83 protein-coding genes, 1 tRNA gene and 3 pseudogenes (1 of these 87 running past the window's edge) are annotated in these 94813 nt (G+C 73.6%); 35 read left to right on the plus strand and 52 right to left on the minus strand.

The features are described 5' to 3' along the window. Nucleotides 1–581 carry the 5' portion of a hypothetical protein gene (locus tag ABT092_RS12190; protein WP_351242682.1) on the minus strand. It extends 106 nt beyond the left edge of the window, so the window shows 581 of its 687 coding nt (coding positions 1–581); its start codon is at nt 579–581; the stop codon falls past the left edge of the window. Nucleotides 582–629: 48 nt separating this feature from the next. On the opposite strand from ABT092_RS12190, the gene ABT092_RS12195 reads away from it, so the two are divergent. After that, entirely contained in the window at nt 630–818 is a 189-nt protein-coding gene (locus tag ABT092_RS12195; RefSeq protein ID WP_351242684.1) for a DUF5703 family protein, read from the plus strand. A gap of 280 nt (nt 819–1098) precedes the next feature. On the opposite strand, the gene chpH is transcribed toward ABT092_RS12195, so the two are convergent. Together chpH and ABT092_RS12205 are read right to left on the minus strand one after the other, a co-directional pair. After that, nucleotides 1099–1332, minus strand: a complete 234-nt coding sequence (chpH, locus tag ABT092_RS12200) for a chaplin ChpH (RefSeq protein WP_351242686.1) — start codon at nt 1330–1332, stop codon at nt 1099–1101. Nucleotides 1333–1484: 152 nt separating this feature from the next. Next, complete coding sequence (locus tag ABT092_RS12205; protein WP_351242688.1) at nt 1485–2819, minus strand: M20/M25/M40 family metallo-hydrolase; 1335 nt, start codon at nt 2817–2819, stop codon at nt 1485–1487. Nucleotides 2820–3027: 208 nt separating this feature from the next. Here ABT092_RS12205 and ABT092_RS12210 point away from each other — a divergent pair. From ABT092_RS12210 to ABT092_RS12225, 4 genes and pseudogenes are all read left to right on the plus strand, one after another. Then, nucleotides 3028–3115: transfer RNA gene (locus tag ABT092_RS12210), tRNA-Leu, on the plus strand. Between the two features lie 171 nt (nt 3116–3286). Next, nucleotides 3287–3506: pseudogene (locus ABT092_RS12215) on the plus strand (hypothetical protein). Further along, on the plus strand, nt 3469–3810 hold the full coding sequence (locus tag ABT092_RS12220; RefSeq protein WP_351242690.1) for a hypothetical protein: 342 nt from the start codon (nt 3469–3471) through the stop codon (nt 3808–3810). Before ABT092_RS12215 ends, ABT092_RS12220 begins: the two are co-directional and overlap by 38 nt. A 34-nt stretch (nt 3811–3844) precedes the next feature. Continuing rightward, nucleotides 3845–4315, plus strand: a complete 471-nt coding sequence (locus ABT092_RS12225; protein WP_351242692.1) for a YchJ family protein — start codon at nt 3845–3847, stop codon at nt 4313–4315. An 8-nt stretch (nt 4316–4323) separates the two neighbouring features. Here ABT092_RS12225 and ABT092_RS12230 read toward each other — a convergent pair whose 3' ends face one another. Beyond that, nucleotides 4324–5025, minus strand: coding sequence for a FadR/GntR family transcriptional regulator (locus ABT092_RS12230; RefSeq protein WP_351242694.1), 702 nt, complete (start codon nt 5023–5025; stop codon nt 4324–4326). 261 nt (nt 5026–5286) lie between these two features. Here ABT092_RS12230 and ABT092_RS12235 point away from each other — a divergent pair, with 261 nt between their 5' ends. Beyond that, nucleotides 5287–5799 (plus strand): gluconokinase, encoded by a 513-nt coding sequence (locus ABT092_RS12235; RefSeq protein WP_351242837.1) that lies wholly within the window; start codon nt 5287–5289, stop codon nt 5797–5799. An 85-nt stretch (nt 5800–5884) separates the two neighbouring features. Then, complete coding sequence (locus ABT092_RS12240; protein ID WP_351242696.1) at nt 5885–7282, plus strand: GntT/GntP/DsdX family permease; 1398 nt, start codon at nt 5885–5887, stop codon at nt 7280–7282. A 61-nt stretch (nt 7283–7343) separates the two neighbouring features. On the opposite strand, the gene ABT092_RS12245 is transcribed toward ABT092_RS12240, so the two are convergent. Both ABT092_RS12245 and ABT092_RS12250 read right to left on the minus strand, forming a co-directional pair. Continuing rightward, complete coding sequence (locus ABT092_RS12245; protein ID WP_351242698.1) at nt 7344–8927, minus strand: APC family permease; 1584 nt, start codon at nt 8925–8927, stop codon at nt 7344–7346. Between the two features lie 474 nt (nt 8928–9401). Next, nucleotides 9402–10352 (minus strand): hypothetical protein, encoded by a 951-nt coding sequence (locus tag ABT092_RS12250; protein WP_351242700.1) that lies wholly within the window; start codon nt 10350–10352, stop codon nt 9402–9404. Between the two features lie 395 nt (nt 10353–10747). Between ABT092_RS12250 and ABT092_RS12255 the strand changes: the two genes are divergently transcribed. The 3 genes from ABT092_RS12255 to ABT092_RS12265 are packed head-to-tail and all read left to right on the plus strand — an operon-like array spanning nt 10748 to nt 11999. Next, complete coding sequence (locus ABT092_RS12255; RefSeq protein WP_351242702.1) at nt 10748–11284, plus strand: NUDIX hydrolase; 537 nt, start codon at nt 10748–10750, stop codon at nt 11282–11284. Next, on the plus strand, nt 11281–11688 hold the full coding sequence (locus tag ABT092_RS12260) for a YidH family protein (RefSeq protein ID WP_351242704.1): 408 nt from the start codon (nt 11281–11283) through the stop codon (nt 11686–11688). Before ABT092_RS12255 ends, ABT092_RS12260 begins: the two co-directional genes overlap by 4 nt. Continuing rightward, the gene (locus tag ABT092_RS12265; protein WP_351242706.1) at nt 11685–11999 is read left to right on the plus strand and encodes a DUF202 domain-containing protein; all 315 of its coding nucleotides are present in this window, start codon (nt 11685–11687) and stop codon (nt 11997–11999) included. Before ABT092_RS12260 ends, ABT092_RS12265 begins: the two co-directional genes overlap by 4 nt. A gap of 9 nt (nt 12000–12008) precedes the next feature. Here the strand turns inward: ABT092_RS12265 and ABT092_RS12270 are convergent, their stop codons facing one another. After that, nucleotides 12009–12602, minus strand: a complete 594-nt coding sequence (locus tag ABT092_RS12270; RefSeq protein WP_351242708.1) for a TetR/AcrR family transcriptional regulator — start codon at nt 12600–12602, stop codon at nt 12009–12011. Nucleotides 12603–12867: 265 nt separating this feature from the next. Here ABT092_RS12270 and ABT092_RS12275 point away from each other — a divergent pair, with 265 nt between their 5' ends. Then, complete coding sequence (locus tag ABT092_RS12275) at nt 12868–14130, plus strand: exo-beta-N-acetylmuramidase NamZ family protein (protein ID WP_351242710.1); 1263 nt, start codon at nt 12868–12870, stop codon at nt 14128–14130. 245 nt (nt 14131–14375) lie between these two features. Then, on the plus strand, nt 14376–14978 hold the full coding sequence (locus ABT092_RS12280) for a hypothetical protein (RefSeq protein ID WP_351242712.1): 603 nt from the start codon (nt 14376–14378) through the stop codon (nt 14976–14978). 66 nt (nt 14979–15044) lie between these two features. Here ABT092_RS12280 and soxR read toward each other — a convergent pair whose 3' ends face one another. From soxR to ABT092_RS12305, 5 genes are all read right to left on the minus strand, one after another. After that, a complete protein-coding gene (gene soxR, locus ABT092_RS12285) occupies nt 15045–15620 on the minus strand; it encodes a redox-sensitive transcriptional activator SoxR (protein WP_351242714.1) in 576 nt (191 codons plus the stop codon). A 71-nt stretch (nt 15621–15691) separates the two neighbouring features. Next, entirely contained in the window at nt 15692–16318 is a 627-nt protein-coding gene (locus tag ABT092_RS12290) for a TetR/AcrR family transcriptional regulator (protein WP_351242716.1), read from the minus strand. A 63-nt stretch (nt 16319–16381) separates the two neighbouring features. Next, nucleotides 16382–17194: a MerR family transcriptional regulator gene (locus tag ABT092_RS12295; protein WP_351242718.1), complete on the minus strand. Its 813-nt coding sequence runs from the start codon at nt 17192–17194 to the stop codon at nt 16382–16384. Then, nucleotides 17187–17726 (minus strand): VOC family protein, encoded by a 540-nt coding sequence (locus ABT092_RS12300; protein ID WP_351242720.1) that lies wholly within the window; start codon nt 17724–17726, stop codon nt 17187–17189. Before ABT092_RS12300 ends, ABT092_RS12295 begins: the two co-directional genes overlap by 8 nt. A gap of 82 nt (nt 17727–17808) precedes the next feature. Then, on the minus strand, nt 17809–18096 hold the full coding sequence (locus tag ABT092_RS12305) for a YiaA/YiaB family inner membrane protein (protein WP_351242722.1): 288 nt from the start codon (nt 18094–18096) through the stop codon (nt 17809–17811). Between the two features lie 160 nt (nt 18097–18256). Here ABT092_RS12305 and ABT092_RS12310 point away from each other — a divergent pair, with 160 nt between their 5' ends. Beyond that, entirely contained in the window at nt 18257–18991 is a 735-nt protein-coding gene (locus tag ABT092_RS12310; protein WP_351242724.1) for a TetR family transcriptional regulator, read from the plus strand. Here ABT092_RS12310 and ABT092_RS12315 read toward each other — a convergent pair. Next, complete coding sequence (locus ABT092_RS12315; protein WP_351242726.1) at nt 18934–22131, minus strand: AfsR/SARP family transcriptional regulator; 3198 nt, start codon at nt 22129–22131, stop codon at nt 18934–18936. The genes ABT092_RS12310 and ABT092_RS12315 overlap by 58 nt on opposite strands. 168 nt (nt 22132–22299) lie before the next feature. On the opposite strand from ABT092_RS12315, the gene ABT092_RS12320 reads away from it, so the two are divergent. Further along, nucleotides 22300–23061, plus strand: a complete 762-nt coding sequence (locus ABT092_RS12320) for an SDR family oxidoreductase (RefSeq protein WP_351242728.1) — start codon at nt 22300–22302, stop codon at nt 23059–23061. A 37-nt stretch (nt 23062–23098) separates the two neighbouring features. Here ABT092_RS12320 and ABT092_RS12325 read toward each other — a convergent pair whose 3' ends face one another. The 3 genes from ABT092_RS12325 to ABT092_RS12335 all read right to left on the minus strand — a co-directional run bounded on the left by ABT092_RS12325 (nt 23099) and on the right by ABT092_RS12335 (nt 28199). Next, nucleotides 23099–24298 carry an MFS transporter gene (locus tag ABT092_RS12325; RefSeq protein ID WP_351242730.1) on the minus strand — a complete coding sequence of 400 codons (1200 nt, stop codon included), beginning with the start codon at nt 24296–24298 and terminating at the stop codon, nt 23099–23101. Nucleotides 24299–24398: 100 nt separating this feature from the next. Further along, nucleotides 24399–25814: a CitMHS family transporter gene (locus tag ABT092_RS12330; protein WP_351242732.1), complete on the minus strand. Its 1416-nt coding sequence runs from the start codon at nt 25812–25814 to the stop codon at nt 24399–24401. A gap of 132 nt (nt 25815–25946) precedes the next feature. Continuing rightward, on the minus strand, nt 25947–28199 hold the full coding sequence (locus ABT092_RS12335; protein ID WP_351242734.1) for a molybdopterin-dependent oxidoreductase: 2253 nt from the start codon (nt 28197–28199) through the stop codon (nt 25947–25949). Between the two features lie 270 nt (nt 28200–28469). Here ABT092_RS12335 and hmgA point away from each other — a divergent pair, with 270 nt between their 5' ends. Together hmgA and ABT092_RS12345 are read left to right on the plus strand one after the other, a co-directional pair. Further along, complete coding sequence (hmgA, locus tag ABT092_RS12340; protein WP_351242736.1) at nt 28470–29819, plus strand: homogentisate 1,2-dioxygenase; 1350 nt, start codon at nt 28470–28472, stop codon at nt 29817–29819. 83 nt (nt 29820–29902) lie between these two features. Next, complete coding sequence (locus ABT092_RS12345) at nt 29903–30661, plus strand: GntR family transcriptional regulator (RefSeq protein ID WP_351242737.1); 759 nt, start codon at nt 29903–29905, stop codon at nt 30659–30661. A 126-nt stretch (nt 30662–30787) separates the two neighbouring features. Here the strand turns inward: ABT092_RS12345 and ABT092_RS12350 are convergent, their stop codons facing one another. Further along, nucleotides 30788–31057, minus strand: a complete 270-nt coding sequence (locus tag ABT092_RS12350) for a hypothetical protein (protein WP_351242739.1) — start codon at nt 31055–31057, stop codon at nt 30788–30790. Between the two features lie 267 nt (nt 31058–31324). Here ABT092_RS12350 and ABT092_RS12355 point away from each other — a divergent pair, with 267 nt between their 5' ends. Further along, a complete protein-coding gene (locus ABT092_RS12355) occupies nt 31325–32428 on the plus strand; it encodes a serine/threonine-protein kinase (protein WP_502968428.1) in 1104 nt (367 codons plus the stop codon). 36 nt (nt 32429–32464) lie between these two features. Here ABT092_RS12355 and ABT092_RS12360 read toward each other — a convergent pair whose 3' ends face one another. Further along, nucleotides 32465–33283 (minus strand): SGNH/GDSL hydrolase family protein, encoded by an 819-nt coding sequence (locus ABT092_RS12360; protein ID WP_351242741.1) that lies wholly within the window; start codon nt 33281–33283, stop codon nt 32465–32467. Nucleotides 33284–33689: 406 nt separating this feature from the next. On the opposite strand from ABT092_RS12360, the gene ABT092_RS12365 reads away from it, so the two are divergent. Together ABT092_RS12365 and ABT092_RS12370 are read left to right on the plus strand one after the other, a co-directional pair. Next, nucleotides 33690–34838 (plus strand): DUF5925 domain-containing protein, encoded by a 1149-nt coding sequence (locus ABT092_RS12365; RefSeq protein ID WP_351242839.1) that lies wholly within the window; start codon nt 33690–33692, stop codon nt 34836–34838. Nucleotides 34839–34844: 6 nt separating this feature from the next. Next, nucleotides 34845–36134, plus strand: a complete 1290-nt coding sequence (locus tag ABT092_RS12370; protein ID WP_351242743.1) for an MFS transporter — start codon at nt 34845–34847, stop codon at nt 36132–36134. On the opposite strand, the gene ABT092_RS12375 is transcribed toward ABT092_RS12370, so the two are convergent. Continuing rightward, entirely contained in the window at nt 36118–36984 is an 867-nt protein-coding gene (locus ABT092_RS12375) for an NAD(P)-dependent oxidoreductase (protein WP_351242745.1), read from the minus strand. The genes ABT092_RS12370 and ABT092_RS12375 overlap by 17 nt on opposite strands. Before the next feature lie 131 nt (nt 36985–37115). Here ABT092_RS12375 and ABT092_RS12380 point away from each other — a divergent pair, with 131 nt between their 5' ends. Next, a complete protein-coding gene (locus ABT092_RS12380) occupies nt 37116–37742 on the plus strand; it encodes a TetR/AcrR family transcriptional regulator (protein ID WP_451361596.1) in 627 nt (208 codons plus the stop codon). A gap of 19 nt (nt 37743–37761) precedes the next feature. Here the strand turns inward: ABT092_RS12380 and ABT092_RS12385 are convergent, their stop codons facing one another. Then, entirely contained in the window at nt 37762–38136 is a 375-nt protein-coding gene (locus tag ABT092_RS12385) for a GntR family transcriptional regulator (protein ID WP_351242747.1), read from the minus strand. Between the two features lie 122 nt (nt 38137–38258). Between ABT092_RS12385 and ABT092_RS12390 the strand changes: the two genes are divergently transcribed. After that, nucleotides 38259–39173 (plus strand): GNAT family N-acetyltransferase, encoded by a 915-nt coding sequence (locus ABT092_RS12390; RefSeq protein WP_351242749.1) that lies wholly within the window; start codon nt 38259–38261, stop codon nt 39171–39173. Continuing rightward, nucleotides 39154–39618: pseudogene (locus tag ABT092_RS12395) on the plus strand (ribonuclease FAU-1 family protein); the annotation flags it as partial. The gene ABT092_RS12390 and the pseudogene ABT092_RS12395, both read left to right, overlap by 20 nt. Nucleotides 39619–39982: 364 nt before the next feature. On the opposite strand, the gene ABT092_RS12400 reads toward ABT092_RS12395, so the two are convergent. The 4 genes and pseudogenes from ABT092_RS12400 to ABT092_RS12415 all read right to left on the minus strand — a co-directional run bounded on the left by ABT092_RS12400 (nt 39983) and on the right by ABT092_RS12415 (nt 43664). Continuing rightward, nucleotides 39983–40450, minus strand: a complete 468-nt coding sequence (locus ABT092_RS12400) for a GNAT family N-acetyltransferase (protein ID WP_351242751.1) — start codon at nt 40448–40450, stop codon at nt 39983–39985. A 187-nt stretch (nt 40451–40637) separates the two neighbouring features. Then, nucleotides 40638–42122, minus strand: a pseudogene (locus ABT092_RS12405) (tripartite tricarboxylate transporter permease); the annotation flags it as partial. 1 nt (nt 42123) lies between these two features. Continuing rightward, a complete protein-coding gene (locus ABT092_RS12410; RefSeq protein WP_445400004.1) occupies nt 42124–42684 on the minus strand; it encodes a tripartite tricarboxylate transporter TctB family protein in 561 nt (186 codons plus the stop codon). Continuing rightward, on the minus strand, nt 42681–43664 hold the full coding sequence (locus ABT092_RS12415) for a Bug family tripartite tricarboxylate transporter substrate binding protein (protein ID WP_351242755.1): 984 nt from the start codon (nt 43662–43664) through the stop codon (nt 42681–42683). Before ABT092_RS12415 ends, ABT092_RS12410 begins: the two co-directional genes overlap by 4 nt. Before the next feature lie 160 nt (nt 43665–43824). Between ABT092_RS12415 and ABT092_RS12420 the strand changes: the two genes are divergently transcribed. The 3 genes from ABT092_RS12420 (at nt 43825) to ABT092_RS12430 (ending at nt 47252) form a co-directional block, all read left to right on the plus strand. Continuing rightward, nucleotides 43825–44535: a response regulator gene (locus ABT092_RS12420; protein WP_351242757.1), complete on the plus strand. Its 711-nt coding sequence runs from the start codon at nt 43825–43827 to the stop codon at nt 44533–44535. Nucleotides 44536–44912: 377 nt separating this feature from the next. Beyond that, the gene (locus ABT092_RS12425; protein ID WP_351242759.1) at nt 44913–45959 is read left to right on the plus strand and encodes a lytic polysaccharide monooxygenase; all 1047 of its coding nucleotides are present in this window, start codon (nt 44913–44915) and stop codon (nt 45957–45959) included. A gap of 288 nt (nt 45960–46247) precedes the next feature. Continuing rightward, nucleotides 46248–47252, plus strand: a complete 1005-nt coding sequence (locus tag ABT092_RS12430; RefSeq protein WP_351242761.1) for a DUF3533 domain-containing protein — start codon at nt 46248–46250, stop codon at nt 47250–47252. A gap of 111 nt (nt 47253–47363) precedes the next feature. On the opposite strand, the gene ABT092_RS12435 is transcribed toward ABT092_RS12430, so the two are convergent. The 4 genes from ABT092_RS12435 to ABT092_RS12450 form a co-directional block, all read right to left on the minus strand. Next, on the minus strand, nt 47364–48266 hold the full coding sequence (locus tag ABT092_RS12435) for a S1 family peptidase (protein WP_351242763.1): 903 nt from the start codon (nt 48264–48266) through the stop codon (nt 47364–47366). Between the two features lie 308 nt (nt 48267–48574). After that, nucleotides 48575–49903, minus strand: coding sequence for an NtaA/DmoA family FMN-dependent monooxygenase (locus ABT092_RS12440; protein WP_351242765.1), 1329 nt, complete (start codon nt 49901–49903; stop codon nt 48575–48577). Next, the gene (locus ABT092_RS12445; RefSeq protein WP_351242767.1) at nt 49900–50976 is read right to left on the minus strand and encodes an LLM class flavin-dependent oxidoreductase; all 1077 of its coding nucleotides are present in this window, start codon (nt 50974–50976) and stop codon (nt 49900–49902) included. The genes ABT092_RS12440 and ABT092_RS12445 overlap by 4 nt, the downstream gene beginning before the upstream one ends. A 149-nt stretch (nt 50977–51125) precedes the next feature. Further along, entirely contained in the window at nt 51126–52913 is a 1788-nt protein-coding gene (locus tag ABT092_RS12450; RefSeq protein WP_351242769.1) for an FAD/NAD(P)-binding protein, read from the minus strand. A 755-nt stretch (nt 52914–53668) separates the two neighbouring features. Between ABT092_RS12450 and ABT092_RS12455 the strand changes: the two genes are divergently transcribed. After that, a complete protein-coding gene (locus ABT092_RS12455) occupies nt 53669–53878 on the plus strand; it encodes a hypothetical protein (RefSeq protein ID WP_351242771.1) in 210 nt (69 codons plus the stop codon). Nucleotides 53879–53943: 65 nt separating this feature from the next. On the opposite strand, the gene ABT092_RS12460 is transcribed toward ABT092_RS12455, so the two are convergent. Further along, nucleotides 53944–55131 carry a DUF5685 family protein gene (locus tag ABT092_RS12460; RefSeq protein ID WP_351242773.1) on the minus strand — a complete coding sequence of 396 codons (1188 nt, stop codon included), beginning with the start codon at nt 55129–55131 and terminating at the stop codon, nt 53944–53946. Between the two features lie 287 nt (nt 55132–55418). On the opposite strand from ABT092_RS12460, the gene ABT092_RS12465 reads away from it, so the two are divergent. Then, entirely contained in the window at nt 55419–55868 is a 450-nt protein-coding gene (locus ABT092_RS12465; protein ID WP_351242775.1) for a cell division protein SepF, read from the plus strand. 126 nt (nt 55869–55994) lie between these two features. Here the strand turns inward: ABT092_RS12465 and ABT092_RS12470 are convergent, their stop codons facing one another. Then, the gene (locus tag ABT092_RS12470) at nt 55995–57707 is read right to left on the minus strand and encodes an MFS transporter (protein WP_351242777.1); all 1713 of its coding nucleotides are present in this window, start codon (nt 57705–57707) and stop codon (nt 55995–55997) included. A 497-nt stretch (nt 57708–58204) separates the two neighbouring features. Between ABT092_RS12470 and ABT092_RS12475 the strand changes: the two genes are divergently transcribed. Next, nucleotides 58205–59221 carry a phosphatase PAP2 family protein gene (locus ABT092_RS12475; protein ID WP_351242779.1) on the plus strand — a complete coding sequence of 339 codons (1017 nt, stop codon included), beginning with the start codon at nt 58205–58207 and terminating at the stop codon, nt 59219–59221. Between the two features lie 96 nt (nt 59222–59317). Here the strand turns inward: ABT092_RS12475 and ABT092_RS12480 are convergent, their stop codons facing one another. After that, the gene (locus ABT092_RS12480) at nt 59318–59533 is read right to left on the minus strand and encodes an I78 family peptidase inhibitor (protein WP_351242781.1); all 216 of its coding nucleotides are present in this window, start codon (nt 59531–59533) and stop codon (nt 59318–59320) included. A 376-nt stretch (nt 59534–59909) separates the two neighbouring features. Between ABT092_RS12480 and ctaD the strand changes: the two genes are divergently transcribed. After that, nucleotides 59910–61637, plus strand: coding sequence for an aa3-type cytochrome oxidase subunit I (ctaD, locus tag ABT092_RS12485; RefSeq protein WP_351242783.1), 1728 nt, complete (start codon nt 59910–59912; stop codon nt 61635–61637). A 71-nt stretch (nt 61638–61708) separates the two neighbouring features. Here ctaD and ABT092_RS12490 read toward each other — a convergent pair whose 3' ends face one another. Beyond that, the gene (locus ABT092_RS12490) at nt 61709–62377 is read right to left on the minus strand and encodes a LysM peptidoglycan-binding domain-containing protein (protein WP_351242785.1); all 669 of its coding nucleotides are present in this window, start codon (nt 62375–62377) and stop codon (nt 61709–61711) included. A gap of 567 nt (nt 62378–62944) precedes the next feature. On the opposite strand from ABT092_RS12490, the gene ABT092_RS12495 reads away from it, so the two are divergent. Together ABT092_RS12495 and ABT092_RS12500 are read left to right on the plus strand one after the other, a co-directional pair. Beyond that, the gene (locus ABT092_RS12495; RefSeq protein WP_351242787.1) at nt 62945–63730 is read left to right on the plus strand and encodes a DUF8842 C-terminal domain-containing protein; all 786 of its coding nucleotides are present in this window, start codon (nt 62945–62947) and stop codon (nt 63728–63730) included. Between the two features lie 139 nt (nt 63731–63869). Continuing rightward, nucleotides 63870–64244: a hypothetical protein gene (locus ABT092_RS12500; RefSeq protein WP_351242789.1), complete on the plus strand. Its 375-nt coding sequence runs from the start codon at nt 63870–63872 to the stop codon at nt 64242–64244. Between the two features lie 33 nt (nt 64245–64277). On the opposite strand, the gene der is transcribed toward ABT092_RS12500, so the two are convergent. The 14 genes from der to pyrG all read right to left on the minus strand — a co-directional run bounded on the left by der (nt 64278) and on the right by pyrG (nt 80903). Then, the gene (der, locus tag ABT092_RS12505) at nt 64278–65753 is read right to left on the minus strand and encodes a ribosome biogenesis GTPase Der (protein WP_351242791.1); all 1476 of its coding nucleotides are present in this window, start codon (nt 65751–65753) and stop codon (nt 64278–64280) included. A gap of 73 nt (nt 65754–65826) precedes the next feature. Next, nucleotides 65827–66414 carry a lysophospholipid acyltransferase family protein gene (locus ABT092_RS12510; protein ID WP_351242845.1) on the minus strand — a complete coding sequence of 196 codons (588 nt, stop codon included), beginning with the start codon at nt 66412–66414 and terminating at the stop codon, nt 65827–65829. A gap of 71 nt (nt 66415–66485) precedes the next feature. Next, a complete protein-coding gene (cmk, locus tag ABT092_RS12515) occupies nt 66486–67199 on the minus strand; it encodes a (d)CMP kinase (RefSeq protein ID WP_351242793.1) in 714 nt (237 codons plus the stop codon). Between the two features lie 128 nt (nt 67200–67327). Next, complete coding sequence (locus ABT092_RS12520; RefSeq protein WP_351242795.1) at nt 67328–68431, minus strand: prephenate dehydrogenase; 1104 nt, start codon at nt 68429–68431, stop codon at nt 67328–67330. A 232-nt stretch (nt 68432–68663) separates the two neighbouring features. Next, nucleotides 68664–69704 carry an ADP-ribosylglycohydrolase family protein gene (locus ABT092_RS12525; protein ID WP_351242797.1) on the minus strand — a complete coding sequence of 347 codons (1041 nt, stop codon included), beginning with the start codon at nt 69702–69704 and terminating at the stop codon, nt 68664–68666. A gap of 96 nt (nt 69705–69800) precedes the next feature. After that, entirely contained in the window at nt 69801–70877 is a 1077-nt protein-coding gene (locus ABT092_RS12530; RefSeq protein WP_351242799.1) for a pseudouridine synthase, read from the minus strand. Continuing rightward, nucleotides 70877–71530: an SMC-Scp complex subunit ScpB gene (scpB, locus tag ABT092_RS12535; protein WP_351242801.1), complete on the minus strand. Its 654-nt coding sequence runs from the start codon at nt 71528–71530 to the stop codon at nt 70877–70879. Before scpB ends, ABT092_RS12530 begins: the two co-directional genes overlap by 1 nt. Continuing rightward, nucleotides 71527–72567, minus strand: coding sequence for a segregation and condensation protein A (locus ABT092_RS12540; protein WP_502968429.1), 1041 nt, complete (start codon nt 72565–72567; stop codon nt 71527–71529). Before ABT092_RS12540 ends, scpB begins: the two co-directional genes overlap by 4 nt. Next, complete coding sequence (locus ABT092_RS12545; protein WP_351242805.1) at nt 72557–73189, minus strand: hypothetical protein; 633 nt, start codon at nt 73187–73189, stop codon at nt 72557–72559. Before ABT092_RS12545 ends, ABT092_RS12540 begins: the two co-directional genes overlap by 11 nt. Further along, the gene (locus tag ABT092_RS12550) at nt 73186–74349 is read right to left on the minus strand and encodes a ParA family protein (RefSeq protein WP_451362162.1); all 1164 of its coding nucleotides are present in this window, start codon (nt 74347–74349) and stop codon (nt 73186–73188) included. The genes ABT092_RS12545 and ABT092_RS12550 overlap by 4 nt, the downstream gene beginning before the upstream one ends. Nucleotides 74350–74759: 410 nt before the next feature. Beyond that, entirely contained in the window at nt 74760–75875 is a 1116-nt protein-coding gene (gene ald, locus ABT092_RS12555) for an alanine dehydrogenase (protein WP_351242807.1), read from the minus strand. Between the two features lie 161 nt (nt 75876–76036). Next, nucleotides 76037–78289, minus strand: coding sequence for a tetratricopeptide repeat protein (locus ABT092_RS12560; RefSeq protein WP_351242809.1), 2253 nt, complete (start codon nt 78287–78289; stop codon nt 76037–76039). 195 nt (nt 78290–78484) lie between these two features. Then, on the minus strand, nt 78485–79111 hold the full coding sequence (locus ABT092_RS12565; RefSeq protein ID WP_351242811.1) for an NUDIX domain-containing protein: 627 nt from the start codon (nt 79109–79111) through the stop codon (nt 78485–78487). 133 nt (nt 79112–79244) lie between these two features. Further along, nucleotides 79245–80903 carry a CTP synthase gene (gene pyrG, locus ABT092_RS12570; RefSeq protein ID WP_351242813.1) on the minus strand — a complete coding sequence of 553 codons (1659 nt, stop codon included), beginning with the start codon at nt 80901–80903 and terminating at the stop codon, nt 79245–79247. 629 nt (nt 80904–81532) lie between these two features. Between pyrG and ABT092_RS12575 the strand changes: the two genes are divergently transcribed. Beyond that, the gene (locus ABT092_RS12575) at nt 81533–83332 is read left to right on the plus strand and encodes a glycoside hydrolase family 15 protein (RefSeq protein WP_351242815.1); all 1800 of its coding nucleotides are present in this window, start codon (nt 81533–81535) and stop codon (nt 83330–83332) included. Between the two features lie 106 nt (nt 83333–83438). Then, a complete protein-coding gene (locus tag ABT092_RS12580; RefSeq protein ID WP_351242817.1) occupies nt 83439–85091 on the plus strand; it encodes a PucR family transcriptional regulator in 1653 nt (550 codons plus the stop codon). Nucleotides 85092–85115: 24 nt separating this feature from the next. Here ABT092_RS12580 and ABT092_RS12585 read toward each other — a convergent pair whose 3' ends face one another. The 4 genes from ABT092_RS12585 to ABT092_RS12600 all read right to left on the minus strand — a co-directional run bounded on the left by ABT092_RS12585 (nt 85116) and on the right by ABT092_RS12600 (nt 90196). Beyond that, complete coding sequence (locus ABT092_RS12585; RefSeq protein ID WP_351242819.1) at nt 85116–86243, minus strand: glycosyltransferase family 4 protein; 1128 nt, start codon at nt 86241–86243, stop codon at nt 85116–85118. A 163-nt stretch (nt 86244–86406) separates the two neighbouring features. Further along, on the minus strand, nt 86407–88128 hold the full coding sequence (recN, locus tag ABT092_RS12590; RefSeq protein WP_351242821.1) for a DNA repair protein RecN: 1722 nt from the start codon (nt 88126–88128) through the stop codon (nt 86407–86409). A 350-nt stretch (nt 88129–88478) separates the two neighbouring features. Beyond that, nucleotides 88479–89384 carry an NAD kinase gene (locus ABT092_RS12595; protein ID WP_351242823.1) on the minus strand — a complete coding sequence of 302 codons (906 nt, stop codon included), beginning with the start codon at nt 89382–89384 and terminating at the stop codon, nt 88479–88481. After that, nucleotides 89381–90196: a TlyA family RNA methyltransferase gene (locus ABT092_RS12600; protein ID WP_351242825.1), complete on the minus strand. Its 816-nt coding sequence runs from the start codon at nt 90194–90196 to the stop codon at nt 89381–89383. The genes ABT092_RS12595 and ABT092_RS12600 overlap by 4 nt, the downstream gene beginning before the upstream one ends. 418 nt (nt 90197–90614) lie before the next feature. On the opposite strand from ABT092_RS12600, the gene ABT092_RS12610 reads away from it, so the two are divergent. Further along, nucleotides 90615–90959, plus strand: coding sequence for an SCP2 sterol-binding domain-containing protein (locus ABT092_RS12610; RefSeq protein ID WP_351242827.1), 345 nt, complete (start codon nt 90615–90617; stop codon nt 90957–90959). A 69-nt stretch (nt 90960–91028) separates the two neighbouring features. Here the strand turns inward: ABT092_RS12610 and ABT092_RS12615 are convergent, their stop codons facing one another. Continuing rightward, the gene (locus tag ABT092_RS12615; RefSeq protein ID WP_351242829.1) at nt 91029–92084 is read right to left on the minus strand and encodes an HAD-IIA family hydrolase; all 1056 of its coding nucleotides are present in this window, start codon (nt 92082–92084) and stop codon (nt 91029–91031) included. Between the two features lie 70 nt (nt 92085–92154). Between ABT092_RS12615 and ABT092_RS12620 the strand changes: the two genes are divergently transcribed. Next, entirely contained in the window at nt 92155–93453 is a 1299-nt protein-coding gene (locus ABT092_RS12620) for a DUF1015 family protein (RefSeq protein ID WP_351242831.1), read from the plus strand. An 83-nt stretch (nt 93454–93536) separates the two neighbouring features. On the opposite strand, the gene ABT092_RS12625 is transcribed toward ABT092_RS12620, so the two are convergent. Next, nucleotides 93537–94415 carry a tetratricopeptide repeat protein gene (locus ABT092_RS12625; RefSeq protein WP_351242851.1) on the minus strand — a complete coding sequence of 293 codons (879 nt, stop codon included), beginning with the start codon at nt 94413–94415 and terminating at the stop codon, nt 93537–93539. Nucleotides 94416–94813: the final 398 nt, after the last annotated feature.

Raw genomic sequence — 94813 nt, forward strand, 5'->3', positions numbered from 1 at the left:
AAGCGGCAGACCACCCGCTGGGGGTCGGTCTGGTCGAAGGGCGCCTCCAGCCACTCCCCCGGGTCGGCGGGTTCCTCCGCGGCCGTCACCCAGAGGGTGGAGTCGCCCTCCTCCAGCCCGAACTCCTTGTGCCGGGAGGCGATCTCGTCCGGTTCGAACTCGCCGAAGAGGACGCCGAGCGCGCCGTGCACCGTACGGCCCGGCGAGTCGGCGAGGGGCGTGCCGTCCGCCTCGGCCGCCTCGACCCGTTGGGCCTGGGCCATCAGGCGCTGCGGTTCCACCACCGCGTAGTCACGGCGGATCAGCACGCTGAGCGCGTTCGGCTCCTCGGGCCCCACGTACGGCGGAAGGGCGTCCTCCGCACCGGGGATCTCGAAGGGGGTGACCTCGTCGTAGCGGTCGTAGAGGAGTTCGTCGTACTCCTCGGCCGCCACCGCCAGCTCGTTGAACGCTTCGTAGACGGCCGGGTCGTCCTCCCCCGACCTGCTCTCGACCGCCGCAAGGTGACGGTCCAGAGCGGCCTTCACCGCCTCGGCGGCGGCGCGTACCTCGGCAACCGTGGGCTGCGCAGCATCAGACATAGTGCAGACGCTATCCGTACCGGGCCGGTGCCCGCACAATAGATGGCGATGCCGGAATACGAATTCGTCGACGTGTACGTGCCGCGCGGGGTGACCCGCAAGGACACCACCCGCCTCCTGACCGACCACGCAGAGTACGGACACTGGGAGTTGGAGCGGCTCCGCCTCAATCCCGACGGCAGTCGCCGCGTGCGGCTGCGGCGGCGCATCATCCGCCAGTTGCGCGCCACCTGGTGACGTCCCGTCGCCCGGGTGGCGCGGCCCACGGGAGTCCGTCCCGGTGACGCTCGGTCGCGTTCCCCGGGCCCCGACCCAGCCCCGGGCCCCGTCCGCCCGTTTCCCTCGCGGCCGTGCGGAACGACCGTTTGTGGCGGTCCGGTGGCCGAAAGGCGTGGTGGCGGTCCGGGTTGCGCCGGGCGGGTGGGCGGAAGCGGAAGGAAGCAGGACCGACGACGGCCCCGGAGCGCGGGCGTCGCGCTCCGGGGCCGGTACCTCAGCGCCTGGGAAGGGCGTGGCGTCAGCCGTTGATGCAGGTGTTGCCGAACGCGGGGTTCAGCAGCCCGATCACGTTCACGGTGTTGCCGCAGACGTTGATCGGCACGTGGACGGGCACCTGGACGACGTTGCCGGACAGCACGCCGGGCGACCCCACGGCAGCGCCCTGGGCACCGGCGTCGGCGGTGGCCAGACCGGCGCCGGCCAGCACCAGGCCACCGGTGGCGGCCGCAACGGCGACGACCTTCTTGATCATGGTTCCTCCTCGGTTGGGCAGTGCGGCCCCGACTTCGGGTCGCATGACCAGTAACGAGGGGGAGGCAATCGAGCTACGAGCGTATCTTCGCATTCACCCGTTCTCAGTCGCCCTCGTACGTCGTGTTCGAATCCGGTGACCGGGACGGGCGTTCAGGACGCGTCGATGAACCGGTCGAGCACCCGCACGCCGAAGCGGAGGCCGTCCACCGGAACCCGCTCGTCCACCCCGTGGAACATGCCCGCGAAGTCCAGCTCCGGGGGGAGCTTCAGCGGGGCGAAGCCGAAGCAGCGGATGCCCAGGTCGTCGAAGGACTTGGCGTCGGTGCCCCCGGAGAGCATGTACGGGACGGCCCGGGCGATGGGGTCCTCGGCGCGCAGCGCGGTCTGCATGGCGTCCACCAGGTCGCCGTCGAAGCTGGTCTCCAGCGCCTTGTCCCCGTGCACGTCCTCCCTGCGCACCCGCGGGCCCAGGATGCGGTCCAGGTCGGCCAGGAACTCCTCCTCGTACCCCGGCAGGAACCGTCCGTCGACGTGCGCGGTCGCCTCGCCGGGGATGACGTTCACCTTGTACCCGGCGCCGAGCATGGTGGGCGCGGCCGAGTTGCGCAGGGTCGCGCCGACCATCTTGGCGATGCCGCCGAGCTTGGCGAGGGTGGCCTCCATGTCCTCGGGGTCCAACGGGGTGCCGAGCGCGTCGGACAGTTCGTCGAGGAAGGAGCGCACCGTCTTGGTGACCCGGACCGGCCACTGGTGGCGGCCGAGCCGGCCGACCGCCTCGCACAGTTCCGTGATGGCGTTGTCGTCGTTGGTCATGGAGCCGTGGCCCGCCGTGCCCTCGACGGTGAGCCGCATCCAGTGCATGCCCTTCTGCGCGGTCTCCACCAAGTACAGCCGGAGCTTCTCGTTGACCGTGAAGGAGAATCCGCCGACCTCGCCGATGGCCTCGGTGACCCCTTCGAAGAGTTCGGGGTGCCGGTCGACCAGGTACCGGGCGCCGTACGTGCCGCCCGCCTCCTCGTCCGCCAGGAAGGCCAGCACGATGTCCCGGGGCGGCTTGCGCCCGCTGCGCAGTCGGTCGCGGACCACCGCCAGGGTCATCGCGTCCATGTCCTTCATGTCGACGGCGCCCCGGCCCCACACGCACCCGTCGGCGATCTCGCCGGAGAAGGGGTCGTGCGTCCAGTCGGCCGCGTTCGCCGGCACCACGTCGGTGTGCCCGTGGATCAGCAACGCCGGACGGGACGGGTCCTCGCCCTCGATGCGGGCGACGGTGGACGCCCGCCCCGGATGGGACTCGAAGATCCGGGGCTCCAGCCCCACCTCGGCGAGCTTCTCGGCGACGTACTCGGCGGCCCTGCGCTCGCCGGGGCCCGAGTGGTCGCCGTAGTTGCTCGTGTCGATCCGGATGAGGTCGCGACAGAGGTCGACGACCTCGTCCTCCCCGGTCAGGGCTCGGGGTCCGGCGGTCCCGTTCGGCTCGCTCACGACGTTCCTCCCACGGTCGCTGCCTGCGGTTGCGTCCCCCATCCTCCCCCGGCACCCGGGCGCCGCCCAAGGGCGGCCCCCGCCCGACACGCGCCGTTCACGCGCGCTCCCCACGAGCCCGCACGGGGCGGGCGACGGGCGTGATCGACGGTGCCGAATCTTTGCTATGGTTTCCCACGTCGCCGCGGGAAACCGCGACAGACCACCGGTCCGGGTGGCGGAATGGCAGACGCGCTAGCTTGAGGTGCTAGTGCCCTTTATCGGGCGTGGGGGTTCAAGTCCCCCCTCGGACACCAGCGAAGACCCCAGTCGATCTGGGGTCTTCTTCGTTGTGCGGGTTGCCTCCCGACCCGCACCGGCGACGTACGGACGGCGCTCGGCGCCGGATGCACGCTCGCTCGATCGGATGAGTCGCGCCCCGAACGTCTCCGCGTCCGGCCGGGTGACGGTAGGACGGCCCGACGGGGATCGGAGACCGTCACCAGAAGAAGGACGTCGAGGCGGCGCTGAAGCGTGCGGAAGCAGCCGGGCTCAAGGTGACCCACGACAAGAATCGACACCGGAGGGGCTGGGTGGTGTGCTGCCCCTGCAACGATGCTCACGTGGTGTTCTGCACCCCCCCAGAACGCGGGAACGGAGGCGAAGAAGATTGACTCCTTCATCAAACGGCACCAGGGCCACGCGTGATTGGTCCTTCACCCTGCATCTCCAGGAGAAGCTGACGCCGGAGCAAGCGGACACGGTCGACGGACTCGACGGCTTCTGCGACGGCCGCATCAGCCGCGTGGAGAGTCCGGGGCGCACCCGGTTCAGTTGTCTCTTCGAGGCCGAGACCCTGACCGCAGCCGTCGCGGACGCGCTCAGCCGTTTCGAGGACTTCCCCGGTGTGCTCGTCCGCAGCGTGGAACTGGATGCGATCGCCCTGGACGGGAACGGGATGGCGACCCCGGCCGTGGTTCCCGCGCCGCCGCCGCTCACCGGCGCCCCCTGAGGCGGCGCCGCAGCCGCCCGGCACAATGGCGGTCATGGCCCGACGCACGCACCGCACCGCCCGCCCGTCCCGTTCCCCTCAGGCGCGCCGGACGGCCGCCGTCCCGGTGGGCTGCCCGTGCGGGTCGGGGGCGGGGTACGCCGGGTGCTGCGGGCGGCTCCACCGGGGGGAGGCGTCCGCGCCGACCGCCGAGGCGTTGATGCGGTCGCGGTACGCGGCGTACGCGGTGGGGGACGCCGGCCATCTGCTGCGGACCTGGGACCCGGCGACCCGGCCGGCGGTGCTGGACCTCGACGACGGGCCGCGCTGGACGGGTCTGGAGATCCTCGACACCACGGAGGGCTCGGCGTTCCACCAGCGGGGGACCGTGACCTTCCGGGCCTCGTACGCCGAGGCGGGACGGCCCGGGGTGCTGGTCGAGCGCAGCACCTTCCGGCGGGTGGACGGCGCCTGGGTGTACGTGGACGGGACCTTCCCCGAGGACGCGGGCGACGGGGGTCGGTGACGGGGCGGTCAGGGCACCAGGACGTCGAGTTCCTTGAGCGCCCCGACGGCGATCTGCCGGGTCAGTTCCTCCGCCCGGACCGCGTCGGAGGTGCGGACGGCCTCGGCGACCTGGACGTGCAGGGTGACCGCCGCGGGGTCCGGGTCCTCGAACATGACCTGGTGGTGGGTGCGGCCGGTGAGGACCTCGGCGACCACGTCGCCGAGGCGGGCGAACATCTCGTTGCCGGACGCGTTGAGGATCACGCGGTGGAAGGCGATGTCGTGGACGAGGTACGCCTCCAGTTGCCGGCCCCGGGAGGTGGCGACCATGCCGAGGGCGCAGTCGGTCAGCTCCGCGCACTGCTCGGGGGTCGCGTGGAGCGCGGCGAGCCCCGCGGCGACCGGCTCCACGGCGGACCTCAGGACGGTGAGGGAACGGAGCTGGCGGGGCCGGTCGGCGCCGGCGAGCCGCCAGCGGATGACCTGCGGGTCGTAGACGTTCCACTCCGCGAGGGGCCGGACGGTCACCCCGACCCGGCGTCGTGACTCCACCAGGCGCATCGACTCCAGGACCCGCACCGCCTCCCGCATCACCGAGCGGGACACTTCGAAGCGCCCGGCCAGTTCCTCGGTGCGCAGCACGCTGCCCGGCGGGTACTCGCCCGCGGTGATCGCCGGGCCGAGGGTGTCGAGGACGTGCGCGTGCAGGCCGCGGCCCGATGAGGTCATGGCCCTCAGCCTACGAGTTGCCGAACCCCACCTCGAACTCGAAAAGTCAGACTTTTACATCACAGAGACTTGAATTCATCTGACCTAATGGGTTTCAGTGGCGTCCGGTGTCGTGACGTCCGAGGTCTCGGCACCGCCCTGACGGCGTCCCGCATCCCGGGGCGCCGAGCCGACGGGGCGCCCCGCAGCGGGACGCGCCCCCGGACCCGAGGACTCCAGAACGTGACGAAGACACCTCCGACGCCCCATGTCATCGTGGTCATGGGTGTGGCGGGGACCGGCAAGACGACGATCGGTCCGCTGCTCGCGGAGCGGCTCGGTGTTCCCTACGCCGAGGGCGACGACTTCCACCCGGCCGCCAACATCGCCAAGATGACCGCGGGCACCCCGCTCACCGACGAGGACCGTTGGCCCTGGCTGGACGCCATCGGCGCGTGGGCGCACGAACGCGGCGGGCTCGGCGGTGTGGTCAGCAGTTCCGCATTGAAGCGGAGCTATCGCGACCGGTTGCGGGCCGCCGCGCCGGGGCTGGTCTTCCTGCACCTGACGGGGGACCGGACCCTCATCGAGGAGCGGATGTCCCACCGTCAGGGGCACTTCATGCCGACCGCCCTGTTGGACTCCCAGTTCGCGACCCTGCAACCGCTCCAGCCGGACGAGGCGGGCGTGTCCGTCGACGTGGCGGGCGGCCCCGAGGAGATCGCCGACCGGGCCGCCCGGGCGCTCGCCGCATCGGACGGCGCCCGCTCCGCGGACCCGGCGCCCACCGGCTGAACCCACCCCGCCACAACCCCCCACGACCCGTCCCCCGTCGCACCCCGTACGTCCCGTACGACCTAGTCCCCCAAGGAAACCGACCGTGACCAGACTCAGCGTCGAGATGCTGGCAGCGGGTACCGCCGAGCCGATCACCTCCGCGGGCCACGCCCAGCTCGGGATCGCCGTGCTCGCCGGCATCGCCGTCATCGTCCTGCTCATCACCAAGTTCAAGGTCCATGCGTTCCTCTCGCTGACCATCGGCTCGCTCGCCCTCGGCGCCTTCGCCGGGGCGCCGTTGGACAAGGTGATCCCGAGCTTCACCACCGGTCTGGGCAGCACGGTCGCCGGCGTCGGCGTGCTGATCGCGCTGGGCGCGATCCTCGGCAAGCTGCTCGCGGACTCCGGCGGCGCCGACCAGATCGTGGACACGATCCTGGCCAGGGCCGGTGGCCGGGCCATGCCCTGGGCCATGGTGCTGATCGCCTCGGTGATCGGTCTGCCGCTGTTCTTCGAGGTCGGCATCGTGCTGCTGATACCCGTGGTGCTGATGGTCGCCAAGCGCGGCAACTACTCCCTGATGCGGATCGGCATCCCCGCGCTGGCCGGTCTCTCCGTCATGCACGGGCTGATCCCGCCGCACCCCGGCCCGCTGGTCGCCATCGACGCCGTCCAGGCCAACCTGGGGTTGACCCTGGCGCTCGGCGTCCTGGTCTCCATTCCCACCGTGATCATCGCGGGTCCGGTGTTCGCCCGGTACGCCGCCCGTTGGGTGGACGTCCCGGTGCCCGAGGACATGATCCCGGCGCGGCCCTCCGAGGAGTTGGAGAAGCGTCCCGGCTTCGGGGCCACCGTGTTCACCGTGCTGCTGCCGGTGGTGCTGATGCTCGGCAGCGCACTGGTCGAGATCGTCGTGGACGACCCCACCAACACGGTGCAGCGGGTGTTCGACGTGATCGGCTCGCCGCTGATGGCGCTGCTCGCGGCGGTCATCGTCGGCATGTTCACGCTGGGCCGGGCCGCCGGCTTCACCAAGGGCCGGCTGTCGACGACCGTCGAGAAGTCCCTGGGCCCGATCGCCGGCGTGCTGCTGATCGTCGGAGCCGGTGGCGGTTTCAAGCAGACGCTGATCGACTCCGGGGTGGGCCAGATGGTCCTGGAGATCTCCGAGGACTGGTCGATCCCGGCGCTGCTGCTCGCCTGGCTGATCGCGGTGGTGATCCGGCTCGCCACCGGTTCGGCCACGGTGGCGACGGTGTCCGCCGCGGGTCTGGTCGCCCCGCTGGCCGCGGACATGTCCAGCACCCACCTGGCGCTGCTGGTGCTGGCGATCGGGGCGGGCTCCCTCTTCTTCAGCCATGTGAACGACGCCGGGTTCTGGCTGGTGAAGGAGTACTTCGGCATGAACGTGGGCCAGACGATCAAGACCTGGTCCTTGATGGAGACGGTGATCTCGGTGGTCGCGGGTGCCGTGGTCCTGCTGTTGTCCCTGGTGATCTAGCTCCTGCCCCCTTCACCGCGCGGGGCGGTCCGTCGCAGGACGGACCGCCCCGTCGGCGTGCCTACCGCGGGTCGGGCGCGCCCTCGGCGGCCTTCTCCAGCTGGAACGCCTCGTTGCCGAGGCCGATGCGCGCGTGCGCCTCGGGGTTGCGGGCCTTGAGCACCGCGCCCACGACCAGCCCGACCGCACCGGCGAGGACGATGATCCCGGGCAGGGCCCAGCGCAGCAGCGATTCCGAGTCGGCCCCGACCAGGACGTGGAAGTCCTTGACCGTGTAGACCGCGATCACCAGCAGGGCGACGCCCGCGATCCCGGAGGCGATCAGCCGCCACAGCTGGGCGCGGACCGCACCCCGGCGGGCGAAGAAGACGATCACCGCGAGGGAGGCGGTGGTCATCAGCAGCGTGACGCCGAAGGCGCCGATGTTGCCCATCCAGGTGAACAGACGCAGGATCGGCGCTGTGGGGTCGCCGATCGGCTTGTCGTCGGTCACCGCGAAGAGCAGCAGCACGACCAGGGTGACGCCGCTCTGGAGGAGGGCGCCGGTGCCCGGGGCGCCGCTGGCGCGGTTGGTGCGGCCGAAGGCGGCGGGCAGCAGCCCTTCGCGCCCCATGGCGAAGGCGTAGCGGGACACCACGTTGTGGAAGCTGAGCGTCGCGGCGAACACGCCGGTCACCAGCAGCACGTGCATGAGGTCCGCGAAGGTCTCCCCCAGTCGGCTCTCGGTCAGGTGGAACAGCAGCCCCGCGGAGTGCTCCTGCGCGGCCGGGACGATGCCGTCGGGGCCGGCGGCGACGGTCAGCGCCCAGGAGCTGAAGGCGAAGAACAGGGCGACGAAGCTGACCGCCAGGAGCATCACCCGGGCGACGACGACCTGGGGACGGCTGGTCTCCTCGGCGTACACGGGCGCCTGCTCGAAGCCGGTGAAGGCCGCGATGCAGAAGCACAGCGCGGTGCCGATGCCCGCCCCGGTCAGGATGTCGGGGTTGAACGCCTCCAGGGACACGCCCTGCTTGGAGGGCTCGCTGAGGGCGGCGACGTCGAAGATCACGACGAGGGCCACCTCGATGAGCAGCAGGACGCCCAGGACCCGGGCGTTGACGTCGATCTTCATCAGGGCGAGGAAACCGACGAGCAGGGCGCAGGCCAGGGACGGGATCCACCAGGCCAGGTCGACGTCGAAGTGCTCGTTGACCAGCAGGGTGACCTCGAAGCCGAAGAGGCCGTAGAGACCGACCTGGAGGGCGCTGTAGGCGACCAGGGCCACCAGGGCGGCGCCCGCGCCGGCGGTCCCGCCCAGTCCACGGGAGATGTACGCGTAGAAGGCGCCCGCGTTGTGCACGTGGCGGCTCATCTCGGCGTATCCGAACGAGAAGAGGATCAGGACGACGCCCAACAGGACGAAGAGCAGGGGCTGTCCGACGATGCCCATGACGCCGAAGGTGGTCGGCATGACGCCGGCGACCACCATGAGCGGCCCGGTCGCCGCCAGCACGGACAGCAGGAGTCCGGCCGTGCCCAGTCGGTCGGCGCGCAGTGCGCGGTCGTGGCCCTTGAAGGTGTTGATCCCACCGGACGTGCCGTCGGTGGTGCCGGCAGGTCCGGCGGATCTGGATTCACTCGGATGCGAACTGCCCGTCGTCATCGCGGGGTCGGTCCTTTCACGTCAAACTTCGAAACCTGGTGCGGGCCTTGCTGGTGTGGCTCGGGCGCAGACCGTGTTCCGCCGTTCCGCCGTGACGTGCGGGCGAACCCGGCAGGGTGCGCGTCCCGAGCCAAGGACACCGTACGCATGTACGGTGCACTGACGTTCGGCCCGGGGGTGCGGTGGTGCCGTCGTGCGGGTGGTGCGGTGGTGCGACGACACCTCGGTGGTGCCGGTGGTGCGGATGGTGCCTCCGCGCCGACCGCCGTCGGAGCGGCGGATGGTGCCTCCGCGCCGACCGCTGTCGGAGCGGCGGATGGTGCCTCCGCGCCGACCGCTGTCGGAGCGGCGGATGGTGCCTCCGCGCCGACCGCCGTCGGAGCGGCGGATGGTGCCTCCGCGCCGACCGCCGTCGGAGCGGCGGATGGTGCCTCCGCGCCGACCGCCGTCGGAGCGCGGGAGTATGACGGTTCGTCAGGTCGTGCCGAGGGCCGCGCCGCGCGCTTCCCGGAACGCCTCGAACGGATCCCGGTCCGGGTAGGACCAGGGGTCGGGGGTGACGTGGTTGCCGATGCGGTGGAAGAGGGCGGCCGCCTCGGCCCCCCGACCTCCGCAATACTTGGCGTGCGCCAGGAAGTTGAGGTCGACGCGGTTGCGGGGGTGGTCCTCCCGCTCCCACTCCAACCACCAGTCGAAGGCGGCCTTCATCACCTGGCGCGCACGGCGCCCGACCCAGTGCCCGGAGGAGAGCGGGTCGACGGGCTCGGTCCCGGCCGCGGCGAGGACGCGGTAGCGCTCGGCGTGCGCGACCACCGGTAGGATCGCCAACGGGGAGTCGGACGGGGCCTGTTCGGCGGCCCAGGACGCGAAGTCGTAGACCTCGTGCATGGGATCCTGACCGGCGTTCGCACGCCGCTCGGCGAGTCGGGCGATCATCAGGTGATGGGCGTGGTGGTGCTCCGGATGGCGGTGCCGGACCTCGTCGAAGAGCCGGACCACGTCGTCCTCGGTGCCCAGCGCCCGCTCCAGCATCAGCAGTCCCAGCCAGGGCGTGGGATCGTCAGGGAGGAGCCCGGCGGCGGCATGACAGGCGGCCCGCGCGGCATCGGGCCGCGCCTTGCCCCGCAGGGCCCGCTGCACGGTGGCGAGCCCGGCCAGCACGACCGCGTCGACGGACTCCGGTTCGGCGATCCGCCAGTCCTGGGCCCAGGCGAGCGTGGTGCCCTCCTGGGCGAGGACCGCGATGCGGTGCCCTCGGCGGTCCCAGTCGTCGCCGGTGTCGACCAACAGGCCACGGGCGACGGACCAACGTCCCTGTGCGAGCGCGGTGCGCGCGGCGGCGAGGGGGGCGTCGTCCAGCGCCGCGTCGAAGGCGTGCGCGGTGCGTTTGCGTGAACGGCCCAGAGGCGGTGGGGGTGGCGTCACCGCGGGACTTCCTCCCCGACACGGTCTGTTGAGCGAATGATCACGGACAGCAAACCGGTATCGAGTGCTCCACGTCAAGAGCCCACAGGTCACTTACCGGTGCCAAGTGACGTTCCGGCAGGTTGAGTTGTCCGTACTCCTCCCCTTCCGCCCGACTCGTCGAGGACGGGGCGCGGTCCCGGGAACCGTCCCGCGGTCGGTCCCGGGCGGGCCCGCGCGCGAAGTCGAGCTGGGGGGAGGCGCGAGGGGAGCGGTACCGAGGGCCGGCACGGACGCCGGTTTCCGGACCCGGTGCCCGTTCCCGTCCCCGGCGCCCTGCCGGACGCACGGCCCTTCCGGTGCGGATGGGACAGGGGGGAATCGCGGGGCCCGTGGGACGGTGATTGGATGACGGCATGGAAGACGATGACCGCCGGGCCGCGGACGAGGTGCTCGACGTCGTGGACGAGCAGGACCGGGTGGTGGGACGGGCCACCCGGGGCGAGGTGTACGCCCGCGGGCTGACGCACCGGTGCGTGTTCGTCTTCGTCCGGGATGCGCAGGACCGGGTGTTCGTCCACCGCCGCACCGCCACCAAGCTGACGTTCCCCTCGCTCCACGACATGTTCGTGGGCGGGGTGGTGGGTGCCGGGGAGAGCTATGCGCAGGCCGCGCTGCGGGAGGCCGAGGAGGAGTTGGGGGTGAGCGCGCTCCCGGACCCCGTGCCCCTGTTCACCTTCCTCTACCGGGACGACGCCGGAGGCGGCGCCTGGTGGTCCGCGGTGTACGAGGTGCGCTGGGCCGGGCCCGTGCGGCCCCAGGCGTCGGAGGTCGCCTGGCACGCCTTCCTGCCCGAGTCGGAGGTGGCGGCCCGCCTGGACAGCTGGGAGTGGGTGCCGGACGGGGTGGAGGCGTACCGACGGCTCCTGGCCCACCGGGAGACGTCGAGATGAGCGACGGGCGGGCCACCGGTGTCGGCGGAGCCGTGCGCCTCTGGTTCGCGCCCCGACGGATCGCCGAGGAGGGCGACACCCCCGACTACCGGTTCTCGCTCGCCAACGAGCGGACCTTCCTGGCCTGGCTGCGGACCGCCCTGGCCCTGATCGGCGGGGGCTTCGCCGTCGACCAGTTCCTGCCCGACCTGAACACGGGCTGGCGGATCGGGCTCGCCCTCGCACTGCTGGTGGCGGGGGTGCTGTGCGCCCTGCGGGCGGTGAACCACTGGGTGCGCTGCGAACGCGCCATGCGGCGGGGCGAGGACCTGCCGGTGTCCCGGTTCCCGGCGCTGCTGAGCCTGGCCGTGGCGGTCGTGGCCCTGGTCATGGTGGTGATCGTGCTCGGGGGCTGGGCCCGGTGACCGGGACCGTCCGCGACCCGGGGCTGCAACCCGAGCGCACCCGGCTGGCCTGGCGCCGCACCACCCTGACCGCGACGGTGGTGGTCGTCCTGGCGATGCGGTCCCTGGCCGAGGGCCGGGCGCCCGGGTTCCGGGCCGCGGCGGCCGGGCTGTGCGTGCTGGCGTGGCTGGGGTTCCTCGCCGTGGCCCACCGCAGGCTGCGGCAACTGACCGCGGGTGCGCCGCCGCCCCCGCTCCCGCCCCGGTGGGCGACCGCCACGGCGTGGTGCGCGATCGTGCTCGCCGGGTGCGCGGGCGTGGTGGTCGGCTAGGCCGTCCGATCAGGGCCGCAGGGCGCGCAGCAGCAGGTCGGCGAGGTGGTCGGCGACCTGCCGCGGGGTCAACGGGTGGTCGGCCCGGTACCAGCTGGGCAGGTGGTGCACGGAGCCGAAGTGGTGGTCGACGACGAGGTCGGCCGGCGTCTCCCGGGTGAACGCCCCGCTGTGCTGCCCCTCTTCGACCAGGGCGCGGAACCGCTCCCTGAGGTGGCGCCGTTCGGCCTCGATCCGGCCGGACTTCTGCGGGCCGAGCTGGTGCAGGGAGCGTTGGACGATGGCGGCGCCGTCCAGGTGCTCGATGGTGGTGAGGGCGATGCCGGCGGCGACGGCGCGCAACCGGTGGTCGACGGGCGCGTCCGTCGCCGCGGCGGCGTCGAGGTGGGCCTGCTGGAGCGCGAGCGTCCGGGAGTGGATCTCCTGGAGCAGGTCCTCCTTGGAGCCGAAGTAGTGGTAGAGCGCGCCCTTGGTGACCCCCGCGGCGGCCACGATCTCCTGGACGGAGGTGCGGTCGTAGCCCTGGTCGGCGAAGAGGCGGGTGGCCGCCGCCATGAGCCGGCTGGGGACGGGCGCCCCGTCGCCGTCCGTCGTCCTGGGCACCTGCGCACCCGCCTTCCTGTGTCGTGGGTCGGGCCCCGGAGGTCGCCGTGCGACGGTGGGACGGCTTGGACCCTACCCCCGCGGGGGACGCACCGGCACCGGCAGCCGCCGGCGACTGGCGCGTATCCCCCGTGCCGGCGGCGTTCAGCGGTGACCGGCGTCCCGCTAGCGTGCGCGATCACGACTGCTTCCTCTTGACGAAAGGTCGGAAGATGACGGTTTCCGTTCGGCCGGGGCGCATGAGCACGAGGACGGAGGTCGGCCCGTGACATGGTCCCGGCGCGGTCTGCTGACCGCCACCGGTGGGGCCGCCGTGGCCGCGGGCGCCGGGAGCGTTCCGCCGGCCGTCGCGGCCGGGGCACGCCGACGGACGGCGACCGGGTTCGCCCGGCTGGCGGCCGAGGGGTACGCGCGGTTGGCGGGCGAACGGGTCGGCGTGGTCACCAACCCGACCGGTGTCACCCACGACCTGCGGCACGTCGTGGACGTAATGCACGCCGACGACCGGGTGGACCTGGTGGCGGTCTTCGGGCCGGAGCACGGGTTCCGGGGCACGGCGCAGGCGGGCGGTTCGGAGGGCCGTCACGACGACCCGGCGACCGGTCTGCCCGTCTACGACACCTACCGGCTGCGCGGCGAGGCGTTGGCCCGGGTGTTCCGGACCGCCGGGGTGGACACCGTGGTCTTCGACGTCCAGGACGTGGGCGCACGCTTCTACACCTACGTCTGGACGTTGTACGACTGCATGGAGGCCGCCGAACTCGCCGGCAAACGGGTGGTGGTGCTCGACCGGCCGAACCCGGTCTCGGGCCGGGGCGCTCACGGACCGGTGCTGCGCGAGGAGTTCGCGACCTTCGTGGGCCGCAAGCCCCTCGCCCAGGCGCACGGGATGACGGTCGCCGAGTTGGCCCGGCTCTTCAACCGGGAGTACCTCGAACGGCCGGTGGAGTTGGACACCGTCCTGATGTCCGGTTGGCGGCGGGCCGACTTCCACGGGGCGACGGGGCTGCCGTGGGTGCCCCCGAGCCCCAACATGCCGACCCCAAAGACCGCGCTCGTCTACGCGGGCACCTGCCTGTTCGAGGGGACCAACCTCTCCGAGGGGCGCGGCACCACCCGCCCGTTCGAACTGCTGGGCGCCCAGGGCCTGGACGGCCGTTGGGCCGCCGCCGCCAACGGAACGGGCCTGCCCGGGGTGCGTTTGCGCGAGGCGTACTTCGTCCCGGCGTTCGGCAAGTTCGCGAACACGACCGTGGGCGGGGTCCAGTTGCACGTCCACGATCGGACGGCGTTCGACCCGGTCCGTACCGGGATCGGCTTGCTGATCACCGCCAAGCGGACCTGGCGCGACTTCCGTTGGCGCTTCGACCCGGGGCCCGGCACCTTCTGGGTCGACCACCTCACGGGGTCGCCGCTGGTCCGCACGGCGATCGATGGGGGCGCGGAGGTGGACGAGGTCGTCGCGGCCTGGCGTGCGGAACTGTCCGGGTTCCGGGCGGTGCGCCGGCGGTACCTCTCCTACGACTGACGGCACCCCCGGCACCCGCTCCGGGGCGGCCCGGGCCGGTCGCTCCGGCGGTGGACATCCGTCAAGTTCGTCCGGTGTTCAGGGACGCGACCGGCCCCGATGCACGGAAAACCAGTGGTTTTCAGCCAGGTACGCCTCTCCCGGCGAAGAGTGAGGGAGCCAATCCGGTTCCTCGTTCGTCTACTCGACAACGCTCGAACGACGTCCGACGAGCGTGTTCGCACACGTGATGGAGGTGCACGACAATGGCCGGATTTCGAAGCCTCGCGAGACAGGTGCGGGATCCCCGCAACGATCTGGCGCTTCGGAGGTACTCCCTGCGCAAGTGCCTGGAGCGGTTCGCCCCCTACGGGCACCGGGCGACCTGGGACCACCTGTCCTCGCGGGCCGGCTTCGGCCCCGAGGACCGGTCCCCGGACCCGGCCCGGCTGGTGGCGGCGCTCGACGAGTTGGAGGACGCGCGCGCGGTGTGGCTCGCGTACGAGGAGGAGTTCGCGGAGCGCCGGCGCCGGGAGAAGCAGGACGGCCTGCGGCGGCCCGGACGCGTCGACGATTGGCACCGGCTGACCTGGGGCGGTTTCGGGGTGGCGTGGTGCGATGATCCCGAGGTGCACCCTCGGGCTCCGCTGGGGGACGTGCTGCGGCGGTTGATCGCCGCGCTGGAGCGGGAGGCGGGGGACGGGTGCCCCGTCTGCGGGAACGAAGAGTTGCTGTGGCAGCACGACCTGGCGCACGCCCCGTCGTCCGGTGCGGTGTGCCAGCGGTGCGGGATCGTCGTACCGGGACCGGTGCTGACGGCGCGCGCCGTGACCCGGGCCCGGCGGGCCCGGGCGCTGGTGGGCGTGTAGGTCGCCCCGGGGCCGGGACGGGGGGCACGGGGGCGGCCCCGGTGGTCGGGCACCGTCAGCGGGGGATCACGCCGCGGGACCCTCGGCGGGACCGCACGCCGGATCGCACACGACGGTGTCGGCGGTGTCCGCGGATCCGGGACCGCGGGCGGCCGAGCCGCTGGACCGGGCCGGAGCGGACGGCCGGGTCCGGGAGGGCAGCAGCCGCGAACCCGCGTGCTCCTGGCCGAAGGCGTCGTCCGGGTTGGACAGGACGCAGGTCTCCAACGACAGGCAGCCACAGCCGATGCAGTCGGTCAAGTGGTTGCGCAGCCGGCCGAGTTGTTTGATGCGCTCGTCCAACTCCGACCGCCACGCGCGGGAGAGCCGGGCCCAGTCCTCCCGAGTGGGGGTGCGTTCCTCGGGGAGCTCGGACAGGGCGGCCCGGATGGTGGCGAGCGGGATGCCCACCCGTTGGGCGGCCCGGACGAAGGCCACCCGGCGCAGCGCGTCCCGGTGGTAGCGGCGTTGGTTGCCCGAGGTGCGCCGACTGCTGATGAGCCCCTTGGCCTCGTAGAAGTGCAGGGCGGACACGGACACTCCGCTACGGGCGGCGAGTTGGCCGACCGAGAGTTCATTGACCTTCACCGGGATCTGGGGCACCCTTCGCAGCCTACCCATCCCGTGCCGTGCGCGGAGGAGTCGTCCACCGGCCCGGTCGGCGTGCCGCCGCGCTAACCGGTGCGGTGTCCGACCATGCGCAGCACGAGGTCCGCGTAGAGCGCACCGACCTCGTCGGGGGTGCGGCGGCCGGCCGCGTTGAACCAGCGGGCCACGTCGGTGCAGAGCGAGAGCACGGCGACGGTGGTGCCCGGGACGTCGGCCACCCGGAACTCTCCCGTGCGCACGCCCTCCTCGATCAGCGTGCGGACCACCGCGTCGGTGCGTCGACGCAGTGCGACGACCTCGGCCCGCGCCGTCTCGCCGAGGGCGTCGAGTTCGTACTGGACGACCCGGGCCGTGGTGTGCTGGGCCGCGTGCCAGCGGACGAAGGAGCGCACGGCGCCGGCGAGCCGGTGGGCGGCGGTGCCGGGCTCGGCAGCGGCCCGTTCCAGGACCTCCAGGGCCCTGAGGTGCCCGATCCGGCTGATCCGGAGCAGGAGTTCCTCCTTGGTCCGGTAGTGGATGTAGAGCGCGGCGGGGCTCATCCCGGCCCGACCCGCGATGTCCCGGGTGGTGGTGGCGTGGTAGCCGCGGTCGGCGAACGCGTCCACGGCGGCCACCAGCAGCCGGCGGGCCGCGTCCGGTGTGACCTCGCTCCAGGGCGTGGTGCCGTCGCCGGTGTCGTCCACCGCGGTCATGGCGCGCTCCTCGTTCCGTCCTCACCGGTGGGGGTCACGATACCCGGGCGGATGAGCGGGCGCTTAGGGCCTGTCCTGCCAGCCCGCGGTGTCGGGGTCGATGCCGTGGGCCCGTGCACTGGCGTCGACGACCCGGCGGAACCACGCCGCGAGGCCGGGGCGGACGGCGTCGTAGTGGGCGGCGAAGGCCGGCTCCGCCTCGTACCTGCGGGCGAGGCAGACCTGCATCTGCCGGGTGAGGGGGAAGTACGCGGCGAAGACCTCGCGGTGCCGTTCGACGAGCCGGTTCGCCTCCGGCCCGCCCGGGGTGACGCCGGCGTCCATCGCCTCCCCCAGGGCCCGGTCGAGGGCGGCGACCGCGTCGGTGACGGCCTGCCACTCCTCGGGGCCGCGGGCGGCCGAGCGTTCGGCGTACTGCGACCACTGCGCGGTGTCCCCGTAGCGTTCGCGGGCCTGCGCGGACCAGTCCGAATTCCACCCGGGGCCGAGGATCGCGGCCTGCTGCTCGACGGTCAGCAGCAGGCCGCGCTCGTGGGCGTCGATCATCCGGTCCAGTCCTGCGCCGAGCTCTCGGAGGCGGTCGATCCGTTCCTCCACCTGGGCGCGCTGCACGCGCAGGGTGCCGGGCACGTCCGTGGTCGTGTCGTCCAGGACGGCCCGGATCCCCTCCAGGCCGAGGCCGAGCTCGCGGTAGACGACGATGCGCTGGAGGCGTCCCAGATCGCCGACGGTGTAGAGCCGGTACCCGGCGGCCGTGCGCAGCGAGGGGCTCGCCAGACCGATCCCGTCCCAGTGGTGCAGCGTCCGGACCGTCACGCCCAGCCGGGCGGCGACCCGGCCGACGGACAGGCCGTCGCCGTCGGCGGCATCAGACACGGGTCCCCTCGTCGACGCCGGGGTCGCCGGCGGGCGCGGTGATCCCGATGGCCGCGAGGTTCCTGGCCTCCCGGCTCGTCGGGTCGAAGGGCTTCGCCGCGGTGAGGACGACGGTGGCGTTCTCGGGGGTGGTCACGGTCACGTCCCGGGTGTTCCAGGGGGTGTCCCGCGGGCCGTCGACCGAGCCCGGGCGCACCGCCCGGCAGTCCTCGACCAGGGAGTCGACCTGGCTCAGCACGCAGGCGAAGCTGACGCTCATCGCCGACGACCGCTCCGGAAGGTCTTCGGCGGCGACCAGGAGCACGTCCTGGAAGGCCCACCGCCGCAGGTGCACCAGCCGACCGGGAATGCCGAACAGCGCGAAGAACCCGAGCCCCTGGGTCCAAAAGTCGACCGATGCCGTCAGGTCGTTCGTGGGGATCGTCACGAACGCGGGCATTCCGTAGATGCCGCGGAACGGCTCCGGGGGCACGGCGTCGGGACCGGGCGCGGGCACGGGACTCATCTCGAACGCGGGGTAGTGATCGCTCATGCCGTCCACTCTCGACCCTCACGCGGCGTGAGGGTCAAGCCGGGGCGTTCGATCCACCCTCCCGGCCCGGCGCACCGGGTGCCTAGAGCTTCTCGAAGGGGTCGTGCGCGGCGAGCAGCTTGTCCACCCGCGCCTGGTCGACCCGGCTGGTGATGCGCTCCGCCTCCTGACGGTCCCGGATGACCTTGGCCAGGGTGAAGCTCGACGTCACGAGGTACAGGACCGCGATGGCCAGGAACCCCCGCACCCAGGAGTCCGCCTCCAGCCGGGCGATGCCCACGCCGATGGCTCCCAGGGCGATCACGAAGGAGGCCAGGGCCTGACCGTAGAACGCCGCCGTCGACCGTTGCTTGACCGCTGAATCACTCATGGCCGCCATGATGGGCGGCCCCGTCGGACGCCGGATCCGTACGGGTACTCAGGTCGCTACTCAGGGCGTGCGGAAGGGCCCCGGGCCCCGTGCGCACCAAGGGTCCCGGCCTCCCCACGGACGGAGCTGCGGGCCCCGGCCCGGCCCTACGATGTGGCGCATGCCCAGAGCCCGCAGACCGCTGCTCAGCAAGGAACGCATCGTCGAGACGGCCCTCGGCCTGGTGGACGCGGAGGGGCTGGCGGCGCTGTCGACCCGGCGCCTCGCCGCGGAGTTGGGAGTGAGCGGGCCCTCCCTCTACAACCACTTCCGGACCAAGGACGAGATCCTCGACGCGGTCGCGGACGCGGTCAGCGCCCAGGTGGACCTGTCGATGCTCCGGGGCGGGCGGGACTGGCGCGGGGCGCTGCACGACTGGGCGGTGTCCTACCGGCGGGCGCTCGGCGCCCACCCCCACGTCGTTCCGCTGCTGGCCCGGCGGTCCGGGCGCCGGCCGGCGGCGCTCCGGCTGGCCGAGGCGGTGTTCCGGGCGCTGGTCGACGCGGGCTGGCCCCCCGCGCAGGCCGGGTCCGTGGCGGCGTCGATGCGGTACTTCGTGATGGGGGCCGCCCTGGGCTCCCTCGCCGGGGCGCCCGCGGACCGGACGGACGGCCCCGCACCGCACGGCCCGGCCGCCCGGCCCCGGCCGGCGGGCCGGCCCGCCTCCCTGGTGGAACGCGCGGGCGCGGTGGACGACCGGGCGTTCGACTCGGGGCTGGCAGCCCTGCTCGACGGGCTCGCCCTCCAGTACCCGCCGGCCGGGGCGCACGGGCGGGAACCCCTCCCCCGGACGGACCGTCAGCGGGGCGGCCCGGGTGGACCGCCGGCGGCGCCCTCGGCGAACGCGGCCTCGTAGGAGGCCTCGCCCAGGGCCTCGCGCGCCCTCCCCGTCACCCGGTCCACATCACCCCGCTCGGCCCGGGGCAGCGGGGCGCCGACCGAGGAGCGGGCGGCCGCCGCCGCCCCCAACAGGCGTGCGGCGCAGCGGTGCCGCCCGGCCAACGCCCGTGCCCCGGCGAGCCCTTCCAGGGCGAGGGCCACGGCCCGCGGGTCGCCGGTCTCCCGGGCGGCCGCGAGTCCTTCGGCGTGCCGGGCCAGGGCCGTTTCGGCGTCCCCGCGCAGTTCCGCGACGAAGCCCAGTTCCGCCAGGATCAGTGCGGTGCCGTACTCCGCGTCGAACTGACGGTTCCAGGCGAGCCAGCGCCGCAGGTACCCGTCGGCCTCGTCCCACCGTCCCCGGCGCCGGGCCGCGAGCGCCAGCCCCATCTCGGCGAACTCCTCCGCCGGGCGGTCGCCCTGTTCCACGGCCAGCCGCCGCCCCCGCTCGTGGAGTTCGTCGGCCCGGACGTGGTCCCCGGTCAGCAGGGCGATCCGGCCCAGCTCCGACCAGCGCAGGGAGGCGTCGGTCCACAGCCCCAGGTCCTCGGCGAGGGCCAGCCCCTCCCGGTGCAGCCGGGCGGCCTCGGGATAGTCCCCGGCGATCTCCGCGAGCCGGCCCAGGACGGCCATCGCCTGGAGCCGGCCCCAACCGTCGCCGAGCTCCCGGAAGAGCGCGAGGCTCTCCTCGCCCCGGCGGCGGGCGGAGAGGAGGTCCCCGGACACGTACGCCTGCACGCCCCGGGTGCTGAGCCCCGCGGCGACGGCCCAGCGGTCCCCCCGGGTCCGGGCCTCGACCAGCACCCGGTCCAGCAGGTCCTCCCCCACCACCAGGTCGGCGAACCGGGTGGCGGCGTAGCCCAGGAGCCAGCCCGCCCGGGCCCGCTCGTGCGGGTCCTCGACGGCCTCGTACGCGGCGACGAGGTCCGCGCAGCGGCGGTCCGCGCCCTCCGGGGCGCCGGTGAGCAGCCCGACGCCGAGGCGCCACGCCCGGCTCCCGGCGCCGCCCGGCAGTGCGGCGACCCGGTCGAGGCAGCGACGGGCCTCGGTCAACCGGCCGCGCAGGAACCAGTACCAGACCATCGCGTGCACCAGGCGGCGGGCCAGGGCGGGGTCCCGGTCGGCGACCGCGGCGTCGAGGGCGGCCCGGACGTTGGCGGCCTCCGCGTCCAACCGCAGCAGCCAGCGCTGTTGGTCGGGCCCCCGCAACAGCGGGTCGGCCCGTTCCGCGAACCGCGCGTAGTGGTGGGCGTGGGCCCTGCGCACCCGGTCGTGCTCGTCGCCGCACAGGCGCTCCAGGCAGTACGCCGACACCGACTCCAGCAGCCGGTACCGGGGGCCGTCCGGTTCGTGGCAGACGAGCACCAGCGAGCGGTCCACCAGTCGGGCCAGCAGGTCCAGTACGTCGCCCCGCTCCACTCCGTCGCCGGCGCAGACGGCCTCCGCGGCGGACAGGGTGCAGCCGTCCGCGTGGACGGCGAGACGGCGCAGCACGAGTTGCTCGGCCGCGGTCAGCAGCTCCCAGCTCCAGTCGATCACGGCGCGCAGCGTCTGTTGCCGGGCCGGGGCGCCCCGGCGGCCCCGGGTGAGCAGGCGGAACCGGTCGTCGAGGCGTTCCGCCAGTTCGGCGGCGCCGAGCACCCGGACCCGGGTGGACGCCAGTTCCAGGGCCAGCGGCAGCCCGTCGAGCCGGCGGCAGATCGCGGCCACCGCGGGGGCGTTGTCGGCGGTGAGGACGAAGCCGGGGGAGGTGGCGGCGGCCCGGTCGAGGAAGAGCCGGACCGCGCTGGAGCGGCGGAGCGCCGCGGGGGCACCGTGGGCCTCGGGCAGGTCGAGCGGGGGCACCGGCCACAGGTGTTCGCCGGCGACGCCCAGCGGCTCCTGGCTGGTGACCAGGAGCCGGACGCCGGGCGCCTCCCGCAGGAGGGTGCGGGTCAGCCGGGCCGCCGCCTCGACGACGTGTTCGCAGTTGTCCAGCACGAGCAGCAGACGCTGCCCGCGCAGGGCGTCGGCGAGCCGGTCGAGCGGGGTGCGCGGGGGTCCGCCCGGCAGCGGGCCGGGCCCGGTGCCGTCCCTCAGGGCCAGGGTCGCGGCGACCAGTTCCGCCAGCGCGGCGGGGTCCGGCTCGGTGGACCGCGGCTGGGACGCCAGTTCCACCAGCCACACGCCGTCCGGGTGGGTTCCGGCGAGCCCGGCGGCCACCTCGGTCACGAGCCGGGTCTTGCCCACCCCGCCCGGCCCGGTCAGGGTCACCAGCCGGCCCGCCGCCATCCGCGAGCGCACCTCGGCCACGGCGTCCTCGCGCCCGAACAGCGCGGTGACCGGGACCGGGAGGTTGGTGCGGGGGCGGGGACCGGCCGCGGGGAGCGGGGTCGGGTGCAGGGACGGGTCCTGGCGGAGGATCTCCTGGTGGAGCGCGACCAGTTCGGGGCCGGGGGCGAGTCCCAGTTCGTCGTCCAGCCGTCGGCGCAGCTCGTGGAAGCCGTCCAGGGCCTCGGTGGGGCGCCCGGCGCCGTAGAGCGCGCGCAGGTGCGCGGCGCGCAGCCGCTCCCGCAGGGGGTGGCGGGCCACCGGGTCGCCCAGTTCGGCGGCGAGCGCTCGGTGCTCGCCCAGGGCGAGGCGGGCCTCGGCCCGTTCCTCGACGGCCAGCAACCGCTGTTCCTCCAGGCGGGCGGCGGCTTCGCGGGCGAAGGGCTCGTCGACGAAGTCGGCGAAGGCGGGACCGCGCCACAGGTCGAGCGCCTCGGCGAGGAGCCGGGCGCGGGCCCCGGGGTCCCCGGCGGTACGGGCCCGGGCCAGCAGCGCGGTGAACCGGCCGGCGTCCACCGCCTCGGCGGGGACCTCCAGCGCGTAGCCGAGCGCCCGGCGCACCAGCAGGCCGTCGGCCCCGGCCGCGGTGCACACCCGGCGCAGTCGGGAGACCAGGGTCTGGAGGGCGCCCGCGGGGCGGGCCGGCAGGGCGTCGCCCCACAGGTGGTCGACGAGGCGGTCGGCGGGGACGGCCCGCCCCGGATCGGTCAGCAGCACGGCGAGCAGCAGGCGGACCTTGGTCTCCGGCACCGTCACGGCCTCGCCCCGGGCCGAGGTGACCGTCAGCGGACCCAGTATCCCGAAACGCATGGCCTCACCGTACGGCGTCGTTGCGGACGGCCGGCGGGCCGGTGACGCGGAAGGCGCCCGCGAGGGGCCGCAAGTGGATCGAAAGTCGACCGCAAGGACCGGTGCGCAGTCTGTGGGTGCCGGTGGAAGCCGGCGCCCACCGCACGTCCACCGATCGGGGAGTCGTCCATGAGCAGGTTCGCGGGGAAGAAGGCCGTCGTCACGGGCGGGACGCACGGCATGGGGTTGGCCATCGTCGAGGCGCTGCTCGACGGGGGTGCCGAGGTGGTGCTGACGGGCCGCGACGAGAAGCGGATCGAGGAGGCGCGCACCGCCTTGGCCCCGCGCGCCGCGCACGTGGTGCGGTCCGACGCGGCGAGCATGGCGGACATCCGGCGGCTGGCCGACGCGGTGCAGGAGCGGCTGGGGCGGGTGGACTACCTGTTCGTCAACCACGGCTTCGCCGAGGTGCAGACCTTGGAGGAGGTCACCGAGGAGTCCTGGGACCGGCACTTCGACGTGAATGCCAAGGGCGCCTTCTTCACGGTGCAGAGCCTGTCGCCGTTGATCGAGGACGAGGGGGCGATCGTCTTCACCACGGTGGCCAACGACCTGATCTTCCCGGGGCTGAGCGCGTACTCGGGGGCGAAGGAGGCCGTGCGCGCCTTCGCCCAGGTGCTCGCGGCGGAGTTGCTGCCCCGTCGGATACGGGTCAACTCGGTGGCCCCGGGGTACATCAAGACCCCGTCGATGGGGATGCCGGGACTGACCGAGGAGCAGCGCCGGGAGTTCGAGGAGCAGGGCAGCCGCGCGACCCCGCTGCGGCGCAACGGCACGGTGGCGGAGGTCGCGGCGGCGGCGCTGTTCCTGGCCGCGGACGCGACGTTCAGCACCAATGTCGAGCTGCCGGTGGACGGTGGGTTCGCCCAGGGGCTCGGCAGTGGCCACTGACGTGGGCCCCACCGCCCGCAGGAACGTTTCCTCTGGGTCAGAGGTCGCGGTCCCGTAGCGCCAGGCCCGCGGCGCCCACCAGCAGGCCGCCCAGCAGCACGAACGGCGCCGCCGTCCCCACCGCGCCGGCCAACAGGCCGGCGCCGGCCGGGGCGGCGACCTGGCCGAGGCGGTTGCCGGTGAGGCGCAGGGCCAGGGCGGTGGAGCGGGCCTCGGCCGGGGCGGCCCGGACGACCGTGGTCATCGACAGGGGCTGGCCGGCCCCGAGGCAGAAGCCGAGCAGGGCGAGCATCACGGCCAGTTGCCACACCGGAACCGGGAGGGCCACGGCCGCGCACAGCAGACCACCCAGCAGACAGCTCCCCACCAGCAGGGCGGTGCGGCCGATGGCCTGGATCATCGGCCCCATGAACAGGCGGCAGGCGATGGTCGTGGCGGCCCGCAGGCTGAGCAGCAGACCGACCACGAGGGGGCTGATGCCCCGGTCCTCGCCGAGCACCGGCAGGTAGGCGGTGAGGACGTCGGTGACGGAGAGGATGGCCAGGCTGATGAAGATGCCGCCGGGCACCCCCCTGGTGCGCAGGATGCGGTGCACGGGGACGCGGTCGGCGCGGTCGGGCGGCGGACCGGCGGCGGACCGGCGTTCGATGCGCCACAGCGAGCCCAGCCCGAGCAGGCCGGTGCCGGCGGCGATCACCAGGGCCAGGGCGCTGGTCCGGGCGAGTTCGCCGCCCTCGCCGGCGACGACCAGACCGGCCCCCACCGGGCCGACCAACTGGCCGAAGGAGACGCCGACGGTGAGGTACCCGAAGTTGCGGTCCTGGTCGGCGGGGGCCGACTGGCGGGCCACCAGGGACTGGGCGCCGATCACGAAGCAGAGGTGGCCGAGGCCCATCAGGCCGCCCCAGGCGGCCATGGCGGTCAGGGAGTCGGCGGTGGCGCTGAGGACGGTGCCGCCGGATATCAGGATCACCCCGGCGGGCAGCAGCGGGGCGCAGCGGCCGTGGTCGGTGCGGCGCCCGAGGGGGACGGCCGCGAAGAGCGGGAGGAGGGCGTACACGCCGGCGATGATGCCGATGGCGCGTTCGTCGGCGCCGAGCGCGAGGGCCCGGTAGGACACCGCGGGTCGGGCCATGGCCACCGCCGCCTGCGCGAAGCTGAAGGCGATGACGAGGCGGAGCAACCAGAACCGGTGGTTACTACAGTCCCCGTCTGCGGGGTCTGGGGATCTGGACACGGGCCCTCCCGGGGTGGAACAGGGGACGGCGGTCGAACGCCGGGGTGGCAGGGTTCCCCGGTGTTCGACCGCCGTCGGCTTCGGTGATGCCGATCAGGAATCAGATGATGCCAAACAGGAATCCGGCGGCGAGCACCACCAGGGAGGTGAGCGCCGCCCACTTCACGGTGAACCGGGTGTGGTCGCCGAATTCGACCTTCGCCATGCCGACCAGCACGTACACCGCGGGCACCAGCGGGCTGGACATGTGCAGCGGCTGACCGACCAGGGAGGCGCGGGCGATCTCCAGCGGGGCCACGCCGTGGGCGGCGCCGGCTTCGGCGAGGACCGGGAGGATGCCGAAGTAGAACCCGTCGTTGGACATGAAGTACGTGAACGGGAGCGAGAGCAGGCCGGTGACCACGGCCATGTGCGGGCCCATCCAGTCGGGGATGGCGGAGACCACGGCCTTGGCCATGTCGTCGACCATGCCGGTGCCCTGGAGGACGCCGGTGAAGACGGCGGCGGCGAACACCATGCCGGCGACGTTGAGCACGTTGTCGGCGTGGGCGGCGATGCGGGCCTTCTGGTCGGGCATGTGCGGGAAGTTCACCGTCAGGGCGAGGGCGGCACCCAGCATGAAGAGCACCGGGATCGGCAGCAGCTCCATGATCATGGCGGTGAGCAGGGCGATCGTCAGACCGGCGTTGAACCAGTACAGCTTGGGGCGCAGGGTGGCACGGTTCGGGTCGAGGACGTGGAAGCCCTCGTGCTCGTCGTCATCGTCGTCCGCGTCGGTGCCGGCGCCGGAGCCGCCGGTGGTGGTGGCGGTGGTGCCGTCCTTGCCGGAACCGCCGGCGCCCACCAGGACCTTCTCGTCGACGGTGTCGGTCTCGTTCTCGACGGCCTCGTCGAGGGAGAGGTAGCCGAGGCGCTTGCGCTCGCGGCGGCCCAGCACGTAGGCGAGGGCGAAGACGCCGAGCAGACCGACGGCCAGGGCCGGGATCATCGGGACGAAGATCTCGCTGGCGTCGAGTTTCAGGGCGGTCGCGGCGCGGGCGGTGGGGCCGCCCCAGGGCAGGGTGTTCATGACGCCGTTGGCGGTGGCGGCGATGCCGGTCAGCACGACCAGGCTCATCTTCAGCCGCTTGTACAGCGGGTACATCGCCGAGACGGTGATCATGAAGGTGGTGGAGCCGTCGCCGTCCAGGGAGACGATCGCGGCGAGCGCGGCGGTGCCGACGACGATCCGCATCGGGTCGGCCTTGGCGAACCGCAGGATGAGGCGGACGATCGGGTCGAAGAGGCCGACGTCGATCATCACGCCGAAGTAGACGATGGCGAACATCAGCATCGCCGCGGTGGGCGCGAGGTCGCCGATGCCTTCCAGGACGTAGTCGCCGAGGTTGGCGCCCTCGCCGACGAGCACGCAGAAGAGCGCGGGGATGAGGACCAGCGCCGCGATCGGCGAGACCTTCTTCATCATGATCAGAACCAAGAAGGTCGCGATCATGGCAAACCCGAGGATGGTCAGCATGAGTGTTTACCTAACGTTCGCCCTTGAACCGTGTGGCTCTCACACCAGGGCCTGCGGTCAGCGAGACGTTAGGTCGCGCGGGATTGAGTTAACAAGATGTTGACATGCGAGCAATAAGCGCGAAAGTCCAGGTCACAGGCGGATGACGGCGAGCCGCACCGGGACGGCGTCCAGCACGGCGGTCCCGGACAACGGGTCGAGCAGGCTTCCGTCGAGCAGACGGTTGACGCTGACCTCGGAGTTTGCGGCGGTGATCCGCAACGGGGTGCCGGTCCCGCCGCGCGGCAGGCTGACCACTCCGGGGCGCACCGCGTCGGTGATCTCCACGGGGGCGGTGACCTCGCCCCCGGAGCCGGTGATCCGCACCCGGTCGCGCGCGGTCAGGCCCAGGGTGCGCGCGTCCTCGGGGTGGACGTGCAGGGCGCGTCCGGGGGCGTCGCCCCCGGACCCCGGCGGGCGTCGACCGACCAGGACGAAACCGCCGGGGCGGTCGTGGCGGGCCAGGGCGAGCCGGGTGAGGTCGGCCGCGATCGGGGCGGGGAGCAGCTCGATGCGTCCGCTGCGGGTGGCCAGCGGCTGCGGGAGCCTGGGACGCAGCGGGCCCAGGTCGATGCCGTGCGGGGCGTCGAGGAGCCGGCGCAGGGTGAGGCCGCCGGCGCGGGCGCCGAAGCCGTCCCCGTAGGGGCCGAGGCGGAGCATCAGGTCCAGGCGGCGCTCGGCGCCGCACAGGCCGTCCAGTTCCTCGGCGAGCGCCTGCGGATCGCGGCCGTGCACGGGGCCGGCGGGGTCGGACACGGCCTGTCCGAGGGCGTGCCGGACGACGAGCGCGTCCAGTTCGGCCGGGTCGGTGCCGTGGCGTCCGGTGGCGGCGAGCACCAGTCGGGCGTGGATCTCCGTCTCGGCCATCGCGCCCTCGTCCAGGGGGACGGCGGGCCGGCTGTAGCGTGCCTGGTTGCGCACGGCCAGCATGTTGAAGGCGAAGTCGTAGTGCGGCGAGCGGGAGGGCCGGGGCGGGGGCAGCACCACATGGGCGTGGCGGGTGGTCTCGTTGAGGTAGGGGTCCACGCTGACCATGAAGTCCAGCCGGGCGAGCGCCCGGTCCAGCCGGTCGCCGTCGGGTGCGGACGGCACGGGGTTGGCGGCGCTGGTGATCAGGGCCCGCAGCGGACCGCCGCCGAGCCCGCCGGGCACCCCCTCGCCCGGGGTGTCGATCTCCTCGGCCAGGGCGGCGAGCGGCAGCTCGCCCTTGACCTCGGGGTGACCGCTGACCCGGCTGCGCCAGCGGCCGAGGGGGAAGCCGCGGCCGGGTCCGACGGGGCGCGGCGGCCGGTCGGTGGCGGACCGCGGGAAGAGCACCCCGCCGGGACGGTCGAGGTTGCCGGTGAGCACGTTGAGGACGTCGCCGAGCCAACCGGCGAGCGTACCGAAGAGGACGGTGCCGGAGCCGATGCGACCGTATACGGCGGCGGTGGGGGCGGCGACCAGTTCCCGGGCGAGGGTGCGAATGGTGTCGGCGGGCACGTCACAGGCGGGGCTGACGGCCTCCGGGGTGAACTCCACCAGCGCCTGGCCGAGGGCGGGCACCTGGGTGACGTGGGGCGCGAGGTGGCGCAGCCGGACGAGGTCCTCGGCGAACAGGACGTTCGCCATCGCGGCCAGCAGCAGGGCGTCGGTGCCGGGGCGGATGGGGACGTGCCGGTCGGCGAGGCGGGCGGTGCGGGTGCGGCGCGGATCCACGACGGTGAGGGTGCCGCCGCGGGCCCGCAGGGCCTCCAGCCGGCCGGGGAAGTCCGGGGCGGTGCAGAGGCTGCCGTGGGACTCGACCGGGTCGGCGCCCAGCAGCAGCAGGTGGTCGGTGCGGTCCAGGTCGGGCACGGGGATGGCGTGGGGGTCGCCGAAGAGCAGCCCGCTGGAGACGTGCCTGGGCATCTGGTCGAGGGTGGCGGTGGTGAACAGGCTGCGGGTGCCGATGCCGTTGACCAGGAGCGGCGGGTAGAGGACGCCGGCGACGGTGTGCACGCCGGCGTTGCCGAGGACCACGCCCACGGCATCGGGTCCGTACTCCTCGACCACGGGTCCCAGCCCGGCGGCGACCGCGTCGAACGCCTCCGGCCAGCCGGTCTCGACGAGCCGGCCGCCCTTGCGCACCAGCGGTCGGGCGAGTCGGTCGGGGTCGCCGTCGACGTCGCCGAACAGGGCGCCCTCGGGGCAGATGAAGCCGTGGCTGAACACGTCCTCGCGGTCGCCGCAGGCCCGGACGACGGCGGTGCCCTCGATGGTGAGGGCCAGCCCGCAGGTGGCCTCGCACAGCGGGCAGACCCGCAGTGCGGTCCGTCTGTCCCCGGGCACCGGGGAGGCGGCGGACGCCAAGGGCGCTGACGGCATGGGGACTCCATGGTGCGTGACGGCATTCGGCACGGAAGCGCTCGGGGTGAGCATACCGACTGGTATGGACCAGTGGGAGTCCCTTCTCCCTCTTCACCCGGGTCCCGCTCCCGGCGGGCAAGTCCCCCGCGCCCCCTCCTCGTTGGCGGGCCGCTCCGGAGCGGTCCGCCCGGCGGCCTCCGCACGGACGGCTCCCCCCGGCGCGCCCCTTGCGCCGAGGGGAGCCGAATCCTACGGTGATACAGAGGAATAGTTGACGAGGGAGCCCCGATGAGCGGTGACGCCGCCCGGAAGACCGCCGAGAGCCTGACCTATGCGACCGGTTTCGGCAACGAGCACAGCACCGAGGCCGTCCCGGGCGCCCTGCCGCTCGGGCGCAACTCGCCCCAGCGCGCCCCGCTCGGCCTGTACGCGGAACAGCTGAGCGGAAGCGCCTTCACCGAGCCCCGCGCCGACAACCGGCGCAGCTGGCTCTACCGGGTGCGCCCGTCCGCCGCGCACCCCGCCTTCACCCGGACCGACTCGGGGTCCCTGCGCACGGCACCGTTCACCGAGACGGTCCCCGACCCGAACCGGCTGCGCTGGGACCCGCTGCCCGAGCCCGCTCCCGGCACCGACTTCCTGGCCGGCCTGTGGACCCTCGGCGGCAACGGCGACGCGACCGCCCGGACCGGCATGGCCGTCCACCTGTACCACGCCAACGCCCCCATGACCAACCGGGTGTTCGGCAACTCGGACGGCGAGCTGCTCATCGTCCCCGAGCGCGGCGGGCTGCTGCTGCGCACCGAACTGGGCCTGCTCGCCGCCCGCCCCGGCGAGGTCGTGCTGATCCCCCGGGGCGTCCGCTTCCGGGTGGAGCCGCTGGACCCCGGACCCGGGGGCGGGACCCCCACCGCGCGGGGGTACGTGTGCGAGAACTACGGCCGCCCCTTCCAGCTCCCCGAGCGCGGTCCCATCGGGGCGAACGGCCTCGCCAACGCGCGGGACTTCCGGGCGCCGGTCGCGGCGTTCGAGGAGATCGAGGGGCCGGTGGAGGTGGTGAACAAGTTCTGCGGCCACCTGTGGACCGCGACCTACGACCACTCCCCGCTGGACGTGGTGGCCTGGCACGGCACGCACGCCCCGTACGTCTACGACCTGCGCGCCTTCAACGTGATGGGCTCGATCAGCTACGACCACCCGGACCCGTCGATCTTCACCGTGCTCACCTCCCCGTCCGACACCCCGGGACTGGCGGCGGTGGACTTCGTGGTGTTCGCACCGCGTTGGCTGGTGGGCGAGGACACCTTCCGGCCGCCGTACTTCCACCGGAACGTCATGAGCGAGTACATGGGGCTGATCGAGGGGGCGTACGACGCCAAGTCCGGGGGCGAGGGCGGGTTCGTCGCCGGCGGGGGCTCCCTGCACACCATGATGTCGGCGCACGGCCCCGACCGGGAGACCTTCGACCGGGCGAGCGCCGCCGACCTGGTGCCGCAGCGCGTCGACGACGGCCTGGCCTTCATGTTCGAGACCCGCTGGCCCGTCCTCACCACCGCCCAGGCCGCCGGGGCGGACCACCTCCAGCGCGGCTACGACGATGTGTGGCAAGGTCTGGAGCGCCATTTCCGGCGCCCCTGACGGGGCCGCTGACAGACCGCGGGCGGAAGGTCCCGAGCGCCGCACGCAGGCTCGGGCCCCGCACCGAACGATTCGGAGAAGTCGTGACCGCTTTCGCCCCGGACTCGATCGTCCTGAATCGCAAACTGCCGCTGTGGTACCAGGTGTCGCAGTCGTTGCGTGCCTCGATACTCGGACGGGCGCCCGAGGCACCGCTGCGGCTGCCCACCGAGGAACAGCTGGCCGGACACTACGGCGTGAGCGTGCTCACCATGCGGCAAGCCCTCAAGGAGTTGGAGGACGAGGGTCTGATCAGCCGCCACAGACGGCGGGGCACCTTCATCGAACCGGCTGCCCGGCGGGGTGCTCCGGTGCGGCTGCTCGGCTCGGTGGACGCGATCGTGGCCCAGCAGTCGGGCATGACCACCCGTCTCCTCGACCACGGACGGGTACCGGTCCCGCACCCGTACGCGGAGCTGTTCCCGGACCTCACGGAGGTGGCGACCTACCACCGGCTGCGCGCCGACGAGACGACCGGTGAACCCACCAACCACGCGCGCAACTACGTGCGCCCGGAGCTGGCCGAGCGGATGGACCCCGCGGACTTGGAACGCTGGCCCATGACCAAGGTGCTGCGGGACGTGGCGGGGGCGCACATCGGTCGGATCACCGACACGGTCGAGGCCCGGCTCGCCGACCCGGACACCGCCCGGCTGCTGGACGTACCGCTACTGAGCCCGATCCTGCACTACACGGGCGTGATCCACGACGAGGACGGCCGGGTCCTGGACCTCGCCGTCATCCACTACCGGGGCGACCGGTTCTCGTTCACCGTCAGCCTGGACGCGCACCCGCCCGCCTGAGCGCCCGCCGGGGCGGCGGGTCGGCTGGGGAGGGCCGACACGACGCCGTGCGGAACGGGCGGAGCGGCGCTCCGCCCGGGGAACGGGCAGTGGACGCGGACGGCGGCACCCGGCCGCCGTCCGCCGTCAGTGACTGCCGAAGAGCGAACGGCGGAGCCGGCGCAGCGGGGCGAAGAGCGACACCCGTCGCATCCGGGCCTCGCGGCCGCCGGTCTCGCGGGCGGTGCCGCGTGTCGTCAGCTCCCGCATCAGCGAGGTGGCCTCGGCCGCCTCGCGCTGCGGCACCGCGGGGCCGCCGAGCACCGCGAGGTGACGGTCGAGGCGCGAACTGGTCGCGCTGCTTCCGCAGGTGATCGCAGGGACGCGCGCCCTGCTGCGGACTGTCATCTGTTCCATTTCTCTCCCCACCCGTACGAGGGCACCCGGCCCGGGCAGGTTAACCCTATCCCCCCAGGACGACACCCCGGTATCCCACCCGGACGATTCGCCCATGGGGCGTAGGCGTTGACACGTGACCCGGAGGTCACCCGTACGCCGCGCGTCCCCTCCGGCGCACGACCGCGGCCGTGCCCCCGACCCGCCGGACCGTCGGGCCTTGGGGAGGGTCACGGGCACCCCCACCGGGTATCTGGTGGGCATCGGACGCGGCGAAGGGGGACGCGGATGACCGGGGAACCGAACGGTGCACACGGCGGGGACGGAGGACCGGACCGCGCGGACCGCAGCGGGCCGGACGGGCCCCCGCCCCTGCTCAGCGGGCGCTACCGGCTGTCCGCCCGGATCGGCGAGGGCAGTACCGCCACGGTGTGGTCGGCCCGGGACGAGGCGCTGCGCCGGGACGTGGCCGTCAAGGAGGTGCGGGCGCCCGCCGGTTCGAGCGCGACGGACGCGGCCCGGCTGTACGCCCGGGTGGAGCGGGGGGCCTGGGCGGCGGCCCGCATCTCCCACCCCCGGGTGGTCGCGGTCCACGACGTGGTGGTCCAGGGGCGTCGTCCGTGGATCGTGATGGAGCTGGTCCGGGGGCTCGCCCTGTCGGAGGTGCTGGCCACCGAGGGGCGGCTGCCGGTGCGGCGGGTGGCCGCGATCGGCGTCGAGGTGCTGGCCGCGCTGCGCGCCGCCCACGAGGTGGGGGTGCTGCACCGGGACGTGAAGCCGGCCAACGTGCTGCTCGCCAACGACGGCCGGGTGATGCTCTCCGACGTGGGCATCGCGACCGCGGAGGGCGTGTCGGCGCTGACCCGGGCGAGCGAGATCACCGGTTCGCCCGGGTTCCTGGCGCCCGAGCGGGCGCTGGGCAGGGTGTCGAGCCCGGAATCGGACCTGTGGTCGCTCGGGGTGCTGTTGTACGAGGCGGTGGAGGGCCGCTCCCCGTTCCGCCGGGAGACCGTCGCGGACACGCTGCGGGCGGTGGTGGACGAGGAACCGCCCCCGATGCGGTGCGCCGACGCGCTGGAACCGGTCGTCACCGGGTTGTTGCGCAAGGACCCGGCGGCACGGCTGTCGGCGGCCGGGGCGCTGCGGGACCTGCGCACCGTCGCCGCCGGGGGACGACGCGAGCCGTCCGGGAACTCCGCGGCCGGGATGCCGGCGGAGGCCGCGGACGCGGCGGGCGGGGAGGCGGCGGGCCACTCCCCCGCCCCGGCTGCGGTGCCCGTCGCGCCGGGCGCCGTCCCGGCGGGCCGGGACGGTCGTGCCCTCGCGGCGGCGGGGGCGGCGGTGCTCGTCCTCCTGGTGGCCGCACTGGTGCTGGTGCTGGTGCTCCGCTGACCGGCGGGTCCGGGGACCCGCCGGGGCGCCGCCCGGTCAGGCGACCGCGTCCAGGGCCGGCAGGTAGCCGCGTGACTGGCCGCTGGCCTTGGGGTGGTACGACTCGCTGACGTTCAGCAGCTTGACGCTGTGCAGCCAGGAGTCGCCGGAACAGATCTCGTGCCCGGCGAACCGCCCGGCGACGCCGGCGAAGGTGAAGCCGTGGTCGGCCGCGCGCTTGGCGAGGGCCCGGTTGAGGTGGTCGGCCGCGGAGTTGATGCCGGAGCGCTCCCGTTCCGAGAGGCCCGCGACGCACCGCCCGTCGAGCTGGTAGAAGCGGGGGTAGCCGAGGACGACCACCTCGGCGGCGGGCGCCCGGTCGGCGATCGCACGGTAGAGCTCGTCGAGCCGACCGGGAAGGGTCGAGTCGACGTAGGCGCGGGCGGTGGCGATCCGGGACAGACAGGCGCTCTCGGAGCGGGTGACGCAGGTGCTCATGACGTCGGCGAAACCCGCGTCGTTGCCGCCGACCGTGAGGCTGACCAGTCCGGTGGAGCGGCCGAGCGGGGCGAGCTGCCCGTCCAGGACGTCACCGGTGCGGGCGTTGGCGCAGGCGGTGAAGTGGAAGGACGAGGGGGAGTTGGCGGCCGCCCACAGCGCCGGGTAGGCCCGCGGGGTGCGCTTGCAGGAGCCGCTGGCCCCCTCGTACGCACCGGCGCCCAGACCGGAGGAGTAGGAGTCGCCGAGGGCCACGTAGCCGGAGGCTGCGGCCCGGGGCGCCCCCTGGACGGGCGCGGCGCCGCCCAGGGTCAGGCCGACGGCGACGAGGAGCGAGGTGAGAACGGCCCGGTGGGGGGCGAGTCGGGGATCTCGCACGGAACCTCCCTTGAACGGGGTCTCCATGACGGTGCGGCCGGACCGGCGGACCGAGCGGGCGGACGGGGCCGCACCGTTGGAAATGTTCATGACATACGTGCCGGTTTCATTCCCTGGACGACCGCCAGCGACTCTCCGGGCACTTCATTTTCTTCCGCCTTTTTCCCGACAACGCACCATCAGGAAGGTGGTGTGGAAGCGTGTTGCGGCGCATGTGTCGCGTGACGCCTCCGTACACGCGCCTGCGCTCTCCGGCACCACCCCGCACGACCCCCCGTCCCGCCACCCGCACCCCGGCCGCCGCCGAGGACCACAGGCCGTCGACGGGGCCGGCGGCCCCCGAAAACCCGGATGCGCCGCTCGCCGGGGGTGCCGGATCATGACGGCCATGTCTGCCACGCCCGTGATGCGGGAGGCCACCCCGACGCACCCGTCCCCCGAGGACCGCCCGGCCCTCGCCGCCCCGGATCCGCTCGCGACCGCCGTACCGATCCGGCTCTCCCTCAACGACGAGGACGGCCCGCCGGACGTCCTGGACGCACTCTTCCTGGGACGGTTCACCACCGGCGAGGAACCGTTCGCCCGGCGCACCGCCATCGAACGGGTGCGCGCCGAGGCCACGCTGCTCCCGCCCGGGGCCACCGTGGTGCGCTCCGCGCGCGACGACAACCGGCGCAACACCCTCGCGGTGGGCGAGGGGTGGACCCTGCTCACCTCCCGCTGGCGACAGGGCGCCGACGTGTCGGTGACCGCCACCAGCGCCGAGTTGGCGGACCGGGTGCTGGGCCTGGCGACCGAAGGCGCGGCCGACGAACCCGAGCCGCAGCCGGAGACGGTGCCGATGGGCTTCTGGTACGTGTCGCCGCGCCGCGGGCCGCACCGCACCACCCGTCAGATCTCCGCCCTGACCTGGGAGGAGGCCCGGGCCAACTACACGGCGCCGGTGGCCCTGGCCATGGACGGGCTGATGAAGATGACCGCCGAGGACGTCACCGGCCGGCTGCTGCTCCTGCACGGCCCCCCGGGCACCGGCAAGACCTCGGCGCTGCGGACCCTGGCCCGTGCCTGGCGCCGGTGGTGCCAGGTGGACTGCGTGCTCGACCCGGAGCGGCTGTTCTCCGACGTCGGCTACCTCATGGACATCGCCATCGGCGAGGACGAGGGGACGGAGAAGGGGCGCTGGCGGCTGCTGCTCCTGGAGGACTGCGACGAGTTGATCCGCGGCGGCGCCAAGCACTCGGCGGGGCAGGCGCTGTCGCGCCTGCTGAACCTGACCGACGGACTGCTCGGCCAGGGCCGCAACGTGCTCGTGGGGATCACCACCAACGAGGACCTGGAGCGACTGCACCCGGCGGTGGTCCGCCCCGGTCGCTGCCTCGCCCGGGTCGAGGTGGGTCCGTTGACCCGGCCGGAGGCGGTGGAGTGGCTCGGCACCGGCGAGGGCGTCGGCCGGGACGGGGCCACCCTGGCCGAGCTGTTCGCGCTGCGCCGGGGCGGCGGACCGGCCGAGGTGCCGGCCCCGCGCGGCGGCGCGGACGCCGGCCTGTACCTGTAAGCCCGGGTGTCCGGCCACGGACCGCTCGGCGGGGTGCTGGCGGCCCTGGCGGTCTCGCTCACCGGGACGAGGATCTCCGCGATCGCCCTGCCGTGGTTCACCCTCGCCACCACCGGCAGCGCCACCGGAGCCGGGCTGGTGGCCTTCGCCGAGATGGCCCCGTACGTGGTGGTGAAGGCGTTCAGCGGGCCGCTGGTGGGCCGGGCCGGTCCGCGCACCGTGTCCTGGACCACGGACCTGGTGAGCGCCGCCGCCGCGGCGGCGGTCCCGCTGCTGCACGCGGCCGGGCACCTGTCGATGGGGGTGCTGCTGGTGCTGGTCGCGGTGATCGGAGCGGCGCGCGGGCCCGGGGACCTGGCCAAGGAGGTCCTGGTCCCCGAAGCCGCGGAGCGGGGAGCGGTGCCCCTGGAGCGGGCCGCCGGGCTGGCCGGGGCGATCGAGCGGACGGCGGGCACCCTGGGGCCCGCGCTCGGGGGCGTGCTGGTCGCTGCGGTCGGCCCGTTGACCGGCCTCGGGGTGAACGCCCTGTGCTTCGCGGCGGGTTCGCTGGTGGTCGCGGTGGCCCTGCCGCACGACCTGGGGCGGGGTGCCGGGGGGACGGCGCCGGGTGCGTTCGACGATCCGCCGCAGGGGTACTGGCGACGGTTCGGGCAGGGGTACGCGTTCCTCCGGGGGGACCGGCTGCTGCTCGCGCTCTCCGCGATGATCGGCGTCACCAACCTGTTGGCCACCGGATTCCTGACCGTGTTGCTGCCGGTCTGGGCCCTCGCCTCGGGCCACGGCCCGGCGACGGTGGGCCTGCTCGGCACGGTGGGTGGTGCGGCGTCCGTGGCGGCCGGGCTGGTCGCGGCGGGCATCGCCCACCGGCTGCCCCGGCGGGCGGTGTTCTTCACCGGGTTCCTCTGCGCGGGGGCGCCTCGGTTCCTGGTGTTGGCGGCGGGGGCGCCGATGTGGCTGGTGGTGGCGGTCTTCGTCCTCGACGGCTTCGGCAGCGGCTTCCTCAACCCGATCCTCGGCGCCCTGCGCTACGAGCGGGTGCCCCGGCCGCTGCTCGGACGGGTGAGCGCCCTGGTCCACGCCCTGGCGTGGGCGGGGATCCCCTTCGGCGGGCTGCTCGCGGGAGCGGCGGTCGGCGCCGTGGGACTGGCGCCCGCCCTGGTGGCCGGCGGCGCGCTGTACTTCCTGACCACCACGCTCACCGGGCTGCGGCCCGAGTGGCGGGCGATGGACGGACCACGGCGGTCCGGGGCGGCGCGCGGGCCCCGGACCCGACGCCGGCTCAGGCCGCCTTCCTGATCACCTCCAGCAGGCTGGTGAAGCCGTCGGCGCCGTGCCCGGCCGCGAGTCCCCGGGCGAAGACCCGGTGCACGGCGGCCGGGAGGGTGGTGTCGACGCCCGCGTCGCGCACCGTGTGGAGCACGTGCTCGACGCTGGCGACGCCCATGGCGAGCCGGTCGACGTCGCCGGGGTGTTCGCCCCGGTGGATCCGCGGGGTGTAGAAGTCCACGAACTGCCCGATGTCGGCGGTCTCCTTGGCGAGGGGCAGCACCTCCTCGGCGGTGAGGCCGTGGGCATCGGCCAGCGCCACCGCCTGGAGCCAGCTCAGCATGGTGGTCCAGAAGACGGTCATCTGGAGTTGGTAGAGGAGTGCCGCCCGGCCGGGGTCCTCCCCGCGGAAGTCCGTGCCGGTCAGCACCTCCAGGGTGGACCGGTGCCGTTCGAAGGCGTCGCGGGGGCCGCTGTAGAAGGTGGCGGAAGCGGGGTCGCCCACCCCGGACGGCGGGGTGCGGACCCCTCCGGTCAGATGGGTTCCACCCCGTTCGGCGACCCGGGCGGCGGCCTCGCGGGCGCGTTCGGGGGTGTCGGAGCTGAGGTTGACGACCACCCGGCCCGCGAGCGCCGCCCCGGCCTGCCCGAGCACCGCGTGGACGGCCTCGTAGTCCGTGAGGCTCAGCACGACCAGTTCGTTGGCCGCGAAGGCCGCCTCGACGTCGGGGGCGCGCACGGCACCCGCCGCGACGAGCTCGTCGGCCCGGCCCGGGCTGCGGTTCCACACCGTCAGCGGATGTCCCTGCGCCAGGAACGCCCGGCCCATGGCCTGCCCCATCGGGCCGAGTCCGATCAGGGTGACTGCCTGCTTGCCCATGCCAAGTCCTCTCGGGGGGTGGGTGCCGTGCCCGCACGGCGGAGCCGATGGAGTGCTCTAGAACGAGCGCTCTATCTAGAGAGGACCCTAGCAGGCTCTAAAACGAACGTTCTACTCGATACACTCGGGGCGTGAAGACCAGCGATGACCCAACGGAGGCGGCGCGCGCCGACAGGGGCGCGACCGCGGCGGAACTCGGCACCCGGGAACGGATCGTCCGGGCGGCCTCCCACCTGATGCAGCGCCAGGGCTACGACGGCACCGGCATCAAGCAGATCTCACAGGAGGCGACGGCCACCCTCGGCTCCGTCTACCACTTCTTCCCCGGCGGCAAGCAGGAGGTGGCGGTCGCCGCGATCCGGTACGGCGAGCAGGAGTTCGCCGATGAACTGGCCCGCTGGCTCGACGCCTCGACGGACCCCGCCGAGGCCCTCGTCCACTGTGCGAACGGCCTGGCCGCCGGGTTGCGGAACTCCGACTGGGTGGAGGGGTGCCCGGTGACCTCCACGGCGCTGGGCACCGCGGGGCGGGCACCCGACATCCAGGAGGCGGCGGCCCGCGCCTTCGCCCGCTGGCGCGCGCTGGTCGCCGCACGGCTGCGCGCGGCCGGGTTCGCCGAGGAGGTCGCCGAAGAACTGGCGCACACGGTGATCAGCACCCTGGAGGGGGCGGAACTGGCGGCCCAGGTCTCCCGGAGCAGCACCCCGCTGGAGATCGCCGGGCGTCATCTCGCCCGACTCGTTGACCTGTACCGCTGACCGCTCCCCCGCGACCCGGTCACCGCCCGTAGGCCGCCCGCAGCGCCTCGCGGACCGCGCGCAACGCCTCCGACTCGGGTACGCCCAGCCGCTGCGCCCGCTCCGCGTACGCCCGGGCGGCCGCGGCGGTCTCCCGACTGGCGGCGTCGCCCGCCGCGGCGACGTACGAACCGTGCCGGCCCCGGGTCTCGATGACCCCGTCGCCCTCCAACGCCCGGTACGCCTTCGCCACGGTGTTCGCCGCGAGCCCCAGCTCCTGGGCGAGGCCCCGGACGGTGGGCAGCTTGTAGCCGGTCGGCAGCGCCCCGGAGCGCGCCTGGTCCGCGATCTGCGCACGGAGCTGTTCGAAGGGGGCGCTCCCCCCGGCCGGGTCGATCACGATCGTCAACGTCACCCCCCGATTCTGACCCACCGGCGAGGTGCCGACCCGGCGGCGGAGCGGCGGGAGCGCGATCCGGGTCCGGGCGCCTGGAAAACCGGAGGCGGTGCCGGGGCGGGGCGACCTAGCGTGCCGCCATGAGCATCGTCGTACGTCCCTTCGAGCCCGCGGACGCCGAGGGCTACGCCCTGGTACGCCGCGCCGCCCTCCCGTTCCTGCTCGTCACGGCCGAGTCGGTGGCCTTCCACTTCGCCGAGGCCCATCCCGACATGCACTACCGCCCGCTGGTGGCCGAACGGAACGGGGAGGTCATCGGCACCGCCCAGGTGGGCGTCGCCCACGAGGCGTCCCGGCCGGGCCAGGGCTTCGCGAACGTCCACGTCCACCCCGACCACCGCGGTCTGGGCGCCGGCACCCTGCTCTCCCGGGCCGCCGAGGAGCACCTCGTCGAGGTCGGTGCCGAGGCGGCGTACGCCTGGGTGGTGGACGAGCCGGGGCACCGGGCCTTCGCCGAGCGCCGCGGCTACCGGCCCGGTCGGAGCGCGCGCTTCCTTCGGTTGGACCTCGCCGCGCTGCCGGCCCCGCTCCCGCTGCCGGACGGGGTGGAGCTGCGCACCGCCGAGGACTTCGCCGACGACCCGCGCCCGGTGTTCGACCTGGACGCCGGGTGCGCCGCGGACGAACCCGGTGATGTGGACGCCGGCTTCGCCGACTACCCGCAGTGGCTCAGGGAGACCTGGAACCACCCTCTGCTGAACCGGGAGTTGAGCACGATCGCGGTGGTCGACGGCGAGCCGGTGGCGTTCACCGCCGCCCGCACCGACGGGACCGCCCGCTATCTGACGGGCATGACGGGCACCGCCCGCGCGCACCGGGGCCGCGGACTGGCCTCGCTGGTCAAGAGCGACTCCCTGCACCGCGCCCGGGCGGCGGGGCTGACCGAGGCGTTCACCGGCAACGACGCCGGCAACGTCCCGATGCTCGCGGTCAACGCCCGGTTGGGGTACGCCGACTGCGGAGGCGAGGTGCGCTGTGTCCGGGAACTCGGCTGAGGGGGTGGAGGTCGTCCTGGTGAAGGCGGGCCGCACCAAGATCCGCTATCCGGCCGAGGTGCTCGCCGACGACGGGGACCGGGTGAGCGTCCGGGCGCCGTGGGCGGCCCCGGGGGTGCGGGACTTCGGCTTCGTGCGCTTCGAGCCCGGTGACGTGTTCACCGAGCACTACTGGCGCACCCGGTGGTACGCCGTGAAGGAGGTGCGCACCGGCGCGGGGGTGCTCAAGGGCTGGTACTGCGACGTGACCCGCCCCGCCGTCGTCCGGGCCGGGGAGCTCGTGGTGACGGACCTGGACCTGGACCTGTGGGTGTCGGCGGACCGCACGGTCGTCCTGCGGCTGGACGAGGACGAGTTCGCGGCCAGCGGACTCACGGAGTCCGACCCGGTGGCGGCGCGGCGGGCGGTGGCGGCCCTGGACCACCTCGACCGGCTCGCCCGGGGCACCGACCCGACCGACCCGTTCCCGCCGCGCGGATCGCGCCGGAGCGTTGCGGTGACCTCGGCCACTGACAACGGACCGGTGGGTCGGTCACCCTCCCGTCATGGGTCTAGACCCACCCGATCGCGGGAAGGGGTAGTCCCCGAGGAGGCAGTCATGCGCCGAGTGACCGTGCAGAAGACGCCGAGCAGGACCGACACCCGCCGCGGGCGGCGGGAGGACAGCGACGACCCCGCACTCGTACCGGTCCGGGAGCGCCCGGAGATCCGCAAGGACGTCCGTCGCGCCTGGTGGCCCGAGGGCTGAGCACCGCGGCGCACGACGGAAGGGCCCGACACCGCAGTGGGCGGTGGCGGGCCCTTCCCTTTCAGTCGAACCGTTTGCGGTAGTGGTAGCGGTCGTAGGCGCCGTCCATCATGCGGCCCATGAACGCATACCCGTAGCGCGGGTAGATCTTCTGGTTCTCCCACATCAGCGCGTGGGTGTGGAGACGTATCTCGGGGAGCCCGAGACGACGGGCGTGGGCGTCGACGAAGTGGAGCAGTCGGCGTCCCGTGCCTCCGCCCTGCGCGTCCGGGTGGACGGCGACGCTGTCGAGGGACAGGTGGTCCTCATGGGGGACGAGGACCACCAGTCCGCGTACCGGCTCTCCGGTCACGAAGACCCGCCCCGCGGCGAGCAGCGCCGCGTGGTCGGCCTCCATCGGAGCGGGGCGCCGGCCGATGCGTTCGACGTAGGGCGCGTAGGCGGCCTCCGTCACGGACCGCACCGCAGCCGTGTCGGCCGGGGTCGCCCGGCGGATGTCCGGGTGCACGGGGTGCCCCGTACCGATCACGCCGTCACGCGCTTCCCTTCCCGCCGGGTCCGTCCGGCTCGTCGGGGGCCTCGGAGCGGCCCTCGGGTCCGTCCGTGCCGTCCGCCGCGGGGGCGTCGGTCGCGGTCTCCTCGTCGTCCGGACGCTCGGCCTTGGCGCCGACGCCGGCCGGCACCTTCTGCGCCGCGGGGGCGACGGCGACGGGGGCGGCCTTGCGGCGCAGGACCAGCATGCTGATCAGCGGCCAGACCAGGATCAGCAGGATGATCGCGTAGACCGTCACCGAGAACGGCGTGTTGACCAGTCCGCTGACGCTGCCGTCGCTGATCTGGAGGGCGCGGCGCAGCTGCTGCTCGGCGTTCGGGCCGAGGATGACGCCGATGACCGCCGGCAGCACCGGCAGGCCGTAGCGGCGCATGCCGAACCCGAGGAGACCGACGATCAGCAGGATCACCAGGTCCAGCGACTCGCCGCCCACCGCGTAGGCGCCCAGCGCGGCGAAGAACAGGATGCCGGAGTAGAGGTAGGGGCGGGGGATGCGCAGCAGCTTGGCCCACACCGGGGCGAGCGGCAGGTTGAGGGCGAGCAGCAGCACCATGCCGACGAAGAGGGAGGCGATGAGGCCCCACACCAGGTCGGGCTCGCGCTCGAACAGGAGCGGGCCGGGCTGGATGCCGTACTGCTGGAAGGCTGCGAGCATCACCGCGGCGACGGCGGTGGTGGGCAGGCCGAGGGTGAGCATGGAGCCGAGCGTTCCGGCGGCGGAGGCCGAGGCGGCCGACTCCGGACCGGCGACGCCCTCGATGGCGCCCTTGCCCCATTCCTTCGGGTGCTTGGACAGCTTCTTCTCGGTGACGTACGACAGGAAGGTCGGGATCTCGGCGCCGCCGGCGGGGATCGCGCCGAACGGGAAGCCGATGAACGGACCGCGCAGCCAGGGCTTCCAGGTGCGCTTGACGTCCTCGCGAGCGAGCCAGGGGCGGCCGACCGGGACCGCCTCGCTGCCGCCGCGGCGCAGGTGGGCGGCGACCCAGAGGGCCTCGCCGATCGCGAAGAGCCCGACCGCGACGATCACGACGTCGATGCCGTCGGCGAGGTGCAGGCTGTCGAAGGTGAGGCGCTGCTGGCCGGTCATGCCGTCGAGGCCGACGAGGCCGATGGTGAGACCGATGAGCAGGGAGGCCAGGCCGCGGATGCGGGAGGAACCGAGGACCGAGGTCACGGCGATGAAGGCCAGGACCATGATGGCGAAGTAGTCCGGGGCGCCGATGTCGACGGCGAGGTCGGCGACCACGGGGGCGAGGGCGACCAGCAGCAGGGTGCCGATCAGGCCGCCGGTGAAGTGGCCGATGGCCGCGGCGGCGAGGGCCTGTGCGCCCCGCCCCGACTTGGCCATCGGGTTGCCCTCCATGGCCGCCACGACGGCCGCGCTCTCACCGGGGGTGTTGAGCAGGATGGAGGTGGTGGAACCGCCGAACATCGCACCGTAGTAGATGCCGGCGAACATGATGAACGCGCCCGTGGGGTCGAGTCCGTAGGTGACGGGCAGGAGCAGGGCGACGGCCATGGCGGGGCCGATGCCGGGCAGCACGCCGATGGCGGTGCCCAGGAGCACGCCGATGACGGCCCAGAGCAGGTTGATCGGGGTGAGCGCGGTGCCGAACCCGTCGATCAGGGAGTTGAAGGCATCCATGTCACAGCACTCCCATCAGGGGGCCGCCGGGCAGCGGAACTCCGAGCAGGCGGTCGAAGATGATGAAGGCGGTGACGGACAGCACCGCGGCGATCGCGGGATCGCGGTGGAAGTGCCGGCTGCCGAGGGCGTAGGCCGACCCCCAGAAGAGCAGGGCGCCGGCGATGGGGAACCCGAGGGGTTCGATGAGCACCGCGGTGGCGAGGAAGACCCCGCCGAGCAGCAGGACCGTGCGCCAGTCCGCCGGTTCGCTGAGGTCGATGTCCTCGCCGCCCTCCGCCTCGCCGTGACCGCCGCGCAGGACGTCGACGGCGAGCAGGACGGCGATCACCAGCAGCCCGATGCCGACGGCGATCGGCACGGTCTTGGGCCCGACGGGGCCGCGCTGGGTGATGTCGACGTCCATGGTGAGGGCGTCGGTGAGGACGAGGACGCCGAGTGCCAGCAGCAGCACGCTGACGCCGAGTTCCGAGTACTCGCGCAGCCAGGAGCGGCGGCCCGGCTCCTGCCCGGCGACGGCCTCCTCGGCGGGGGTCGGACGCCCGGTCTCGTTGGTCGTCACAGTCCCAGCTCCTTCAGTACGGACCCGACGCGCTTGTCCTGGGCTTCGAGGAAGTCGCCGAACTTGTCCCCGGTGAGGAAGGCGTCGTCCCAGCCGTTCTTCTTGAGGGACTCCTTCCACTCCTTGGAGGCGTGCAGCTTCTCGATCAGACCGACGAGCTTGTCGCGCTCGGTGTCGGACAGCCCGGGCGGGGCCACGATGCCGCGCCAGTTGGTGAAGTCCATGTCGTAGCCGGCTTCGCGCAGGGTGGGCGCGTCGAGACCGGGGACCCGCTTGGGGCCGGTGACCGCGAGCAGGCGCAGTTCGCCGGACTTGATCTGGTCGAGGTACTCGCCGACGCCGGAGACGCCGAAGGCGACCTTGTTGCCGAGGATGGAGGCGAGGAGTTCGCCGCCGCCGTCGAAGGGGATGTAGTTGACGGTCTTGGGGGCGATGCCGGCGGCACGGGCCATCAGCATCGGCGCCAGGTGGTCGGGGCCGCCGGGCGAGGAGCCGCCGCCGACGGGGAGCTTTCCGGGCTTCTCCTTCCAGGCGTCGACCAGTTCGTTGATGGTCTTGTAGGGGGAGTCCTTCGAGACGACCACCACGTCCTGCTCTTCGGTGAGCCGCGCGATGGGGGTGGTCTCCTGGAGCGTCTTCGGCGCGTTGTTGGAGCGGACGGCACCGACCACGCCGAGCCCCATCGACATGGCGAGCTTCCCGTTGCCGTGCTCGCTGACCAGTCGGGCGAGGCCGACGGTGCCGCCCGCGCCGGGCAGGTTGAAGACCTCGATGCCGTGGGTGAGCCCGGCGTCCTCGGCGTTCTTGGCCATGGTCCGCGCGGTGATGTCGTAACCGCCACCGGGGGTGTTGGGGACCATGAACTGCAGACCGGGGATGTTGGTGCCGGTGTCGGATTCGTCTCCCGACGTGATCAGCGGCGGCACTGCTATGACCAGGACCGCCGCACCGAGTAGGGCTAGAGGGGTGCGTAGGCGCACGCGAGCCACCACCTGTTCGTCAAGATTGGCTTTTTGTAGGTTCCTCACGCGACTTTTATCTGTGAGGTGGCCCACATGTTGCCTGCGCGTTAAGAGCCTGTCTCCCTTCCGCAACCAACGGACGTTGTGGTCCTTGTGTTCACGCGTTTAGCCTGCGGCGGTGACGAAAGTACTGGTGGTGGACGACGACTTCATGGTCGCGAAACTGCACAGCCGGTACGTGTCCGAAATGATGGGATTCACGGTAGTTGGGGTTGCACACAACGGTACGCAGGCGTTGCGCTCCGTGGAGGCTCTCCGGCCGGATCTCGTCCTTCTCGACGTGTACCTGCCGGACATGGACGGCATCGGCGTGCTACGGGGCATCAGGACGGCCGAGGAACGCGACCCGGACCGGATTCCGGTGGACGTTCTGTTCGTGACGGCCGCCCGGGACGCCGGAACGGTCCGCGCGGCGCTGCGGGCGGGCGCCCTGCACTACCTGATCAAGCCGTTCGAACGGACCGCGCTCCAGGAGCAGCTGCGACACGTCACCGCCGTGCGGGCCCGCCTCGCCGGCCTCGACGAGGCGCGCCAGGAGGACGTGGACGAACTCTTCGGCAGCCGCCCTCCCGGCACGCGCGAGCAACTGCCCAAGGGGCTCGCCGCCCCCACGGCGGACCTGGTGGAACGGACCCTGCGGGAGCATCCGGGGGGCCTGTCGGCCTCGGAGTGCGCGCGGGCGGGTTCCCTGTCCCGGGTGAGCGCCCGGCGCTACCTGGAGTACTTCACCGAAACCGGTCGGGTGGAGGTGACCCTGCGCTACGGCGGCGCGGGCCGGCCCGAACGCCGCTACCAGTGGATCGAGCGCCCCCGACGCACCCGTCCGTGACCCGTCGAGGCCGTGTGCCGCGACCCGCCGCCGCGGGTCCGCGCCTTCCCCCCACCGGCCGTGCCCCACTGACGAGTCGACCCTGAGCTGCGAAGAAGACCGCGGGGGCCGGTGGAAGCGACCCCGTCGCCCGGCTCCCCCGCTCCCCCCGCGCGGCACCGACGGGTGCCCCCGCCGTGAGGATTCGGGCGTATCGGGGCGCGATCTCAGCGCAGCCCGATGGTGTCCTTAAGAGGGCCATAAAGATCACCGGGAGTGGTCTTCGGCAGCGATTTCGAGGCGGTGGAGCGACTAGCTTTCCTCTTGCCCGGGGGTCGTGCACCGCCCGCACGACTCCCGGGTTCCCCCCGCTCAGCAAGACTTGAGGAGACCGTCCCATGACCGCTCGCCGTACGGCCGCCGCGATCGCCGCCCTCGGTGTCGCGCCGCTCGCTCTCACCGTGCTGTCCGCTGCTCCGGTCGCGGCCCACGGTTCCATGAGCGACCCGGTCAGCCGGATCTCCGCGTGCTTCGCCGAGGGCCCCGAGTCCCCCGACTCCGCGGCCTGCAAGGCGCTCGTCGCCGCCGGCGGCACCCAGCCGCTGTACGACTGGAACGAGGTGAACATCGCCAACGCGGCCGGTGCGCACCGCCAGATCATCCCGGACGGGAAGCTGTGCAGCGCCAACCGCTCGAAGTACGCCGGGCTGGACGCCCCGCGCGCCGACTGGCCGGCCGCCCCGTTCAAGAGCGGCAACAACACCTTCAAGTACCGGGTGACCGCCCCCCACAAGGGCACCATCGACCTGTACATCACCAAGGTCGGCTACGACCCGACCAAGGCCCTCAAGTGGTCCGACCTGGAGGCCCAGCCCTTCGCCACGGTGACCAACCCGCGTCTGGAGAGCGGCTCGTTCGTCTTCGACGGCAACGTTCCCGAGCGCTCCGGCCGCCACCTGGTCTACTCGGTGTACCAGCGCTCCGACTCCCCCGAGGCGTTCTACACCTGCTCCGACGTCGTCTTCGGCAAGGACAGCGCCGCCGGGCCGGCCCCCGCCCCGGTCGCCTCCGCGCCCACCGACAAGCAGATCGAGCAGGAGCGCGACCAGTCGACGGTCGAGCAGGGCGGCAAGGGCGACATGTCGCCCGAGGGCCACGGCGGTCACGGCGCCAAGGACGGTGCCGTCGGCAACGCCTCCGCCAACGACGGCCCCGGCTCCGTGACGGCCGTGGAGAGCGGCGGCGCCCAGGGCACCGCGCCCAAGGACGACGCCGGCGCCAAGGCCCAGGGCGGCTCCGCCGAGAACCTGGCCGAGACCGGCGGCAGCAGCTCCACGACCTACATCGCGATCGGTGGCGCGGCCGTCCTCGGCCTCGGTGCCGCCGGTCTCTTCGCCTCCGCCCGCCGCCGTGCGGCGACGGGCGGCGGTCGCAGCGGTCGCTGAGGGACGACCGTCGCGCCGGGTGGCCACCTCCGGGGTTGGGATGGCTACCGGATCGGGTGGCCGCTGAGCAAGCGGCCACCCGGTGCCAGGTGATCCGGAGCGAGGAGGGGCGACCCCCTCGCTCCGGACACTGACCGCAGACCACTGTGCACACCGTCGGGGTGGCGCGCGCCAGTCGCAGGCGCACGCCGCCCCGACGGCGTCGTGCGCGCACCCCACCGCTTCCGCGGTCCGCCATTCGGCCGTGCCCCGCCTGCGCCGGGGCCGGCCCGGCCGGACCGTGGAAGCATGCGTTTCGTCGACGAGTTGAAGAGCGCGGTGTCCCCGCGGGCCGCCCTGCTGGTGATCGGCGTGGTCGCGCTGCAACTGCTCTTCATCACCTCCTACGTCGGAGCCCTGCACGACCCGAAGCCCACGGACGTCCCCTTCGGGGTGGCCGGGCCCGGACCGGCCGCCGATCGCGTGGCGGACCGACTGGCCGCGCTCCCCGGCGGACCGCTGGACCCGCGGACGGTGGCGGACGCCGACGAGGCCCGGCACCAGGTGCTGGACCGGGAGGTCGACGGCGCCCTGGTGGTCGCCCCGGACGGGCGCACGGACACCCTGCTGGTCGCCTCCGGCGGGGGCGCCGCGCTCTCCGCGACCCTGGTCGGGCTGATCACCGAAGCGGTCGCCGCCGAGGGGCGCACGGTGCGCACCGTGGACGTGGCCCCCGCCTCCCCCGAGGACTTCGAGGGCTTGTCGTCGTTCTACCTGGTGGTCGGCTGGTGCGTCGGGGGCTACCTGTGCGCGTCGATCCTCGCCATCAGTGCGGGGGCGCGTCCCGCCAACCCGCAGCGCGCGGTGATCCGGTTGGGTGCGCTGGCGCTGGCCTCCGTGGTCGGCGGGCTCGGCGGCGCGGTGATCATCGGCCCGATCCTGGGCGCCCTGCCGGGCAGCCTCCTCGCCCTGTGGGGCCTGGGCGCCCTGGTGACCTTCGCGGTGGGCGCGGCGACGCTGGCGCTCCAGGGGCTGACCGGGATCGTCGGCATCGGCCTCGCGATCCTCCTCGTCGTGATCGCGGGCAACCCCAGCGCGGGCGGCGCCTTCCCCTCCCCGATGCTGCCCCCGTTCTGGAAGGCCATCGGTCCCGCCCTACCCCCGGGCGCGGGCACCTGGACGGCCCGTTCCGTCGCCTACTTCCACGGCAACGCCGTCACCGGCCCGCTGTTGGTGCTGTCGGCCTGGGCCGTCGCGGGCACGGTGGTGACCCTGCTGACCTCGCTACGGCGCCGGCCCGCCCCGACCGCGTGAGCGGCCGCGGCGCCGAAGGCCGCGGGCCCGCGCCGGAGAACGTCCGGCACGGACCCGCGGCCCGGCCGGCGGGTGCGACGGGCGCCGAGGCCCGTTCCCGCCGGCCCGGGGTCAACCGATGGTCAGGCCGTAGGCGTTGAGCGCCTCCACGACCGGCTGGTAGAAGGTCGTCCCGCCGAAAGTGCAGTTGCCGCTGCCCCCGGAGGTGAGGCCGTAGGCGGTGGTCCCGGCGTACAGCGAACCCCCGGAGTCCCCGGGTTCGGCACAGACGTTGGTCTGGATCAGCCCGTGGACGATCTGGCCGCCGCCGTAGTTGACGGTGGCGTTGAGGGCGGTGACCCGTCCGCTGCGCAGCCCCGTGGTGGAGCCGCGCCGGTGGACCGTGGTGCCCACGGTCGGGGTGGCGGCCCGGGTGATGGTCTGGCTGCCGACCGCGCTCGGCTTGGGGATGGTGGCGTTGGTGTAGCGGACCAGGCCGTAGTCGTCGCCGGGGAAGCTCGATCCGGCGGTGGTGCCGAGCACGGTGGTGCGGGCGGAGTTGCCGTACCAGGTGCCGGCGCCGTCCGTGCAGTGGCCCGCGGTGACGAAGTACTGGGTCGTGCCCCGTCGGGCGTTGAAGCCGAGGGAGCAGCGGCCGGTGCCGGAGTAGATGGCGTCACCGCCGGAGATCAGCGGGGCGAACCTCCCCTTGACGCGCGTGACGGTGATCGCGTCCGCGGAGTCGCCGGCCGCCCGTCTGATCGTGGCGATCTCGGCCGCGGAGACCGTGCTGTCCGCGGTCACCACCACCCGACCGCTCGCCGGGTCCACGCTCCAGGCGGTGCCCGCGACGTCCGCTTCGAGCACGGAGTTGCTGGCCTCGGCGAGGGTCACCGCGTCGTGGGCGGACGGGGCGGCGGCGGAACCGGTCGTGGGCGCTGCGAGGGCGAAGGCGGTGGCCAACCCGGTGGTGACGGCGGCGAGACGGGTGCGTCTGCGGATGCCGGGGCGGAGTGCGGTGCGCGTGATCCTCACGTGATCGTTCCTCCCGAGGGACGTCAGGGGCCCGCATGGGGTGTGGCGGGCCCGTGAGGGCGCTATGCCGTGTTCCTGACAAGCGCTGGTGGGAGTATTCCGAGACCCGGCGGGGTGGAACAAGGGCACCTTTCGGCCGTACCCGACGGACTGGGCGGGCGACGCCGGGCCGCGGGGGTGGTGCACCTCCCGCCGCCCTGCGCCGCGCACGCGCCGTTCGGGGACGCGCGCCACCACCCGCAATGACCGGAAGCCGACCGGCCGGAGGGCCGGTCGGCCCACGGCGGCCCGGCGGCGTCCGGGTGTCGTCACGCCGCCCGTGGTCCGGTCCGGGTGCGGGCCTCGGGCAGGCCCAGGTGGGAGCGGAGGGTGCGGCCGGTGTACGCGGTGCGGAAGGCACCCCGTTCCTGGAGCAACGGGACCACCCGGGCGATGAACTCGTCCAGGCCGCCGGGGGTGAGGTGCGGCACCAGGATGAAGCCGTCCGCGGCGCGGCCGTCCACGAACGCGACGAGTTCGTCGGCCACCGCGTGGGGGGTGCCCACGAAGGACTGCCGCGCGGTCGCCTCGATCACGGTCTGCCGGATCGACAGGCCCCCGGCCGCGGAGAGCGCGCGCCACGCGGCGGCGATCGCCGTGGGGTCCCCCATCGTCGTGCGCCCCTGCGCCAGCCCGGAGCGGGGTTCCGGGTCGAAGGCGGGCAGGGGGCCGTCGGGATCGTGGGCGGAGAGGTCCACGCCCCAGATCTGTTCCAGGGTGTTGATCGCGTTCTGCGGGGAGATCTGCTGGCGCCGGATCTCGACCGCGCGGTCCCGGGCCTCGGCCTCGGTGTCCCCCAGGACCACGGTGGCGCCCGGCATGATCTTCAGGTCCTCCGGCTCCCGCCCGTACCGGCGGAGGCGGTCCTTGACGTCGGCGTAGAAGGCGCGGCCGGCCTCCGGGGTGCCGTGCCGGCTGAAGACCACGTCCGCGGTGGCGGCGGCGAACTCGCGGCCCTCCGGGGAGTCCCCGGCCTGGATCACCACGGGGTGCCCCTGGGGGGAGCGCGGCAGGGTGAACCGGCCCTCGATGTCGAACTGCTCGCCACGGTGGGCGAAGGGTCGGGGAGTGCCCTCGGGGGTCCACGAGTCCCACAGTTCGCGGGCGGTGGCCACGAACTCGGCCGCCCTGGTGTACCGGTCGGCCCGGTCGAGGTAGCCGCCGCGACGGAAGTTCTGCCCGGTGAAGGCGTCCGAGGAGGTGACGACGTTCCAGGCCGCCCGGCCCCCGCTGAGGTGGTCCAGGGTCGCCAGTCGTCGGGCGAGTTCGAAGGGCTCGTTGAAGGTCGCGTTCACGGTGGCCGCGAGCCCCAGCCGGTCGGTGACGGCGGCGAGCGCGTTGAGCACGGTGATCGACTCGGGACGGCCCACCACGTCCAGGTCGTGGATCTCGCCCTTGTGCTCGCGCAGCCGGAGTCCTTCGGCGAGGAAGAAGAAGTCGAAGAGTCCCGCCTCGGCGACCTTGGCCAGGTGCTCGAAGGAGGCGAAGTCGATCTGCGAGCCGGAGCGCGGATCGGACCAGACGGTGGTGTTGTTGACGCCGGGGAAGTGGGCGGCGAGGTGGATGCGCCGCCGGGCCCGGCGGCGGCTCCGGCTCATGAGGGGACCCCCGGGGCGTAGCGGTTGGCGGGGCGGGCGAGCCCCAGGTGTTCCCGCAGGGTGCTGCCGGGATAGAAGGTGCGGAACAGGGCCCGGTGTTGGAGCAGCGGAACCGTGCCGTTCACCAGCCGCTCCAGGTCTCGGCGCGGTTCGAGGGGGGTCAGGTGGAAGCCGTCGACCGCCCCCCGTCCGTGCCAGGTGGCGAGGAGGTCGGCGAGGTCCACCGGGCCGCCCCGGTAGAGCGGTCCGCGGGGGCTGGGCCGCGGACCGCCCCCGCCGTGCCCCGGTTCGGCGGCGCGTTCCCCTTCGCCGAGGTCGACGGTGAGGGCCGCGAGGACCCGCAGGCCGTCCGGGTCCCGGCCGTGGGCGGCAGCCGCGGCGCGCAGCTCGCCCCCCAGTTCCTCGCTCTGCTCGGGGCCGACCGCCCGGATCAGGGCGACCTCGGCGTGGCGGGCGGCGGTGTCCCGGGCGGCCGGCTCGGTGGCGTCGACGACGATGACGGGGTGGCCCTGCGGGGGGCGCGGCACGATGGAGGGGCCCTTCACCGAGAAGGAGGCGCCCTGGAAGTCGACGTGGTGCAGCTTGGCGCGGTCGACGAACCTGCCGGTCGCCACGGAGCGGATCTCGGCGTCGTCCTCCCAGCTGTCCCACAGCCGTCGGGACACCTCGGCGACCTCGGTGGCCTCCTGCCACAGGTGGTGGGCGTGGGCGGCCTCGCGACGCCCGAAGAGCCGGGCCTCGCCCTCGCCGGTGGAGACCTCGGGGCGCCAGCCCGCCCGTCCCCGGCTGACCCAGTCCAGGCTGGCCACGGCCGCTTGGACGTGGAAGGGCTCGGTGTGGGTGGTGGTCACGGTCGGGACGAGTCCGACGCGCGCGGTGAGCGGGGCGACGTGGGCGAGCACGGCGAGCGCATCGGGGCCGGGGCGGGCGAAGGAGTCGCCGAGGGTGACGAAGTCGAGGGCACCGCGTTCCGCGAGCCGCACCAGTTCGGCGTAGGGCTCCGGACGGTAGGTGTCGGCCAGGTCGACGGCGGCGGCCAGGTGCAGCAGGCCGCGGCCCAGGGAGGCGGTCATGCGAACGAACCTTTCCGGTGGGGGTCGTCCCCGGTGCCCGGGGTGCCGGGCCCGCCCCGGTCGGGGGCGGGCGGGGAACGGTGCGGTCGGGGCGGGCAGCCCCTCGGGTGGATCTCCGACGTCTCGACGCGCGGTGCGGGCGGGTTCCGTCAGGCGGGGCGACAGGAGAGGTCGCGCAGGAAGGCCAGGGCCGCCCGTGCGGTGGCGTCGTTCTGCCGGAAGGCGGGGCCGCCGGTGCGGGGCCGGGTGAACGCGCCGGCGCCCCGGGCGTCGGTGTGCGGACCCAGTGCGAACAGCCGGGGGTGCGGTGCTCCGTCCCGGTCCAGCACCCGGCCGTCCGCGGGGTCGACGGCGAGCAGCCCGGCGGCGGTGGTCCGTGCGCCCCGGGCGTGCAGCCCGCGCAGCAGCGGATCGGTGGTGGCCGTCAGGGTGGGGTCCGGCAGCCGCGCCTCGACGAGGGCACGGGCCCGGACCGTGCGCCCGGGCACGGAGGTGCCGTGCGCGCGGAACGTCCCGGCGCCGGCGGTGATCGTCAGACCGGCGCCGAGGAAGCGGACGACCCCGGCCCGGGAGAGCGCGAGGAGTTGTCGCAGCCGGGGGCCGGGGGGACCCGAGGCGAGGTGGCTGAAGAAGCCGTGCCACCAGGGGCCGGTGTCGCCGAGCCGGCTGAGTTGCCCGTACACCGACAGCAGAGCGAGGAAGACGGCCAGGTCGGGGCTGTGCGCGGGATCGTGACGACGGCCGAGGTCGGCGCTGATGTAGGCGCGCAGACCGTGTTGGAGGGCGTCGGCGTCCGGGTAGCGGATGCCGGCCAGGGGGCGGTCCAGGGCCGCCAGGTCCAGTCGGTCGACGGGGTCGGGCACCGAGGCGGCGACCAGGGCGGCGAGTTCGGGCCCCCCGGGCGCCGCGGCGGCGTACCCCCGTTCGAAGTCGTCCCAGGCGGTCCGGACGCGTTCGGGGTGGGCGGTGAAGAGTCGGTGGTAGTGGGCGAAGCCCAACTCCTTGTCCACCAGGGGCCAGACGTCCCGGGCGAAGTCCCACCCGCCGGGGCGGGTGCGCAAGGCGTCGACCTCCGCGGGGCCGAAGAAGCGGGGCAGCGGCGGGCGCCGCCCCTGCCAGGGGTAGCCGGGCTTGGCGTGGTAGGGCACCCCGCGTCGGGAACCGACGTGCAGCACGGGCTCCCGCCCGGAGGGCCGGTAGGTCAACGTGCCGCCGGGCCCCTTCCGGTACGTTCCGCCGCGGCCCTCGGTGAGGAGGACCATCAGGTCGACGAAGGCGAGCCCGAACCCGCGGACCAGGACCTCCGCGCCCGGTTCCAGTACCGACAGATCGATGTCGGCGGTGGAGTCCGGCGGCAGGTGCACCAGCCCGTTCCGTTGTGCGTGTTCCCGTAACTCCTTCTGCTCCTCGTCGAGTTCGGCATCGACATGGCCGAGCGAGAGGATCACCAGATCGGCGGCGAGCGGTTCGGCGCGCCCCTCGATCCAGACCCGTTGGCGGCCGCGGCGGGGGCCGCGCACGCCGACCGCCCGCCCCGGGTGGTGGTGCACCACCACCCGGGGCGGCAGCGCGGCCACCGCCCGCTCGTAGACCCAGCGCAGGTAGGAGCCGCCGAGTCGGCGCCCGGGGAAGTGGGCGCCCTCGACCCCGGCCCACTCGTGGAGGGTGGGTCCGGGCGTGACGGGCCCTTCGAGGGGGACGGTGTCGTCGGTGAACATGGTGATGTCCTCGGCCGTGGAGTTCATCCACAGCAGCGGGGACTGCTCCTGGCGCCAGATGCGACCGCCGCCGGGCGGATGCGGGTCGACCAGGTGGATGTCGAGGGCGCCCGCCCCCGGGCCGGCCCAGACCTCGGGCAGATTGGCGGCGATGCGTTCCAACAGGCCGGTGGCCCGGGGGCCGGCTCCCACCACGACGAGGCTGGTGCGCGCGGTCATCGGACGGCCTCCGCCCCGCGGGCACGGTGACCTCGCCGGCGGGACCGGCCGGCGCCGAGGACGGGGACGTCCCGAGGGGCGCGGGTGGGGGCGGGGGAACTCTTGTCGAGCGTGGGCAAGGGCATGCGAAGGCTCCGCGGGCACGGGAAGTCGACACGGACTTGCCTTCACACGGGATCCGGACCGAGCCCCTCAGCAGCGGTCCCCTTCCCAAGTCGCCTTGAGATTAAGGGGTTTGTCACCCGAACTGTCAAGGGTGTCCGCATGCTGAGCGGTCCGTCTCATTCCGGTTGACGCCCCATCGGATGCCTGTTCCACTTGTGCCATGCATCCGCAGCAGTGGCTGGTCACGCGCTCCCACATCGACTTCGGTCGAGTGTGGTCGGCGTCCTGTTGAGCTGACCCCGTACTGCCCGACCCCGTGGCGTTCCGCGCGGGCGTCGCCCGGCGTTCTCCCCGCTGACGAGGACGACCGCGATCCCTTCGCGTTCACGGCGCGCCGACTCCGTACGGAGTGCCGGTGCGGTTCGGTCGCCCCTGCGCGCTCCCCCGAGGCGTGCACCTCCACCCCGTTCTCCCCGGCCTCCACGCACCACCCGCGTTCCCGCCGTACCCGTTCCCCCCGTGCCTTCACACGCACCCCTGCTCACCCCCCTCGCTCCACCGCCCCGCACAGCCGTCCCGTTCCGTGGACGCCGCGTCCTCGCGCCTGTGGGGACGCACCCGCCCGTCGGTCCTTGGAGAATCGCCACGCCATGAGTACGTCCCCCCTGCCCGGACGCCCCGGCCTCCTCACGTTCGCGCTGATCACCGCCGCCACCCTCGTGCTCACCGGGCGCACGGCGGACGGCACGGGAACGGGCGGCGGGGACGCCGCCCCGCCCGCGTTCACCGGCGGCGCGCACGGCATCGACACCGGCGGCTCCCGCGCCGGTGACGGGCACCGCGGGACGCCGACTCCGTGACCCGGTCAACGAGGCTCAGGGGTTCGCGACCCGCACCGCCCCCGGGGTGACGGACCGCACCCCGCTCAACAGTTGCAGTCACAGTTGCAGTCGCAGCACCCGCCGTCGTCCTCGCCGTTGCCGCAGCTACAACAGTTGCCGCAGTCCGCGCAGTTGCCGCAGTCACTACAGGAGTGGCACCACCCGTCACGACGCTCCCGGGACCACGGGTCCTCGTGTTCGCAACAGCACAGCTGACACGTGCAGGCGAGTCCGGCCCACACCAGGCAACCGGCGAGCAGCCCCCGGCGGTCCCGGTGGGGCGGGGGCTGCGGACCGGCCCCGGGCGCGCCGGGACGACCGGGGGCGTACGGACCGCCCGGCGCACGTGCTGCTTCCGGCGCGGCATGGGAACAGGCCCACCCGCCGAAGGCGCGGCCCACCGAGGTGCGCAGCTCGTGGACGAGCAGCCGGTGGACGAGGCGACCGTCCGTGAAGTCGGCGGCGCGCAGGGCGAGCCGGATGCCGTGCAGCGCGTCCTCGGCCAGCCGTCGGGCCTCCAGGAGGTCCGTACCGGTGGCCGCGAGCGGGTTCCAGGCCCCGGAGGCGGCGTCGGCGTCCCGGTCCTCGACGGCGTCGAGGAGGTGGGCGAGCCGCCCGAAGAACCGTCCCGCCTCGGTGAGCGGTTCGACGTTGCACGGCCGCCCCGCGAGGACGGCCGTGTACCCGAAGGCCGCGGCGGTGGCCGTCTCGGTGGGTTCCGTGACGGCCAACAGCGGGGTGCCGGGCCCGGCGAGGGCCTCGATCCCGGTCTGCCGGTCCACCGCGTCGAACAGCACGGCCGTGTCGAACCCCACCTCCGCCCCGGTGCGCCGACCCGCCTCGTCCCAGTGCGTCGCCACCCTTTGGGCAGCGGCGGCCAGCGGGCGGCGTGCCAACAGTCCGTCACCGTCGTGGGCGTGGTCGCGCACCTTGGCCGCGGCCAGCACCAGCGAGACCGCCGCGGCGAGCCGGGCCCCCTCGCCCCGGGCGACGGACGCGCCCCGCATCCCGCGCAGCGGACAGGGTCCCGCCCGGCGGCGCCCCCGCCCTTCGGGCGCGGCCTGAGCCTCCGTCAACACGGAGACCAACAGACCGTCGTAATTCGTGACGATCCGGGCGAACTGCCCGTGCTCGCGCCGCAACGCCAGGCACAATCCACACAAATGAGCCATCCATGCGGCGCTGAGCTGCTCCCCCAGGCGGTGCCGACACGGTCTGACGATCCCGAACACGACCTTCCCCTCCCCCGTGACACGCGTCCTTCGGGCGGCATGGTAGCCGCCGACCGTTCACCCGGACGCCCCGACCGCCACCCAAACGCCGCGAGAAATCATATTTCACTCACAGTCAGCAGCGTTGTTCCGCACGACCCTTGGAATCAAGGGACCCGAACCGATTTGCTGTGCACCAGTACCGTCACGAAAAGCCAGCGCGGTCACGTTCCCCTTGGCGCGCTGTCAGCATCATGGTCGACCATAGGGGACGGAACCACGCAAGACCGCTGTGAGAGGAGGCGCCCATGGGATCGGTGCGCAAGGCGAGTGCCTGGCTTGGCCTCGTCGACGACAACGATGACGAGCGTTACTACGACCGCTACGAACCCGACACGGACGACGCGACCGAGGGCCACGGCAACGCCTGGGTGACCGACCCCCGCGTGCAGGTGGCCTCCGACACCGCCGAGGAGAGCGGACGCCGCATCGGCACGGTCACCCCGGACAGCTTCCGGGACGCCCGCGCCATCGGCGAACTGTTCCGGGACGGCGTCCCCGTCATCGTCAACCTCACGGCCATGGAGCCCGGCGACGCCAAGCGCGTCGTCGACTTCGCGGCCGGGCTGACCTTCGGGCTGCGCGGCTCGATCGAGCGCGTGGCCACCCGGGTCTTCCTGTTGACCCCCTCGCACACCGAGATCGTCAACGGCGAGGGTCCGGGTCGCCGGAACGACAACTTCTTCAACCAGAGCTGAGGCGGGGCCGCTCACCGGCGCGGCCGGGCGCCGCCGGTCGGACACGGGTCCGGACCGGCACCACGGACCGGGAGGGTCCGCGGAAGGCGTCGACACCGGTGAGCGTCCCGCCCGGCAGCACCCCGCTCACACCGCCGCGTCGGCCGACGCCCGGGACGCGCCCGCACTGCGCGGCAGCGGCACCTCCGCGCCGGGGGCGGTGCGGCAGGCCCGGACCTCCGATTCGGGCACGTCCACCATCGTCCGCGGCAGCCGCAGCGCGGCCAGCGCACCGAGCAGCAGCAGCACCGCGCTCACCACCAGGGTCAGGTGCAGCCCGGTCACGAAGGCGTCCCGCGCGGTGGCGCGCAGCGCCTCGCCCGACGGGCCGTCGAGTCGCCCGGCCACCTCGTACGCCTCCCCCAGCGAGTGGCGCGCCGCCTCCCGCGCCTCGGCGGGCACCCCGGCGAGACCGGTGAACCCCTGCCCGTAGGCAGCGTTCATCACGCTGCCGAGCAGGGCGATCCCGATGCCGGCGCCGAGTTGGTAGGAGGTCTCCCCGATCGCGGCGGCGCCCCCGGCCCGCTCGGGCGGGGCCTCGGCGAGCATGGACTCGTAGGACCCGAAGAGGGTCGTCTCCAGCCCGAAGCCGAGCATCAGGAACCCGGTCAGCAGCAACTCCGGGTTGTCCCGGTGCCCCATGGGGGTGAGGGTGAGGACGGCGGTCGCGGTCAGCGCGAAGCCCAGGGCGACCGTGGTGCGCGGCCCCCACCGGCGCAGCAGCCGGGCGCCGGCGAGACCCGCGGCCATCGCGGCGACGGTGAGCGGCAGCAGCCGCAGCCCCGTCTCCAGCGGGGAGAGCCCGAGGACGAGTTGCAGGTACTGGGCCGCGACCAGCTCCAGCCCCACCAGGGCGAGCATCGCGAGCACGATGCAGCCCACCGAGGTGCTGAACGCGGGCCGGGCGAAGAGGGCCAGGTCGACCAGCGGGCTCCGGCGCGCGCGCTGGCGCCGGACGAACGCGGTGAGCAGCGCTCCCCCGGCGAGCAGCGGGGCCAGGGTGAGCAGCCCCGCGGCGGCCGCGCCGATCTCGCCGCTCCCCAACCGCTTCACCCCGAGGACCACCCCGAAGAGCCCGACCGCGGCCATCAGCGCGCCCGCCACGTCCCAGGGACCGTCGCGCTCCCCGGTGGACTCGGGCAGCAGCAGCCGGCCGAGGGGGAGGCTGACCACCATCAGCGGGATGTTGATCAGGAAGACCGAACCCCACCAGAAGTGTTCCAGGAGGAAGCCGCCGACCAGTGGTCCGGCGGCCGCGCCGACGGCGGCCACCGCGCTCCAGACGCCGATGGCCAGGGCCCGCTCCCGTCGTTCGGGGAAGACCTGCCGAAGGATGGAGAGCGTGGCGGGCATGATCATCGCTCCGCCCACCCCGAGCAGGGCCCGCGCCACGATCAGGACGCCCGGTCCGTCGGCGCAGGCGGCGAGGCCGGAGGCGACGCCGAACAGCGCGTAGCCCAGGAGCAGCACCCGGCGCCGGCCGACCCGGTCGCCCAGGGTGCCGAAGAGGATGAGCAGGGAGGCGCAGACCAGCGGGTAGGCGTCGACGATCCAGAGCAGTTCGGTGCCGCTGGGCCGGAGGTCCTCGGTGACCGCCGGCACGGCGACGTGCAGCACGGTGGCGTCGACGGCGACCAACAGCAGGCTGACGCAGAGGACGAGCAGGACGAGCCAGCGGTTGGCCTCACCCGAGGGACCGCCACCGCCGAGCGCGGCCCGGAGGCGGTCCAGGGGCGGGGCCGTCCGGGAGCGGGGACCGTCCGCGGCCTCGCGCGCGGCGGCCGTGGTCGTCCCTGGCATGCGGTACCTCCCGGTGGTTCTCTCGCACGCGGCGGGGCCTGTCGACGGGGCGTCCACGGCGGTGGAGCGGTTCTCCCCGGGGCCCGGGCCGCTCGGGGCGAGTGAGCCGCAAGCGTACGCGAGTCGGAGATGACCGTGAGTGGCGGGCCTTGCCGCGATGACCCCGATCCGTGTGGCATGCACCACGACACGGCCCGCCCCGCCACGGCGGGCGTGACGCTCCGTGTCCGCACCCTACCCCCGGGTGAGGGGCAACTCGCGCTCCGCCCGCGGTCGTTGGCGCGCCGCCGCGAATTCCCGGCGCAGGTGGGCAGGGAATTGCGCCACGGGATAAAGCGGCTCTCGATAGACCGAACGAGAATGTATGAGAACTCCTTCATGAAATAGGCACGACTCCGCATTGTCCGGCCCCGGTTGAGAGGAAAGCCACATCACATGGTCATCACAAAGCGGGGGATTCGACCGGACCGTCGGTGGGCACCTGTAACGTCGATTGAGTGCGTACCGAACGAAACCCCACCCGTCTGGACCGGGTGTTCGCCCGCCTGGACCGTGAGCCGGAACGACCGGCCCACGTCCGGGCGCCGGAGATGAGCCGGCACCGGATCGTCCTGTTCTCGGCGACCCTGGCCTTCTACGCGGCGATCGTGGTCGCGGTCCTGACCACCTCGTGGCTGGTCCGCCTGGACTGGCAGGTGATGTTCTTCCGGCCGTACCAGCAGTGGCCCGAACTCCATCCGTTCCTCGACTACTACGTCGTCCTGGGCCAGCGGGGCCCGACCGCCGTGATGGTCGCCGCCTGGTTGGGATGGCGGTCGTGGCGGCAGCACACCCTGCGCCCGATGCTCACCCTGGGACTGTCCCTGCTGCTGCTGAACGTCACGGTCGGCGCGGCGAAGCTGGGCATGGGGCGCCTCGGTCCGCACTACGCGACGGCAATCGGTTCGAACGAGATGTGGCTCGGCGGCGATATATTTCCCTCCGGGCACACCGCGAACGCCGTGGTCACCTGGGGCATCCTCGCCTATCTGGCGTCGACCCCGCGGGCCCGCCGCTATCTGTCGGCCCTCTCCGCCATCGTCTCGCTCGGGGTCGGTCTGACCACCGTCTACCTGGGTACGCACTGGCTCAGCGACGTCCTCCTCGGCTGGGCCGCCGGTCTGTTGATCCTGCTGGCCCTGCCCTGGTTCGAGCCGCTGATCGCCCGGGCGGAGGCGGAACTGCTCGCCCGGCGCGGCGCCCTGCGCGGTCGCGGGTCGCCGCTCCCCGGCACGGCCGCCCCGGCGGTGGAGGCGCCCGGGATCGCACGGGTCACCGTCCCCGCGCCGGCCGCCCGTCCGGCGTCCACGGCCGGGCGGGAGCCCGCGGGGTGGCCGTCGCCCGGCGGTCACGCCCCGCGCCCGGGCCGTGCACCGGTCACCCCGGTCAGCGGTCGGCTGGGCTCACAGCTCCCCGACCAGGACCCCGATTCGGTACCGGCCGGTGCGCCGGCCGGCAAGCAGCCCGGCGGATGACGGGCCGGCGCCCGGGACGCACCCCGGACCGCGACCGCACGCACGAAGGCCCCGGCTCCCCTCGGAGTCCCGGGGCCTTCGCGGCTCCCGGTCCGCTCAGCCCCGCCAGCAGCGGCGCACCACACCGTCGGCGACCTCGAAGTTCAGCCGTCCGAAGCGGTACTCCATGGTGACGAACGTGCCGGGGGCCAGGGAACGCACCGGGGACCAGCCCCGTTCCCGGGCCAGCCGTTCGGCGGGCTCGGCGGCCATCCCGACGTAGGCGTCGGGGTCGTCCTGGGGCTCTTCGGGCTGTCGCCACTGGGGTTCCATGTCGCCACGGTAGCCGCGCGCGGTCGGCTCCGGTTCCTTGCCGGTCACACTTGTGTCACAGGATCACGACACGGTTATGCGTTCCGTCGACCCGTACGAACGGGCGTTTTCCCTTGTCATGAATACGGTTCCAGAAGGATCGGCTCCGCGCTTTGTCGGACCCAATCGGACATCAGGAATAAGCCTTCGAAGAAACTCGCTCGCAATCCGCCGCGACCGTACGGGCGCACCTCCCTCCGACCGTCGAATAGGCGTCGGGGCGGAGGATTTTCACGCTTCCCCCACACAACACACGGACTCCTTCGGCGAGAAGCCGTGGCGGGCCAACCGATCATGAACACCCGGCGCGGGGGCGAGAACCAGGGAGGCACGGTCGATGGCGACCGGGAACACGCGAGCGGTCGGTCAGCCGCCCCACGACGGCCCACGGGACCCGGACGGGAGGGCCCGTCCCGTCCCCGACGCCCCCCGGCACCGCGGTGCCGGGCGGTTGGTCGTGGACTGGTTGACCACCACCGACCACAAGAAGGTCGGCCATCTGTATCTGATCACCGCGTTCGCGTTCTTCCTGATCGCCGGGGCGATGGCCCTGGTGATGCGCGCCGAGCTCGCCCGGCCGGGAACCCAACTGGTGTCCAACGAGCAGTTCAACCAACTCTTCACCCTGCACGGCACGATCATGCTGTTGCTCTTCGCGACCCCGACCTTCGCGGGATTCGCCAACGAGATCGTGCCGCTCCAGATCGGCTCCCCCGATGTGGCCTTTCCCCGTCTGAACATGCTGTCCTACTGGCTGTTCCTGTTCGGCGGGCTGATCGTGCTGGGCTCACTGCTCACCCCGGGCGGCGGTGCGGACTTCGGCTGGTTCGCCTACGCCCCGCTCAACAGCTCCCGGTACGCACCGGGCATCGGCGCCGACATGTGGATCATGGGCCTCGCGCTGGCGGGCTTCGGCACCATCCTGGGCGCGGTGAACTTCCTGACCACCATCGTCGGCATGCGGGCCCCGGGCATGACGATGTTCCGGCTGCCCGTCTTCACCTGGAACGTGCTCTTCACCTCGATCCTGGTGCTGATGGCGTTCCCGGTGCTGGCCGCGGCGTTGCTGGTGCTGGAGGCCGACCGGCGCTTCGGTTCGGTGGTGTTCGAGGCCGCGAACGGCGGAGCACTGCTGTGGCAGCACCTGTTCTGGTTCTTCGGGCACCCCGAGGTCTACATCATCGCCCTGCCGTTCTTCGGCATCGTCACGGAGGTCATCCCGGTCTTCGCCCGCAAGCCGATCTTCGGCTACCTGACGCTGGTGGGCGCCACCATGGCCATCACCGGACTGTCGGTCGTGGTCTGGGCGCACCACATGTTCGCGACCGGAGCCGTGCTCCTCCCCTACTTCTCCCTGATGTCGTTCCTGATCGCGGTGCCGACCGGGGTGAAGTTCTTCAACTGGACGGGGACCATGCTGAAGGGTTCGCTGTCGTTCGAGACGCCGATGCTGTGGGCGACCGGCTTCCTGGTGTCGTTCCTGCTCGGCGGGTTGACCGGGGTCCTCCTCGCCTCGCCGCCGCTGGACTTCCACGTCACGGACTCGTACTTCGTCGTGGCGCACTTCCACTACGTGGTGTTCGGAACGGTGGTCTTCGCGACGTTCGCCGGCTTCCACTTCTGGTGGCCGAAGTTCACCGGCAAGCTGCTGGACGAACGTCTCGGCAAGATCCACTTCTGGACGTTGTTCCTCGGCTTCCACCTGACGTTCCTGGTGCAGCACTGGCTCGGCGCCGAGGGCATGCCCCGGCGCTACGCGGACTACCTCGCCGCGGACGGGTTCACCGCGCTCAACACCCTCTCCACCGTGGGCGCGTTCCTGCTCGGGACCTCGACCCTGCCGTTCCTCTACAACGTGTGGCACACGGCCCGCCACGGCGTGCGGGTCACGGTGGACGACCCCTGGGGGTTCGGCCGCTCCTTGGAGTGGGCGACCTCCTGCCCGCCGCCCCGGCACAACTTCGTGACCATGCCGGTGATCCGTTCCGAGTCGCCCGCCTTCGACCTGCACCACCCCGAGATCGGCTCCGCCCGGCGCACCGCCGCGGCGCACGAACCGGGGTAGCGCCCCGGACCCCCGCCTGGTGCGTCCGCGGCCCCGCCCCCGACCCTGGAGGGGGCGGGGCCGCGGTGCCTTCAGACGTCGAGCCGCTGCCCCGGCACGATCAGGTGCGGGTCGGCGCCGATGACGTCGCGGTTCGCGGTGTGCAGGGTGCGCCAGTCGGTGCCGTACCGGGCGGCGATCGCACTCAGCGTGTCCCCGCCGCGCACGGTGTGGGTGCCCCGCGGATCGCGCTGCGGGGCTCCGCGGTCCGGGTGGCCCGGGGCGCGTTCGGACGCCGCCGGCTGCGCGGCGGCCGGCGGCGGGGCCGAGGGGGCGACCGGGCGCTCGGGGGTGCGGGGCGTCGCACGGTTGCCCTGTGCGCTGGGGGACGCCGCGGCGGGGGCCGGACCGCTGGCTCCGGCGCGACGGGAACACACGGGCCAGGCACCCCAGCCCTGGGAACGCTGCACCCGGGTGGCCACGGCGATCTGCTGGGCCCGGGTGGCCCGGTCGGCGGTGGGGGCGTAGACGGTGCCGCCGTGGGCCCGCCAGGTACCGGGGGCGAACTGGAGTCCGCCGTGGTAGCCGTTGCCGGTGTTGATGGACCAGTTCCCGCCGCTCTCGCACTGGGCGATGCGGTCCCACACTCCGCCGTCCGCGGCGTGGGCGGGCCCCGACACCGCGAGCAGTCCCAGCGGGGCGAGCAGGGCGGCCCCGGCCAGAACGGCGATCCGACGGGTGGACGCGGGATGTCCGGACATGTGGGTTCCTCTCCCGACGACCCGGGCTCCCCCGAGGCGCACCGGTCCGACCGCGCGTGGGGCGCGGGCCGACCGGTCCACCCCCGTCCACCACCCGACGCGCGGGGCGCCGGGCTCGCCGTCGCTGCGGCGGGCGGACCTACCCGAGTGGTGCTCGATGCACACGGCCGAGGAATCTAGGGAGCCGGCGGCCCGGCATCAACCATCGGGCCGTTCCACCAGGCCAGTTGGCCTTTACCCCCGGTAGCGACGCGTTCGCGTCACCCCCTTCATCGCCCGATGTCGTCATGTGTCTCCCGTCCGGCCGATCGGCCTGTGACCCAGTTCACCGCTCCAATCGCGTTGCCGGGGCACCGACTTGACCGTGCGTAACCGATTCTTCGCATCGCCTCACGCTCTGCGCCGGATGGTTCGATTCCGTTCGCCGCCGGGCGTGACCATGCCCACAGCTCGCCCGTTGTCCCTGACATGAGCCGGGACCGCCCGGTTCGTCGGCCGGGGCCACCCGGTCCGAGCCGGGAGCCAGAGCCACCCGGCGCCGCACGCCCGAGAACCTAGGAGCCCCCCGTGCCGCGCATGCTCGACGTCAGCGATGACGTACGCGCCGAGATCGGTGACGCAGAAGCCGACCGACTGCTCGCCGGTGAGAACGCCCCGGGCGGCTACGACTGCACGTCCTGCCGCACCCCGGGCGACTCGGAGCGGGAACGCACCAGCACCGTCCTGTTCATCGGCGAGGAGACCGCCGTCCTCGCCTTCGCCCACTCCACCTGCCTCCCCTCGCAGATCGTCAAGGTCAGCGAGGACGAGCTGAAGGGCGCCGTCCGTTCCATCACCGGCGGGGACCCCGCCGCCGCCACCGACCCGGACGCCCCCGAGCAGGCCGTGCTCGGCATCACCAGCGGACTGGTGCTCATCCAGGGCGAACTGCACCCCGCCCTGGTGGTGGAACCCACCGCGGCCATCGCCCGAGCCGGCACCGCCGGCGAGCACGGCGACGAGTTCCTGCCCCTCCTGATCGAGCAGGGCTTCCGCCCGGTGGCCACCGTGGACTCGGCCCCCGCGGTGCTCCCCGGCTGGTCGGTGCTGTTGGCCGTGGGCCAACTGCACGCCATCCTCCAGCCCTCTCCCCAGGGCGGGCAGCCGGTCGCCTGGTGGCAGGCCCACCAGCCCCTCCAGGTGACCGAGGGGTGGCGCAGCGCCGCCAACAAGTCCCAGCAGATCCTGGTGTTCGCCGCACCCGTCGGCTCCATCGGCCGTCAGCCGCGCGAGGACCTGCTGCGCGAGGCGCTCGACAAGGCCGCCGTGAACGGTCGGCTCGTCGCCTGCGCCATGCCGCTCGCCGGCACCTGACCGCACCCGGGCCCCGCCCCGGCGCGGGGCCCGCGATTCGGGCGCGCCGGCCGCATCCGTCGGGGCTCGGGGTCGTTGGCAGTGCGTGCACCCTGACGACCCCGCATTCCGTCCGCGCCCGCAGCGGCACGTTCCGTCCATGCGTCCTCCGCAGGACCGCCGGGGCGTCGTACCGGCCACGCCGATCTACGACGCCTTGTGCGACGAGTACCGCCGGCTGTTCCGGGCCCTGCCCGGTGATCGCAGCGGGGAGGAGGAGCTGCGGTTCACCGCCTTCGGGGGCGACCCGCGCGCCGACGCCCACCACGGCCACGGGTACGCCCCGCCCTCCGGGCTCACGGCGGGCGCGTACGCCACCGCCCCGCCCGGGGCACCGCTCCCCCACCACCACGACCCGGGCTCGCGCTACCAGCCCCGCCCGCAGGCCCACCCCACTGGGATGGTCCCCGTCTGGCAGGGCCGCCCCGGACCGCCCCGGACGGCGCTGCCGCCCGCCCGCCGACGGAGCCCCTGACCGGGGCGTCGGCGCGGCGGGCGGCGCCCGTCGCTACTTCTTGCGGCCCCGCTTCTCGCGCACCCGCACCGAGAGGTGGATCGGGGTGCCCTCGAAACCGAACTCCTCGCGGAGCCTGCGCTCCACGAACCGGCGGTAGCCGTGCTCCAGGAAGCCGGAGGAGAACAGCACGAACCGGGGGGGCTTGGTCCCTGCCTGGGTGCCGAACAGGATGCGGGGCTGCTTGCCGCCGCGGATCGGGTGCGGGTGCGCGGCGACCAGTTCGCCGAGGAACGCGTTCAAGCGGCCGGTGGGCACCCGGGTCTCCCACCCGGCCAGCGCCGTCTCGATCGCCGGCACCAGCTTCTCCATGTGCCGGCCGGTCCGCGCGGAGACGTTCACCCGGGGCGCCCAGGCGATCTGCCCCAGCTCGGTCTCGATCTCCCGCTCCAGGTAGTAGCGGCGCTCCTCGTCGAGGGTGTCCCACTTGTTGTAGGCGACGACGATCGCACGGCCCGCCTCCACCGCCATGGTGACGATGCGCTGGTCCTGGACGCTGATGGTCTCGGACGCGTCGATCAGGATGACCGCGACCTCGGCCTTCTCCACCGCCGCGGCGGTGCGCAAGGAGGCGTAGTAGTCGGCGCCCTGCTGGAGGTGGACCCGCTTGCGGATGCCCGCGGTGTCCACGAACTTCCAGGTCGTGCCGCCCAGTTCGATGATCTCGTCCACCGGGTCGCGGGTGGTGCCCGCCAACTCGTTGACGACGACCCGCTCCTCCTGGGCCACCTTGTTGAGCAGCGAGGACTTCCCGACGTTGGGCCGGCCGATCAGGGCGATCCGTCGGGGTCCGCCGAGCGCGGTGCCGAAGCGCTGTGCCGGGGCCTCGGGCAGTGCCTCCAGCACCGCGTCGAGCATGTCGCCGGTGCCCCGGCCGTGCAGCGCGGAGACGGGGTGGGGTTCGCCGAGGCCGAGCGACCAGAGCGAGGCGGCGTCCGCCTCGCCGCTGGGGCCGTCGACCTTGTTGGCGCAGAGCACCACCGGCTTGCCCGCCTTGCGCAGCAGTCGGACGACCGCCTCGTCGGTGTCGGTGGCACCGACCGTGGCGTCCACCACGAACACCACCGCGTCGGACGCCTCGATCGCGTACTCCGCCTGGGCGGCCACCGAGGCGTCGATGCCGAGGACGTCCTGCTCCCAGCCGCCGGTGTCGACGACCTTGAACCGTCGCCCGGCCCATTCCGCCTCGTAGGTGACCCGGTCCCGGGTCACTCCCGGGCGGTCCTCCACGACCGCCTCGCGGCGGCCGATGATCCGGTTCACCAGGGTCGACTTGCCGACGTTCGGGCGGCCGACGACGGCGAGGACCGGGAGCGGGCCGTGGCCGGCCTCATCGATCGCGCCCTCGACGTCCTCCGGGTCGAAGCCCTCTTCGGCGGCGAGCTCCATGAACTCCGCGTACTCGGCGTCGCCGAGCGCACCGTGGTCGTGCCCGTCGCCCGCGCCCTCGGAGGGAGTGTGCTCGTTCATGAAGTCCGTACCTCGTTCATCGTGGTGATCGGTGGACCGTCCCGTTCCGGGTGATCCACTACTCAAGTGTCGCCTAGCGGCCGGTGAGCCGCCTGGCGTTTTCCAGGTGGGCGGTGAGCTGCTCCTGTATGCGCCCGGTCGCCTCGTCCAGGGCCGTCCGGGTCCGTCGCCCGCTGCCGTCGTCGGCCCGGAACGCCTCGCCGAACACGACGTCCACCCGGCTCCGCAGCGGAGGCAGCCCCGGTACCAGCCGCCCCGTGCGGTCGGTGCTGCCGAGCACCGCCACCGGAACGATCGGCGCGCCGGAGCGGACCGCGAAGTAGGCGAGCCCGGCCCGTAGCGAAGCGAAGTCGCCCTCGCCCCGGCTGCCCTCCGGGAAGATCCCGAGGGCACCGCCCTGTGCCAGGACCGCCAGGGCCCGGGTGATCGCGGAGCGGTCCGTCGAGGACCGGTCGACCTTCAGCTGCCCGATGCGTTCCAGGAACGGGCCCAGCGGCCCGACGAACGCCTCCTGCTTGATCAGGAAGTGCAGGGGCCGGGGCGCGGTGCCCATGACCATGGGGCCGTCGATGTTGTGGGAGTGGTTGATCGCGAGGATCACCGGGCCGGCCGCGGGAACGCGCCAGGAGCCCAGCACCCGCGGCTTCCACAACCCGTACATCAGGCCGACCCCGATCCGGCGGCCGACGTCGGCGCTCCGGGTCGACGGGACCCTCGCCGTGACGGCCTCGGTCACCGACCCGCCCGCTCGCCGTCGACCAGGACCTCACCACCGCGCTTCTCCTGGACCAGGGTCACGACGCACTCGATGACCTGCGCGAGGGTGAGGTCGGTGGTGTCCACCTCGACCGCGTCGGCGGCCTTGGCGAGCGGCGAGGTCTTGCGGCTGGAGTCCGCGGCGTCCCGCTTGACCAGGGCCTCCTGGGTGGCCTTGACGTCGCTGCCCTTCAGCTCGCCGCTGCGGCGCGCGGCCCGGGCCTCCGGAGAGGCGGTGAGGAAGACCTTCAGGTCGGCGTCCGGCAGCACCGTCGTGCCGATGTCCCGGCCCTCGACCACGATCCCGCCGGCGGCCGCGATGGACCGCTGGAGCTCGGTGATCCGGGTGCGCACCTCGGGCACCGCGCTGACCGCGCTGACCTTCGCCGTGACCTCGGGGGTGCGGATCGGGCCCGCCACGTCGGTGCCGTCGACGGCGATCGTCGGGGCGGCCGGGTCGGTGCCCGACACGATCTCCGGCTTGCCCGCCGCGGCGGCCACGGCCCCGGGGTCGGTGACGTCCACGCCGTGGTGCACCATCCACCAGGTGATCGCGCGGTACTGCGCCCCGGTGTCCAGGTAGCGCAGCCCGAGCTGGGCGGCGACGGCCTTGGAGGTGCTGGACTTGCCCGTGCCCGACGGGCCGTCGATCGCGACGATGACTGCGGCGGCTGGGGCGACGGATTCCACGGGGGCACCTTCCAGGGGTGGAGCGGAGGAGGGAGTGGCACGGGGCCCGGGAGGCCCCGGACAAGGTTACTTGTTCCCGCGGGCCGGCCCCGACCGACGCCCTCCCGGCACGACCCGGAGGAGAGGGCCTAGGGACGGATCGACCAGCCGCGTTCCCGCAGCGCGGCGGTGAGCACGGGCGCGGCCGGAGGGAGCACCACCAGTTCGACCAGGCCCTCCTGCCGCCCGGTGGCGTGCTCGATGCGCACGTCCTCGACGTTCACGCCGGCCGCCTCGGCGTCCGCGAAGATCCGGGCCAGCTGCCCCGGCTGGTCCCCGATCAGCACGGCCACGCTCTCGTAGACGGCGGGGGCCGCCCCGTGCTTGCCGGGCACCCGGGACTGGCCGGCGTTGCCCCGGCGCAGCAGGGCCTCGATGCCGGTGCTCCCGCTGCGCCGCTTCGCCTCGTCCGCGGACTGGAGTTCCCGCAGGGCCCGGACGGTGCCGTCCAGGTCGGCGGCCACCTCGGCCAGCAGGTCCGCGACGGGGCCGGGGTTGGCGGACAGGATGTCGATCCACATCCGCGGGTCGGAGGCGGCGATCCGGGTCACGTCGCGGACGCCCTGACCGCTGAGCCGCACCGCGGCGTCCTCGGCGTGCTCCAGCCGGGCCGCGACCAGGCTGGACAGCAGGTGCGGCATGTGCGAGACCAGGGCCACCGCGCGGTCGTGGGCGTCCGCCTCCATCACCACGGGCACCGCGCCGCACAACGACACCAGTTCCAGGGCCAGGTTCAACACCTCGGTGTCGGTGCCCGGGGTCGGGGTGAGCACCCAGGGCCGCCCCTCGAAGAGGTCGGCGGTGGCGGCGAGCGGACCGGACTTCTCCCGCCCGGACATCGGGTGCGTCCCGAGGTGCCGGGAGAGGGCCGCGTCCCGTCCCGGGCCGGTGAGCAGCGCCTCCAGGTCCCGGCGCGGCCCGCCCTTGACGCTGGCCACGTCGAGGCAGCCGCGGGCGGCGTCCCGTTCGAGGAGGTCCGCGAGGGTCGCGGCGACGTGGGCCGGGGGCACCGCGACGACCGCCAGGTCGACCGGACCGGTGGGCGGCTCGTCGGTGCCGGCGCCGAGCGCCGCGGCGGTCCTCGCCTGCTGGGGGTCGTGGTCCACGAGGTGCACGGCCACCCCGCGTCCGGTGAGGGCGAGGGCGATCGAGGTGCCGATCAGGCCGGTGCCGATGACGAGTGCGGTTCTCACGGGGCGGTGTCCTTGTGCAGGGTGGCGGTGGCGCCCAGGTAGACGTGGGCGGTGCCGGAACGGGGCGGGTCGGTCTCGCTGCGCGCGGGGATCCGCACGGCCCGGGGCGTGGCCCCGTCGACGGCGAGTTCCTGCGCGCAGGTGGGCGGGACGTCGACGATATCGAGTCGACGGGCCGGGGCGCACCGCGTACGGCCCCGGGGCCGGCCTGGCCACCCCCGGCGCCCGGGGCTCAGCGGTCCCAGAGCTCCCCGAACGCCTTCAGTTCGTCCCGGTGCTCCACCCGGTCGGCCCAGTCCGCCGGCCAGGCGTCCGCTCCGAGGCGGGCGCCCGCGAAGGCTCCGGCGAGGCAGGCCAGCGAGTCGGAGTCGCCGGAGGAGCAGGCGGCCCGGCGCAGCGCGGTGACGGGCTCGTCGGGGAAGAGCAGGAAGCACAGCAGTGCGGTGGCCAGGGCCTCCTCCGCGATCCAGCCCGCGCCGGTGGCCAGGCAGGGGTCGGTCTCCGGCGCGGGCGCCCGCAGGGCTTCCCGGAGGCGGTCCAGGGCGCCCAGGCACTCGTCCCAGCCGCGGGCGATGAAGCGGGTCGGGGTCGCGTCCCCGGCCCGCTGCCACAGGTCGCCGAGCCAGCGCTCGTGGTAGCGGGTGCGGTTCTCCTGCGCGTACGCGCGCAGCAGGGCGAGCAGTCCGGCCGGTTCGACGCCCTCGGCCAGCAGGCGGACGGCGTGTGCGGTGAGGTCGCTGGCGGCGAGGGCGGTGGGGTGGCCGTGGGTGAGTGCGGCCTGGAGTTGGGCGGCGCCGGCGCGCCGTTCCTCGTCGAGGCCGGGTATCAGGGCGACGGGGACGACGCGCATGTTGGCGCCGCACCCCTTGGAGTGCACCTGGCTGGCCCGCTGCCAGGGTCCGTCGCCCCGTTCCAGCAGGTCGCAGGCGGTCAGGCAGGTGTTGCCGGGGGCCCGGTCGTTGTCGGGCGAGCGGTACCAGGCGACGAACTCGTCGCGGACCGGGGACAGCATCGCCCGGGGGTCGAGGGCGCCCCCGTCCAGGGCGGTGCGCAGGCCGCGCGCGAGGGCCAGCGTCATCTGGGTGTCGTCGGTGATGAGGGCGGGGGCGGGCAGTTCCCTCGTGCGCCAGGGGCCGTACTTCGCGAGGATGGACGGCACGTCGTCGAACTCGGTGGGGTAGCCCAGTGCGTCCCCGAGGGCGAGGCCGAGGAGGGCCCCGGTGGCGGTGGTCCGTCCCGGGCGGATGGCAGTGGTCGGCTGGGCGGGGGCCATGCGGGCGTCCTTCCGGGCGGGGGCGGAGACGTGGTGTCCCGCGGGCCCGGTCGTCTTCCGGGCCCGCGGGACACCAGCGGGAGTGTTCGAGCGGGTCTAGAGGTCGACCTCGTTCATCAGCATCCCGACCTCCGTGTTGGACAGCCGGCGCAGCCAGCCGGACTTCTGGTCGCCCAGGGTGATCGGCCCGAAGGCCACCCGGACCAGCTTGTCCACCGGGAACCCGGCCTCCGCGAGCATGCGCCGCACGATGTGCTTGCGTCCCTCGTGCAGGGTCACCTCGACCAGGTAGTTCTTGCCGGTCTGCTCCACCACCCGGAAGTGGTCGGCGCGCGCGTAGCCGTCCTCCAGCTGGATGCCGTCCTTGAGGCGCTTGCCGAGGTCGCGCGGGATGGGGCCGACGATGTGCGCGAGGTAGGTCTTCTTCACCCCGTAGCGGGGGTGGGTCAGCCGGTGCGCGAGCTCCCCGTGGTTGGTGAGCAGGATCACGCCCTCGGTCTCGGTGTCGAGGCGTCCCACGTGGAAGAGGCGGGTCTCCCGGTTGGTGACGTAGTCGCCGAGGCACTGGCGTCCGTCCGGGTCCTCCATGGTGGACACGACCCCGGCCGGCTTGTTCAGCGAGAAGAACTGGTACGACTGGGTGGCCACGGTCAGCCCGTCGACCTTGATCTCGTCCGTGGCCGGGTCCACCCGCAGGCCCTGCTCCAGGACGATGGAGCCGTTGACCTCCACCCGGGCGTCCTCGATCAGCTCCTCGCAGGCGCGCCGGGAGCCGAAGCCGGCGCGGGCGAGCACCTTCTGGAGCCGCTCGCCCTCCTGCTCGGCGCCCGGGAACGTCTTGGGGAGCTGGACCTGCTTCTTGCCCGCGTACCGCTCGCGGTTGCGCTCCTCGGCCCGCGTCTCGTACTCGCGGGACCGAGCCGGGGCGGTGCGCCCGTCCCGGGTCTGGGACTGCTTGGGGCCGCCCTTGGCGCCGCCGCGCGCCCCGGCGCCCCGGCCGCTGCCCCGCCCGTCCTGGCCGCCCTGACCTCCGGGGCCGCCGGAGGTGCCCGTCTGGTAGCGGCGCTCCTCGGGGCGGGGCCGTCCGGCGCGCTTCTGCTTGTCGTCGCGCCCGTTGCCCGCGCCGCGGTGGTTACCGCGTCCGCTGTTCCTGCCGCTGCCGCTGCTTCGCATCAAAGTTCCGTCTTGTCGTCTGCGTGCTCGAAGGTCCCGGAGTCCGGTGCGTCCGGATCGAACGACGGGACGCCCTCCCGCGTCTCGGCCTCGATCGCCTCCGCCTCGGGGAGGAAGGGTGCGAGTTCGGGCAGTTCGTCCAGGCCGCGCAGGCCCATCCGCTCCAGGAAGTAGTTCGTCGTCCCGTACAGGATCGCACTTGTTTCGGGTTCCGTGCCCGCCTCCGCGATCAGACCCCGCTGCAGCAGGGTCCGCATCACCCCGTCGCAGTTCACGCCGCGCACCGCGGAGACCCGGGAACGGCTGACCGGCTGGCGGTAGGCGACGACGGCCAGGGTCTCCAGCGCGGCCTGGGTCATCCGGGCGTGCTGACCGTCCAGGACGAAGCCCTCGACGGCCGGGGCGTACGCGGGGCGCGTGTAGTAGCGCCAACCACCCGCGACCTGCCGCAGCTCGAACCCGCGCCCCTGGGCGGCGTACTCCTCGGCCAGTGCGTGCAGGGCGTCGGCGACCTGGCGGCGGGTGCGTCGGAGCACCTTCGCCAGGTGTTCTTCGGTGGCCGGTTCGTCGACCACCATCAGCACGGCCTCCAGGGCCGGCTTGAGGTCCAGTTCCGCCACTCCGCCCGGGCCGTCGTCGCCGGGTCCGTTCATGTGGTGCCCTCCGTCGTCGGGGCGTCGGGCCCCGGCCCGGCGCCGGTGGTCCCCGGGGCGGTCGCGGGTCGGTCGAACTCGTCGGTGACCCGGGGCCGGCCGTCCCCCACGCCCCCGGTCCAGCGCACCAGCAGTTCGCCGAGCGCGCGTTCCTGGTCGAGCGCCACGGCCCGTTCCCGGTAGAGCTCCAGCAGGGCCAGGAACCGGGCCACCACGGTGAGCACGTCGGCGGTGCCGCGGGCGTCCTCGGTCAGTTCGCCGAAGGTCGCGGTGCCCCGCTCGCGCAGCAGGGCGACGACGACCTCCGCCTGTTCCCGGACGCTGACCAGGGGGGCGTGGATGTGCTCCACGTACACCTCGGGCTCGGGCCTCGGCTGCATGGCCTTGACGGCGAGCCGGGCGAACCCCGTCGCGCCGATGCCGATGACCACCTCGGGCAGCAGCTCGGCGTGGTGCGGCTCCAGCCCCACGGTCCGGGGCCAGCGCCTAGCCTCCTCCTCCAGCCGGCCGTGCAGGAGGTCCGCGACCTGCTTGTAGGCCCGGTACTGGAGCAGCCGGGCGAACAGCAGGTCCCGCGCCTCCAGGAGGGCGAGGTCGGCCTCGTCCTCGACTTCGGCGGCCGGCAGCAGCCGGGCGGTCTTGAGGTCGAGGAGGGTCGCGGCGACCACCAGGAACTCGGTGGTCTCGTCGAGGTCCCAGTCGGGCCCCAGGCCGCGGAGGTACGCCATGAACTCGTCGGTGACCCGGGACAGCGCCACCTCGGTCACGTCCAGCCGGTGCCGTGCGATCAGCTGGAGGAGCAGGTCGAACGGTCCTTCGAAGTTGGCCAGCCGCACCCGGAAGCCGCCGTCGCGGGCCGGGGCTCCGTCCTCGAACTCGCCCGTGTCCCCGGGCTCCTCCGGCGCGGGTCGTCTGGTCGGACCCTGCACCACCGCGGTCGCCGTCCGGGCCGTGCCCTCCGGCACTGCCTCGGTTTCCGTGCCGCCCCCGGGTCCGGTCCCCAGTGCGCGTCGCCCCCGTCGAGGGCTAGCGGCCACGGAGCCGCCGCACCAGGATGCTGGCCTCGCCGCGCGATTCGAGGTCGGCCAGCACGACGGCCACCGCCTCCCGCACGATCCGCCCCCGGTCGACCGCGAGCCCGTGCTCCCCCCGGAGCACCAGCCGGGCGTGCTCCAGGTCCATCAGTTCCTCGGCCGACACGTACACGGTGATCTTCTCGTCGTGCCGTTCCCGCCCGCTGGGGCGCCGGGCGGCGGCCCGGCCCCGTCGACGGGAGGCCCCTGCGGCGCCCGTCGCGCCCCGTCCGGCGCCGTCGTCCTCGGTGGCTTCCGAACGCCGCCCGGAGCGCACCAGGGGCTGCTCCACGCCGTTCGCCGACCGCTCAGCGGTGCGGCCCCGGGGGTCGGTCCCGTCGTCGGTCTCGGCGACCGCGTGCTCCTCGCCGCCCGCCTCGGGGCCGGTCGGCTCCCGACGCGCGGGGATCCGCGCCGGGGGCTGCCGTGACCGGTCGGTCCCGGCGGGGGTCTCCCCGGTGGGCTCGTCGCCCTCGGCGGCGGAGCCCGACGCCCGCGGCTCGCCCGCCGGACGCCGGGGGGAGGACGCCTGGAGCGGCGTCCCCCCGGTGGTGCGGAACAACTCGTCGGCTCCGGGCAGACTCACTCGGCGTGACACCGGGCGAGCACCTCCCTGGCGAGTTGGCGGTAGGCGGCGGCACCCACGGAGTTGGACGCGTAGGTCGTGATGGGTTCGCCCGCGACCGTGGTCTCCGGGAAGCGCACGGTGCGGCCGATGACCGTGTGGTACACGTGGTCGTCGAACGCCTCGACCACCCGGGCCAGGACCTCGCGGCTGTGCACCGTGCGGGAGTCGTACATGGTGGCGAGGATGCCGTCGAGCTCCAGCTCCGGGTTCAGCCGCTCCTGGACCTTCTCGATCGTCTCGGTGAGCAGGGCGACACCGCGGAGCGCGAAGAACTCGCACTCCAGGGGCACGATGACCTTGTGGGCCGCGGTGAGCGCGTTCACCGTGAGCAGGCCGAGCGAGGGCTGACAGTCGATCACGATGTAGTCGTAGTCGGCCATCAGCGGCTTGAGCGCGCGCTGGAGCGTCGACTCGCGGGCCACCTCGGAGACGAGCTGCACCTCGGCCGCGGAGAGGTCGATGTTGCTGGGCAGCAGGTCCATGTTGGGGACGGCCGTCTTGAGCAGCACCTCGTCGGCGGCCATGCCCCGCTCCATGAGCAGGTTGTAGACCGTGAGGTCCAGCTCCATCGGGTTGACCCCGAGACCGACCGACAGGGCACCCTGCGGGTCGAAGTCGACGAGGAGCACCCGGCGCCCGTACTCCGCGAGCGCGGCGCCCAGGTTGATGGTCGACGTGGTCTTGCCGACGCCGCCCTTCTGGTTGCACATCGCGATGATCTTCGCGGGTCCGTGTTCCGCGAGCGGGCCCGGGATCGGGAAGTACGGCAGCGGACGGCCGGTGGGCCCGACCCGCTCCCGGCGCTGGCGCGCCGCGTCGGGCGCGAGCGTGGCCGCGTACTCCGGGTCCGGCTCGTACTCCGCGTCCGGGTCGTAGAAGTGCCCTTGGGGCAGGTCGTCGTAGTCGGCCAGGTGGCTGTCGCCACCTCGGCCGCCGGCCATGGCGTTCACGTGAGGGCCATCCATGCTGTGTGCTGTCTGAATCCGCTGGGGACTGTGCTGACGGGCTGTGAAGGTACGGAGAGCGACCGAGCCGACAGCCTCGACCCCGAAGGGCTCCCGGCCCAGTACGGGGGTTCCCGGTTGACCGCCCCCGGGAGTAAATGTCGACTCATTCACAAGTCGTCTTACCTCCTTGGTGACCAGGGAACTTCTCGATTGGTCAGCGTGGCACCATGCCGACGTTTGGCGACTCTATGGCGTGTCACCGCTCCACAGCAACACAATCCACCGGACCCGGCACGTTGTGTCGACGTCGGAACCCGTCGATGTCAAGGGCGTACGGCTGACGGAAGCCGTCTTTCCCAGGCGGACAAAGCGGTTGGAGAAGGACGTTCGAGGCGAGTCGAGCACACCGGCCCGCGCGGTCGACCGGCACCGGGCACCGTGGCGCGATCCACACGCTCCGCACCCCGACACGCGGGCGGCCGGACCCCGTTGATGGGGTCCGGCCGCCCGCGTGTCGGAAGCCGCCGTCCGCTGGTCGACGGCGGCCCCGCAGTGTCGACGCGGGCCCGGCCCGCTCGAACTCAGCCCAGCAGGGAGTGCAGTTCGACGTGGTCGAGGCCGTGGGCCTCGGCGACCTCGCGGTAGACGACCTTGCCGTCGTGCGTGTTCAGGCCCTTGGCCAGCGCCGGGTCACGGCGCAGGGCCTCGACCCAACCCCGGTTGGCGAGTTCCACGATGTAGGGCAGCGTCGCGTTGGTCAGCGCGTAGGTGGAGGTGTGGGGCACCGCACCGGGCATGTTCGCCACGCAGTAGAAGACCGAGCCGTGGACCGGGAAGGTGGGCTCGGCGTGCGTGGTGGGACGCGAGTCCTCGAAGCAGCCGCCCTGGTCGATCGCGATGTCGACAAGGACACTTCCGGGCTTCATCCGCGACACCAGTTCGTTGGTGACCAGCTTGGGAGCCTTGGCTCCCGGGACGAGGACCGCACCGATGACGAGGTCGGCGTCCAGGCACGCCTTCTCCAGTTCGAAGGAGTTGGAGACGACCGTCTGGATGCGGGTGCCGAAGAGCTTGTCGGCTTCCTTGAGCTTGTTGATGTCGCGGTCGAGGAGGGTGACCTGGAAGCCCATGCCGATGGCGATGGTCGCGGCGTTCCACCCGGAGACCCCGCCGCCGATCACCACGGCCTTGCCGGCCGCGACACCGGGGACGCCGCCGGGGAGCACCCCGCGACCGCCCGCCGGACGCATCAGGTGGTAGGCGCCCACCTGGGGCGCGAGGCGGCCCGCGACCTCGGACATCGGGGCGAGCAGCGGCAGCGCGCGGTTGGGCAGTTCCACGGTCTCGTAGGCGATGGCCGTGGTGCCGGACCCGACCAGGGCGTCCGTGCACTCCTTGGAGGCGGCCAGGTGCAGGTAGGTGAAGAGGGTCTGGTCCTTGCGGAGCCGGTGGTACTCCTCCGCGACGGGCTCCTTCACCTTGAGCAGCAGGTCGGCCGCGGCCCACACCTCGTCGGCGGTGCCGAGGATCTCCGCGCCGGCGGCGACGTACTCGGCGTCCGTGATCGAGGAGCCCGTTCCGGCATCCCGCTCGATGACGACGTGATGGCCGTGGCGGACCAGTTCGTGCACGCCTGCGGGGGTGATGGCGACGCGGAACTCGTTGTTCTTGACCTCGCGGGGGATGCCGACCTTCATCGTCGATCACGGTCCTTGGCTCAGAGGGTTCGGATAACACCTTGCACATCCGAACAAAACCCGATGCACACGAACATGGGGGACATGCCGGAAGGCGCCACGCAGCACGTGGCGAATCCCAGTCTAATGAAGGACTTCTCGCTGTCTAGCCTTACAAAGCATCAATCTTTGCGAGCTCCACTGCGGATTTCGTAGGTTGCTAGGGGCTCTGCGGCTTCGGTGACGGTCTCGGCACCCCCGTCCGTGCCGCCCCCGCCGGGCCTCTGCTCCTCCACCGGTCCGCCGCCCTCGCCCTCGGATTCCGCAGCGGGCGAGGACTCGTCCTCCGGACCGCGGGCGGCCCGGGGGCGGCCGGATTCCGGTGCCGGGGCCTCACCCGGCACGGGGTGGTCCTCGTCGGGCGGGAACTCCTGCTGGAGCATGCGCTCCGCCGCGCTGCGGTGCAGGCGGGCCGCGGAGGACTCGCCGAGCCGGTCCAGGGTGTCGGCGAGCCGCAGCTGCAGCGCCGCCTGGAGCCGGACGTCCTCCGCCCTGCGGGCCCACTCGACGGCCTGCCGGCAGGTCTGGAGGGACTCCTCGGGACGCCCGGCGTACTCCTGGACCCGGGCCAGCTCGCTCAGGGCACGGGCCGCCGCGGGGGTGTCCCCGGAACGACGGTGGCCGGAAATCGCCGACCGCCAGTTGCGCATGGCATCGCCGTAGCGACCGGCGTAGGTCTGCACTCCGGCGATCCGGCCGTGCAGGCGCGCCGCGTCGTCCCGCTCGTCGCGGGCCAGCCGGTGGGCGAGCGCCCGTCCGTACCAGTCGGCCGCCCGGTACCAGTCGCCGAGCTCCTGGTGGGCGCCGCCGATGGATTCCGTCGCCCGGCCCGTGGCGTACGGGTCACGGGCACGACGCGCGGCGTCCAGCGCGCTCCGGTAACGGGTGAGGGCCTCCCCGGTGCGACCGGTGCGGGTGTCCAGGTCGGCGAGGTTCAACAGTGCCGCGGCCTCCTCCCGCGGAAGGTCGCGGCGGCGGGCCACGTCGAGCACCAACTGGTGGATGGCGTACAGGTCGGCGGCGGCGGAGACGGCCCCCTCGTGGGCGACCAGGGCCCGGGTCAGCGCGGCCATCAACCGTCGGGCGAGGGTGTCCAGCTCGCCGTCGGCCACCGCGGCGCGGGCGGCGGCGAGCAGGGCGGGGCGCCGGATGCGCAGCCATTCGGCGGCGGCCCGGGGGTGGGGGAAGCGCAGCGAGCGGGGCAGTCCCGCCAGCCGCTCCTGGGCCACGGCGTCATCGGTCTGGGTGATCGCCCGGCAGGACTGGAGCAGGCGCACGGTCCGCTCCAGCATCCGGGCCCGGGCGAGCTGGACCTCGCCCGGTCGGTCCTTGGCCTCGCGGAGCACCCGCAGCAGCGGGACCAGGCAGTCGGGCACCTGGTACTGGGGCAGCGGGGAGGGCACCCGGCGGAGCATGCCGAGGGCGGTGAAGTCGTCGAGGAGGGTCCGGGCGGCGGAGACCGAGCAGCCCGCGAGCGCGGAGGCGGTGTGCGGGTCGGCGAGGCCCCCGGGGGTGAGGCCGAGCAGTCGCAGTATCCGGGCGGAGGGGGCGGGCAGGGCCTCGTAGGCGTGGTGGAAGACCCGGGCCAGCACCGGGCCGTCGTCCGCACGGGCCCGCAACTGCTTGGCGAGGTCGGCGACGGACACCTTGGGCCGGGCCGCCAGCCAGCCGCCGGCGAGGACCAGGGCGGCGGGCTGGGCGCCGCACTCCTCGACCAGCCCCTCGGCGGCGCAGGGGTCGACGGTGACGCGGACGGTGCCGGTCCAGTGGGTGAGGAGTTCCACGGCGGTCTTGGTGTCGAGCCCGCCGAGGGTGCAGGGCCGCACGTCGACCAGCCCGGTCAGCGGGCGTTCGGTGACCGTGAGGACGAGGCTGTCGGGAGCGGGCGGAAGGAGTTCGTCCACCTGTTCCGCGTCGGTGGCACCGTCCAACAGCAGCAGGGCCCGTCGATCGGCGAGGGCGGCCCGCAGGTCGGCGCTGAGGTCCTCGGCGGGGGCCCCGGCCGGCGCGGGCACCTCCAGGGCGGCGAGGAGGGCGCGGGCGGCCCGGTCGGTGGGGACGGGGGTGCCGTCCGGGTCGGTGAGCCGGGCGCGCAGCACCCCGTCCGGGTAACGGTGGGCGATCCGCCGGACGAGTTCCTCGGCGAGTGCGGTGCGCCCGGAGCCGGGTCGGCCGGCGATGAGCAGCACCCGGGCGCTGGGCGGCTTCTTGCCGGCGATGGTGTCGAGTCCGGCGCGTTCGATGTCGGCCAGGAGTTCCTTCAACTCCCTGGTGCGCCCCAGGAACTGACCGTCCGTGGAGGCGGTCGCGGTCGCTCGGGAGCGCCCGTCCGCGGACAGCCTCGTGCCGCTGGTGTCCACCGCCTGGTCCGTCACGGGCCCACTCCCGTTCCACTGCGTGCAGATGCCCGCCGGGGCTCCGGACGGGGTGCTTTCAGAGCCTAGTTCACGCTCTGCGACGAACAGCGGGGAGCACGGCGGACGGAATGCGCAGGTCGCCCGATCGGATCATCTGCCGATCCGTACGACCGGGTGAACGGGTGGGGCGGCCCGGGCCGCCCCACCCGGACCTCAGGCGTCGAAGGGCCGGGCCGGCCAGGGGGCGTCGGCCGGGCGCAGCGCGTCCAGCCCGTCCCCGGCCCGGGCGGCGACCAGCGAGAGCACCCCGACGACGAGGCAGTTGTTGTGCAGTTCCCCGGCGAGGACGCCGCGCGCCAGCTCCGCGAGCGGCACCGAGGTGACCGTCATGTCGCCCTCCTCGTGCTCGACGGCGTACCGCTCGCCCTCGGCCTCGGACAGTTCGCGGGCCAGGAAGATCCGCACCGCCTCGTCGCAGCCGCCGGGGGTGGTGTACACGTCGGTGAGGACCCGCCAGTCCTCGGCCTTGAGGTGGGCCTCCTCGTACAGCTCGCGCCGGGCCGCGTGCAGGGGGTTCTCGCCGGGGACGTCGAGGAGCCCCGCGGGGATCTCCCAGAGCCGCTGCCGCACCGGGTGGCGGTACTGGTCGATGACGGTGACCCGGTCCTGGTCGTCGAGGGCGAGCACCGCGACGGAGCCGGGGTGGACCTGGTAGTCGCGGCGGGCCACGGCGCCGTCGGGCATGACCACCTCGTCGGTGCGCACCGAGGTCTTGTTGCCGACGAACGGGGTCTCGCTCGCCCGGGTCTCCCACTCCTCCGGGGTGTCCTTGATGGTCATCGCCGTGTTCCTCCCGCGCGTCGTCGAACGAACGGGGCGCGTGCCGGTGTGGCACGCGCCCCAGTCGTTCACCGTATCGCCTGTGACCGGCGGTGGCGGCCGGCCCCGTCCCCGCGGGCCGGGGCCGGGGCGGTCACTGCGCGGTCTTGCGGGCCACCGCGGCCTTCACCAGCCCGGCGAAGAGCGGGTGCGGGCGGGTCGGGCGGGAGCGGAGCTCGGGGTGCGCCTGGGTGGCGACCAGGTAGGGGTGCACGTCGCGCGGGTACTCGACGTACTCCACCAGTTTGCCGTCCGGGGAGGTCCCGGAGAACTGGATGCCGGCCTTCTTCTCCAGCTCCGCCCGGTAGGAGTTGTTCACCTCGTAGCGGTGGCGGTGGCGCTCCTCCACGTACTCCTTGCCGTCGTAGACCTCGCGGACGAGGGAGCCCTCGGCCAGCTTCGCCGGGTACATGCCGAGCCGCATGGTGCCGCCCATGTCGCCCTCGCCGGCGACGATGTCCAGCTGTTCGGCCATGGTGGAGATCACCGGGTTGCCGGTGACCGCGTCGAACTCGGTGGAGTTGGCGTCCGGGATGCCGGCGAGGTTGCGGGCCGCCTCGATGACCGTGCACTGGAGGCCCAGGCAGAGGCCGAGCAGCGGCACCTTGTTCTCGCGGGCGTACTGGATCGCGCCGACCTTGCCGCTCACCCCGCGGTCGCCGAAGCCACCGGGGATGCAGACGGCGTCGACGTCACCGAGTTGCCGGGCGGCCCCCTCGGGGGTGCGGCAGTCGTCGGAGGCGACCCACTTGATCTTCACCCGGGCCCTGTTGGCGAAGCCGCCCGCGCGCAGCGCCTCGGTGACCGAGAGGTACGCGTCCGGCAGGTCGATGTACTTGCCGACCAGGGCCACGGCGACCTCGTGGTCGGGGTTGTGGACCCGGTCGAGCAGGTCCTCCCAGAGCGTCCAGTCCACGTCCCGGAACGGCAGGTCGAGCTTGCGCACGACGTAGGCGTCCAGTCCCTCGGTGTGCAGCACCTTGGGGATGTCGTAGATCGACTTCGCGTCGATCGCGGCGACCACGGCGGCCTCGTCCACGTCGCACATCAGGGAGATCTTGCGCTTGATCGCGACGGGCACCTCGCGGTCGGCGCGCAGCACGATCGCGTCGGGCTGGATGCCGATGTTGCGCAGCGCGGCCACGGAGTGCTGGGTCGGCTTGGTCTTCAGCTCGCCGGACGGGCCGATGTAGGGCAGCAGCGAGATGTGGACGACGAAGACGTTGTCCCGGCCGACCTCGTGGCGGACCTGCCGGACCGTCTCCAGGAACGGCAGCGACTCGATGTCGCCCACGGTGCCGCCGACCTCCGTGATGACGACGTCCACGTCGTCGGTGGCCATCCGGCGGATGCGGTGCTTGATCTCGTTGGTGATGTGCGGGATGACCTGGACGGTGTCCCCCAGGTACTCGCCGCGCCGCTCCTTGGCGATGACCTGGGAGTAGACCTGCCCGGTGGTCACGTTCGCCGAGCCGTCGAGGTCGACGTCGAGGAAGCGCTCGTAGTGCCCGATGTCCAGGTCGGTCTCGGCTCCGTCGTTGGTGACGAAGACCTCGCCGTGCTGGAACGGGTTCATGGTCCCGGGGTCGACGTTCAGGTAGGGGTCGAGCTTCTGCATGGTGACCCGCAGACCCCGCGCTTTGAGCAGCGCGCCCAGGCTGGAGGCCGTCAGGCCCTTGCCGAGGGAGGAGGCGACACCTCCGGTGACGAAGATGTGCTTGGTCGTCGGGGACGTCGCGGATCGATTCGGCATGGCCAAGAGGGGCTCCCGTGGTCGCTGTCTGAGATGCGGATCGGCGCCCGGCCCGGAAGAATCGGGTGGTGCCTGCGCTGCGGTTCGGGGGTCTCGTCGCTGTCGCTGCGGACTCCTGCGAGCCCACCGGTCCACGGGCTACCAGGGTAACAGTGCCCCGCCGCGACCGCTCCCGAGCACCGTGCGCGCCCGCGCCGCCACGCAGAGCCCCGGAAGGGCACCCGCTGGGCCGAGGGGGTTCCCGACCCCGGGCACTCCCCCGCCGACCGCTTCCCGGAAGGAAACCGTCCGTGCCGTTGCGAGGACACCGCGTCACCCCCCTCCGTCGAGGGGGAACCGCCGGGAGGAGGGGGCGCCGGACCCCCACACGACGCACACGACGGTGGTACGACACGCCTCCGGGGCTCACCCCGTTGGCGCAAATGTGTTCACCTGAGCGGGACCCGCAACCCTTGAGCGCGTCGTATCCTCGTCGGACATTGCTGCCGAGCCAGGCCGGCAAAACGGCACCACCCCAGCCCGTCCCCGGTACCACGAGCCCGTCGGCACGCCCTTGACTTGGATCATCTTGACCGCACAGCCGGCCCCCGCGGGGGTCCGCTGGCGGCCGTTCGACTGGAGAGTTGCACGTGGCCGGGCGCATCGAGGATTACGCACTCATCGGGGACATGCAGACCGCCGCCCTGGTCTGTCGGGACGGAACAGTGGACTGGCTCTGTCTGCCCCGCTTCGACTCACACGCCGTTTTCGCGGCCCTGCTCGGCACCGAGGACCACGGTTTCTGGCGCCTCGGTCCCGCTCACGACGACCGGACCCCGCCCCCGGCGACCCGCCGCGGCTACCGGGGCGACTCGCTCATCCTGGACTCCGAGTGGGACACCCCGCACGGCACGGTCCGGGTCACCGACTTCATGCCCCCGCGGGACGGCGCCCCGCAGGTCATCCGCATCGTGGAGGGCGTCTCGGGCGAGGTGCCCATGCGCTCCGCCCTGCGGATGCGCTTCTCCTACGGCAGGATCGTGCCCTGGGTGCACCGCGTCGAGGAGCGCACCGTCGCCGTCGCGGGCCCCGACTCGGTGTGGTTCGACACCGAGGCCGACACCTACGGCGAGGACCTCACCACCTACTCCGACTTCACCGTCGCCGCCGGCCAGCGCATCGCCTTCGCCCTGTCCTGGCAGCCCTCCCACCACCAGCCGCCGGCCCGCCCCGAACCCGAGGCGTCCCTGGAGGCCACCGCCGACTTCTGGCGCGAGTGGGTCGCCCACTGCACCTACCACGGGCCCTACCGCGAGGCCGTCGTACGGTCCCTGATCACCCTCAAGGCCCTCACCTACGCCCCCACCGGCGGCATCGTCGCCGCCCCCACCACCTCCCTGCCCGAGGAGATCGGCGGCGTCCGCAACTGGGACTACCGCTTCACCTGGCTGCGCGACGCCGCCATCACCCTCTCCTCGCTGCTGCGCACCGGCTACCGGGAGGAGGCCCGCGCCTGGCGCGAGTGGCTGCTGCGCGCGGTCGCCGGCGACCCGGAGAACCTCCAGATCATGTACGGCATCGCCGGCGAGCGGGAACTCGGCGAGAGCGAGCTGGACTGGTTGCCCGGCTACGAGGGCTCCACTCCGGTCCGGGTCGGCAACGGAGCCGCGCACCAACTCCAGCTCGACGTGTACGGCGAGGTCACCGAAGCCCTGCACCTGGCCCACATGACCGGGCTGGCCCGCAACGACTACGCCTCCCTGCTCCAGCTGCGCCTGATCGGCTATCTGGAGCAGCACTGGACGGAGCCCGACGAGGGCATCTGGGAGGTGCGCGGGCCCCGGCGCCACTTCGTGCACTCCAAGGTCATGGCCTGGGTCGCCGTCGACCGCACCATCAAGCTCATCGAGTCCGGCGACGTGGAGGGCCCCGTCGAGCGCTGGCGCACGCTGCGCGACGACATCCACCGCGACGTCTGCGAGAAGGGCTACGACAAGGAACGCAACACGTTCACCCAGTCGTACGGCTCGCGCGAGCTCGACGCCTCGCTGCTGCTCATCCCGCAGATGGGTTTCCTGCCGCCGGACGACAAGCGGGTCATCGGCACCATCGAGGCCATCCAGCGCGAGCTGTCCACCTCGGACGGCTTCATCCTGCGCTACCCCACGGCCGGCGCGGACGCGGGCGTGGACGGCCTGGAGGGCGACGAGGGCGCCTTCCTCGCCTGCTCCTTCTGGCTCGCGGACGACCTCGCGATGATCGGCCGGGTGGAGGAGGCCCAGAAGCTCTTCGAGAAGCTCCTCGCCCTCCGCAACGACCTCGGCCTGCTCGCCGAGGAGTGGGACCCCCGCTTGCAACGTCAGGTCGGCAACTTTCCGCAAGCTTTCAGCCATGTTCCGCTCATCGACACCGCGCTCCGCTTGACCGCGTCCGGCGCCTACGGGGGCTGAGCGCCCCCCGTCCCGGTGGGCCCCGCCCGCCGGGACGGCCGCCGCCCGGCCCTTGGGGAAACCGACCCGGATGCCCGCCCCGCCGGCGGACGGGTAACGTCCCAGCATGGACAGTCGGGACGGGGCGGACACCCCGGGCGGAATCACCGTACAGCGGGCCCTGGAACTGCCGGGCCTGCGCAGCGGCCTGCCCGAGGTGGTCGCCGGGGCCGACCGGCTGCACCGGACGGTCCGCTGGGTGCACGCCGGCGAGGTCCCCTACATCGCCTCCCTGCTGAAGGGCGGCGAACTCCTCCTCACCACCGGTGTCGCCCTCGGCACCCGCCCCGCCGAACAGCGCGCGTTCGTCCGCGACCTGTCGCTGCGGGGCATCGCCGCCCTCGTGGTCGAGCTGGGCCCCCGCTTCCCCCGACTGCCGACCCCGCTGGTCGAGGCGGCCCGCGCGGCCGGGCTCCCCCTGGTCCAGCTGCGCCGGGAGGTCCCCTTCGTCACCGTCACCGAAGAGGTCCACACCGAGATCGTCAACGGCCACTACGCGCTCCTGCAACGCGCCGACGAGGTCGCCCACCGCTGCACCCGGGCCCTGCTCGGCGGCGGGGGCATCCCGCAGGTCCTGGCAATCCTCGCCGAGTTCAGCGGCAACCCCGCCTTCCTGGAGACGCCGGACGGGCACCTGCTGTACGCGGCCGGCGCGGACACCGACCGCACCCAGCCCCGCGAGGTGTGGGACCGGCTGCGCGGTGGCCGCGCCGACCGGGAACGGGGCACCCCGGCCGGCGCCGTCGTGGTGGACGTCCCCGGCGGCGGACCCGGCTCCGGGCCGGGCGCCCCGCGCGCCCGGCTCGTGCTGCTCCCCGTCACCGCACCGTCCGCACCGGTGCACCGCATCGCCGCCGAACGGGCGGCCGACTCGCTGGCCGTGGTGCTGATGCAGGCCCGGCAGGAGGAGGAACTCGCCGCCCGCGGCCGGGGCGACTTCCTCACCGACCTCGCCGAAGGCCGGGTCACCCCCGAGGACGCTCCGGCCCAGGCCCGGGTGCTCGGCTTCCGCCCCGGCAACGCCCCGCTGCTCCCGGTCGTGATGCGGATGCCCGGCGACGGCGGGCTGACCACCGGCGGCGGCTGGGCGGTGCTGGCCCGGGCCGTCGCCGAGGAGTTGGCCGCCCTGGGCACCCCGGTACTGCTCGGGGTGCGCCCGGTGGAGGGGCGGATGCCCCTGCTCCTCGCCCTGCGCTCGACGGCGGACCGCACCGCGGTCGCCGACCGGGCCGCCGCCGCGCTGCGCACCGGCGTCGAACGCGCCGGGCTGCTCCGCCCGGGTGCCGGCACGCCGATCGTGGTGGTGGGCGACAGCGGCGGTTGGGCGGTCGCCTCGGCCGGCCTGCGGCACGCCGCGCAGACCGCGACCGCCGCCCGGGACCCGGACGGCCGCCCCTGGTACGACGCCCGGCGCCTCGACATCGACCTGCTGCTGTGGCGGCTGCGGGACCACCCGGACCTCTCGGCCTTCGTGGACCGGGCCGTCGGCCCGCTGCGCGAGCACGACGCCCGGGCGAAGCCCCCGCTGCTGCCCACCCTGGAGACCTACCTGGCGCACGCGGGGCGCAAGGCGGAGACCGCCCGGGCGCTCCACCTCAACCGGCAGACCCTCTACAACCGGCTGGCCCGGATCGGCGAACTGCTGGGCGTCGACCTGGACGACCCCCAGACCGTCCTGACGCTCAGCCTGGCGCTCCGCGCCCGCCGGCACCTCGACTGAGCACGCCGAGGTCGGTGCCCGCCCTCAACGCCACAGCGTGGGCCTGGTCAGTTCGTCGTACACGCTCAGCACCTGGGCGACCGTCTCGTCCTCCGTGGGCCAGGTCGCGGCCTGGGCGAATCCCCGTTCCCGCAACCACCGCCGTCGGCCGGGGTCGCCCAGCACCCGCACCACCGCCTCCCCCAGGGCCCCCGCGTCCCCGTAGGGCACCAGTTCGGCGGCGTCCCCCACCAATTCGGGGGTGCCGCCCACCGCGGTGGCCACCAACGGCACCCCCGCCCTGAGCGCACCCTGGGCAAGCGCGGACCGCCCCTCCCAAGGACTCGCCACCACCACGACGTCCGCCCCCACGAGCAGGTCGAGCGCCTCGTCCCGCCGCCCCGACAGCCGCACCGGCAGCGCCCCGGAGTCGATCCTCCGTTGCAGCGCCCCCCGGAGCGGCCCCTCCCCCACGATCACCAACAGCGGCACCGGGTCCAGCCCCGCCCAGCGCGGTACGGCGTCCAGCAGCACCTCGTACCCGCGGTGCGCCTCCAGCGGCCCCGCGGCGACCACCAGCGGCCGTCCCGCCGAACCGAGTTCGGCCCGCGCCTTCTGACGTGCCACCTCGGCATCGGGTCCCCGGCCGGCACCGGCCGGGCCCGGGAGCACCGCCGCCGCGAGGCGCGCGTCCCGCGCCCCCCGGCGTCTGGCCCGGTCCACTAAGTCCCCGCACGAACCGAGCACCACGCTCGCCGAGCGGGCCACCCTGCGCTCCGCCAGGCGCACGGCGTGCGTCCACGCGCCCCGCGGTCGGGCGCGCTCGTGCCAGGTGACGACGAGCGGCAGCCGCCGTCCGGCGAGGGCCAACCCGGCCCGGAACCCGGCGTCCACCCCGTGCGCGTGCACCAGGTCGGCGTCCGCGCACAGTGCCCGCAGGGCCGCGATCGACGTGGGATCGGCGCCCCGCGGCAGCGGCGCGTGACCGGCGCCCACCCCGTCGAAGGCGAAGGCCCGCCCCACCTCGGCGGGCGCCGCGACCGTGACCCGCACCCCCCGGGCGACCAGGCCGGCGGCGAGCGAGCGGACGTGCACGCCGCTGGTGCTCCCCCCGCCGCCGAGCACCTGCACGGTGCGCAAGGGCCGTTGGCCGTGCGGCGCGTGGCTGATCACCGGGGTGGGGCTCCTGTTCCGGGGGACGTCCGCGGACACGGCGGACGACACGGGGCGGACACGACGCGAAGGAACGTACCGCACACCGTCCGGGAACACCCGTCCGACCCGAACGACGCCGCTGCCGGGCCGCCCCGATCGGCCCCGTCCGGTCGTCGGGTCGTCAGGCGTCCTTGCGGGCGGCGGCCAGCAGTTCCTCCGCATGGGCACGGGCGGTCTGGGAGTCCTCCTGCCCGGCCAGCATCCGGGACAGCTCCCGAATGCGGTCCTCCCCCTCCAGCACCTTCACGCCCGAGCGGGTGACCGACCCGTCGCTCGTCTTCTCCACCAGCAGTTGACGATCGGCGAAGGCCGCCACCTGGGGAAGGTGGGTGACCACGACGACCTGCGCGGACTTCGCGAGGCGCGCCAGGCGCCGGCCGATCTCGACCGCGGCCTTGCCGCCGACGCCCGCGTCGACCTCGTCGAACAGGTACGTCGGCACCGGGTCGGTACCGGCGAACACGACCTCCACCGCCAGCATCACCCGGGACAGCTCGCCGCCGGAGGCCCCCTTGGCGATGGGACGCGCCGGGGCACCGGGGTGCGGCGCCAACAACAGCTCCACCTCGTCGCAGCCCGCCGGCCCGTAGGCCACCGTCCGGCCCTCCGCCTCGACGCCCTCGGGGTCGTCGGTCTGTCGGATGTCGACGTGCACCCGCGCGTGGGGCATCGCCAGCGAAGCCAGCTCGGCGGTCACCGCTGCGGCGAAGCGGGCCGCCGCCTCCTGCCGGGCCCCGGTCAGCGTCCGGGCGAGCGCGCCGAGCTCGCCGCGCAGTCCGTCGCGTTCCGCGGTGAGCTCGTCGATCCGGTCGTCGTCCCCGTCGAGTTCGAGGAGGCGGGCGGCCCCCTGTTCGGCCCAGGCGAGCACCGAGGCGAGGTCCTGGTCCGCGCCGCCGTACTTGCGGACGAGCTGCCCCAGGACCGCCCGCCGTTCCTCGACGGTTGCGAGCCGCCGCGGATCGGCGTCCAGATCACCCGCGTAACCGGCGAGCTCGCCGGCCACGTCGCCCACCAGGATGCCGATCTCCCCGATCCGGTCGGCCAGGGCGGCGAGGGCCGGGTCGTGCGCCCGCACCACCTCCAGGGCCCGGTGCGCCCCGGCCACCAGGGTGGCCGCGTCGATGCCCTCGGGGTCCTCGGGGTTCCCCGCCAGCGCGGCGTGGGCGAGCGTCGCGGCCGAGGCCAGCGCCTCGGCGTGCCCGAGCCGCTCCGCCTCCGCGGCGAGCTCGGCGTCCTCTCCGGCGCGGGGTTCCACGGCCGCCACCTCGTCCAGCCCGAACCGCAGCAGGTCGGCCTCCTGCGCCCGTTCCCGGGCGCGCGTGGTGAGCACGTCGAGCTGCCCGGTGACGGCGCGCATCCTGCGGTACGCGCTGGTGTAGCGGGCCAACGGGACGGCGACCGCGTCCCCCGCGTACCGGTCGAGGGCCTGGCGCTGGCGGGAGAGCTTGAGCAACCCCTGTTGGTCGGTCTGACCGTGCACGGCGACGAGGTCGTCGGCGAGTTCGGCGAGCACTCCGACGGGCACGGACCGCCCGCCCAGATGCGCGCGGGAGCGGCCTTCGGCCGAGACCGTACGGCTGACCAGGAGGACCCCGTCCTCCAGTTCCGCACCTGCCTCCTCCGCCCGGGCGGCCGCGGCGGGGGGCACGCTGATCCGCCCCTCCACGACGGCCGACTTGGCACCGATCCGCACCAGGGCCGGGTCCGCCCGTCCGCCGAGCAACAGGCCGAGGCTCGTGACCACCATCGTCTTGCCGGCACCGGTCTCGCCCGTCACCGCGGTGAAGCCGGGCGACAGCTCGACCACCGCGTCGTCGATGACCCCGAGTGACCGTATCCGCATCTCCTCCAACACGGACACGACCTTACGAGGTCCGGGGCCCGATGTGCGACGGCCCCCGGCCCCGTTCGCCGAACTCGCTGGTGACGGGACCGGTGGCGCGAGCGGGTGTCACCCCTGCGGGTGGCCGCGCGGACCCCGGCCCGTCCGTGTTCCCCGCCCGGCGAGCCGGGCGGGGACCTGTGGTCTTCCGCAGTCCGTCCGTGCGGGGAACCTCATGGCGTCCGCCCGGGACGGGACGCACTCTGGAAGGCATGAGCAGTCGACCGGCCGTCCGAGCGGCCCGCCCCTCGTCGTTCCCCTCCCCCGCCGCCCCGCCGCCGCGCCCGGGCCCGGTCGGCGGAGCGGGAGGATCACTGCGGTGCGCCCCGCCAACCGGACACGGGCAGGGCGAACTTCGCCACGAGCCGATCGGTGAACGAGGCGTGGTGCAACCTGGCCAGGCGCACGGGCACCGCGCCCCGCCGCACCTCCACCCGGGCCCCGGGGGGCAGTTCGATGGTGCGCCGCCCGTCGCACCACAGCACGCCCTGCGGGGTGTGCGGCTGCACCTCCACGGCCAGCACCGAGTTCGGGGAGGTGACCAACGGCTTGGCGAAGAGGGCGTGCGCGCTGATCGGCACCATCAGCAACGCCTCGACCTCGGGCCACACCACGGGTCCTCCCGCGGAGAACGCGTAGGCGGTGGAGCCGGTCGGGGTCGCGCAGACGATGCCGTCGCAGCCGAAGCCGGTCACGGGCCGCCCGTCGACCTCCAGGACCACTTCCAGCATCCGCTCCGGGGAGACCTTCTGGACGGCCGCCTCGTTCAGGGCCCAGTCCGTGTGCACCACGTCGCCGTTGCGGTGGACCACGACGTCGATGGTCATCCGTTCCTCGACCTCGTACGCCCGGGTCACCACCCGGTCGACGACCTTGTCGAGGTCGTCCCGTTCGGCTTCGGCGAGGAAGCCCACCCGGCCGAGGTTCACCCCGAGCATCGGCACCCCGGAGGCCCGCGCGAACTCCGCCCCCCGCAGCAGGGTTCCGTCACCGCCGAGCACGATCAACAGTTCGCAGCCGTCGAGGGAGGCCGGCGTCGCCTCCTGGACGAGTTCCACGGACGGGGGCAACGGCAGGTCGGACGCCTCCGCTTCGAGCACCCGGACGCGGAGCCCGGCGCGGAGCAGTCCCTGAACCACGAGTTCGGCACTGCGGATGGCCGCGGGCCGTCCCGTGTGCGCCAGGAGGAATACGGTACGAACTCGGCTCTGTGTCAACGCGGTCCTTCCGCCACTGCACGGTCAACGTCAGCGGGGTCGAGTTCGGGTGCCCCGGCCCGCAGCCACAGAAAGTACTCGACGTTCCCCGAGGGGCCGGGCAGCGGACTGGCCGTGACTCCCCTGACGCCGAGGCCGAGTTCGGCCGCCCGGCCGGCGACCCGCCGTACGGACTCGGCGCGCAGTTCGGGGCTGCGGACCACTCCCCCGCTGCCCAACCGCTCCTTGCCCACCTCGAACTGCGGCTTGACCATCAGCACCAGGTCGGCGTCCGGGGCGGCGCACCGCACGAGCGCCGGGAGGACGAGCCCCAACGGAATGAAGGAGAGGTCCCCCACCACCAGGTCGACCGGAACGCCGTCGATCGTCTCCAGCGTCATGTCGCGGACGTTGGTGCGGTCCTTGACCGTGACGCGCGCATCGCTCTGGAGGGACCACGCCAGTTGCCCGTACCCGACGTCCACGGCCACGACGTGACCGGCCCCGGCGCGCAGCAGGACGTCGGTGAAACCGCCGGTGGACGCGCCCGCGTCGAGCGCGCGTCGCCCGTGGACCACGAGCCCCCGCGGGACGAACGCCCCGAGGGCCCCGGCGAGCTTGTGCCCTCCCCGCGAGACGTAGCCGGGATCGTCCTCGTCCTGGGTGACGACGACGGCCGCACTGGTCTCGACCTGGGTCGCGGGCTTGGTCGCGGGGGTGCCGCCCACGGTGACCCGCCCCGCGGCGATCAGTTGGCTGGCGTGTTCGCGCGAGCGGGCGAGCTTGCGGCGGACCAGTTCGGCGTCGAGTCGGCGGCGTGCCACTCCTGCCACGTTCGGTTCAGCTCCTGTGGTCGTACGAAGGTGCCGGTCCTCGCGGTGGCGCGGGGGCCGGTGGGCCCGTGGGTTGGTCGAGCGCGGTCAGTGTCTCGCGCAGGCCCCGATGGACATCTTCGTACACCGCGAGGTGGCCCTCGGTGGCGAGGCGGTCGGCGTCGGCCAGCCTGGTCAGGTGCGCGTCCACCGGTGGATGCCCGGTGGGGAAGCGGTCGACGCCCAGCGGAGTCGGACCCTCGGCGGGTCCTTCCGTTCCGGGGAGGCGGTCGGATCCTCCGGCTTCCGGTGTCCCGCCCGAACCGGGCGGGGGGGCGGGCACGGCCGTGGTCCGGGACGGCCCGGGTACCGCCCCGGTCGGAAAGTCGCTGTTCATGTCCCGACGCTACCCCGAAGGACTGGGGTACCGTCGCTCACGATGGCGACGATCGAGGAGTGCCGTGCCGCACTCGAACAGCTCTCGGACAACATGGCGACCGCCGAAGGCCGTGCGCGCGCGGCGGCGATGGACCGTTCGCTCACCTGTCGGGTCAAGGACCTCGACGTGACGTTCACCGGGCGCCTCCACGACGGCCGGATCGAGGTGCAGAACGTGGTGAACGGCCTCCCGCCCGAGCGGGCGCAGATCCGGCTCACCATGACCAGCGACGACCTCGTCGCGCTCGTGGACGGCCGGTTGAACTTCGCCCGGGCCTGGGGTTCGGGCCGGATCGGTCTGGAAGCCGGCATGCGGGACCTCCTGCGGCTGCGTTCCCTGCTCTGACTCCGGCCGCCGGACCGGGCCTCCCGGTCCGGGATGCCCGGGATGCCCGGGAGGACCGACCGGTACGGCCTACAGGCCCACCCGGGCGAGCGCCGCGGAACCGTCCAGGGTGCACGCCCCCTCGCCCGCCGCCTCCCAGGCAGCCGCGCACAGCGCCCGCAGGCCGTCGATCCCGTCCGGGGCGTCCCCGCTCCCCGCCCGGACCTCCAGCCGGTCCGGACCGGCCCACGCCGTCCAGGCTCCGCACCGGAACCCCTTCGGACCTCCGCCGGCCCCGGTGGCCTCGACCTCCGGCTGCCCGGTCAGCAGCCCGCGCAGGTCCGCGTCGACATAGGTCGGGCGGTGCTGCGGCGGCGCCGCCAACAGGCGCGCCCCATCGGTCACCCCGGTCAGGACGAGCAGGGAGTCCACCCCTCCGTTGACCGCGCCCTCGATGTCGGTGTCCAACCGGTCCCCCACCACCAGGGGCCGCCGCGCACCGGTCCGCAGGATGCTCTCCCGGTGCATCGGCGGCAACGGTTTGCCGGCCACCCGCGGCTCGGCACCGGTGGCGATCCGGACGACCTCCACGGCCGCCCCGTTGCCCGGGGCGATCCCCCGCCCGCTCGGGATCGTCAGATCCGTGTTCGACGCGTACCAGGGCACCCCCCGGGCGATCGCGTACGCCGCCTCGGCGAACCGCCCCCACGGCAGCTCGGGGCCCCCGTAGCCCTGCGCCACGGCCACCGGGTCGTCGTCCGCCGACTCCACGGGGGTCAGCCCGCGTTCCCGCAGTGCGGCCCGCAGCCCCTCCCCGCCGATCACCAGGATGCGGGCGCCGGCCGGCACGTCCTCGGCGATGAGCCGGGCAACGGCCTGCGCCGAGGTGATCACTTCACCCGCGGTGGTCGGTATGCCCAGTTCGGTGAGGTGGGCGGCCACTGCGTCCGGCGTGCGCAGGGCGTTGTTGGTCACATAGGCGAGTCGCATTCCCGCGGACCGCGCCGCATCGAGCGAGTCGACGGCGTGCGCGATGGCGTTGCCGCCGGCGTACACCACTCCGTCCAGGTCCAGCAGGGCGGTGTCGTACGCCTCGCTCAACGGACGGTCGCTGGCGGCGGGCCCGTGCTGCACGGTCTGGCTCATCGGCTATCGCTCCTCGTGGGTCGTACTCCCCCGATCATCCCCCACGCCGGGGGCGACCTACGATGCCGTCATGAACGATGCGGGTGCCGGGCGACCTCAGCCGGACGAGCAGACGGCCGGGGGGCTCGACCTGGCGCCGTTCCGGGGAGTGCGCTACGCCCCGGAACGGATCGGCGACCTGGCCGCGGTGACCTCGCCCCCGTACGACGTGGTGGTCCGCCCCGACGGCTTGCACCAGTTGGAGTCCGCGGACCCCCACAACATCGTCCGGCTGATCCTTCCCCAGGCCGTGTCGCCGAGCGCCCGGACCGAGCGGGCAGCGGACACCCTCGGCCGCTGGCTGGCGGACGGCGTCCTCGTCGCCGACCCGGCCCCGGGGCTGTACGTGTACGAGCAACAGCAGGGCGGGCACTTGCAACGCGGGGTGATCGGCGCCCTGCGGCTGTCGGAGTCCGCCGAGGGGATCGTGCTGCCCCACGAGGACGTGATGGCCCCGGTGGTGGCGGACCGGGCCGCCCTGATGCGTGCGACCAGGGCCAACCTCGATCCGCTCCTGCTGACGTACCGGGGGGACGCCGGGGGAGGCGGCACGGCCGCCGTCGTCGATCGTGCCGCCGGGCGGGAGCCCTTGTTGACGACGACCACCGAGGACGGGGTGTGCCACCGGCTGTGGGCGGTGACCGCGGCGGAGGAGATCGCGGAGGTCCGTGCGGACCTCGCCCGCCGTCAGGCGCTCATCGCCGACGGCCACCACCGGTGGGCCACCTACCTCCGGCTGCGGGCGGCGCATCGGTCGCCGAGTCCGTGGGACCGCGGCCTCGTGCTCCTGGTCGACACCGTTCGCTATCCCCTGCGGGTCCGTGCCATCCACCGGCTGCTGCACCGGTTCCCGACCGCTCGGGCCCTCGCCGCGCTGGAGGGACGCTTCCGCGTCCGGACGGTGCCCGGGCCCCTCGACGGTGCCGTGGCCGCACTCGGTGCGGCAGCCTCGGAGGGGAACGCCTTCCTCCTGGCGGGGGACGGTGCGTTCCACCTGATCGACCGGCCCGACCCCGAGTTGCTCACCGGGACGGTCCCGCAGGACCGCCCCGCGGCCTGGCGCACCCTGGACGCCACCGTGCTGCACTCCACCCTGATCGACCGGGTGTGGGGGGTGCCCGATCACCCCGAGCGCATCTCCTACATCCATGACGCCCCGGCCACGGTCGCGAAGGCGGAGCGGGACGGCAGCACGGCCGTGTTGCTGCATCCCGTGCGCGAGGAGGTCGTACGCGACCTGGCACGCCAGGGGGTCATGATGCCGCGGAAGTCCACGTCGTTCGGCCCCAAGCCGGCGACGGGGCTGGTCCTGCGGAGCCTCGGCCGCTGAGGAACGACCGCTGACCGCAGTGTGGGGCGAACTCCTGGGGTTCGCCCCACACGTTCAGCCGTCCTTCGCTCCCGCGCCGGCCGTCACCGGTCGGACGGGTGCTGCCCTTCGTCGCGGTTCTCGGTGTCCGCATCGGCAGGATCGTCGTCCCCGGCCGCTTCCCGCGTTCCCGCTTCGGGAGCCCGGCCCTCGGGGGCCACCTCCGACCCGGCCACGGTCGGCTCGGAGGGGCTGCCCTCCGCCGCACCGGAGTCCGTTGCGGACTCCTTCGCCCCGTCGCCTGCGCCGTCCGCGTCGGTTCCGGCGCCCTCGGTGTGCTCGGCCTCGTCGTCCAGGGCGTCCACGAACTCGACACCGTCCAGTTCCGCGAGCCGGTCCGAGGCGTCGGTCGTGCCGTCCTTGTCGGACTCGACGGCCTTGGCGAACCACTCCCGGGCCTCGTCCTCCCGGCCGGCGGCCAGCAGGGCGTCGGCGTAGGCGTAGCGGAGCCGCGCGGTCCACGTCTGAACGGAGTTCGACGCGAGCTCGGGGCTCTGGAGGGTCACGATCGCCGCATCGAGCTGCCCGAGGTCGCGCCGCGCGCCGGCCGCGACGAGGCGCATCTCGACCTGGCCGCCCTTGTCGAGCTTCTGCACCTCGGGGGCTCCGGCCATGTCCAGCGCCTTCTCCGGCCGTCCGAGACCCCGCTCGCAGTCGGCCATCAGGGGCCACAGCTCCACCCGGCCGGTCATCCGCCGTGCGGCCCTGAACTCGGCGAGGGCCTCGGTGTACTTCTGGTTGGCGTACGCGGCGAATCCCGCCGCCTCGCGCACGGCCGCGACCCGGGAGGCCAGCCGCAAGGCGATGCGGGAGTAGGCGTAGGCCGTCTCGGGGTCCTCGTCGATCAGCCGAGCGACCATGACGAGGTTGCGCGCGACGTCGTCGGCGAGCGTCTTCGGCAGACTCTGGAGCTCCTGCCGCACGTCCCTGTCGATCTCCTCGCCGGTCACGTCCTCGGGGATGGGCAGCCGCTTGATCGGCTCACGGTCGCGGTCCCGGTCGTCACCGAACCGGCCACCGCCCCTGCGGTCGTCGTCGCGGCGATCGTCACGGCCCCGGTAGCCCCCGCCGGAGCGGCCACGGCTGTCGTCACGGCCCGGACCCCGTCCGCGGTCCCGGTCGCGGTCGTCGCGGCGGAAGCCGCCGCGGTCACCGCCGGAGCGCTGTTCGTCCCGACGGAATCCGCCGCGGTCTCCGTCACGTCCCCGGTCGTCACGCCGATAGCCGCCGCGGGCCCCGTCCCGCCCGCGGTCGTCACGGTCCCGGAAGCCGCCGCGTGCGCCGCCCGCGGGTCCGCGGTCGTCGCGTCGGTAGCCGCCGC

This window comes from Streptomyces sp. NPDC002490 (assembly GCF_040296045.1).
In the GTDB taxonomy this organism is placed as follows: Bacteria; Actinomycetota; Actinomycetes; order Streptomycetales; family Streptomycetaceae; genus Streptomyces.

Coding starts and splice junctions, on each gene's coding strand:
- ABT092_RS12310 (WP_351242724.1), top strand. CDS start 18,257: ATGCCCAGAGCCCGCAGACCGCTGCTCAGCAAGGAACGCATCGTCGAG.
- ABT092_RS12565 (WP_351242811.1), bottom strand. CDS start 79,111: ATGACCATCAAGGACACCCCGGAGGAGTGGGAGACCCGGGCGAGCGAG.
- ABT092_RS12300 (WP_351242720.1), bottom strand. CDS start 17,726: ATGAGCGATCACTACCCCGCGTTCGAGATGAGTCCCGTGCCCGCGCCC.
- ABT092_RS12330 (WP_351242732.1), bottom strand. CDS start 25,814: ATGCTGACCATCCTCGGGTTTGCCATGATCGCGACCTTCTTGGTTCTG.
- ABT092_RS12290 (WP_351242716.1), bottom strand. CDS start 16,318: ATGACCGCGGTGGACGACACCGGCGACGGCACCACGCCCTGGAGCGAG.
- ABT092_RS12510 (WP_351242845.1), bottom strand. CDS start 66,414: ATGTACGGGTTGTGGAAGCCGCGGGTGCTGGGCTCCTGGCGCGTTCCC.
- ABT092_RS12335 (WP_351242734.1), bottom strand. CDS start 28,199: ATGCCGTCAGCGCCCTTGGCGTCCGCCGCCTCCCCGGTGCCCGGGGAC.
- der (WP_351242791.1), bottom strand. CDS start 65,753: ATGAACGAGCACACTCCCTCCGAGGGCGCGGGCGACGGGCACGACCAC.
- ABT092_RS12470 (WP_351242777.1), bottom strand. CDS start 57,707: ATGCCAGGGACGACCACGGCCGCCGCGCGCGAGGCCGCGGACGGTCCC.
- scpB (WP_351242801.1), bottom strand. CDS start 71,530: ATGAACGGACCCGGCGACGACGGCCCGGGCGGAGTGGCGGAACTGGAC.
- hmgA (WP_351242736.1), top strand. CDS start 28,470: ATGAGCGGTGACGCCGCCCGGAAGACCGCCGAGAGCCTGACCTATGCG.
- pyrG (WP_351242813.1), bottom strand. CDS start 80,903: ATGCCGAATCGATCCGCGACGTCCCCGACGACCAAGCACATCTTCGTC.
- ABT092_RS12430 (WP_351242761.1), top strand. CDS start 46,248: ATGCGTTTCGTCGACGAGTTGAAGAGCGCGGTGTCCCCGCGGGCCGCC.
- ABT092_RS12525 (WP_351242797.1), bottom strand. CDS start 69,704: ATGGCCCCCGCCCAGCCGACCACTGCCATCCGCCCGGGACGGACCACC.
- ABT092_RS12580 (WP_351242817.1), top strand. CDS start 83,439: ATGGACAGTCGGGACGGGGCGGACACCCCGGGCGGAATCACCGTACAG.
- ABT092_RS12245 (WP_351242698.1), bottom strand. CDS start 8,927: ATGACGACGGGCAGTTCGCATCCGAGTGAATCCAGATCCGCCGGACCT.
- ABT092_RS12355 (WP_502968428.1), top strand. CDS start 31,325: ATGACCGGGGAACCGAACGGTGCACACGGCGGGGACGGAGGACCGGAC.
- ABT092_RS12445 (WP_351242767.1), bottom strand. CDS start 50,976: ATGACCGCCTCCCTGGGCCGCGGCCTGCTGCACCTGGCCGCCGCCGTC.
- ABT092_RS12480 (WP_351242781.1), bottom strand. CDS start 59,533: ATGGAACCCCAGTGGCGACAGCCCGAAGAGCCCCAGGACGACCCCGAC.
- ABT092_RS12440 (WP_351242765.1), bottom strand. CDS start 49,903: ATGAGCCGGAGCCGCCGCCGGGCCCGGCGGCGCATCCACCTCGCCGCC.
- ABT092_RS12500 (WP_351242789.1), top strand. CDS start 63,870: ATGCGTCCTCCGCAGGACCGCCGGGGCGTCGTACCGGCCACGCCGATC.
- ABT092_RS12280 (WP_351242712.1), top strand. CDS start 14,376: ATGGCCGGATTTCGAAGCCTCGCGAGACAGGTGCGGGATCCCCGCAAC.
- ABT092_RS12230 (WP_351242694.1), bottom strand. CDS start 5,025: ATGACCTCATCGGGCCGCGGCCTGCACGCGCACGTCCTCGACACCCTC.
- ABT092_RS12260 (WP_351242704.1), top strand. CDS start 11,281: ATGAGCGACGGGCGGGCCACCGGTGTCGGCGGAGCCGTGCGCCTCTGG.
- ABT092_RS12610 (WP_351242827.1), top strand. CDS start 90,615: ATGGCGACGATCGAGGAGTGCCGTGCCGCACTCGAACAGCTCTCGGAC.
- ald (WP_351242807.1), bottom strand. CDS start 75,875: ATGAAGGTCGGCATCCCCCGCGAGGTCAAGAACAACGAGTTCCGCGTC.
- ABT092_RS12320 (WP_351242728.1), top strand. CDS start 22,300: ATGAGCAGGTTCGCGGGGAAGAAGGCCGTCGTCACGGGCGGGACGCAC.
- ABT092_RS12620 (WP_351242831.1), top strand. CDS start 92,155: ATGAACGATGCGGGTGCCGGGCGACCTCAGCCGGACGAGCAGACGGCC.
- ABT092_RS12375 (WP_351242745.1), bottom strand. CDS start 36,984: ATGGGCAAGCAGGCAGTCACCCTGATCGGACTCGGCCCGATGGGGCAG.
- ABT092_RS12305 (WP_351242722.1), bottom strand. CDS start 18,096: ATGAGTGATTCAGCGGTCAAGCAACGGTCGACGGCGGCGTTCTACGGT.
- ABT092_RS12530 (WP_351242799.1), bottom strand. CDS start 70,877: ATGCGAAGCAGCGGCAGCGGCAGGAACAGCGGACGCGGTAACCACCGC.
- ABT092_RS12350 (WP_351242739.1), bottom strand. CDS start 31,057: ATGGAACAGATGACAGTCCGCAGCAGGGCGCGCGTCCCTGCGATCACC.
- recN (WP_351242821.1), bottom strand. CDS start 88,128: ATGCGGATACGGTCACTCGGGGTCATCGACGACGCGGTGGTCGAGCTG.
- ABT092_RS12615 (WP_351242829.1), bottom strand. CDS start 92,084: ATGAGCCAGACCGTGCAGCACGGGCCCGCCGCCAGCGACCGTCCGTTG.
- ABT092_RS12255 (WP_351242702.1), top strand. CDS start 10,748: ATGGAAGACGATGACCGCCGGGCCGCGGACGAGGTGCTCGACGTCGTG.
- chpH (WP_351242686.1), bottom strand. CDS start 1,332: ATGATCAAGAAGGTCGTCGCCGTTGCGGCCGCCACCGGTGGCCTGGTG.
- ABT092_RS12390 (WP_351242749.1), top strand. CDS start 38,259: ATGAGCATCGTCGTACGTCCCTTCGAGCCCGCGGACGCCGAGGGCTAC.
- ABT092_RS12425 (WP_351242759.1), top strand. CDS start 44,913: ATGACCGCTCGCCGTACGGCCGCCGCGATCGCCGCCCTCGGTGTCGCG.
- ABT092_RS12195 (WP_351242684.1), top strand. CDS start 630: ATGCCGGAATACGAATTCGTCGACGTGTACGTGCCGCGCGGGGTGACC.
- ABT092_RS12365 (WP_351242839.1), top strand. CDS start 33,690: ATGCGGGAGGCCACCCCGACGCACCCGTCCCCCGAGGACCGCCCGGCC.
- ABT092_RS12235 (WP_351242837.1), top strand. CDS start 5,287: ATGGGTGTGGCGGGGACCGGCAAGACGACGATCGGTCCGCTGCTCGCG.
- ABT092_RS12455 (WP_351242771.1), top strand. CDS start 53,669: ATGAGTACGTCCCCCCTGCCCGGACGCCCCGGCCTCCTCACGTTCGCG.
- ABT092_RS12315 (WP_351242726.1), bottom strand. CDS start 22,131: ATGCGTTTCGGGATACTGGGTCCGCTGACGGTCACCTCGGCCCGGGGC.
- ABT092_RS12450 (WP_351242769.1), bottom strand. CDS start 52,913: ATGACCGCGCGCACCAGCCTCGTCGTGGTGGGAGCCGGCCCCCGGGCC.
- ABT092_RS12225 (WP_351242692.1), top strand. CDS start 3,845: ATGGCCCGACGCACGCACCGCACCGCCCGCCCGTCCCGTTCCCCTCAG.
- ABT092_RS12490 (WP_351242785.1), bottom strand. CDS start 62,377: ATGTCCGGACATCCCGCGTCCACCCGTCGGATCGCCGTTCTGGCCGGG.
- ctaD (WP_351242783.1), top strand. CDS start 59,910: ATGGCGACCGGGAACACGCGAGCGGTCGGTCAGCCGCCCCACGACGGC.
- ABT092_RS12465 (WP_351242775.1), top strand. CDS start 55,419: ATGGGATCGGTGCGCAAGGCGAGTGCCTGGCTTGGCCTCGTCGACGAC.